A 112,703-nucleotide genomic window follows, 5' to 3' on the forward strand; every position below is an offset into this window, starting at 1 on the left:
CATGATTCGCCCGAACATGGCGACCATGCTGGGTTACATCGCTACCGACGCCAAAGTCTCCCGCGAGGTGCTGCACAACCTGATGCTCGACGGCGCGAACAAGTCGTTCAATCGCATCACCATCGACGGCGACACCTCGACCAACGACTGCTGCATGCTGATCGCTACAGGCAAGGCCGCGCTGCCGGAAATCACCCGTGCTGAAGGCGAGCTGTTCGCCAAGCTGAAGCAAGCGGTGTTCGAAGTGTGCATGGACGTCGCCCAGGCCATCGTGCGTGACGGCGAAGGCGCGACCAAATTCGTTACCGTTGAAGTGAATGGCGGCGGCAACCACCAGGAATGCCTGGACGTCGGTTACACCGTGGCCCACTCGCCGCTGATCAAGACCGCGCTGTTCGCCTCTGACCCGAACTGGGGCCGTATCCTCGCTGCCGTGGGTCGTGCCGGCGTGCCGGATCTGGACGTGAGCAAGATCGACGTGTTCCTCGGCGACGTGTGCATCGCCAGCCGTGGCGCCCGCGCCGCGACCTACACTGAAGCCCAAGGTTCGGCGGTGATGCAGCAGGAAGAAATCACCATTCGCATCGAACTGGGTCGCGGTGATTGCAGCGAAACCATCTGGACCACCGACCTGTCGCATGAGTACGTGAAGATCAACGCTGAATACCGCACGTGACCTGAACGGTAGGAGCGGGCTGCTGGCCTCTTCGCGAGCAAGCTCGCTCCCACAGTGGTTACGGCCGTTCACAAATATTGTGTACACCTCAGAACCTGTGGGAGCGAGCTTGCTCGCGAAAGCGGAGGTTGCGACACAATAAATCTTGAAGTTTCCTCTGACGAAAAGGCGCCACACCATGTCCCTGCACCTGATCATCGGCGACAAACTGCTTTCCTCCTGGTCCCTGCGTGCGGCACTGGCGCTGGACCTGACCGGCGCACCCTACAGCGAAGAGCTGATCAAGCTCGGCAAGCCCGACACCCGCGAGCGCCTGCTCAAGCATTCGCCGACCGGCAAGGTGCCGCTGCTGCAGACCACCCGTGGCACCATCGCCGATTCGCTGGCCATCGCCGAATACCTCGCCGAACAGTTTCCGTCCGAGCAACTCTGGCCGAGCGATACCTTCGCCCGCGCCCAGGCCCGCTCGGCCTGCGCACAGATGCACAGCGGCTTCTTCGCCATGCGCAATCACATGCCGTTCAACCTGAGCCAGGACGCACCGCTGAACCCGGTGCCGCCAGAAGTGAAGGTCGATATCGAACGCATGCTCGCGCTATGGGCCGAATGCCGCGCGGCGGCGACGGAAGAGGGGCCATACCTGTTCGGTCGTGTCAGCATCGCCGACGCCTTTTTCGCGCCGATCGCCGTGCGCCTGCGCACCTATCAGGTGAAGCTGCCAGCGGTCGACGAAGCTTATGTTGAAACCGTCTACCAATGGCCCGCCTTCAAGGCATGGCAAAAGGCTGGACTGGAGGAATTGAATCCGTGAAACGCGTCCATGTCGCCGCTGCCGTCATCCGTGACGGTGCCGGCAAAATTCTGATCGCCCGCCGTGCCGACACTCAGCATCAGGGCGGTTTGTGGGAATTTCCCGGTGGCAAGGTCGAGGCTGACGAGTCTGTCGAATCGGCACTGGCTCGCGAGCTGCACGAAGAGCTGGGCATCGTCGTTAATGCTGCGCGGCCGCTGATCAAGGTTCGCCACGATTACCCGGACAAACAGGTGTTGCTGGATGTCTGGGAAGTCTCGGCGTTCAGCGGCGAGCCCCACGGTGCTGAAGGCCAGCCACTGGCTTGGGTCACTGCCAGGGAATTGATCAACTACGAGTTCCCGGCGGCCAATCAGCCGATCGTCGCGGCGGCGCGCTTGCCTGCCGAATACCTGATCACACCGGAAGATCTGGAAGGCCCGGCACTGTTACGCGGCATCCAGAAGGCGATCGCCGGCGGCATCAAATTGATCCAGCTGCGCGCACCCAACGGCTACGACCCGAAATACCGTGATCTGGCGGTGGATGCGGTGGGCCTGTGCGCCGGCAAGGCGCAGTTGATGATCAAAGGGCCTTTCGAATGGCTCGGTGATTTCCCGTCTGCCGGGTGGCACATCACCGCTGCCCAACTGCGTAAATACGCAGCGGCAGGACGTCCGTTGCCGGCGGAGCGTTGGCTCGCGGCGTCGTGCCATAACGCTGAAGAGCTGGCGCTGGCCGAGCAGATGGGCGTCGACTTTGTCACCCTGTCCCCGGTGCAGCCGACGCTGACGCACCCGGATGCACAGCCGTTGGGGTGGGAGCAGGCACAGGCGTTGATCGACGGTTTCAGTGAACCGGTGTTTCTGCTCGGTGGAGTAGGGCCGGCGGAGCGCGAGAAAGCCTGGGGTGTTGGGGCTCAGGGTGTGGCGGGGATTCGGGCGTTCTGGCCAGAAGCTTGATTCTCGATTGAGGCTAGCGGCCTCTTCGCGAGCAGGCTCGCTCCCACAGTGGATTGCATTTCTCCAGTCAGAATGCAGGCAAATGTGGGAGCGAGCCTGCTCGCGAACGCGCCCTGACAGGCGCTACTTTCCTCCAGGTTTCGCCGCCGGCTGCCACAAAATCTCCGCCACCCCCTGCCGCCGCGCAATCAACCGCGCCACAACAAACAGCAAATCCGACAACCGATTGATATACGCCAGGCCAACCCCGGCCAATGGCTCAACCGAGTTCAAATGCTGACAGCGGCGCTCGGCACCGCGCGCCAGACTGCGGCAGACATGCGCCTGCGCAATCAGCATCGAACCGCCCGGCAAGATGAAGTTCTCCAGCGGCCCAAGCTCTTCATTCCATACATCGATCGCCGCTTCCAGCCGCTCGATTTCGGCCTCGTTGAGAGCCTGATATTCCGGCATCGCCAGTTCACCGCCGAGGTCGAACAGGCGATGCTGACACGGCGCCAGCACTTCGATGATTTCATTCAGCCCCGGATGCACTGCGCGCTCGGCGAGCAAACCGGCTAGCAGCACGCCAACCTGACTGTTCAGCGTATCGACCTCGCCGATCGCCTCGATGCGCGGGTGATCCTTGGGAACGCGGCGGCCGTCACCGAGGCCGGTTTCGCCTTTGTCGCCGGTGCGGGTGTAGATCTTCGACAAGCGAAAGCCCATGGGTTACCTCGGTAGTGGATTGGTTTCGGTGGTCAACGGCGCAGGTTGCGCCAGCGGCAGACGCAGGGTGAAGCAAGTGCCCTGGCCGGGCGACGACTGCACTTCCATTTGGCCTTTGTGATTGTTGGTGATGATGAAGTACGACACCGACAGGCCAAGCCCGGTGCCCTGGCCGATTTCCTTGGTGGTGAAGAACGGCTCGAAGGTACGCTTGCGCACGTTCTCGCTCATGCCGATGCCGTTGTCTTCGACTTGGATCTCGGCCCACGGCGGATTAAGCCGGGTGCGCAGAATGATCCGGCCCGGCTCGCTGTCGTCTTCGCGCTGGTGAATCGCCTGCGCGGCGTTTTTCAGCAGATTGAGCAGCACCTGTTCCAGCTCGTTGGCGGTTCCCGGCACTGGACCCAGTGCCGGGTCGAACTGGCGGATGATCGCCTGGCCCTTGAAGTCGAAACCGATGGCCAGATCGAAGTCGTTACCGGCGATTTCCACGGCTTGATCGATCAATGCCGGCAGATCGCACGGCGCCATTTGCCGGGTGCTGCGGCGGCTGAAGCTGAGCATGTGCGTGACGATCTTCGCCGCGCGGGCGCCGGCCTGCTGGATGCCGTCGAGCAATTGCGGGACTTCGCGGCCTTGCAGGTAGCGGTTCACCGTGTCCAGTTCGATGCCCAGTTGCTCGGCGGTCTCGATGTTTTTCGGCAGATCCGCCGACAGACGCCGACGAATGTTCTGCACGTTGTGCAGGATCGCGCCGAGCGGGTTGTTGATTTCGTGGGCCATGCCGGCCGCAAGGCCACCGACCGAGAGCATCTTTTCTGACTGCACCATCATTTCTTCCAGCGACAGACGCTGAGTGATGTCGTCGATACGGATCACCACGCCACGCCCGGCACCGCCCATCAGCGGATAAAACGTCAGCGCGTAATGCTTGGGTTCATCGTCCTTGAACCACGTCACTCGGTCGACTTTGGCCACGGTGTGCTGTTCGACGGTGGCCTTGAGCTGCGGCAAGAATGGTTTGAGCGGTTCGAAGGCGAGGAAGATCGGTTGGTTCAAAGCCTCATCCAGGCGTGTGCCGGAGAGGGCGCTGGCCTCTTGGTTCCATTGAGTGACGTAGAGCTGCTCGTCGAGGGCGATCAGCGCCGAGGGCATCGAGTCGATGATGCTGTTGAGATAATTCTGGAAGCCGGTGAGTTTCTTCTCGATCTTGCTGCGCACCTGGACTTCCAGTTCCAGTTTGCGGTTGGTGTGGCGGGTTTCCTCGGCCAGCCCCTGCGCCTGATCGTAGGCGGCCTGCGAGTCGTCGCGGGCGCGTTTGAGTTGCTGCTCGCGGGCTTCGATGCGCGAAAGCATGGTGTTGAACGCCTCGGCCAGGCTGCCGATTTCGTCGTGATTGCCGCGTGCAGCGCGCAAGGCGTAGTTCTCTTCGCGGGTGACCTGCCGGGACAATTCCTCAAGCTGATGAATCGGCCGGGTAATCAAGCGCTTGATCTGCCGGGCGATGACCAGCCACAGCAGTACGCTGAAGATCAGGATGCCGAGGCTGGCGGTCAGAGTGCCGGTGTAGAACGCCATCGGCAGTTCGCTGCTGGCGACCAGCAACAGATGCCCCGGCGCGGCACCGGGGCGGGGCAGGGTGATCAGTTGGTTGCTGCGGAACTCGGTGAGTTGCCAGGCTTCGACGTGGCGGTAGCGCTCGGGGAGGCTGAGTTTTTCGCCGCGCTGCACTTGCGCCAGGCGTTCACCCTTGCCGTCGTACAGGGCGGCGGCGCGCAGCGGTGAATAACTGTCGAGCTCCTTGAGCAGGCGCTCGGCGCTGCGCGGCGACTCCAGCGCATCGCTGACCAGACTCGGATTGGCGATCAGCCGGCCGATGGTCTGCAGGGCCTGAGGCGCCATGCTTTCCTGAGAAATGTAGTAGGCGGCGCTGATAAAGGTCAGGTTGGCGACCAGCAGAACCGTGGTCAACAACACCAGCAGGGCGGCCAGCAGTTTCTGGCCGACCGGCAGGTTTTCAAGGCGCTGGCGCAATGGCATCAGGTTTATCGCAGCAGGGGAACAAGTGGTCAGCCTAGCGGCTGCTCAGTCGCTGGGCAATCCACGCTTGTGCAGATGAGCGATCAGGCGTTGCTGCAACTGGTGCAGATGCGGCAGATGCAACTGATGGCGCTCGGCAACTTTGCAGGCGTGGCCCAACAGATAGCTGATCTCGGTGCGGCGCTGGTTGGCGACGTCCTGATACATCGAAGAGTAATTGGCAGCGGTGGCGTGGATCACTCGTTCGACTTCCGCTTGCAGGTTTTGCGCCGCAGCCGGCTGGCCGCAGCTCTCCAACAGTTCAGCCAGTTCGGCGCAGAGCGTGGCGACTTCGCAGTGATGCTCGCTCAGCCCGCCGTTGCGGCAATCGTGCAGCACGGTCAGCGGGTTGATCGCGCAGTTCAGCGCCAGTTTGCGCCACAGTCGAGTGAGGATGTCAGCGCTCCACTCATGGGGGATGTTCGCCGCTTGCAGATCGTCCAGCCAGACCGGCGCCAGCGGATTTGCGCCATCGCCCAGCCAGTTGAACCCGTGACCGGCGAACACTACGCGCCAATCGCCATCGCGGAACGCACCCTCGGTGCTGGAGGCGCTGATGCAGCGTGCCTTCGGCACCCGCGCGGAGACGGCGTCCTGACTGCCGAGGCCGTTCTGCAGGAGGATCAGTTCGGCGTCCGGAGCGAGGCGGGAAGCGAGGCGGGCGACGGCCTCTTCGGCGTCATAGGCCTTGCACGCAACCAGCAATCGGCGAATCGGCTCGGGGCTGTCCGGGGTTTCGCCGGGAACTGCATAGGTATGAGCTTGTCCGTTTTCTACCAGGGTCAATCCGCCCACTGCCTCGTAGCTTTGCAAGCGCGCCGCATCACGCAGGATCAGGCGCACCGGCAAGCCGGCGCGAGCCAGACGGGTTGCCCAGAGTGTGCCGAGGCTGCCGGCGCCAAGTACGTGCCAGGTGGTCGACATCAGTTTTTTGCTCGATTGCTTGCTGGCATGTGCGGCTCGCCGTATCGGTAGGAAAAGACCCGTTATAATGAGCCCGATTTTAACCGCAAGCCAAGCGCGCTCCATGCACATCGAGCGCGCCTTTTTATTGGAGAGATTACATGCCGTCGTTCGACGTGGTATCCGAACTGGACAAACACGAACTCACCAACGCGGTCGAGAACGCCGTGAAGGAACTCGATCGTCGTTATGACCTGAAAGGCAAAGGCAGCTTCGAGTTCAAGGAAAAAGACCTGACCGTCAGCCTCACCGCCGAAGCCGCTTTCCAGCTCGAAGCGATGATCGAAATCCTCAAGCTGGCGCTGACCAAGCGCAAGATCGACGTGCAGTGCCTCGAGGTCAAGGATGCTTACGCGTCCGGCAAGCTGATGAAGCAGGACGCCATCCTCAAGGAAGGCATCGACAAAGAGCTGGCGAAGAAGATCGTCGGCCACATCAAGGAAGCCAAGCTCAAGGTCCAGGCCGCGATTCAGGGCGAGCAGGTGCGTGTCACCGGCAAGAAGCGCGACGATTTGCAGGAAGCCATCGCGGCGCTGCGTGCCAAGGAATTCGGCATGCCGCTGCAGTTCAACAACTTCCGCGACTAAGCTTGGTCTGAAGGCTATGTGGGAGCGAGCCTGCTCGCGAATGCGGTGTTTCATTCAGCGAAAAGTTGACTGACACGCCGCATTCGCGAGCAGGCTCGCTCCCACAGTTGTTTTGAATACACCCCGGGAAGCCGGAAATCAGGAGATAGAACATGGATTTGAATGCGGAAGTGGACCACCTGGTCAAGGCGTCCCAGGCGTGGATCCCGATGATCATGGAATACGGCAGCCGCGTGCTGCTGGCAGTAATTACCCTGGCCATCGGCTGGTGGCTGATCAACAAGGTCACGCAAAAACTCGGCGGTCTGCTCGCCCTGCGCAATGCCGACCTCGCGCTGCAAGGCTTTATCAGCAGCCTGGCCAACATCATTCTCAAGGTGCTGCTGATTGTCAGCGTCGCGTCGATGATTGGCGTCGAAACCACCTCGTTCGTCGCGGCCATCGGTGCTGCGGGTCTGGCGATTGGCTTGGCCTTGCAGGGCAGCCTGGCGAACTTCGCTGGCGGCGTGCTGATTCTGCTGTTCCGCCCGTTCCGCATCGGTGACTGGATCGAAGCCCAAGGTGTAGCGGGCACCGTCGACAGCATCCAGATTTTCCACACCGTGCTGCGTACTGGCGACAACAAGACCATCATCCTGCCCAACGGCAACCTGTCGAACGGCATCATCACCAACACCAACCGCCAGCCAACCCGCAAAGTCGTGTTTGATGTGGGGGTGGATTACGAAGCGGATCTGCAGAAAGCCCGTCAGGTATTGCTGGATCTGGCCAAGGATCCCCGCGTCATGCAGGACCCGGAACCACAGGCGGTGATTTCGACATTGGGTGATAGCTCGATCACTGTCTCCCTGCGGGTGTGGGTGAAAACTGCGGATTATTGGGATGTGATGTTCATGTTCAATGAGCAGGCGCGTGATCGTTTGAAGAGTGCTGGTATTGATATTCCATTTCCGCAGCGGGTTATACGTGTAGTGCAAGAATCGGCGACACAATGATAGGTTGCTAGCTAACTACTTGCTTTGTTAGTCAGTCTTTTAAATAAGTGAAAATAAAAAAGGCCCATCGAAGATGGGCCTTTTTTTATGCTTTGAAACTAACCGCTGACAATTACAGGATGTTCAGCGGGTACTCGGTGATCAGACGGAACTCTTTGACATCGCCTTCACCTTCGTCGGCGTTAGCAACGTGCCAAGCTTGACGAATGCGGAAGGACAGGTCTTTAGCCGGACCGCTTTGAACAACGTACTTGGCTTCAAAGTTGGTTTCGTGGTGTTTGCCATCTTCACCATACAGACCGGCGTAAGCGCTGCCCGCTGGAGTGTTGGTACCGTCGATATCCCAACCTTTGACGTAACGAACCATGAAGCTCAGGCCAGGAACGCCGTACTCGGCCATTTTCAGGTCGTAACGGGCTTGCACGGATTTCTCGCCAGCGCCGTTGAAGTCAGAGTACTGGATGGAGTTGGCAAGGAAGATCGAGTCGCCACCACGGTTGTTCTTGCCCACGCCGATGTAGTCGAACGGGGTGTCGCCGTTGACCTTCTGGAACGCCAGGGTGAAGGTGTGCGCTTTGAGGAACGACAAAGCGGTTGCCAGCGAGAACGTGGTGTTGCTGATGTCGCCCGCTTCGGCGCTACCGGTGTCGGTGGTGCGGTAGATGTTGAAGTCGGTGTTCAGCGAAGTATCACCACCGAACGGGGTGGTGAGGTTCACGTTGGCGTAGTACTGGTTCCAGATGTCTTCCAGCTTGGCGCCGTACAGCGATGCAGTGAGGTTGTCAGTGATCGAGTACTTGCCGCCGAAGTAGTCGATGTTGTTCGCTTCAACACCGGCGTAGGTAGCGTAGAGGCCGCCATCGCGTGCGTTCTTGTCCTGGCTGGAGCCGGAGTAGAAGTGGCCGGCTTCCAGGTCCAGATCTTTCACTTCGCTGCTCTGCAACTGGAAGCCAGTGGCAGTTTGCGGGAGGATGCGGGAACCGCCGACAGCGAACACTGGCGAAGTGCTTGGCTGCATGTCGCCGAATTTCAGTTCGGTCTTGGAGACGCGGAACTTGATCGAAGCGCCTGCCTTGCCCTGACTGTCATTGACGTCACGGGCATAGCCGTTGGCCTTGACGGTATCGCTACGGCTCATGTTGCCAGTACCGGAAGTACCGTCACCGCCATCCAGTTTCAAGGCCAGATAGCCGTAGGCATCAATACCTACACCCACGGTGCCCTGGGTATAACCGGAGGTGAAGTTGCCGAGGAAACCCTGGGTCCAGTCTTTCTGGTCACGGCCACCGTTCTTGTTGTCGCGGTTGAAGTAGTAGTTCTTCAACGTCTCGGTGAGTGTCGCGTCTTCAACGAAACCTTTGGCTTCTGCCTGGTCACTTACAAACGGGGCGGCCGTAGCCAACTGCGAACTGGCTGCTGCTGCAACTGCCAGTGCGATCATGCTCCACTTCATCACGCGCATCGTGATTTGCTCCTTTGGTTTTAGAAGAGTACTGCCGTCCCACCTGTTTTATTATCTGGGCGGCTCTTTCTTTTGTGTCGGCGCAAACTTATATCACGCCGACAATGTTGGCGATACTTGCGAAACCAACCTTTCAGCTTCTTTACGGCGTTGTCGCAAAGGGAGCGCTGGATGTCGCAAATTCACAGTACCGATGCAGCCGGACTGACAACTTTATCGCTGTTTCCGGGCCTTTTGCATCGCTAAAAAAGAGTCCCTGGCAAAACACTTGAATCTCCATCGGGCAACCCTGCCACTGTTTTTATTGGCTTCAGGCGACCACTTCCAGTGGTGCGCTTATAGTCCATACCGTTACGAATGCAACAAGCGTGCACAAACCGCAAAATCGCTGCGGTTATTTTTTTTCTGGGCGTCCGGATATGTGAAAACCTTGTGAAAACGGGGCCTCGGGGCTGTTTTGTTGCGGGCTTGACGACGATCTCCCAATGGTGTTGCAACGCACCAAAGGCGCGCAGGACAACCAAAAACGTTACCGGTTCACCCCGCATTGAGTATTTGGCGGATGCCCGACCCACTGAGCGTAGACGTGTTGTGCAGTTTTGGTGCAAAAAGATCACAATCGGGCCCGAGTAAAACTGGCGCCGCCCGATTCGAGGGTCGACAGATCAGGGGTTTTCATGCGGATCTTCACGTCAAGGCTCATGTCCGGGGCTGTATTGGTGCGTCGGCGAGATAAATGTCTTATGTAGGCGCGCTTACTGAATTACTGTCGGAGGGAAGCGTGAAGCCCGCTGCATTCGCAGGTATGCTGCCGTTCTGTCGCTTGGCGCGCTGCTTTTACGGCGCCGCCGCTAAGCTGAGTCATAGGATCAGCGGGAGTGCTCACAGTGTTTGCTTTGGATTCACGACTTCAACAGGACGCCCTGGTCATCGGCGACTTTCCGTTGTGCCGGCTGTTGCTGTCCAACGACAGCAATTACCCTTGGTTCATCCTGGTACCTCGTCGCGAGGATATCAGCGAGTTGTTTCAGTTGGATGTCGCCGATCAGCAGCAGCTCTGGCGGGAAACCACCACCCTTGCCGAGTTGCTCAAGGATTCGTTCGACGCCGACAAGCTGAACGTGGCAACCCTGGGTAATGTTGTCAGTCAGTTGCACATGCATGTCATCGTGCGTAAACGCGACGATGCCGCCTGGCCGGCGCCGGTCTGGGGCAGGCACCCGGCCAATCCGTACAGCGCGGAACAGGTGGCAGCCATTCGCGAACGCTTGCGTCTGGTGCTGACCGAAGAATTCACCTTTGTGGAGGGCTGAGTCATGAGCCTTGAAGAACGCGTTACCGATTTGGAAAGCCGTCTGGCCTTTCAGGATGACACGATTCAGGCATTGAACGATGTGCTGGTGGCCCAGCAGAAAGTCATCGAGCGCCTGCAATTGCAGATGGAAGCGCTGATCAAGCGTCACGAAGAAATGGTCGGGCAGTTCGGTGCTTTTGAAGAAGATGCGCCACCGCCGCATTATTGAGCCATTCGCCAAGCATAAAAAAACCGCGGACAGCCAGGCTGTTCGCGGTTTTTTTTTGCTTTGGATCAGCGACGCGGCAGAGCGGCGATCACGTCCTCGGCTTGCAGGCCCTTGTCTCGGTTCATCACCGAGAACTCGACGCGCTGGCCTTCGACCAGAACACGGTGGCCTTCGCCGCGAATGGCGCGGAAGTGCACGAAAATATCATCGCCGGAATCCCGGGAGATAAACCCGAAACCCTTGGAAGTGTTGAACCACTTCACGGTGCCGGTATCGCGATTGCTCATGTCATAGGTAGTCGGCGCAGCGGCCGGTGACGATTTGTAGAAGCTGACAGCCAAATGCAGCAGCACGGCAACCAGGGCGATCACCAGGCTGAACAACACCGCCGGTTGGCCAGCGATGACCGGCATCGGCGCGATCAGGGTCAAAGTTTGCAGGACGACGGTCAGGACCAGAAGGGCGCTGACCAGATTTTGCAGATGCTGGCGCGGGCCTTTGTTCCAGTAGGGAATCACTGGAGCGATGACCAGGTTCAGCAGGCCGAAAAAGGCCAGGTAAAGTGCATCGGGCTGTTGCAGGTAAGGAACGGCTTCGGCTTTCAGGCTGGGTATGAACGACAGCAGCAAGGCTGCTGCGCCCATTAGCAGGTGGACGATTTTCAACATTTTGATTGGCTCACGTTATGACGGCTCACAAGGAAGAGCTGAAGGCGCACGGTTCGCTTCAGGACAAAATAAGAGGCGGTGGACACGTACACGGCATCAGCCTATGCGCAACGCCCCGGAAAATAGGGCATGGCGACACACTGCCTATTTAACAGCAAAGCCTGCGGCTACTCAAATCAGCCCGGCCAGCGGCAGAGAAACGGTCGATTTGTCGCAGTCAGATCACGGATTGATAGCTGCGAGCGGGCGCTTGCCTTGCTAAAGTGGGGTTGAACCTGCTGGATGAATTCAATCACTGTTAGGGGGTAAGCATGGCAATTGATATCGGTATCAGTGAAGAAGACCGCAAATCCATCGTCGAAGGGCTGTCGCGGCTGCTGTCGGACACCTATGTGCTGTATCTGAAAACCCATAACTTTCACTGGAACGTCACCGGCCCGATGTTCCGCACGCTGCACCTGATGTTCGAAGAGCAATACAACGAGCTGGCGCTGGCCGTCGATTCGATCGCCGAGCGTATCCGTGCGTTGGGCTTCCCGGCGCCGGGTGCTTACGCGACCTACGCGCGTCTTTCTTCTATTAAAGAAGAGGTCGGCGTGCCAAGCGCCGAAGACATGATCAAGCAATTGGTCGAAGGCCAGGAAGCGGTGACCCGTACCGCGCGCGGCATTTTCCCGCTGCTGGACAAGGTCAGCGATGAGCCGACTGCTGACCTGCTGACCCAGCGTATGCAAGTGCACGAGAAAACTGCGTGGATGCTGCGCGCTCTGCTCGAGGAGTGACCCAGCCGCTGCGGACGGCGTGAGGTCGTCCGCATGCTCTCCAGACTCTTACCGTTGTCGTTGGCTTATCCTACGAGGCTGGTCAACAAGTCGTATGGCGCTAACTTTGTCACTGGGTTTTTATGAAGGCGCAGGATGTTGCCTTATAAATCAGCAGTCATGGCAAAGGAGTGTCAACGCTATGGTAGAAGGAGACAGGCGAAGCGACAGGATGTCGGCTTCGCGGCACGTAATTAAAGTCGACCCGTTTGTCAGCGAGTTCGACATGAATCTGATCCGGCCGTTGTCGCGATCGATTCGCCTCAACGGTTTTGCGACCTGCCTGCGCCTGGAGCAGGTCTACTGGAATATTCTCGGCGGCATGGCCGAGGACAATCATTGTTCGGTCAGCACACTGTTATCCCACGTCGATCGCGAGGTGCATCTGCGTTACGGCGGGGTGAAGAATTTCAGTGCGCTGGTACGGGTGGTTTGTGTCATGAACGGGATCAAAGATCTCGCACCCGCCGTTTCGCGCTGAAACGGCGGTTGCAACGAGGTTGCGGGCTGTGCAGCGTTACGGCTGCACAGCCCGCATTTAATCGATATAATCCCGCGCTTTCGCCGCAAAGCCCTGCGCGCGGCAGCAATCTGATCGCCGAGACACCTCCATGCCAATGTACGATTACCAATGTGCTTCCTGTGGTCATCAGTTGGAAGCCATTCAGAAGATCAGCGACGCACCGTTGGTCGATTGCCCTGCCTGCCAGGCGCCCGAACTGAAGAAGCAGCTGTCCATGCCGGGTTTTCGCCTCAGCGGCAACGGTTGGTACGAGACCGATTTCAAGACCGGAGCCAAGAAGAATCTGGCCGGTGGCGACAAAGCTGACTAGGGTTCCAACCCTGAACGAACGACACGCGTGAGTTTCCGCCTTGCTTGATCGCAGCGGGATCTCCACCGAATTTCGAATTACGAGAAGCGAACCACACCATGATGCGCAGCCACTATTGCGGCCAACTGAACGAAAGCCTGGAAGGCCAGGAAATTACCCTTTGCGGATGGGTTCACCGTCGCCGCGACCACGGCGGGGTGATTTTCCTCGACATCCGTGATCGTGATGGTCTGGCCCAGGTGGTGTTCGACCCGGATCGCGCCGAGAGCTTCGCCGCTGCCGATCGCGTGCGTAGCGAATACGTCGTGAAGATCACCGGCAAGGTGCGTCTGCGTCCGGCCGGCGCGACCAACGCCAACATGGCCTCGGGCATGATCGAAGTGTTGGGTTATGAACTGGAAGTGCTGAACGAGTCGGAAACCCCGCCGTTCCCGCTCAACGAGTTCTCCGACGTCGGCGAAGAAACCCGCCTGCGCTATCGCTTCCTCGATCTGCGTCGTCCGGAAATGGCCGAGAAGCTGCGTCTGCGTTCGCGCATGACCACCAGCATCCGTCGCTTCCTCGACGAGAACGGCTTCCTCGACGTCGAAACGCCGATCCTGACTCGGGCCACTCCGGAAGGGGCGCGTGACTATCTGGTGCCGAGCCGTACCCATGCCGGTTCGTTCTTCGCCCTGCCGCAATCGCCGCAGCTGTTCAAGCAACTGCTGATGGTGGCCGGCTTCGACCGTTACTACCAGATCGCCAAGTGCTTCCGTGACGAAGACCTGCGTGCCGACCGTCAGCCGGAATTCACCCAGATCGACATCGAGACCAGCTTCCTCGATGAAAAAGAGATCATGGGCCTGACCGAGCAGATGATCCGCAACCTGTTCAAGGAAGTGCTGAACCTGGAGTTCGGCGAATTCCCGCACATGACCTTCGAAGAAGCCATGCGCCGCTACGGTTCGGACAAGCCGGACCTGCGTATTCCACTGGAACTGGTCGACGTTGCCGACCAGCTCAAGGAAGTCGATTTCAAGGTGTTCAGCGGCCCGGCCAACGATCCGAAGTGCCGCATCGCCGCACTGCGCGTTCCAGGCGGGGCGAGCATGCCGCGCAAGCAGATCGACGACTACACCAAGTTCGTCGGCATCTACGGTGCCAAGGGCCTGGCTTACATCAAGGTGAACGAGCGTGCTGCCGGTGTTGAAGGCCTGCAATCGCCGATCGTGAAAAACATCCCTGAAGACAAGCTCAACGTGATCCTCGATCGCGTTGGCGCAGTCGATGGCGACATCGTGTTCTTCGGTGCCGACAAGGCCAAGATCGTCAGCGAAGCCCTGGGCGCGCTGCGTATCAAGCTCGGTCACGACCTCAAGCTGCTGACCTGCGAGTGGGCACCAATGTGGGTCGTCGACTTCCCGATGTTCGAAGAGAACGACGACGGCAGCTTCTCGGCGCTGCACCACCCGTTCACCGCACCGAAGTGCACCCCGCAGGAGCTCGAAGCCAACCCGGCCGGCGCACTGTCCCGTGCGTACGACATGGTCTTGAACGGCACCGAGCTGGGCGGCGGTTCGATCCGTATCCACCGCAAGGAAATGCAGCAAGCGGTATTCCGCCTGCTGGGCATCAACGAAGCGGAACAGGAAGAGAAGTTCGGCTTCCTGCTCGACGCACTGAAGTATGGTGCACCGCCGCACGGTGGTCTGGCCTTCGGTCTGGACCGTCTGGTGATGCTGATGACCGGCGCCCAGTCGATCCGTGAAGTGATTGCCTTCCCGAAAACCCAGAGTGCTGCCGACGTGATGACGCAGGCTCCGGGCGTAGTGGATGCCAAGGCATTGCGCGAGCTGCACATTCGCCTGCGCGAAACGCCAAAGGCTGAGTAAGACGGGCCTGAAGGCGCATCTTCGGATGCGCCTTTTTTCTTTCTCAGGTCGAATTTTTCAATTGCCGGCCGCTGCACCAGCAGGGCGGGCAAGGTTTCAAAGAGCATTCGGAGCAAGTTATGGCAGGTCATTCCAAGTGGGCAAACATCAAGCACCGCAAAGAACGTCAGGATGCCAAGAGGGGCAAGATCTTCACCAAATGGATCCGTGAACTGACCGTTGCGGCCCGTCAGGGTGGCGGCGATCCGGGTTCCAACCCGCGTCTGCGTCTGGCTCTGGACAAGGCGTTGAGCGCCAACATGAGCCGCGACATCATCGACCGTGCCGTCGCGCGCGGTGCCGGCGCCACTGAAGCGGACAACGTTGAAGAACTGACCTACGAAGGTTACGGCCCGGGCGGCGTGGCGGTGATGGTCGAGTGCATGACCGACAACCGCAACCGTACCGCCGCAGCCGTGCGTCATGCGTTCAGCAAGTGTGGCGGCAACCTCGGCACTGACGGTTCGGTGGCGTATCTGTTCGAGCGCAAGGGCCAGATCAGCTTCGCTCCGGGTGTCGATGAAGACGCACTGACCGAAGCGGCACTGGAAGCCGATGCCGATGACGTGGTCACCCACGACGACGGTTCGATCGATGTATTTACCTCGTTCACCGGTTTCTATGCGGTGCGCAACGCGCTGGAAGCGGCCGGGTTCAAGGGCGACGACGCGGAAATCGTCATGCAGCCAACCACCAGCGCCGAGCTGGATCTGGAAGGTGCGGAGAAGGTGCTCAAGCTGATCGACATGCTTGAGGACCTGGACGACGTGCAGAACGTCTACTCCAACGCGGATATCCCGGAAGACGTCGCCGCTCAGCTTGGCTGATAAGCGACTAGTCTTCCCTGTGGGAGCGAGCCTGCTCGCGAAAGCGGTGTGTCATTCAGCACCTGTATCTGCTGACATACCGCCTTCGCGAGCAGGCTCGCTCCCACATTTGCTATTGGCTGTCAGGTAAATCGTTTTATGAATCTGCAGGCGTTATGACTCTAATTCTTGGTATCGACCCCGGTTCGCGCATCACCGGTTACGGGATCGTTCGCGATACCGGGCGCGGCGGCTGCATCTATGTGGCCTCGGGCTGCATTCGCACCGGCTCCGGCGAGCTGCATGAACGTCTGCAGATCGTCTATCGCGGCGTGCGCGAAATCATCAAGACCTACGGCCCGGTGACCATGGGCATCGAAAAGGTGTTCATGGCGAAAAACGCCGACTCGGCGCTGAAGCTCGGACAGGCACGGGGCGCTGCGATTGTCGCCGGCGCCGAAGAGTGTCTGGAAATCGCCGAGTACACCGCCACGCAAGTCAAACAGGCGGTGGTCGGCACCGGTGCGGCCAATAAGGAGCAGGTGCAGATGATGGTCATGCACATGCTCAAGTTGACGAGCAAGCCGCAGATCGACGCCTCCGACGCCCTCGCGATCGCCATTTGCCATGCGCACACGCGCTCAAGCCTGCTGCCGCACGGGCTGGGAACCGCACGCAGTCGTGGCGGGCGCCTGCGTCTCTGATAGCATCAGCATCAATTTTCCTGAAAGTGGTTTTGCGGTGCCTGTGTTGCCGGCGCGCAAGCCACCTTCAATCGTCGCCAGCCCACGGCTGGCCAGCGCTCAAGGATTCAAAACGTGATTGGACGCTTGCGCGGCACCCTGGCTGAGAAACAGCCGCCGCACCTGATTCTCGATGTCAATGGCCTCGGCTATGAGGTGGAAGTGCCGATGACCACGCTTTATCGGTTGCCGTCGGTCGGTGAACCGCTGACCCTGCACACCCATTTGGTCGTACGCGAAGATGCGCAATTGCTCTATGGTTTTGCCGGCAAGCGTGAGCGAGACTTCTTTCGCGAGCTGATCCGGCTCAACGGGGTCGGACCGAAACTGGCGCTGGCGTTGATGTCGAGCCTGGAAGTCGATGAGTTGGTGCGCTGCGTGCAGTCTCAGGACACTTCGGCGTTGACCAAGGTCCCGGGGGTTGGCAAGAAAACCGCCGAGCGTTTGCTGGTGGAATTGAAAGACCGCTTCAAGGCCTGGGAAACCTCGCCGGCGATGTTCGCGCTGGTGCCGAATCAGCCGGACGGCCCGGCACCGGTCAACAGCGCCGAGACCGATGCGGTCAGTGCGTTGATCTCGCTGGGCTACAAGCCGCAGGAAGCGAGCAAGGCGATTTCCGCGATCAAAGACAAGAACCTGAGCAGCGAAGACCTGATCCGCCGCGCTCTGAAGGGAATGATTTAAGTGATTGAAGCTGATCGTCTGATCGCCGCCGCGCACAGCCCGCGCGAGCGCGAAGAAGTCCAGGACCGGGCCATCCGCCCGGTCAGTCTGGCCGACTACATTGGCCAGCCGACCGTGCGCGAGCAGATGGAGCTGTTTATCCAGGCTGCCCGTGGCCGCAGTGAATCCCTCGATCACACCCTGATCTTCGGCCCACCGGGGCTGGGCAAGACTACGCTGGCGAACATCATTGCCCAGGAAATGGGTGTGTCGATCAAGAGCACCTCCGGGCCAGTGCTGGAGCGTCCGGGTGATCTGGCCGCGTTGCTGACCAATCTTGAGCCGCACGACGTGTTGTTCATCGACGAAATCCATCGTCTGTCGCCGATCGTTGAAGAAGTGCTGTATCCGGCCATGGAAGATTTTCAGCTCGACATCATGATCGGCGAAGGGCCGGCGGCGCGCTCGATCAAACTGGATCTGCCGCCGTTCACGCTGGTCGGCGCCACAACCCGCGCCGGCATGCTGACCAATCCGTTGCGTGATCGCTTCGGTATCGTCCAGCGCCTGGAGTTCTACAGCACGGCGGATCTGGCAACCATCGTCAGTCGTTCGGCAGCCATTCTCGGTCTGCCGCTGGATCCGGAAGGTTCGTTCGAGATCGCCCGTCGCGCCCGTGGCACACCGCGAATCGCCAACCGTCTGCTGCGGCGGGTGCGCGATTTCGCCGAAGTACGCGCCAAGGGTCACATCACCAAAGCGGTGGCGGATCTGGCGCTGAATCTGCTGGATGTCGACGAACATGGTTTCGATCATCAGGACCGGCGTCTGCTGCTGACCATGATCGAGAAGTTCGACGGCGGCCCGGTCGGTATCGACAGTCTGGCGGCGGCGATCAGTGAAGAACGCCACACCATTGAAGACGTGCTCGAACCGTATCTGATCCAGCAGGGCTATATCATGCGCACGCCTCGGGGCAGGGTAGTGACGCGGCATGCCTACCTGCACTTTGGTTTGAATGTTCCGTCACGCATGGGCGAGATGCCCGTGGCAGACGAGTTTCTCGACGCCGTCGACGATTGATACACATTTGCTGGTGATTTATTCAGGGTTTGTACTGTCAGACGACGGTACTTTTGCGTTAAAGCTTTGAAACCACGAAAAACAGTTGTCTGGCCGGATTGGCAACCTGAGGAGTAAGCACTAGAGTATGCGCGCGCAAAACGGGCTTGAGCCGTTCGCACATCGTTGTCGCGTTTATTACGAGGACACCGATGCGGGCGGCATCGTGTATTACGTTAATTACCTCAAGTTTATGGAACGGGCTCGAACCGAGCGGCTGCGGGAACTGGGCTTTGCCCAATCTGTGCTTGCCGGAGAGGACCTGTTGTTCGTCGTGCATTCCAGCGAAGCGCGCTACCACGCGCCGGCGCGACTGGACGACGAATTGCTGGTAAGCGCTGATGTAATCGAATTGAACCGTGCCAGCCTGCGCTTCAAACAGCAGGTCAGGCGGGCCACGGATAATGTGCTGCTCTGCGAAGGGCAGTTTTTGGTGGCCTGCGTGCGCACCGACAGTTTGAAACCCCGGGCCCTTCCCGAAGACCTGCGTGCGGCCTTCGCCGACGCGGTCGGCCCGGGTACACACTCAAAGCAGGAGATAAAGCGTGGAAGCTAACGTCGTCGACCATTCCTCCATGTGGAGCCTGGTCAGCAATGCCAGCATCGTGGTGCAGTTGGTAATGTTGACCCTGGTGGCCGCATCGGTGACCTCATGGATCATGATCTTTCAGCGCAGCAATTTGCTGCGCGCCGGTCGACGCGCCCTGGAGAGCTTCGAAGAGCGCTTCTGGTCGGGTATCGACCTGTCCAAACTGTACCGTCAGGCTGGCAGCAACCCTGATCCGGATTCGGGCGTGGAGCAGATCTTCCGTGCCGGCTTCAAGGAATTCTCCCGTCTGCGTCAGCAGCCAGGTGTCGATCCTGAAGCCGTGATGGAAGGTGTCGCCCGTGCCATGCGCGTGGCCATCTCCCGTGAAGAAGAGAAACTCGAGCAGAGCCTGCCGTTCCTCGCCACCGTCGGTTCGGTCAGTCCGTACATCGGTCTGTTCGGTACCGTGTGGGGGATCATGAACTCCTTCCGCGGTCTGGCCAGCGCTCAGCAAGCGACCCTCGCCACCGTTGCTCCGGGTATCGCCGAAGCCCTGATCGCCACCGCGATCGGCCTGTTCGCTGCGATCCCGGCGGTCATCGCTTACAACCGTTTTGCTGCGCGCAGCGAAACCTTGCTGGGCCGCTACTACACCTTCGCCGATGAATTCCAGGCGATCCTGCACCGCAAAGTGCACACCAGCGAAGAATAAGCAGGTATTTCCCGATGGCTTTAATCGCTCGAGCTCGCAAAAAGCGCAAGCCGGTCGCCGAGATGAACGTGGTGCCCTACATCGACGTGATGTTGGTGCTGCTGGTCATCTTCATGGTGACCGCGCCGATGCTCAATCAGGGCGTGAAAGTTGATCTGCCCAAGGTTTCCAGCGAAGCCTTGCCGCAGGACAACAACACCCAGGTCCTGACCATTTCGATCAAGGCTGACAAGACCTACTACTGGAACCTTGGCAGCGAAGTCGACACCGAGAAGCAACAGGACAGGGCCATGACCCTGCCACAGATGACTGACGCGGTGACGAAGATCATCCGTGCCGGCACCGAGGGCGGCAAACGCACCCAGGTGTTCATTCGTGGCGACAAGACTGTCGACTACGGCGCCGTCATGGGCGCCATGGGCGGGTTGCAGAAAGCCGGGGTCGGTAACGTTGGTCTGATTACCGAGGCCCCCTGATGCAGCAACAGCGAGAGCCGTCCGCCTCGGAAAGCTACTTCTGGCCTAGTGTTCTGGCAATCGTCCTGCACGTGCTGGTGTTCGGCATGCTGTTCGTCAGTTTTGCCTTCACGCCCGAACTGCCGCCGGCCAAGCCGATCGTCCAGGCGACTCTGTACCAGCTGAAATCGAAAAGTCAGGCGACCACCCAGACCAATCAGAAGATTGCGGGTGAGGCGAAGAAATCCGCCGCGCGCCAGACCGAAGTCGAACAGATGGAACAGAAAAAGATCGAGCAGGAAGCGGTGAAAGCGGCGGAACAAAAGAAAGAGGAAGCGGCTCAAAAGGCCGAGGAAGCCAAGAAGGCCGACGAGGCGAAGAAAGCGGACGAAGCGAAAAAGGCTGATGAAGCCAAGAAAGCCGACGACGCGAAGAAAGCCGAAGCGAAAAAGGCCGAAGAGAAACAATTGGCTGATATAGCCAAGAAGAAGGCCGAAGACGAAGCGAAGAAGGCTGCTGAGGAAGAGGCGAAGAAAGCCGCTGCCGAAGAAGCCAAGAAGAAGATCGTCGAAGACGCGAAGAAGAAAGCCGCCGAAGACGCCAAGAAGAAAGCTGAAGCTGAAGAGGCGAAGAAGAAAGTCGCCGAAGACGCGAAGAAGAAAGCTGCTGCCGATGCTGCGAAGAAGAAAGCGCAGGAAGCGGCACGCAAATCCGCCGAAGACAAAAAGGCCCAGGCCCTGGCAGATCTGCTTTCCGACACGCCGCAGCGTCAGCAGGCCCTGGCCGATGAGCAGGGTGACGAAGTTGCCGGCAGTTTCGATGACCTGATTCGCGCTCGCGCAGCAGAAGGCTGGGCTCGTCCTCCTTCGGCGCGCAAAGGCATGACGGTCGTGCTGCAAATCGGCATGTTGCCGGACGGTACGGTGACCTCGGTCAGCGTGGCCAAGTCCAGCGGTGACGGTCCGTTCGATGCTTCGGCAGTCGCGGCAGTGAAGAATATTGGACGTTTGACAGAAATGCAGGGAATGAAGCCGAGCGATTTCGCTCCGTATCGTTCATTCAAGATGACATTCACACCTGAGGATCTAGCCTTGTGAGAAACCTTCTTCGAGGAATGCTGGTCGTGATCTGCTGCATGGCAGGGATCGCGGCGGCAGATGAAAAGAACATTCTGGTCACCAGCGGCAGCGATCGGGCTACTCCGATCGCCGTCGTACCGTTCGGCATGCAGGGCGGCGCCGTGCTGCCGGATGACATGGCTGAAATCATTGGCAACGACTTGCGCAACTCGGGCTATTACTCGCCGATTCCGAAAGCCAACATGATCAGCCAGCCAAGCCAGCCGAGCGAAATCATCTTCCGTGACTGGAAGGCGGTGGGTGCTCAGTACATGATGGTCGGCAGCATCGCTCCAGCGGGCGGTCGCCTGCAGGTGCAGTGGGCACTGTTCAACGTCGCCACCGAACAGAAAGTGGCGGACGGCAGTGTCTCCGGTACTACCGACCAGATCCGTGACATGGCGCACTTCATTTCCGATCAGTCGTTCCAGAAGCTGACCGGCATTGAAGGTGCCTTCTCGACGCGCCTGCTGTACGTAACGGCCGAGCGCTTTTCCGAGAAGAACACCCGTTACACCCTGCAACGCTCCGACTATGACGGCGCACGCGCAGTGACTCTGCTGCAATCGCGCGAGCCGATTCTGTCGCCGCGTTTTGCACCGGATGGCAAGCGTATCGCCTACGTGTCGTTCGAGCAGAAGCGTCCGCGTATCTTCATGCAGAACATCGACACCGGTCGCCGTGAGCAGATCACCAACTTCGAAGGCCTCAACGGCGCGCCAGCCTGGTCGCCGGACGGCAATCGCCTGGCGTTCGTGCTGTCGAAAGACGGTAACCCGGACATCTACGTAATGAACCTCGGTTCGCGTCAGATCAGCCGCGTAACCAACGGCCAGGGCATCAATACCGAACCGTTCTGGGGCAAGGATGGCTCGACCATCTATTTCACCTCGGACCGTGGCGGCAAGCCGCAAATCTATAAAACCAGCGTCGGTGGCGGTGGTGCCGAGCGTGTGACGTTCGTGGGCAACTACAACGCCAACCCGAAACTGTCGGCTGATGAAAAGACTTTGGTGATGATCCATCGTCAGGATGGCTTCACCAATTTCAAGGTGGCAGCTCAGGATCTGCAGCGAGGTAGTGTAAAGATCCTCACTGATAGCACTCTGGACGAGTCACCTACTGTTGCGCCCAACGGCACCATGGTAATCTACGCCACCCGCCAACAGGGCCGGGGAGTCTTGATGCTCGTGTCCATTAATGGGCGCGTGAGGCTCCCGCTTCCTACCGCTCAAGGCGAAGTCAGAGAACCGTCCTGGTCCCCTTACCTGAAGTGAGCGGGCGCTACACGTTTTACTTAACACACTGGGGTTCATTAGGAGTTTCACGATGGAAATGCTGAAGTTTGGTAAATTTGCTGCGCTGGCTCTGGCCATGGCTGTAGCTGTAGGTTGCTCGTCCAAAGGCGGCGACAACGCCGGTGAAGGCGCTGTTGATCCAAACGCTGGTTACGGCGCAAACACTGGTGCCGTTGACGGTTCCCTGAGCGAAGAAGCTGCTCTGCGCGCAATCACCACCTTCTACTTCGAATACGACAGCTCGGACCTGAAGCCAGAAGCCATGCGCGCTCTGGACGTTCACGCCAAAGACCTGAAAGCAAACGGCGCTCGCGTTGTTCTGGAAGGCAACACCGACGAACGTGGTACTCGTGAGTACAACATGGCACTGGGCGAGCGTCGTGCGAAAGCCGTTCAGCGCTACCTGGTACTGCAAGGTGTTTCCCCAGCTCAGCTGGAACTGGTTTCCTACGGCGAAGAGCGTCCAGTTGCTACCGGCAACGACGAGCAGTCCTGGGCCCAGAACCGTCGCGTCGAACTGCGTAAGTAATTCGATATGCGAACGTGCCGTCGTGCTGTAACTGTTCTGGCTCTCAGCCTCGCGCCGCTTGCGGCGTGGGCTGCGGTTCCTGTGGTCGATGACAACTCCGGTTATAACAATAGCGGGAGCAGTTATCCGCCTGCGGGTTACGGTACGAACGGCGCCTATGCCGGGGGAGCGGCTTCGGCCCCTGCCTCGGCACAAGGCATGCTGTTCAACCAATTGCAACAGATGCAGGATCAGATCTCGCGCCAACAGGGCGTGATCGAAGAACTGCAGAATCAGGTTTCGCGCATGAAGCAGGAATCCCTGGAGCGATACCAGGATCTTGATCGGCGCATAGGATCCGGCGTTGCACCAGCCGCGACTCCCGAGAATTCTTCTGCCGGTGGCGATGCAAGTGCTGCTGCCGGTGCTGCCGCAGGCGCGGGTGCTGCTGCGGCAGCCCAGGCCCCTGCTGCGGGTAGCGAACCGGCTGATCCGGCCAAGGAAAAGCTGTATTACGATGCCGCTTTCGACCTGATCAAAGCCAAGGATTTCGACAAGGCCAGCCAGGCCTTCGCCGCTTTCCTGCGCAAATACCCCAACAGCCAGTACGCGGGCAACGCCCAGTACTGGTTGGGCGAAGTGAACCTGGCCAAGGGTGATCTGCAAGGTGCAGGTCAGGCCTTTGCCAAGGTTTCGCAGCTGTATCCCAAGCACAACAAAGTGCCGGACTCGCTGTACAAGCTGGCTGACGTAGAGCGCCGCCTCGGTCACACCGACAAGGTCAAAGGCATTCTGCAGCAGGTGGTGTCCCAATATCCGGGCACTTCCGCCGCGCAGCTGGCCCAGCGTGATTTACAGCGCATGTAAGCCTGTTCATCCGTGTTTTGAAGAAACCCGCGCTTGTCGCGGGTTTTTTCGTTAGAATTCACGCCCTTTTTCTGAAACACGCTTCTTGTGGTCTACGCGTTGGCGGGATTGCCTGAAGTGCCTGACGGAGGCGGACAGCCTGTTTAGCTGTTACGCCCGTGGCGACTATGCAAGACACATTGAGAATTACCGAAGTTTTCTACTCGTTGCAGGGTGAAACTCGGACTGCCGGGCTGCCCACGGTTTTCGTGCGCCTGACCGGTTGCCCGTTGCGTTGCCAGTACTGCGACAGCGCTTACGCGTTCAGCGGCGGCACCGTCCGCACCCTCGACGACATCCTTGAGCAAGTGGCCGGATATCGTCCGCGCTACGTTTGTGTCACCGGCGGTGAGCCGTTGGCTCAGCCGAACGCCATTCCTTTGCTTGAGCGGTTGTGTGATGCCGGTTACGAGGTCTCGCTGGAAACCAGCGGCGCCCTCGACGTATCCGCTGTCGATCCGCGTGTCAGTCGCGTCGTCGATCTGAAAACGCCGGGCTCGAAAGAAGCCCATCGCAACCGATACGAGAACATCGAACTGCTGACCCGCAACGATCAGGTGAAGTTTGTCATCTGCTCGCGGGAAGACTACGACTGGGCGGTTTCCAAGCTGATCCAGTACGGTCTCGACCAGCGCGCCGGCGAAGTACTGTTTTCGCCGAGTCACCACGACCTGAATGCTCGGGAACTGGCGGACTGGGTGGTGGCGGACAACCTGCCGGTACGCCTGCAATTGCAGCTGCATAAATATCTTTGGAACGACGAGCCGGGGCGCTGAGATGACTGAACAACTGAACACTACTCAAAAACGTGCGGTGATCCTGTTGTCCGGCGGCCTCGACTCGGCCACCGTGGTGGCGATGGCACGCGCCGAAGGCTACGCCTGCTACACCATGAGCTTCGATTACGGCCAGCGCTCGCATGCCGAATTGCACGCCGCCGCCCGCGTTGCTCGCGACCTGGGTGTGGTCGAGCACAAGGTCATCGGGCTGAACCTCAATGGCATGGGCGGCTCGGCGCTGACCGACACCAGCATCGACATTCCGGAAGAGCTGGGCGAAGGCATTCCGGTGACTTACGTGCCGGCGCGTAACACGGTTTTCCTGTCGTTGGCATTGGGTTGGGCCGAAGTGCTCGGCGCGCGCGATATTTTCATCGGCGTCAACGCAGTGGATTATTCCGGCTACCCGGACTGCCGTCCCGAGTTCATCGAGTCGTTCGAGCGCATGGCCAACCTGGCAACCAAGGCCGGCGTGGAAGGCAACGGCTTCCGCATTCAGGCGCCACTGCAAAATCTCAGCAAGGCGCAGATCGTCCAGGCTGGCGTGAAGCTGGGCGTGGATTATGGCCTGACGGTTTCCTGCTATCAGGCCGACGATGAAGGCCGCGCTTGCGGCAAATGCGACAGCTGCCGCCTGCGTGCGGAAGGCTTCGCGGCAGCTGGTGTGGAGGATCCAACCCCTTATTTTTGATCTTTTTCAAAAAAGGTGTTGAATAGTCCTTAAAAATCAGTATTATACGCGCCACCACACAGCGGGTCGTTAGCTCAGTTGGTAGAGCAGTTGGCTTTTAACCAATTGGTCGTAGGTTCGAATCCCACACGACCCACCATATTTGGCGGTTTAGAAAATCCGGAAGGCCCACGAAAGTGAGGATTTCCGGGTTTTTTTTTGCCTGCAATTCAGGCGTTCGATGTTTCAGCGCGGCCACACCTGACGCAGGTCAGAATCATCTTTTGTATCAACGGGATATTCTGTAGCCTTGCGCAGCTTCAACGCTGTCCCGTGCCTGATGATACTCACTCTCCCGGCGGTACCCTCTAGTGGTCCGGAGCCGGGTGTATACTCGACTTTCGCGCGAATGCGCCTGCAGGTCTTGCGAACATGACGCAGATTTCCGAACGCCTTCTGGTTCAAGCCCACCTCGACGCCAAGCAGCCTAAACCGCTGACGGCAGAAGAGGAGGCTTATTACCGTTCCGCCATCGCCGCCGAGCTCAAGGCTCAGGACGCGGTGCTGGTTGCCCACTTTTATTGCGATCCGGTGATTCAGGCCCTGGCCGAAGAAACCGGCGGCTGTGTTTCCGACTCCCTGGAAATGGCCCGCTTCGGCAACGCCCATCCGGCCAAGACCGTGGTGGTCGCCGGCGTCAAGTTCATGGGCGAGACGGCAAAAATTCTCAACCCGGAAAAGCGCGTGCTGATGCCAACCCTGGAGGCGACCTGCTCGCTGGACCTGGGTTGCCCGGTCGATGAGTTCTCGGTGTTCTGCGACCAGCACCCGGAACGTACCGTCGTGGTGTATGCCAACACTTCCGCCGCGGTGAAGGCTCGGGCTGACTGGGTGGTGACTTCGAGCTGCGCACTGGAAATCGTCGAAAGCCTGATGGACAACGGCGAGACGATCATCTGGGGCCCGGACAAGCACCTGGGCACTTACATTCAGCGCAAGACCGGTGCCGACATGCTGCTTTGGGACGGTGCCTGCATCGTCCACGAAGAGTTCAAGTCCAAGCAGCTCGAAGACATGAAAGCGCTGTACCCGGACGCAGCGATTCTGGTGCATCCGGAGTCGCCGACTTCGGTGATCGAACTGGCGGATGCCGTCGGTTCTACCAGTCAGTTGATCGCCGCCGCGCAAAGCCTGCCAAACAAGACCCTGATCGTCGCCACCGACCGTGGCATCTTCTACAAGATGCAGCAGCTGTGCCCGGACAAAGTCTTCATCGAAGCGCCTACCGCCGGTAACGGCGCGGCTTGTCGCAGTTGCGCACATTGCCCGTGGATGGCCATGAACACCCTTGAGCGCACGCTCAAGAGCTTGAAAGAAGGCACCAACGAGATCTTTGTCGATCCGGCGCTGATTCCTCAAGCGATCCGCCCATTGAAGCGCATGCTGGACTTCACCCAGGCAGCGCGGATGAAGCTGGCCGGTAACGCCTGACTACCCTTTGTAGTAGAGAGCCCTGTGGTGAGGGGATTTATCCCCGTTCGGCTGCGTAGCAGTCGTTAAGCAACGCACGCGGTGTGTCTGATACGCCGCGGTGGTTGATTTTGGGGCGGCTTCGCCACCCAACGGGGATAAATCCCCTCACCACAGGCCGGCTCTTGAGTATGGAAATTATTTGCTCTTCTTCGGGATCCGCACCACACGGGTATCCGAATAGATGTCATGCCAAGTGCGTTTCTGCTTGTCGAACAGCGACCAGAAGAACCCCAGCCCGACACACAACCACGACGCGATCGACACCATAAAGCGCAACAGCGCCTGCCACAGGCTGATGGCCGTGCCGTTGGCGTTCTGCACGCGGATCCCCCACACCTGCATGCCCAGTGTCTGCCCGCCGTGGGTCCAGAACTTGGCGAAGAAGCCGAACAATACCAACAGCAGCACTGTGGAATACAGCGGATCACCATCGAGCTGGCCGGCGTCGGTTATCACCCGCAGGCGTTCTTCGCCAATGATCGCCGCCTGGATCAACTTGTAGATGAAGCCGGTGACGATCAGCAGGGCGGTGCACAGCAGGAAGTCGTAGAACATTGCCGCCAGACGACGACCGAGAGCAACGGGGGGAAAGTCCCCTTGCGGCGTGAGCAGGTGTTTCGACATGGCAGCCTCGGGACGCGAATGGAAGCGCCATTTTACGGATTAGCGCGCACAAAAAAGCCCCTGATATCAATATCAGGGGCTTTTTCGTATCAGAAGATCAGGCTTCTGCTTGTACTTCGTCAGCCTGCATGCCTTTCTGGCCTTGCACAGCAACGAAAGTCACTTTCTGGCCTTCTTTCAGGCTCTTGAAGCCGTTGCCCTGAATGGCGCGGAAATGTACGAACAGATCCGGACCGCTTTCTGGAGTGATAAAACCAAAACCTTTCTCGTCGTTAAACCACTTGACGGTACCGCTCTGACGTGTGGACATTTCTTATTTCCTTTGACGCATAAATTGATGACAGCCCCTTTCACATGAAAGAGTACTGGAGCTGGTTGCAAGGAGTAAGAAGACGTCGAGCGGGATGTAGCTAACTTGTAGGCTACTGCCCAGGTCACGATTCCAAGCTGACCCATGCAAACACAGTGGACAAACTCTACGCCAACTACGGGAGAAAAAACAAGCCCTGCGAAGGCCCCGGTTTTACTGCTCTTCATGGCATTTCGTCAGCAAACTAGTTCAGTCTTAGACGATTGTCTGGTTCTATTTTCAGCAAGCGTTATAAGCAACGTTCATATTCGAAACGGATGTTAAAAAACGCACTGTTTTATGGCGATTGCGTTACACATTAGTGCACGTTTAACGCAATCGCGTTACTTATAGAAACAGTCGATCAACCGCGATAGTAGCGTTGTGGAACAAATGGCATTTTGCTTACAAGCATTTGCACCTTTTTCCCACGGACGATGGCCCACACAGGTGTATCGAGCGCGACGTAAGCGGTGTCAAGGTATCCCATCGCCAATGGCCCGCCCAAGGTCGGACCAAAGCCGCCGCTGCAGACGCTGCCGATGATCTCGCCGGCCTCGTTGACGATTTCTGCGCCTTCACGCACCGGGGTGCGCTCCTGCGGCAGCAGGCCGACGCGTTTGCGTGACACGCCATTTTGTTGCTGCGCGAAAATTTGCTCGGCGCCCGGGAAGCCCCCGGCCCGTGCGCCATCGGCGCGGCGTGGCTTGGAGATCGCCCACAGGAGGCTGGCTTCGATCGGTGTGGTCTCGGTGTTCATGTCATGGCCGTACAGGCACAGGCCGGCCTCCAGACGCAGCGAGTCGCGGGCGCCAAGGCCGATGGCCTGGACCTCTGGCTCGGCTAGCAGGGCACGGGCTAGTTTCTCCGCTTCAGCGGCCGGTACCGAGATTTCGAAACCGTCTTCACCGGTGTAGCCCGAACGGCTGACAAAGCAGTCCACGCCCAGCAACGACACGCGGTTGAACTGCATGAACGTCATCTTCGCCACGTCCGGCGCAAGACGCGCCAGCACGGTGACGGCTGCCGGACCTTGCAGGGCGAGCAGGGCGCGCTCTTCGAACAGCGCCGTAATGGTGCACTGATCGCCGACGTGTTTTTGCAGATGCGCGAGATCCTGATCCTTGCACGCGGCGTTGACCACCAGGAACAGCTCGTCATTGCCCAGATTGGCGACCATCAGGTCATCGAGAATGCCGCCGCTTTCGTTGGTGAACATCGCATAACGCTGCATGCCCACCGGCAGGTCGACGATGTCCACCGGCACCAGGGTTTCCAGGGCTTTGGCCGCATTGGCGCCGGTCAGACGAATCTGGCCCATGTGCGAGACGTCGAACAACCCGGCTTGCTCACGGGTGTGCTGGTGTTCTTTCATCACGCCGAGCGGGTATTGCACGGGCATGTCGTAGCCAGCGAACGGCACCATGCGCGCGCCGAGTTCGAGGTGCAGTGCGTGCAGCGGGGTTTTCGACAGGTGTTCGGTGGTCATGCGGGACTCCTTGATTCATACCAATCCTCTCCCACAGGGAGAGGGGGCTAATTAGCATTCGATAATGTTGACCGCCAGGCCGCCGCGGGCGGTTTCCTTGTATTTGCTTTTCATGTCGGCGCCGGTCTGGCGCATGGTGCGGATGACTTTGTCGAGGGAGACGAAATGCTGACCGTCGCCACGCATGGCCATGCGCACGGCGTTGATCGCTTTCACCGAGCCCATCGCGTTGCGCTCGATGCAAGGCACCTGCACCAGACCGCCGATCGGGTCGCAGGTCAGGCCGAGGTTGTGTTCCATGCCGATTTCCGCAGCGTTCTCGACTTGCTGCACGCTGCCGCCGAGCACTTCGCACAAGGCGCCGGCCGCCATCGAACACGCCACGCCGACTTCACCCTGACAACCGACTTCGGCGCCGGAGATCGAAGCGTTTTCCTTGTAGAGAATGCCGATTGCGGCAGCGGTCAGCAGAAAGCGCACGACGCCGTCGTCATTCGCCCCGGGAATAAAACGCATGTAGTAATGCAGCACCGCCGGAATGATGCCCGCCGCGCCATTGGTGGGCGCAGTGACCACGCGCCCGCCGTTGGCGTTTTCTTCGTTGACCGCCAGTGCATAAAGATTGACCCAGTCGAGTACCGACAGCGGATCGCGCAGGGCAGATTCCGGGTTCTTGCACAATTGCCGATGCAGCGCCGCCGCACGGCGCTTGACCTTCAAGCCGCCCGGCAAAATGCCTTCGTTACGGCAACCAGCGGCAACGCAGTCCTGCATCACCTGCCAGATTTTCAGCAGGCCAGCGCGGGTTTCGGCTTCCGGGCGCCAGGCGCTTTCGTTGGTCAGCATCACCTGGCTGATCGACAGCCCATAGGTGGCGCAATGACCGAGCAAATCCTTGGCACTTTTGAACGGGAAGGTCAGCGGCGTGGCGTCTTCGACGATGCGATCGGCGCCGGCAGCGTCTTCATCGACAACGAAACCACCGCCGACCGAGTAGTACTCGCGGCTGCGGATCTGAATCCCCGCCGCATCGAAGGCGCGGAAGATCATGCCGTTGGGGTGATAGGCCAACGGTTTGCGGATCATCGCCAGATGTTCTTTCTCGTTGAACGCGATGCTGTGTTCACCGAGCAGATTCAGTCGGCCATTGCTGCGAATTTCTTGCAGGCGCGCGGCGACGGTTTCGGTGTCGACTGTGTCCGGGTGCTCGCCTTCAAGGCCAAGCAGCACGGCTTTGTCGCTGCCGTGACCTTTGCCGGTAGCGCCGAGCGAACCGTACAGCTCGACACGGACGCTGGCGGTGCTGGTCAGCAGGTTTTCACGGCGCAAGCCCTCGGCGAAGCGCGCAGCCGCGCGCATCGGGCCGACGGTGTGGGAACTGGAGGGACCAATGCCAATCTTGAACAGGTCGAACACGCTTAACGACATGGGGGCTCCTGCGGAGCAGTTGTGAGCTTCAAGCTGCAAGTAAAAGCGGATCGGGTTTTCCTTGCGGCCTCTATAAGGCCTCAGTGCATGCAGCAAGACACAAGCCGCAAGTTAAAAGCAGATCAGCCCTAACTTGCAGCTTGCAGCTAGAAACTTGCAGCTGCCGCTCTTAAGCGTAGCTTTCGATCGACGGGCAGGCGCACACCAGGTTGCGATCGCCGAAGACGTTGTCGACGCGGCCGACCGGCGGCCAGTATTTGCCTTCGATCAGCGACGCGACCGGGTACACCGCTTGCTCGCGGCTGTACGGGTGGGTCCATTCGCCAACCAGTTCCGCTGCGGTGTGCGGGGCGTTTTTCAGTGGGTTGTCTTCCTTGTCCAGGGTGCCGTTTTCCACTGCGCGAATTTCTTCGCGGATGCGGATCATCGCGTCACAGAAGCGGTCCAGTTCTTCCTTGGATTCGCTTTCGGTCGGCTCGATCATCAGCGTGCCGGCGACCGGGAACGACATGGTCGGCGCATGGAAGCCGAAGTCGATCAGGCGTTTGGCAACGTCATCGACGCTGATGCCGCTGCTGTCTTTCAATGGACGCAGATCGAGAATGCACTCGTGCGCCACCAGGCCGTTGCTGCCGGTGTACAGCACTGGGTAATGCTCTTCGAGGCGACGGGAAATGTAGTTGGCGTTGAGGATCGCCAGTTGCGAAGCGCGCTTCAGACCGGCGCCACCCATCATGCGGATGTACATCCAGGTGATCGGCAGAATGCTTGCGCTGCCGAACGGTGCCGCGCAGACCGCGCCTTCCTTGCGTTCCATCTGGCCGTGGCCGGGCAGGAACGGGGTCAGGTGCGATTTGACGCCGATCGGACCGACGCCCGGGCCGCCACCGCCGTGCGGGATGCAGAAGGTTTTGTGCAGGTTCAGGTGCGAGACGTCGCCGCCGAACTTGCCCGGTGCGCAGAGGCCGACCATGGCGTTCATGTTGGCGCCGTCGATGTACACCTGGCCGCCGTTGTCGTGAATGATCGCGCAGATTTCGCGAATGCCTTCTTCGAACACGCCGTGGGTCGACGGGTAGGTGATCATCAGCGCGGCGAGGTGTTCGCGGTGCTCGATGGCTTTGGCGCGCAGGTCTTCAATGTCGACGTTGCCACGGGCATCGCACGCGGTGACGACCACGCGCATACCGGCCATTTGCGCAGTGGCCGGGTTGGTGCCGTGGGCCGACGACGGGATCAGACAGATGTCGCGGCGCTCATCGCCACGGCTCTGGTGGTAGGCGCGGATCGCCAGGAGACCTGCGTATTCACCTTGCGAACCAGCGTTCGGCTGCAGCGAGATCGAGTCGTAACCGGTGGCGGCGCAAAGCATCGCTTCCAGCTCATCGGTCAGTTGCTGGTAACCGGCGCTTTGGGCGGCCGGGGCGAACGGGTGCAGTGCACCGAATTCGGCCCAGGTCACCGGGATCATTTCGCTGGCGGCGTTGAGTTTCATGGTGCACGAGCCCAGCGGGATCATCGTGCGATCCAGCGCCAGGTCCTTGTCCGCCAGTTTGCGCAGGTAGCGCATCAGCTCGGTTTCCGAGTGATAACGGTTGAACACCGGGTGGCTGAGGATCGGCGACTGGCGCACCAAAGTAGCGGGGATGGTGCTCTGCACCGAGGCGGCCAGCGCAGCGAAGTCCGGCAGGGTCTTGCCGTCGGCGAACAGCCCCCACAGGGTTTCGATATCAGCCTGAGTGGTGGTTTCGTCGACCGACAGGCCCAGACGTTCAGCGTCGATCACACGCAGGTTGATCTGCGCAGCGTGCGCCTTGTCGTGCAGCGCGGCGGTGTGTGCGCCGGTAGCAACGGTCAGGGTGTCGAAGAAGTTTGCCTGCTCGACTTGAGCGCCCAGCGCGGTCAGGCCCTTGGCCAGAATCGCGGTCAGGTGATGCACGCGGTTGGCGATCTGGGTCAGGCCTTTCGGGCCGTGGTAGACGGCGTACATGCTGGCGATATTGGCCAGTAGCACCTGGGCGGTGCAGATGTTCGAGGTGGCCTTCTCGCGGCGGATGTGTTGCTCGCGGGTCTGCATCGCCAGACGCAGGGCCGGCTTGCCGAAACGGTCAACCGAGACACCGACCAAACGGCCCGGCATGTCGCGCTTGAACGCATCTTTAGTCGAGAAGTAAGCGGCGTGCGGGCCACCGAAGCCCAGCGGCACGCCGAAGCGTTGCGCCGAACCGATGGCGACGTCGGCACCGAATTCGCCCGGTGCGGTCAGCAGCGTCAGGGCCAGCAGGTCGGCGGCCACGGCCACCAGAGCGTTGGCGGCGTGGAAGCGCTCGGTCAGCTCGCGGTAGTCGAACACATCACCGTTGCTCGCCGGGTATTGCAGCAGCGCGCCGAAGAACGGCGTGACGTCAGTCAGTTCGCGCTCATCGCCCACGACCACATCAATACCGAGCGGCTCGGCACGGGTGCGCAGCACGTCGAGGGTCTGCGGATGGCTGTGGATCGAGGCGAAGAACTGGTGGCTGCCCTTGTTCTTGCTCAGGCGTTTGCAGAAGGTCATGGCTTCGGCAGCGGCGGTGGCTTCGTCGAGCAGGGAGGCGTTGGCGATCGGCAGGCCGGTGAGGTCGCTGATCATGGTCTGGAAGTTCAGCAGCGCTTCGAGACGGCCCTGGGAAATTTCTGGCTGGTACGGGGTGTAAGCGGTGTACCAGGCCGGGTTTTCCAGCAGGTTGCGCAGGATCGGCGACGGCGTGTGGCAGTTGTAGTAGCCCTGGCCGATGTAGGTTTTGAACAGTTGGTTTTTGCCAGCGATGGATTTGATCATCGCCAGGGCGTCGGCCTCGCTGAGGCCGTCGTCCATGCCGAGCACGCTGGTGCCCTTGATGCTTTCCGGGATGACGCTGGCGCTCAGGGCTTCGAGGGAATCGAAGCCGAGGCTGTTGAGCATGGCTTGCTCGTCATCGGCGCGCGGGCCGATGTGACGGGCGATGAATTCGTTGGCGGTGCCGAGATTGATGGCGGTCATGGGGTAATTCCTCAGGCTTCGGCTTGGGCTTTGATCAGACGGTCGTAAGCGTCCTGATCGAGCAGTTTGCCGACAGCGGCGGCGTCGCTTGGCTGAAAGCGGAAGAACCAGCCTTCGCCCAGCGGATCTTCGTTCACCAGCTCAGGAGCGTTTTCCAGCGCCGGGTTGACTTCCAGCACGTCGCCATCGAGCGGCATGTACACGCCGCTGGCGGCTTTCACCGATTCCACGGTGGCGGCTTCAGCGCCTTTTTCGTAAGCCTGCAGCTCAGGCAGTTGCACGAACACCACGTCGCCCAAAGCGTTCTGCGCGAATGCGGTGATGCCGACAGTGACACTGCCGTCGGCTTCGGTGCGCAGCCATTCGTGATCTTCAGTAAAACGCAACTCGCTCATGGAAACTCCTCAGGGGCCAGACTCGTCTGGTGGACGCGGTGGAAAGCTTGGGGCGGGGAAGCCCTTTATAGATGAGGAGGCAGGTAGCAAGAATGCGGCCAAGGTTGATTTATCTATATAAATCAATGGCTTGGATTTTTCAGGTGGGTGTCGGCAGGTTGCGCCTGTAGCGAAATCGCTACAGCTTGGGCCGAGGAGAAAAGCTTAATCGGATCAAAGCGTTGCGCAGCGCTGGTCACAGGCGGGTGTAGCGATATCGTTCCGCTGTAGCGCTTTCGGTACAGGTGGAGGTCGTTTTCAGCGTGGCGATATCATTCCTGAATTGAACGCCGGACTGTAGGAGCTGCCGAAGGCTGCGATCTTTTGATCTTGATCTTAAAAAACAAAATCAAAAGATCGCAGCCTTCGGCAGCTCCTACAGGGGATCGGTGGTGAGTCAGGGTTTATTGGGAATGCCGTATTTGCGCAGGCGATGGGCGATAGCGGTGTGCGAGGTCTGCAAGCGGCTCGCCAATTGCCGGGTCGAGGGGTAGCTGACGTAGAGCTTTTCCAGCAGCTCTCTTTCGAACGATTCGACCGCTTGCTCAAGGCTGTCGACATCGGTATCGGCCTGGCGCGCCACCGAAGTGCCGGCGATGTCGAGGTCACCGATATCGACCAAGCTGCTCTCGCAGATCGCTGCTGCGCGAAAAATCACGTTCTGCAATTGCCGCACGTTGCCCGGCCAGCGATTGCCGAGCAGCGCCGGATAAGTCCCCGGTGCCAGGCGGCAGACCGGGCGCTGGATCTGCGCACAGGCCTGCTGCATGAAATAACGCGCCAGCAGCAGGATGTCCTGACCGCGTTCACGCAGCGGCGGCACTTCGACGTTGAGCACGTTGAGGCGATAGAACAGGTCTTCGCGGAACAGCCCTTCGCTGACCATTTTTTCCAGATCGCGGTGGGTCGCGCTGAGGATGCGCACGTTGACCTTTACTTCCCGATCACCACCGACGCGGCGGAAGCTGCCGTCGTTGAGAAAACGCAGGAGTTTGGCCTGCAAGTACGGCGACATCTCGCCGATCTCATCGAGGAACACCGTGCCCTGGTTGGCCAGTTCCATCAGCCCCGGTTTACCGCCACGTGCAGCGCCAGTGAAGGCGCCGGGGGCGTAGCCGAACAGTTCGCTCTCGGCGAGATTTTCCGGCAGCGCCGCGCAGTTGAGGGCGAGAAACGGAGCGCTGTGCCGTGCACTGATGGCATGGCAAGCCCGGGCGACGAGTTCTTTACCGGTACCGGTTTCGCCTTGAATCAACAGTGGTGCATCAAGGGCGGCGACGCGTTGCGCGCGGGCCTTGAGTGTGCGGATCGCCGGAGACTCGCCGAGCAGCGCGTCGAAGCCTTCGGCATGATCGTGGTGCAGTGCCGAGAGTTGTTCGCCGATGCGGTTCGGTTGATACAAGGTCAGCAGGGCGCCGGCGTCGGTGATCGGCGTGGCGTCGAGCAGCAGGGTCTGGCCGTTGACGGTGATCTCGCGCAGCGGCAGGCGAAAGCCGTTTTCCAGCAGGGTGTCGAGCAGACCGGGATCGTTGAACAGCGCCGAGACGCTTTCACCGGCCGGTTCGCGACCGTACAGGGCAATCAACGCCGGGTTGGCCAGCAGCACCTTGCCGGCGCTGTCGAGGGCCAGCACCGGGTCGGTCATCGCCGCGAGCAAAGCATCGAGCTGCAAGTGCCGACGCTGGCCCGGCAGGATATCGACAACGGTCACCGCTTCCACGCCGAGCACGCGAAACAGCGCATCTTTCAGTTCTTCGAGCACTTGCGGGCTGAGGGTCGGCGCGTCGATGTAGACGTTCGGCGGAATCATCTCCACCGCATCCAGATTGAGATTGCGCCCACCGAGGATAGCCAGGACTTCCTGGGTGATGCCGACGCGGTCGATGAAGCTGACGTGGATACGCATGGGGGCGGTTCAGTGATCTGCAGAGCGGAGGGGGCAAGTATGCCTTGGGGCGGGCTAATGGTGAAATCTGTGTCCCTGCGCTGATCGTTCCCACGCTCTGCGTGGGAATGCCGCCACGGACGCTCCGCGTCCGCTGTGACGCGGAGCGTCACGGGATGCATTCCCACGCAGAGCGTGGGAACGATCAGTGTGGTGGATTCGGGTTATTCGAAATGCTCGAGGTTCACCGGATCCCCTGACTGCATATTCAACTTCTGCCGAATGTCTTCAAACATCAGATCGTAATGCTTGTGCACCGAGCCGATCTGGCTGTGGGCCTTGGGGATTCCGTACTTCTCGGCGATCCGCGTGACATCGCGGGCGAAGTTATAGGCCTCTTCCTTGGGCAGGAAAAACGTCTCCTTCATGTCCTTGCCCTGCATGCTGCCGTGCAGGGTGAACTGAATCCCCTTGCCTTTCTGCGGATCGGTGAACACTTCATAGTCCAGATGCACGTTGTAATTGACGTCATCCGGCGTCAACGCGTGCCGCTCGATGTGCAGATGACCGGGTTCGAACTGGGCCATTGAGCTACTCCTTTCAAGGCATGGAAGCGGGGCAGGCCTTGAGCCTGCCCCGGCGTTTATTGTTATCGGTAGCTGATCCCCGGCTTCGCCGTACTGACCCGCGTACCGGCGGTGCCCTGGACGATGGCTTCGATATCGGCCAGCGAACCGATCACCGCGACCTTGCCAGTATGGCGCGCGAATTCGCAGGCTGCCTGCACCTTCGGCCCCATTGAGCCGGCGGCGAAGCCGAGGCGTTCGAGTTCGTCCGGGTGGGCTTCGGCGATGGCTTTCTGGGTTGGTTTGCCATAGTCGATAAAAGCCGCGTTGACGTCGGTGGCGATCACCAGCAGGTCGGCTTCCAGTTGCTCGGCAAGCAACGACGAACACAGGTCCTTGTCGATCACCGCCTCGATGCCCTTGAGGTTGCGCTGCTCGTCGTACATGGTCGGAATCCCGCCGCCACCGGCGCAGATGACGATGCTGCCCTTGTCCAGCAGCCACTTGATCGGACGGATTTCGAAGATGCGTTTCGGCCGTGGGCTGGCGACCACGCGGCGGAATTTGTCGCCATCGGCAGCAATTGCCCAGCCTTTTTCGGCGGCGAGTTTTTCCGCTTCGGCTTTCTCGTACACCGGGCCGATCGGCTTGGTCGGGTTCTTGAATGCCGGGTCGTTGGCGTCGACCTCGACCTGGGTCAGCAGGGTGGCGAACGGCACTTCGAAGTCGAGCAGATTGCCCAGTTCCTGTTCGATGATGTAGCCGATCATGCCTTCGGTTTCGGCGCCGAGCACGTCCAGCGGGTAGGGAGTGACAGAGGTGTAGGCCGCCGCTTGCAGCGACAGCAGACCGACTTGCGGGCCATTGCCGTGAGCGATGACCAGTTGGTTGCCGGGATGGATCTTGGCGATTTGCTCAGTGGCGATGCGGATATTGGCGCGCTGGTTGTCAGCGGTCATCGGCTCACCACGGCGGAGCAGGGCGTTACCGCCCAGGGCTACGACGATACGCATGGTGCATGTCCTTTTTCGTGTTGATCGTTCCCACGCTCTGCGTGGGAATGCCGCCACGGACGCTCTGCGTCCGCTGTGACGCAGAGCGTCACGGGATGCATTCCCACGCGGGAGCGTGGGAACGATCATCTTCAACCAGTTAGAGATCAGCCAGGGTCGAGACCAGAATCGCCTTGATCGTGTGCATGCGGTTTTCCGCTTGCTCGAAGGCGATGCAGGCTGGCGACTCGAACACGTCGTCGGTCACTTCGATGCCGTTTTTCAGGTGCGGATACTGCTCGGCGATCTGTTTGCCGACCTTGGTGTCGCTGTTGTGAAAGGCCGGCAGGCAGTGCATGAACTTGGTACGCGGGTTGCCGGTGGCTTTCATCAGGTCGGCGTTGACCTGATACGGCAGCAGTTGCTGGATACGCTCGGCCCAGGCTTCCACCGGTTCGCCCATCGATACCCAGACATCGGTGTGAATGAAGTCGACGCCTTTGACCGCTTCTTTCGGATCTTCGGTGAGGGTGATGCGCGCACCGCTTTCTTCGCCATATTTTTTGCAGCGCGCCACCAGATCGTCCAGCGGCCACAGGGCTTTCGGTGCGCAGATGCGCACGTCCATGCCCAGTTTGGCGCCGATCAGCAGCAGCGAGTTACCCATGTTGTTGCGCGCGTCGCCCAAGTAGGCGTAGCTGATTTCGTGGATCGGCTTGTCAGCGTGTTCACGCATGGTCAGCACGTCGGCGATCATCTGGGTCGGGTGATATTCATCGGTCAGGCCGTTGAACACCGGCACGCCGGCGAACTTGGCCAGCTCCTCGACGATTTCCTGTTTGAAGCCACGGTACTCGATGGCGTCGTACATGCGCCCGAGCACGCGGGCGGTGTCCTTCATGCTTTCCTTGTGGCCGATTTGCGAGGAGTTCGGGTCGATGTAAGTGACGTTGGCGCCCTGGTCATAGGCCGCCACTTCGAACGCGCAACGGGTGCGGGTCGAGGTCTTTTCGAAGATCAGGGCGATGTTGTTGCCCTTCAGATGCTGTTGCTCGGTGCCGGTGTATTTCGCGCGTTTCAGATCGCGGGACAGGTCGAGCAGGTAACGCAGTTCACGTGGGGTGTGGTGTTCCAGGCTGAGCAAATTACGGTTGTGGATATTAAACGCCATGATGATTCTCCTTGCCCGACACTGTGAAAGCTACTGCGCTCGGAAATACTGCGTTAAAAACAGGCTCGGAATGCTCATTTACAATCAGTAGACTCCGCTTCCTCGCCTGTTTTTGCCTTGTCTTTCCTTCGCTCGCTACGCTTTCACAGCGCCGGGTCGTGTTAAGAAAAAGTTAGTAATCGATTGGGTCGCGGATGATCGGGCAGGTCATGCAGTGGCCGCCGCCACGGCCCCGGCCGAGTTCGCCGGCGCTGATGGTGATGACCTCCACGCCAGCCTTGCGCAGCAGGGTGTTGGTGTAGGTGTTGCGGTCGTAGCCGATGACCACGCCCGGTTCCATGGCCACCACGTTGTTGCCGTCGTCCCATTGCTCGCGTTCGGCGGCGAAGCTGTTGCCGCCGGTTTCCACCACGCGCAGTTTCGGCAGGTTGAGCGCCGCAGCGACGGTGTCGAGGAAGCTGCCTTCTTCGCGGCGGATGTCGATGCCGCCCTGTTTGCTTTCGTCAGGGCGCAGGGTGAAGGCGACGATCTGGTTGACCACTTCCGGGAAGATCGTCACCAGGTCGCGGTCGCAGAAGCTGAACACGGTGTCCAGGTGCATTGCTGCGCGGGACTTCGGCAGGCCGGCGACGATGACTTTTTCCACCGCTTTGTTGTTGAACAGGTTCAGCGCCAGTTGGCCGATGGCCTGACGCGATGAACGCTCGCCCATACCGATCAGCACCACGCCGTTGCCTATCGGCATGACGTCGCCGCCCTCAAGGGTGGAGTTGCCGTGATCCTTGTCCGGGTCGCCGTACCAGATCTCGAATTCGGCGTTGGTGAACTGCGGATGGAATTTGTAGATGGCGGTGGTCAGCAGGGTTTCCTGACGGCGCGCCGGCCAGTACATCGGGTTCAGCGTCACACCACCGTAGATCCAGCAGGTAGTGTCGCGGGTGAACTGGGTGTTGGGCAGCGGCGGCAGGATGAAGCTGGAGTGGCCGAGGAAATCGCGGAACATCTGGATGGTCTTGCCACCGAAGCTGTCCGGCAGATCATCGGCCGACACGCCGCCAATCAGGAATTCGGCGATGTGCCGTGGCTCAAGGCTTTTCAGCCAGGATTTCACTTCGCTGATCAGGCCCAGGCCCACCGAGTCGGCCGTCACCTTGCGCTCAAGAATCCAGTCCAGCGCTTCGGGAATGGCGACGATGTCGGTCAGCAGGTTGTGCATTTCCACCACGTCGATGCCGCGCTCGCGCATCTTGGTGACAAAGTCGAAATGGTCGCGCTTGGCCTGCGCCACCCACAGCACGTCATCGAACAGCAGTTCATCGCAGTTGTTCGGGGTCAGCCGCTGATGGGCCAGACCTGGGGAGCAAACCATGACTTTACGCAGTTTCCCGGCTTCGGAGTGGACGCCGTACTTCACTTTTTCCGTGGTCATTTCTGTGTTCCTCCAGATGACAATTCAATCAGGGGTTACAGCGTCAGGAAGCCATCGTAGAGACCGTAGGCCGCCACCACGGCGCCCACGACCACTGCGGCGAAAATCAGCTTCTCGACGTTGGTGAAAACCGGTTGTTTGAGTTCCAGCTTGGCCTTGGCGAACAGGATCGCGCCGGGCGCGTAGAGCAGGGCCGACAGCAGCAAGTACTTGACCCCGCCGGCGTACAACAACCACACCGCATAGATCAGGGCGATACCGCCGATGATCAGATCCTTGCGCCGCTCGGCGGCAAAGCCTTCGTAGCTCTCGCCGCGCACCGCCAGCAGCAGGGCATAGGCCGCCGACCACAGGTACGGCACCAGAATCATCGAGGTGGCGAGGTAGATCAGCGACAGGTAAGTGCTGGCCGAGAACAGGGTGATGATCAGGAACACCTGCACCATGGCGTTGGTCAGCCACAGGGCGTTGACCGGCACATGGTTGGCGTTTTCCTTGCGCAGAAACTCCGGCATGGTGTGGTCTTTGGCGGCGGCGAACATGATCTCGGCACACAGCAGCACCCACGACAGCAGCGCGCCGAGCAGCGAGATGATCAGGCCGACGCTGATCAGCACCGCACCCCAGTGACCGACCACATGCTCAAGCACGGCGGCCATCGACGGGTTCTGCAGTTTCGCCAGTTCCGGCTGGGTCATGATGCCCAGCGACAGCACGTTCACCAGCACCAGAAACAGCAGCACGGTGATGAAGCCGATCACCGTAGCCTTGCCGACATCCGAGCGTTTCTCGGCGCGGGCGGAGAAGATGCTTGCGCCTTCGATGCCGATGAACACCCAGACGGTGACCAGCATCATGTTGCGCACCTGGTTCATCACACTGCCCAGGTCGGGGTTCTTCACGCCCCAGATGTCGGCGGTGAAGATGTCCAGTCTGAACGCGAAGACTGCGATCAACACGAACAGCAGCAGCGGCACGACCTTGGCGACGGTGGTCACCAGGTTGATGAACGCCGCTTCCTTGATCCCGCGCAACACCAGAAAATGCACGCCCCACAGCAGCAAGGACGCGCCGATCACCGCCGCCGGGGTATTGCCTTCGCCGAAGATCGGAAAGAAATAGCCAAGGGTGCTGAACAGCAGAACGAAGTAGCCGACGTTGCCCAGCCAGGCGCTGATCCAGTAGCCCCAGGCTGATGAGAAACCCATGTAGTCGCCGAATCCGGCCTTGGCGTAGGCGTAGACACCGCCGTCCAGGTCAGGCTTGCGATTGGCGAGGGTCTGAAAGACAAATGCGAGGGTGAGCATGCCGACTGCGGTGATGGCCCAGCCGATCAGCACTGCACCGACGTCGGCGCTGGCGGCCATGTTTTGTGGCAACGAAAATATCCCGCCGCCAATCATTGAACCGACTACCAGTGCAACCAGTGCACCGAGTCTTAGTTTTCCGGGCGCTTCAGACATTTGCATGACTCCATTGCAGGAAAGGAGAGCTCACAGCCTAGTACTGTTGTCTGTTCGAACAGCTGACATGGATCAGTGCATGGTCACATTCCATTGTTAATGAATGACTTGTGCGCCCGTTGCGGGCATAACGCTGTAGCCTCAAAGGCCCATTCCAGAACCGTTTCGCTGAGGCAGTCGAGAATAGCTATTAATGCTTTTGAACTATGACGCTAGTTGCTTTTCAGCGATTGGCAAATGTCGGTCATCTGTTTTCAGCACAGAATCGAATAATCAAGATCGGCGCACAAAACTGACTTAATGTGCTACGCCTTATCGTGGTCGGCTATATATAACGCTGCGAGATTCGGCATTACCTGATAAACGTCATCTACCATTAGGCTTTTAGTCGGCTGTTGTTACAAATAAACAACAACGACTCTTTCAAGGAGATCTGCATGTCGCAACCGACGCAAAAGCTGCGCCTTGGTGCGTTGATCGCGCTGGTGGTGGGGTCGATGATCGGCGGGGGGATTTTCTCGTTACCGCAAAACATGGCGGCACGCGCCGATGCAGGGGCGATCCTGATCGGTTGGGGCATTACTGCGATAGGCATGCTGACGCTGGCGTTCGTCTTTCAGACCCTGGCCAATCGCAAGCCGGAGTTGGACTCAGGCGTCTACGCCTACGCCAAGGCCGGGTTCGGCGATTACATGGGTTTTTCGTCGGCGTGGGGTTACTGGATCAGCGCCTGGCTGGGCAACGTCGGCTATTTCGTCTTGCTGTTCAGCACCCTTGGCTATTTCTTCCCGGTGTTCGGTCAGGGCAATACGCCGATCGCAATCGGCTGCGCCTCGGTGCTGTTGTGGGCGGTGCATTTTCTGGTGATGCGCGGGATCAAGGAGGCGGCGCTGATCAACCAGTTGACCACCGTGGCCAAGGTTGTGCCGCTGATCATGTTCATCGTCATCGCTGCGGTGGCATTCAAGGCTGACATCTTCACCCGCGACATCTGGGGCCGCAGCAACCCGAACTTCGGCGGGGTGATGGATCAGGTGCGCAACATGATGCTGGTCACCGTGTTCGTGTTCATCGGCATCGAAGGCGCCAGCGTCTATTCGGCTCGCGCAGAAAAACGCAGCGACGTCGGCCGCGCCACGGTGATCGGGTTTCTCGGCGTGCTGGCGCTGCTGGTGCTGGTCAACGTGCTGTCGCTGGGGATCATGAGCCAGCCGGAACTGGCCAATCTGCAGAATCCTTCGCTGGCAGCGGTGCTCGAGCACATCGTCGGGCCGTGGGGCGCATTGCTGATCAGCGTCGGGTTGGCGATTTCCTTGCTCGGTGCATTGTTGTCCTGGGCCTTGCTCTGCGCGGAAATCCTTTTCGCCACGGCCAAGGACAAGACCATGCCGGCATTCCTCAAGAAGGAAAACAAGAACCACGTGCCGGTCAACGCGCTGTGGCTGACCAATGTGATGATCCAGATTTTCCTGCTGATCACACTGTTCTCGGCGGGGACTTACACCAGTCTGATTTACCTGGCGTCGTCGATGATTCTGGTGCCGTACCTGTGGTCAGCGGCCTACGCGGTACTGCTCAGCGGGCGCGGCGAAACCTACGAACACGCCTCGGCCGAGCGCACCAAGGATCTGCTGATTGGCGGCATCGCCCTGGTTTACGCGGTGTGGCTGTTGTACGCCGGCGGGGTGAAGTATCTGCTGCTTTCGGCGCTGCTGTATGCGCCGGGGGTAATTCTGTTTGCCAAGGCCAAGCGTGAACAGGGGCAGCCGGTTTTTACCACGGTGGAGAAAGGGATTTTTGCTTGCGTGGTGATCGGTGCGGGGCTGGCGGCGTATGGGTTGTATAGCGGGGTGTTGAGTTTGTAGGCGGGTTTGCTTTGGCCGGGCAGGCCCCCTTCGCGAGCAGGCTCGCTCCCACAGGACTACGCGAATCCATGTGGGAGCGAGCCTGCTCGCGAAGGCGGCCTCAAAATCACCACTGCGCCCGATGTGACCCCAATTCGGCGGCGGGCAAATCCCACCGCACCGCCGCCCCGCTGATCTGCACCGGTACGCGCAACCGCCGCGCCGGCCCCCACGCGGTGTGTTCAATCGCCGGATCCTGATCCTGCGCTTCTTCGGCCCGCAGCGGGTCATGCGTCCCCGGCCCATGCTCGAGCAACAGCTTCGCCGTCCGTGCCAGCGACAACCGCGCCGACCCCCCGCGACCGCTGGCCAGTCGTTCAGTCAGCAGCCTTATTGCACTCGCCGCCATCAGATACCCGGTCGCATGATCCAGCGCCTGCACCGGCAGCGGCGTCGGTTTATCGCTGTGCTTCCAATGCTGTCCGGCCTCGGCGATGCCGCTGCTCATCTGCACCAGGCTGTCGAAACCCCGGCGGTTCTGCCAGGGGCCGCTCCAGCCGTAGGCGTTGAGACAGACGTCGATCAGCCCCGGTGCCAGTTGCCTTCGGCGTTCAATACCAAACCCCAGATTTTCCAGCGCATCGGCGCGGTAGCCGTGCAGCAGAATGTCGGCGTCTTTCAACAGGCCTTCAAACACCGCGCGATCCGCAGGAGCCTGCAGATCCAGCCGCGCACAGCGTTTGCCCACGGTCATTTCCGGGACCACACCGGGTTCGTTCCAGCTCGGTGGATCGATGCGCAAGACGTTGGCGCCCAGCCCGGCGAGAAAGCGGCTGGCGGTGGGGCCGGCGAGGACGCGGGTCAGATCCAGCACCTTGACCCCGGCCAGCGGTCGTGCGATCGAACCTTGCCATGGGCTGCGGTTCTCGTCCGTCTGCTCGATGAACTGCACCAGCGCTTCGGCATTCACCGCCAGCCCTTGCGGATGCTGCTGCCACTGCGCCCAACTGCGCATTTCGGCGGCGCAGCCCTTGGCATCGATCACCGCCTGTTCAAGCTCCGCGCTCGCCCACTGTGCGACTTTCGCCGCCATTGCGGCACGATCGGCGCAGGCACCGAGCACGCGTTCTGCGGCGGCGCGGTGGTGCGGGGCGTTGGTGTGCAGACGGATCCAGCCGTCCCGGGTCGCATAGTCGCCGGCGATCGCATCCCATAAGGGCGGCACCTGCCAGCCGATCGGGCGCAGCGAGGTGGAGAACCATAACGAGGCCAGACGGCGGTCGACTGCAACCGCAGGCAAATGCCCGGTTTGCTGGTGAAGCAATTCGCTGAGCGCTTGCCCGGCAGCGGCGATGCTGGCGCAGGCCAGCTCGGTCACGGCGAACGCCGAGGGCAGGGCGCCGTCACCGGTGAAGGGGATCGGCGTGTGAGGCAAGTCGAGTGCGGTTTGGATGGACGTGAGCAGATCAGTCATCGGAGGCCCTCCGGAACGAGAGGGCGATGATAGTGCAAAAGAATCGCGGTTTAGATGAAACCAGGGTGTGAACCCGTTTCCCCTGTGGGAGCGAGCCTGCTCGCGAAGGCGTCGTGTCAGTCAACACAGATGTTGGATATGACGACCGCTTCGCGAGCAGGCTCGCTCCCACAGGGATTTATGCTGGATAGTTACACGCGAAACTGATCCATCAATTTCATCTGCTGGCTCGCCAGGCTGTTGAGCTGGCTGCTGATCGCTGCCGATTCGGTGGCCTGTTCGGTCAGGGTTTCGGTGACGGTGCGAATCGCCGAGACGTTGCGGTTGACCTCTTCGGCCACTGCGCTTTGCTCTTCGGCGGCGCTGGCGATCTGCAGGTTCATGTCGCTGATCACCGTCACCGCGTCGCTGATCTTGCCCAGTGCATCGACCGCCTGACGAATCTGCCCGGCATTGTTGTGCGCCTGGGTCTGGCTCGAGTGCATGGTCGCGACCACGCCACGGGTGCCGGTCTGAATGCGCTCGATGACGATGCGGATTTCTTCCACCGAATCCTGCGTGCGCTTGGCGAGGTTGCGCACCTCGTCGGCGACCACGGCAAAACCGCGACCGCTTTCGCCGGCGCGGGCGGCTTCGATGGCGGCGTTGAGAGCCAGCAGGTTGGTCTGTTCGGCGATGCTGCGAATCACTTCCAGCACCGAGCCGATCTGCTCGCTGTTGACCGCCAGCGCTTCGACTTCGGTCACCGCTTTGCTGACTTCATCGGCCAGTTGATTGATGTCGCGGGTGCTGCGCTCGATGATCGCCATGCCGTCCTTCGCCGACTGATCGGCGCCCTTGGCGGCGTTGGCGGCGTTCGAGGCACTGTTGGCGACGTCGTGGGCAGTGGCGCTCATTTCGTTGGACGCGGTGGCGACCTGATCGATCTCGCGGAATTGCACCTGCATGCCTTCGCTGGTCTGGCGGGCAATTTCCGATGACTGATCAGCCGTGCCACGTGCTTCGGTGATGCTCTGTTTGATCTGCGCGATGGTCGGTTGAAGCTTGTCGAGGAAGCGGTTGAACCAGTTCACCAGTTCGCCCAGTTCATCTTTCTTGCTGTAGTTCAGGCGCTGGGTCAGATCGCCTTCGCCGCTGGCGATGTTCTTCAACATGTCGGCGACGCTGTTGATCGGACGGGTGACGCCGGAGGCGGTGAGCCAGATCAGCAGCAGGCCGACCAGACCGGCCACGCCCGCCACCAGCAGGGCAGTGATGACGCCGGTTTGTTGCGCGTCATCCAGCACCGCTTGCAGTTTCACCGAGTCGGCCAGCAGCACGTGCTCGGGCAGGTCGATGACCACGCCCCAGGCGCGCGAATTGCCGATCGGGTCGACCGGGTAAACCGCGCGAATCAGCTCGCCCTGTTGGAGAATTTTTGCCGTGCCGCTGCCGACCAGTTGCAATACATCCTTGCCATCGGCGCCGAGGGTGTCGCTGATTTTTTTGCCCACTCGCGTCGGGTCAGCACTGTCGGCCGCCAGCACGCCGCTGCCGGAGACGATCAGCATGTGCCCGGCGTTGTTGAACAGGCTGCGCTGCGAGTCGACGGCGGCGGCTTGCAGGGCGTCGAGCGCGATGTCGACACCGACCACGCCGATCGCTTTGCCGTCGGCCAGCAGCGGAACGGAAATGGTCGTCATGAGCATTTCCTTGCCACCGACGGTGTCGGCATAAGGGTCTAGCAGGCAGGTGCGTTTGTTGTCGCGAGGGCAGGTGTACCAACTGTTGTACGGCGTGCCGCTGACGCTGAGGGTGGTTTTGGTCAGGTCGTCTTCGACCATGATTGTATTCAGCGCGGCGCCGGCGGCACGGCTCCAGTACGAGGCGAAGCGCCCGGCTTCGTTGGACTGCCGCGCGGCATCGTTGGCGAATTCGCTGTCCTTGCCGTCGAGGCCGTTGGGTTCGAAGGCCAACCAGATACCGAGGACTTTATCGTTGCGCTCGAAAGCGGTTTTCAGACTCTGGTTCAACTCTTCCCGAACGGCGCCGGCTTCGAGTGAACGCTTGGCCGCCATCGTCCGCAGATCCTTGATCTGATCGGCGAGGGCGGTGACCACCAGCAGGCTTTCACCAAAGGTTTTCTGCACCCGCACCGCTTGCTCGGCGGCCTTGGCCTGCAACAGGTTCTGCACGCTGGCGGTGAGCAACTGGTTGCTGGATTGACTGACCAGCGCGTCGTTCTGGTTGGTCTGGTAGATGTTCATGCTGACAATCAGCGCCACCACTCCGAGCAGGCACAGGCCGGAGAGCAGGACGATTTTCAGGCGAATGGAAAGAGAGTCGAACATGGGGCGATCTCGCGAATGGAATAAATAGGTGGCTGGGCCGGGAGCCCGGTTTGCCAAATCCATTCAGCGCCATTCAATCCTCATCGGCGTTAAGCGAAACGGCATGAGGCGCTTGCCGACGGACGGTCGCTGCTAAACGTTTGCGCAGGGGAAAATGCTGAAAAGGCTTTAATTACAGGGATGTTTCACTACCGCGACGGGCGTCTCCGGGCGCGACCAGATCCACAGGTTGCCCAGGCCCATGCCGGCAATCGCCAGATAGATCGGCCAGCCGTGATCGAGCATCACCAGCATCAACGTCGCACACAGCAGCATGCTGACGGTGGCACTGAGCTTGGCCTTGCGCGCGATGATCCTGCCGTTGCGCCAGTTACTGAGGATCGGCCCGAACAGGCGATGATTCTCCAGCCACGCACTCAAGCGCGGCGAACTGCGGGTCGCGGCCCACGCGGCAAGGAGGATGAACTCGGTGGTCGGCAGGCCGGGCACGACGATGGCGATCAGGCCAATGCCGAGGCTGACATAGGCCAGCAGGCCGAACAGCAGACGGGCGAGTTTTGATGGGGCGGGTGCGGGCATGGCTCAGCGGTGGCTTCTGAAGCGGAACGGGGATCTTACAGACTTACGCAGACCCCTGTAGGAGCTGCCGAAGGCTGCGATCTTTTGATCTTTAAAGCAACATCAAAAGATCGCAGCCTTCGGCAGCTCCTACACAGGGATATTCGTGGCGCTCAGGCCACTTCGGCTTCTATGGCATAAGCCCGCTCCAGCAGCACGGTGAAGCGGTTGAACGCATCCAGTGCACCTTGATCAACTTCCGCCTCTTCCTCCGCCGTGAACGGCAACGCATCGAGGGTGCGCACAAAGCTTTTCCAGCCCTCGGCGCGGCCACCTTGCGGTTCTGCGAGATGCCGGGCACCGAAGGTTTCGCTCAGCTCCAGTGCCACGGCACGCTTGATCAGGAACGCCGCGCCGAGCTTGGAACCCTCGGAAACAAAGATCCAGCCCAGCGCCCGCGCCTTGCTCGGGTTTTTCAGCGCGCCGGCCACCGGGGGCGGGACATCGGTGTCGAGGTCGGCGAGGTCAGCCCTGGCCGCTTCAGCGCGGCAACGGGCCGGCAGATCCGGGACGATCGCGGTCAGTTCGGCATCGTTGTACAGCTCGACCAGTTCCGCCTGGAACAGGTATTGCGCGACGACGAAACGGGCGAAGCTGGCGCGGGTTTCGAAGGGTGCGTGGGCTTTGACCAGCGCATCGAGTTTGCTGTGCGGCTCATGGGTGATCTGGTTCAGGCGTTGCGAACGCAAGGTTTTTTCCGAGGCAGTCATGGGGTGTCCTTGATAAATGAGGCGCTTGATAACAAGACGTACGGGCGGGCGGCGGACAGTAAAAAAACCTCACTGCGCGGCGCGAACACGCGCAATGAGGCCGGGCGGATCAGATGTCCCAGATCAGGTTGATCGCGAAGTTGCGTCCCGGTTGGGTCAGCCGATCGAGGTTGGCCGGTTGCGTCACCGAGGCTTCGCCAACGCTGTCGTAACCGCGCACGTCATCCCACAGCCAGTACTTCTTGTCGGTCAGGTTGTAGACGCCGCCGCTGACGGTGACGTCGTCGGTCACCTTGTAATAGCCGGCCAGATCGAGAATGCCGAAGCCCGGGGTTTTGAACTGACTGCTGACGCCGTCCGGCGATTTGAAATTGCTGTCGTCGACGCGGTCCTTTTTCTTCACCACGGTCCAGCTCAGCAGACCGCCATAGTTGTCCTGGTCGTAACCGAGGCCGAACACGCCGGTGAGCGGGTTGACGCTGTTGATCGGCTCGCCGTTGTCGCTGTTGCGCCCGTAGGCGTAGGCGATCGAACCTTGGGTATACAGGCCTTGCGGCGCGCCGAACGCGTCCAGATTCAAGCGACCTTTGACTTCCGCGCCCTTGATGGTGGCGCGCTTGATGTTGTTGCTCTGGAAGGTCAACCGATCATCGCCCGGCTTGACCGCGTCCTCGTTGATGAAATCGCGGTACTTGTTATAGAACACCGCGACGTCGAACGAACCCTGCTCGAAATTCCCGCGCAGGCCGGTTTCGAAGCCTTTGCTTTTCTCCGGCTCGAGGCCAGAATTTGGCGCAACGGTATAGCCGGTGGCGCTGTTCTCGAAACGCCCGTACAGCGATTTTGCCGTGGGCGTGCGGAAGCCTTCGGCGTACTGGCCGTACCAGGTGTAGTTGTCCGTCAGCGCGTAGGTCAGGCCGAATTTCGGCGAGACTTTGTGCCAGGTCTTGTTCTTGTCGCTGACCGTGCCTTTGCCATCGGCATTTATGGTGTTGAGGAATTCCCGGGTGATGTGCGGCTTGAGCTGGGTGTAGTCGTAGCGCAGGCCCGGCAGGAAGGTCCAGTCGTTCCAGCTGATCTGATCCTGAGCGAACAGGCTGTAGGTGTTGATGGTCGGATCGGGGAAATCAGAGGCCTTGGCCAGTACATCCGCCGCACTGGTCGCGCCAATCGCCGTGCAGCCACGGCCGACCGCCAGGCATGTGCCGTCGCCGCTGCGTGAACCGGTGACTTTCTGCTGTTTGATCGTGGTGCCGTAAGTCAGCAGGTGATCGGTGTCACCGATGGCAAAGGCCTTGTCCAGTTGCGCGTCGAACACCCACTGTTTTTCTTCGTAGATCGTGTCGCGGGTACGCAGCACTTTACGAGTGATGGGGTAGTAGAACTCTTCGGTGCTCTGGTCGGTCTTGGCGATCTGGTGGTTGAGGCTCCACTTGACGTTATCGACCAGCAGGCTGTCGAGGGCGAACGAGTGTTCGATGCCGAAACGCTCGCGAGTGATGGTGTCGTTACCGGTGCGCCATTGGTACATACCGCCGGGCAGGACGCTGCTCGGGATGGTCGGCGCACCATTGGCGTACGGGCCGCCGTAGGCACTTTTCTGGTCGGTGTCGCGATCGTCCTTGTACTTTTCGTAGGTCAGGCCCAGGCGCGAATCGTCGTTGTAGTTCCAGCCGAGCTTGGCCAGGACGTTGGTTGCGCGCACGTCTTCCGGGTTGGCGGCAGTGCGCGCAAGGCCGGTGCCGTTGTTGCCGCCGAAGGACTCGGTTTCGTGTCCGTCTCGCTGGCTGTAATGCAGCAGACCGTCGAACTCACCGCTGCGCCCGGCGACGGTGGCGGACTTCAGCCAGCTGTCATCGGCGGAGCTGTAACCGCTTTTCAGGCGCGCGCCGACGTCCTTGCCCGGTTTGATGATGTCGTCGGCGTCCAGCGTGTAGTAGCTGACCGCGCCGCCGATGGCGTTGCTGCCGTACAGCACCGAGGCCGGGCCGCGCAGGATTTCCACGCGCTTGACGATTTCCGGGTCGACGTAGTTGCGCTGGCTCTTGGCATACGGGCCGTTGAAGAAGCCGTTGGGGATTTCCACGCCATCGACTTGAGTCAGGATGCGGTCGCCGTCGATACCGCGAATGTTGTAGCCACTGATGCCGCCGCGCTGACCGGCACCGCCAACGGAAACGCCTGGCTCGTAGCGCACCAGATCCTTGATGGTATTGACGTTGTTGCGGTCAAGCGCTTGGCGATCCTGCACGCTGACCGTCGAGGGCACGCTGTTGACCGACTGTTCCTGGCGAGTGGCGCTGATGGTCACCTGATCGAGATTGAGGGTGCCGCTGCTGTTGCGTTTTTCCAGCACGACATTGTTGTTGCTCAGCTTGCGAAAGCTCAGGTTGGTCCCCACCAACAGGCGCTCGAGGGCTTTCTCCGGCGGCAGCGAACCGCGCACGCCCGGCGACGAGACGTTCTGCCCCAACTCGGCCGGCAATCCGACCTGCCAACCGGTCACGGCGGTAAAGGCATTCAATGCCGAAACCAGTGGTTGCTGGCCGATGGCGAAGGCGTAATCGCCCATGTTGCGCGCCGGTTGCTCGGCGGCGGCGAGCAGCGGCGCGGTGCCGGCCATGAGAATCGCCGCAGTCAGCAGCGACAGTACGCGGGAAGGGGAAGCAGTCTGGCGGGTTAGGCGTGAGGACATCGATAGCGCTCCGTGTCGCACGAATCTTTATAGGTGCTGATCGGCATGGTTAGATGCGAATCAATTGCATTGGCTATAACGAGACGTACTGCCATTGGCTATCGAGTAAAAATAGTTCTCATTCAGTTCAGAATCACCAGCGCAGGGAATTCCTGCAGGCGCGCCGAGGTGATGTGGGCGAGGGAGCGGACCACGTCGAGCGGCTGGTCGAGACGGTAATTGCCGGTGACGGCGACGTCGGCCAGTTGCTCGTTGTTGTTGATGATCCAGCCCGGATAGTAGCGGCGCAGCTCGGCCAGCACCTGATTCAGCGGGCAGTTCTCGAACACCAGGCGGCCTTCAACCCAGGCCAGATCGGCATTGGCGTCGAGCTTGGCCGGGCGATCAAATCCGTTGGGACCGATGCGAATGCTTTCCCCGGCGCGCAGGCGCACCCGGGCATCGTTGTGGGTGGCGCGCAGATCGACATCGCCACGCTGCACGTTCACTTGTGCGACCCCGTCGAGGTAGCGCACGGCGAATGCGGTGTCGTGCACGCTAGCCGTTACCGGACCTGCGTCGATCTCCAGCGGCTGATTGCGCCCGCTGGCGATCTCGAAAAACGCCTCGCCCTGAAACAGCCGCGCCACGCGCTGTTGATCGTTGATGGTGCTGGAAAACGCCGAGTTGGTATTGAGCAGGACCTTCGAGCCGTCCTCCAGTTGCAGCCGCTGACGCTCGCCAACCACGGTGAGGTGATCCGCTTGAATGCGCATCGGCAAATTACTGAAACTGAACAGCCCGAGGATCAGCACCGCAGCGGTAGCCAGCGGTTTCCAGTGCGGGCGCAAGCGTTTGAGAAAAGTGATTTTTACCGGTTTTGCTGCCAGAGCCTCGGCGCACAGTGCGACTTGCGGGCCGTCCCAGATCGCCTGGGCCTTGGCGAATGCTTCGGCATTCAACGGATCAGCCGCCAGCCAGGCATGAAATTGCCGGGTCTGTTCCTCATCCGGGCTGCCGAGCACGATGAGCCAGTCCAGCGCCTGGTCCATTGCAGCTGCAGCGTCCCGCGCCAAATCGGGCGAAGGCGAGCGGTGGGTGTCCGTCACGGTGGTTCCTCAGGGCTTCTGGCGAAGCAAGGCTTCTGGCGAAGCAGTTTCTAGCTTCAAGCTGCAAGCTGCAAGCCGGATGGGTTACTGCATTTCGTTTTTGCTTGCCGCTTGGAGCTTGCAGCTCAAAGCTTGCCACTGCCGTTATGTCGTTCGGCAACGCCGATGCAGATCGACATGATCAGTTTCAGTTCCTTCTGCACGGTGCTCAGCGAAACATCAAGTTCATCAGCGATTTCCTGATAGCTGTGCCCGTGCAAACGGCTGAGGATGAAGATCTGCTGCTGGCGCGGGCTGAGTTGGCTGAGGCTCACGTTCAAACGCTCCAGCAATTGTTCGGCGTGGGCGGCGTCTTCGGCGCTGCTGGCCGGCGCGGCGATGCTCTGCACCACGTCCTGTGGTACATCGTCGACCATGGTCCGCGCATGAATCTTGCGCGCGCGCAAATGATCCAGCGCCAGATTGCGCGCGGTCTGGAAGACAAAGGGTTCAAGGTGATCGATGGCCCGCTCGCTCAACGCCCGGGTCACGCGCAGGTAGGTCTCCTGCAACAGGTCTTCAGCGGTGCTGTGATTGTTGACCATCCGTTCCAGCGTGCGCAGCAGGGAGGTGCGCTGGGCGAGGAAGACGTGGTTGAAGCGCGATTGACTCACGGGAGGACCTGATCCATTTTGAGCGAATGATAATGCTTATCATCCAGCTGAATGGTCAAGTGCTGATTTCCAATTGAAATCGGATCTCCTGTGGGAGCGAGCCTGCTCGCGAAGGCATTGTGTCAGTCAGCTCCATATTGACTGACAGATAGCTTGCGCGAGCAGGCTCGCTCCCACAGGGTTTGGGGCCGGCCGGGATTATTCGGCGTTACACAACGCCAGGCAGTTATCCAGCATGCGGTTGGAGAAGCCCCATTCGTTGTCGTACCAGGCCAGCACTTTCAGCAACTTGCCACTGACCTTGGTGTGGTTGGCGTCGAAGATTGACGACAGCGGGTTGTGGTTGAAGTCGCTGGAAACCAGCGGCAAGGTGTTGTAACCGAGAATCTTCGAATGCTGGCTGGCCGCTTTCAGCAGGGCGTTGACTTCGTCGGCACTGGCTTCTTTCTTCAGTTGCACGGTGAGGTCGACCAGCGACACGTTGATCACCGGTACGCGCACAGCCATGCCGGTCAGTTTGCCCGCCAGTTCCGGCAGCACCAGGCCTACCGCTTCGGCTGCGCCGGTCTTGCTCGGGATCATGTTCTGCGTGGCTGAGCGGGCACGGTACGGGTCGCTGTGATAGACGTCGGTGAGGTTCTGGTCGTTGGTGTAGGCGTGGATGGTGGTCATCAGGCCGCTTTCGATGCCCAACTCGCGATGCAGCACCTGCGCCACTGGCGCGAGGCAGTTGGTGGTGCACGAAGCGTTGGAAATGATCTGGTGCGACTGACGCAGAATGTCGTGGTTGACGCCATAAACGACGGTGGCGTCGGCGCCTTTGGCCGGGGCAGAAATGATCACCTTGCGGGCGCCGGCGCTGATGTGCGCGGCGGCTTTGGCACGGTCGGTGAACAGACCGGTGCATTCGAACACTACGTCGATTTTTTCAGCGGCCCACGGCAGGTCGGCCGGGTTGCGAATGGCGCTGACCGCGATGCGGTCGCCATTGACCGTCAGGCTTTCGTTATCGTGCGCCACTTCGGCGTCGAAAGTGCCGTGGACGGTGTCGTATTTAAGCAGATGGGCATTGATCGAACTGTCACCCAGATCGTTGATCGCGACGATCTGCAGGTCTTGACGATAGCCTTGGGTATACAGTGCGCGCAGGACATTACGGCCGATGCGGCCGAAACCATTGATTGCAATTCGAAGAGTCATGGAACAGCGCCGCCGTCGTTTTGTTGTTGGAATTACAAGATTATTCGCATAAAAATAGAAAACAAGCCTTTTTAGTGGCAATATTTTGTTTTATCTACAACGAGTGACCTGAATCAACTGGTCCGAATGGTCAAAAAAGCCGTCTGTCATTCCAACAACAACGGCGTTTGATCAGCATAGACAATCAGGTCGCCACATCCGTTAGCCTGGAGTTCTACACATGCATCCCCGCGTTCTTGAGGTCACCGAACGGCTTATCGCCCGCAGCCGCGCCACGCGTCAGGCTTACCTTGCATTGATTCGCGGCGCCGCCACCGACGGCCCGATGCGCGGCAAGCTGCAATGCGCCAACTTCGCCCACGGCGTGGCCGGTTGCGGCACTGAAGACAAGCACAGCCTGCGGATGATGAACTCGGCGAACATCGCCATTGTGTCTTCGTATAACGACATGCTTTCGGCGCACCAGCCGTACGAAGTCTTTCCACAACAGATCAAGAACGCCCTGCGCGAAATCGGCTCGGTCGGCCAGTTCGCCGGCGGCACTCCGGCCATGTGCGATGGCGTGACCCAGGGTGAGCCGGGCATGGAACTGAGCCTGCCGAGCCGCGAAGTCATCGCCATGTCCACCGCCGTGGCGCTGTCGCACAACATGTTTGACGGCGCGCTGATGCTCGGCATCTGCGACAAGATCGTCCCGGGCCTGATGATGGGTTCGCTGCGTTTCGGTCATCTGCCAACGATCTTCGTCCCGGGCGGGCCGATGGTTTCGGGAATTTCCAACAAGGAAAAAGCCGACGTCCGCCAGAAGTACGCCGAAGGCAAGGCCACCCGTGAAGAGCTGCTGGAATCGGAGATGAAGTCCTACCACAGCCCGGGCACCTGCACGTTCTATGGCACTGCCAACACCAACCAGTTGCTGATGGAAGTCATGGGCCTGCACCTGCCGGGCGCGTCTTTCGTCAACCCGAACACGCCGCTGCGCGACGCGCTCACCCGCGAAGCCGCGCATCAGGTCACGCGCCTGACCAAGCAGAACGGCAACTTCATGCCGATCGGCGAAATCGTCGACGAGAAGGCGCTGGTCAACTCCATCGTTGCCCTGCACGCCACCGGCGGCTCGACCAACCACACCCTGCACATGCCGGCCATCGCTATGGCCGCTGGCATTCAACTGACCTGGCAGGACATGGCCGACCTCTCCGAAGTCGTCCCGACCCTGAGCCACGTCTACCCGAACGGCAAAGCCGACATCAACCACTTCCAGGCAGCGGGCGGCATGTCGTTCCTGATCCGCGAACTGCTCGGCGCCGGCCTGCTGCATGAAGACGTCAACACCGTGCTCGGCCATGGCCTGAGCCAGTACACCAAAGAACCGTTCCTCGATAACGGCGAGCTGGTCTGGCGCGAAGGCCCGACCGACAGCCTCGACGAAAACATCTTGCGTCCGGTGTCCCGTGCGTTCTCGCAAGAGGGCGGCTTGCGGGTGATGGAAGGCAACCTCGGTCGCGGCGTGATGAAGGTTTCCGCCGTTGCGCTGGAGAACCAGATCGTCGAAGCACCGGCGATGGTGTTCCAGGATCAGCAGGACTTGGCGGACGCATTCAAGGCCGGTCTGCTGGAGAAGGATTTCGTCGCCGTGATGCGCTTCCAGGGCCCGCGTTCCAACGGCATGCCCGAGCTGCACAAGATGACGCCGTTCCTCGGCGTGCTGCAGGATCGCGGCTTCAAAGTGGCGCTGGTGACTGACGGGCGCATGTCCGGCGCGTCGGGGAAAATCCCCGCAGCGATTCACGTCAGCCCGGAAGCTTATGTCGGTGGCGCTTTGGCGCGCGTGCAAGAGGGCGATATCATCCGCGTCGATGGCGTCAAAGGCACCTTGGAACTGAAGGTCGACGCCGCCGAATTTGCAGCGCGCGAACCCGCCAAAGGCCTGTTGGGCAACAACATTGGCAGCGGCCGCGAGCTGTTTGGCTTCATGCGCATGGCCTTCAGCTCGGCGGAGCAGGGCGCCAGCGCCTTCACTTCTGCCCTGGAGACGCTTAATTGAAACTGGCTTTGGTCGGTGACATCGGAGGAACCAACGCGCGGTTCGCGTTGTGGCAAAACCAGCAACTGCAATCGGTTCAGGTGCTGGCCACAGCCGACTTTGCCAGCCCGGAAGAGGCAATCGCTCTGTACCTGAGCGGGCTCGGTCTGGCGCCGGGCTCGATCGGCTCGGTGTGCCTGTCGGTGGCAGGTCCGGTGAGCGGCGATGAATTCAAATTCACCAACAATCACTGGCGGCTCAGTCGCAGCGCGTTCTGCAAGACCTTGCAGGTCGAGCAGTTGTTGCTGACCAACGACTTCTCGGCGATGGCGCTGGGCATGACCCGCTTGCAGCCCGGCGAATTCCGCGTTGTCTGCGAAGGCACGCCGGAGCCGTTGCGCCCGGCGGTGGTGATCGGCCCGGGCACTGGCCTGGGTGTCGGCACCTTGCTCGATCTCGGCGAAGGACGCTTTGCCGCGTTGCCGGGCGAGGGCGGCCACGTCGACCTGCCGCTGAGCAGCCCGCGCGAAACGCAACTGTGGCAACACATCTACAACGAGATCGGCCATGTCAGCGCGGAAACCGCGTTGAGCGGCGGCGGCCTGCCTCGACTGTACCGGGCGATCTGCGCGGTTGATGGCCATGAGCCGAAGCTGGAGACGCCGGAAGCGATCACCGCCGCGGGCCTTGCCGGTGATCCGATTGCTTTGGAAGTGCTCGAGCAGTTCTGCTGCTGGCTCGGTCGCGTCGCCGGCAACAACGTGCTCACCACCGGCGCGCGCGGCGGGGTGTTCATCGTTGGCGGGGTGATTCCACGCTTCGCCGATTTCTTCCTCGCCAGCGGCTTCGCCCGCTGCTTCGCCGACAAGGGCTGCATGAGCGATTACTTCAAAGGCATCCCGGTGTGGCTGGTGACCGCGCCGTATTCCGGCCTCGTTGGCGCCGGTGTGGCGCTGGATCAAGCAACACCTGTATAGAGATCGTTCCCACGCTCCGCGTGGGAACGCCTCAAGGGACGCTCCGCGTCCAGTGACGCGGAGCGTCACGGGCTGCATTCCCACGCAGAGCATGGGAACGATCAACAGGCGACAAATTTTCCAGGTTCATCAGGCATAATCCGCCCCAACTCCAACAACAAGGATGCCTTCGAAGTGAGCTCAGTCAACAAGTCGATATTGTTGGTCGATGACGACCAGGAAATACGCGAGTTGCTGGAAACCTACCTGACCCGCGCCGGGTTCCAGGTGCGGGCCACCGCCGATGGTGCCGGTTTTCGTCAGGCGCTCAACGAAGCGCCGAGCGATCTGGTGATCCTCGATGTCATGCTGCCCGACGAAGACGGTTTCAGCCTGTGCCGCTGGGTACGCCAGCATCCGCGTCAGGCGCAGGTGCCGATCATCATGCTGACCGCCAGCTCCGACGAAGCCGACCGGGTGATCGGTCTGGAACTCGGCGCCGACGACTACCTCGGCAAACCGTTCAGCCCGCGCGAACTGCAAGCGCGGATCAAGGCCCTGCTGCGTCGCGCACAATTCGCCCACGAACGCAGCGGCAGCGAAGTGCTGGTCTTCGACGACTGGCGCCTGGACACGGTCAGTCATCGGCTGTTCCACACCGACGGCGAGGAAGTGATCCTCTCCGGCGCCGATTTCGCCCTGCTGAAACTGTTCCTCGATCATCCGCAGCAAATCCTCGACCGCGACACCATCGGCAACGCCACCCGTGGCCGCGATCTGATGCCCCTCGATCGCATTGTCGACATGGCCGTCAGCCGTTTGCGCCAACGCCTGCGCGACACCGAAAAACCGCCACGGCTGATCCGCACCGTGCGTGGCAGCGGTTATCAGTTGGCAGCCAATGTGGTTGCCGGCAATGCTCACTGAGTCGCTACGCAAATTTGCCAACCGCATACCGGTGCCGCGCTCGCTGCTCGGGCGGATGCTGCTGCTGACCCTGCTTGCCGTGTTGTTCGCGCAGACGCTGTCGAGCGTGATCTGGGTATCGCAGTTGCGCGCCACTCAACTCGAAGGCCTCGTCACCAGTGCCCGCAGCCTGGCGCATTCGATGACTGCCAGCGTCAGCTATTTCCGTTCCTTGCCAGTGGCCTATCGACCGCTGGTGCTCGATCAGTTGCGCAGCATGGGCGGCACCCGATTTGTCGTGACCCTCAACGATAAGCCGCTGGGCATGGACGTGCTGCCGGTGACGCCGCGCAAGGCTGCGGTGATGCAAGCGGTGGACGAAGTGCTGCGCCAGTCTCTGGGCCATGACACGGATATTTCGGTGACCTTCGTCAGCCCCGAAGACCTGCGCATTTTCAACGCAGGGTTGAAACTTGATGAATTGCCGCGCTCCTGGGCGCATTACGCGTTGACGCTGGAGCCGGTGAATCCGCCGGTGCTGGTCACGCAGATTCAAATGGCTCCGGGGGAATGGCTGTACATCGCCTCGTTGCTGCCCGAGCCGTACACCAGTCTCGAAGAGCAAGGCCTGCCGGCGCAGCAGGTGTGGTTTATCGTCCTCACCAGCGGCTTCTTGCTGTTGTTCATCGGCCTGCTGGTGCACTGGCAGAGCCGGCCGCTCAAGCGTCTGGCGCGGGCAGCGCGGGATCTGTCGCTGGGCGCCGACGTCGAGCCGGTGGCGGAGGGCGGTGGCAGTGAAGTGGTCGAAGTCGGTCGCGCGTTCAACACCATGCGCGAACGCATCAGCCGCTACCTGACCGAGCGCAGCCAGTTGTTCAGCGCGATTTCCCACGACTTGCGCACGCCGATCACCCGTTTGCGTTTGCGCGTCGAGCTGCTCGAGGACGAACAGCTGCAAGCCAAATTCGGCCGCGATCTGGATGAACTCGAATTGCTGGTCAAAGGCGCGTTGCAATGCGTGAAAGACACCGACATCCACGAGAACATCGAGCCGGTGGATCTCAACCATGTCCTCGATTGTCTGGTCGAGCCGTATCTGGCGCCGAACGGCAATGGCCGCGTCACTCAGCATGGCCGCGCGCTGTCGGCGTATCCGGGCAAGCCGCTGGCGCTCAAGCGCTGCATCGGCAACCTGATCGACAACGCCTTGAAGTATGGACAGAACGCGCACCTGCACATCGATGACGATGACAGCGCCTTTGTTCTGCATGTCGATGATGAAGGGCCGGGCGTGCCGCAGCAGCGGCTGGAGCAAGTATTCGAGCCGCACTTCCGCCTGGCGGGGCAGCAGCAGGGATACGGACTCGGTCTGGGTATTGCGCGCAACATTGCCCATAGCCATGGCGGCGAGGTGACGTTGCAGAACCTGCGTGAAGGTGGGCTGCGGGTGACGTTGCAGTTGCCGCGCAGTGTTGATTAGTCAGACCGCGTTATCGTTCTTCGCGAGCAGGCTCGCTCCCACATTCGCCCGCGTTGTGACGGTTGGAATGCGTTCGCCTGTGGGAGCGAGCCCGCTCGCGAAGACGTCAGACGCATCAATCCAAATGTCACAGGCCAGTGACAAACCCCGTCCCCTTCGTTACAAGCCCGCCCCGGCCCGTTGTTTAGACTGCCCGCAGTCCTAACAACAAAAAAGGGTCACGCCATGGACACCTTTCACCCAGACTTCAGCAGTTGGCTGAACGCCCCTGCCCACCAGCAATGGCTCGCTACCGAAGGCCTGCGTCTGCTGGATTTCGCCAAGGCATCACGACTGCCCGAAGGCTTCGGCAACCTCGACGAACGCGGCCGTTTGCCAGCGCACGCGCAAGCCGAGACCATGAACACCGCGCGCATGACGCACAGCTTCGCCATGGCGCACATTCAGGGCCTGCCGGGGTTTGCCGAGCTGGTCGACCACGGTATCGCCGCGTTGCGCGGGCCTCTGCGTGATGCGCTGCACGGCGGCTGGTTTGCGGTGGCCGAACATCGCGACGACAACACCGGCAAGAACGCCTACCTGCACGCCTTTGTCGCGCTCGCCGCCAGCTCTGCCGTGGTCGCGCAACGGCCCGGCGCCCAGGCTTTGCTCGATGACGCCATCGACATCATCGACACTTATTTCTGGAGCGAAGAAGAGGGCGCCATGCGCGAATTCTTCAACCGCGACTGGAGCGAAGAAGAAGCCTATCGCGGCGCCAACAGCAACATGCACGCGACCGAAGCATTCCTCGCGCTGGCCGATGTCACCGACGATCCGCGCTGGTTGGTGCGCGCCCAGCGCATCGTCGAACGAGTGATCCATGGTCACGCTGCAGCCAACGACTACATGGTCATCGAACACTTCGATCGCGATTGGCAACCGCTGCGCGAATACAACCACGACAATCCGGCTGACGGTTTCCGTCCTTACGGCACCACGCCGGGCCACGGTTTCGAGTGGGCGCGCTTGCTCCTGCATCTTGAAGCCGCGCGGGTGCAGGCCGGCATGCTGACGCCGGGCTGGCTGGCCGTCGATGCGCAAAAACTCTTCGAAAACAATTGCCGCCACGGCTGGGATGTCGATGGCGCGCCGGGCATTGTCTACACCCTCGACTGGGATAACCGGGCCGTGGTCCGCCATCGCCTGCACTGGACGCATGCCGAAGCCAGCGCCGCCGCCAGTGCCTTGCTCAAACGCAGCGGCGACGCGCAATACGAAAGCTGGTACCGGCTGTTCTGGGAATTCTGCGAGACGAATTTCATCGACCGTTGCAACGGCAGCTGGCACCACGAACTCAATCCGCAGAATGTCCCGAGTGCCGATATCTGGCCGGGCAAGCCCGATCTGTATCACGCCTGGCAGGCGGTGCTGATTCCGCGATTGCCGCTGGCGCCGAGCATGGCCACAGCTTTGGCGCGGTTGTCCCGGCCTGTTGCTGTGTAACCATGTCGTGACATTTACGCGTCCCTTCGTTACCTGCGAAGCGAAACGCTCTGTTTAAACTCCGTGCAGCGCAAGCACCAGACTTGCAATGCATAACAACAAGAAAGGTACATCTCGAATGAATGCGATTTCTCGCCTCGCTACTGTCATTTCTGTCGCCTCCCTGTTCCCGCTCGCAATCCTGCCGCTCAGTGTCTCCGCTGCCGATTCCAAAGGTTCGGTGGAAGTCGTGCACTGGTGGACTTCCGGTGGCGAAAAAGCCGCTGTCGATGTGCTCAAGGCCCAAGTTGAAAAAGACGGTTTCACCTGGAAGGACGGCGCTGTCGCCGGTGGTGGCGGTGCGACTGCCATGACCGTGCTGAAAAGCCGTGCCGTTGCCGGCAACCCGCCAGGCGTTGCTCAGATCAAAGGCCCGGACATCCAGGAATGGGCGTCGACCGGCCTGCTCGACACCGACGTTTTGAAAGACGTCGCCAAGTCGGAAAAGTGGGACAGTCTGCTCGACAAGAAAGTCTCCGATACCGTGAAGTACGACGGTGATTACGTGGCCGTGCCGGTGAACATTCACCGCGTGAACTGGCTGTGGATCAACCCGGAAGTCTTCAAGAAAGCCGGCATCACCAAGAATCCAACCACCCTCGAAGAGTTCTACGCAGCCGGCGACAAGCTGAAAGCGGCGGGCTTCATTCCGCTCGCCCACGGCGGTCAGCCTTGGCAGGACAGCACCGTGTTCGAAGCGGTGGTGCTCTCGGTCATGGGCGTGGATGGCTACAAGAAAGCCCTGGTCGATCTCGACAACAAGGCGCTGACCGGCCCGGAAATGGTCAAGGCGCTCACCGAGCTCAAGAAAGTCGCGACCTACATGGACGCGGACGGCAAAGGCCAGGACTGGAACCTCGAAGCGGCCAAGGTCATCAACGGCAAGGCCGGCATGCAGATCATGGGTGACTGGGCCAAGTCCGAATGGACCGCCGCCAAGAAAGTCGCCGGCAAGGACTACGAGTGCGTAGCGTTCCCGGGCACCGACAAGGCGTTCACCTACAACATCGACTCGCTGGCCGTGTTCAAGCAGAAGGACGCAGGCACTGCGGCCGGTCAGCAGGACATCGCCAAAGTCGTGCTGGGTGAGAACTTCCAGAAAGTCTTCAGCATCAACAAAGGCTCGATCCCGGTACGCAACGACATGTTGAACAACATGGACAAGCTCGGCTTCGACTCCTGCGCACAGACCGCTGCCAAGGACTTCCTCGCGGACGCCAAGTCCGGCGGCCTGCAACCAAGCATGGCGCACAACATGGCGACCACGCTGGCCGTGCAGGGCGCGTTCTTTGACGTAGTCACCAACTACATCAACGACCCGAAAGCCGACCCGGCCGATGCGGCGAAGAAACTCGGCGCGGCGGTTCAGTCGGCCAAATAGGCGCCTTGACGGCGAGCTGCAAGCTTCAAGCTTCAAGCTGCAAGTTAAAGGCTTGCGCGCTGCTGGTCTTGTAGCTTGCAGCTTGCAGCTGTTCTTCTCTTTCTTTTCTGGATTTGCTCATGAGTTCTGTTGCTGTGTTCAGCAAGGCCTCGCCGTTCGATGCATTGCAGCGCTGGCTACCAAAACTGGTGCTGGCGCCGAGCATGTTCATCGTGCTGGTGGGCTTCTATGGCTACATCCTGTGGACGTTCATTCTGTCGTTCACCACCTCGACTTTCCTGCCCAACTACAAGTGGGCCGGTCTGGCGCAATACGCGCGGTTGTTCGACAACGATCGCTGGTGGGTGGCGAGCAAGAACCTCGCCGTGTTCGGCGGCATGTTCATCGGCATCACCCTGGTGATCGGCGTGTTGCTGGCGGTCTTCCTCGACCAGCGCATCCGTCGCGAAGGCTTTATCCGCACCATTTACCTGTACCCGATGGCGCTCTCGATGATCGTCACCGGTACCGCGTGGAAGTGGCTGCTCAACCCGGGCATGGGCCTGGACAAATTGTTGCGTGACTGGGGCTGGGAAGGCTTCCGTCTGGACTGGCTGATCGACCCTGATCGCGTGGTCTACTGCCTGGTGATCGCCGCTGTGTGGCAAGCCTCGGGCTTCATCATGGCGATGTTCCTCGCCGGCCTGCGTGGCGTCGATCAATCGATCATCCGTGCTGCACAGATCGACGGCGCGAGCATGCCGCGCATCTACTGGAAAGTCGTGCTGCCAAGCCTGCGTCCGGTGTTCTTCAGTGCGGTGATGATCCTCGCGCACATCGCGATCAAGAGCTTCGACCTCGTTGCGGCAATGACCGCCGGCGGTCCGGGTTATTCCTCCGACCTGCCAGCGATGTTCATGTATTCCTTCACCTTCAGTCGCGGCCAGATGGGCATGGGCTCGGCCAGTGCGATTCTGATGCTCGGTGCGATCCTCGCGATCATCGTGCCTTACCTGTATTCCGAGCTGAGGACCAAGCGTCATGACTAGTCTTGCTGCCAAACCCGCTATCAGCTTGAGCCGCATCGCAATCTATGCGGTGCTGATCCTTGCGGTGTTCCTCTATCTGGTGCCGCTGGTGGTCATGTTGCTGACCAGCTTCAAGACCCCGGAAGACATCAGCACCGGCAACCTGCTGAGCTGGCCGACCGTGGTCAGCGGCATCGGCTGGGTCAAGGCCTGGGCCACGGTTGACGGCTACTTCTGGAACTCGATCAAGATCACCGTACCGGCGGTAATCATCTCCACCGCCATCGGTGCGTTGAACGGTTACGTGCTGTCGATGTGGCGCTTTCGTGGTTCGCAGTTGTTCTTCGGTCTGCTGCTGTTCGGCTGCTTCCTGCCGTTCCAGACCGTGCTGCTGCCGGCCTCGTTCACCCTCGGCAAGATGGGCCTGGCGAGCACCACCACCGGCCTGGTCTTCGTGCACGTGGTCTACGGTCTGGCGTTCACCACGCTGTTCTTCCGCAACTACTACGTGAGCATTCCCGACGCGCTGGTCAAGGCTGCGCGTCTGGATGGCGCCGGGTTCTTCACGATTTTCCGCCGCATCATTCTGCCGATGTCGACGCCGATCATCATGGTCTGCCTGATCTGGCAGTTCACCCAGATCTGGAACGACTTCCTGTTCGGGGTGGTGTTCTCCAGCGGTGATTCGCAACCGATTACCGTGGCGCTCAATAACCTGGTCAACACCAGCACCGGCGCCAAGGAATACAACGTGGATATGGCAGCGGCGATGATCGCCGGCCTGCCGACCCTGCTGGTCTATGTGGTCGCAGGCAAGTATTTCGTGCGCGGGCTGACGGCCGGCGCGGTCAAGGGGTAATCATGGCTACGCTTGAACTTCGCAACGTAAACAAGACCTACGGGGCCGGCCTGCCGGACACCCTGAAGAACATCGAACTGTCGATCAAGGACGGTGAATTCCTGATCCTCGTCGGCCCGTCGGGCTGCGGCAAATCGACCTTGATGAACTGCATCGCCGGTCTGGAAACCATCACCGGCGGCGCGATCATGATCGGTGATCAGGATGTCAGCGGCATGAGCCCCAAGGATCGCGACATCGCCATGGTGTTTCAGTCCTACGCGCTGTACCCGACCATGAGCGTGCGCGAGAACATCGAGTTCGGCCTGAAGATCCGCAAGATGCCGCAGGCAGCGATCGACGAAGAAGTCGCCCGCGTCGCCAAGCTGTTGCAGATCGAACACCTGCTCAATCGCAAGCCGGGCCAGCTCTCCGGTGGTCAGCAGCAGCGCGTGGCGATGGGTCGTGCTCTGGCGCGGCGGCCGAAGATCTATCTGTTCGACGAACCGCTGTCGAACCTCGACGCCAAGCTGCGCGTCGAGATGCGCACCGAAATGAAACTGATGCACCAGCGCCTGAAAACCACCACGGTCTACGTAACCCACGACCAGATCGAAGCGATGACCCTGGGCGACAAAGTCGCGGTGATGAAGGACGGCATCATTCAGCAATTCGGTACGCCGAAAGACATCTACAACAACCCGGCCAACCTGTTCGTGGCGAGTTTCATCGGTTCGCCGCCGATGAACTTCATTCCCCTGCGTTTGCAGCGCAAGGACGGTCGTCTGCTGGCGCTGCTCGACAGCGGCCAGGCGCGCTGCGAATTGCCGATGAGCATGCAGGACGCCGGGCTTGAAGACCGCGAAGTGATCCTTGGCCTGCGCCCGGAGCAGATCGTTCTGGCGAATGGCGAGGGCAATGGTCTGCCGAGCATCCGTGCCGAAGTGCAGGTCACCGAACCGACCGGTCCGGACACCCTGGTGTTCGTCAACTTGAACGACACCAAGGTCTGCTGCCGACTGGCGCCGGACGTGGCACCGCAGGTAGGCGAAAGCCTGACGCTGCAGTTCGATCCATCGAAAGTGTTGTTGTTCGATGCCAATACCGGTGAGCGTCTGGGCGTTGCGGGCCAGGTGCAGACAGAGACCCGGTCGGCGAACGTGGCGCAGTTCAAAGGGCGCTGAAGTACAAAATGTGGGAGCGAGCCTGCTCGCGAAAGCGGTCTGACATCCAGCATTGATGTCGCCTGTTCCACCGCATTCGCGAGCAGGCTCGCTCCCACAAAGGAGCACGCGGTGCCCGGCCTGTCGAGCACTGCAATTTATGTAAACCGCGTTAGATAAAAACAGTTAATAACAATAAAGACGAGGATGTAGGGATGAAAAAGAAACACGTCAATGCCCGGTTGATCTGCCAGGTTTCTGCGGCAGCTGCACTGGTGCTGGCCGGTAATGCGATGGCGGCGGATGCGTTCAGCTCCGACTCCAAGTGGATGACCGGCGACTGGGGCGGCGAGCGCACCAAGCTGATCGAGCAGGGTATCGACATCAAGGCCGACTACGTTGGTGAGATGGGCGCCAACCTGAACGGTGGCTACAACGACGACAAGACTGCGCGTTACGCCGACCAGTTCGGTCTGGGCGTGGCCCTCGACCTGCAGAAACTGTGGGGCTGGGACAACACCCAGGCGAAGATCCAGCTGACCAATCGTAACGGTTACAACATCTCCAACGACCGCGTTGGCGATCCGCGTGCCGGCACCCTCAGCTCCTCGCAGGAAGTCTACGGCCGTGGCCACATGGTGCGTCTGACCCAACTGTGGATCCAGCACCAGTTCTTCGACAACAAGCTCGACGTCAAGGCCGGTTACTTCGGCGAAGGCGAAGACTTCAACACCTTCCCGTGCGACTTCCAGAACCTGGCGTTCTGCGGTTCGCAAGTGGGTAACTGGGCGACCAACATCTGGTACAACTGGCCCGTCAGCCAGGCCGCGATCCGTGTGAAGTACAACATCAACGACGAGCTCTACGCGCAAATCGGTGCGTACAACCAGAACCCGTCGCAGCTGGAACACGGCAACGGCTTCAAGCTCAGCGGCAGCGGCACCAAAGGTACGGTGCTGCCGGTTGAATTGGTGTGGTCGCCGAAGGTCAACAGCCTGCCGGGCGAATACCGCGTCGGTTACTACAAGAGCACGGCCGATGCCGACGACGTTCGCGAAGACGTCAACGGTTTCGACGCGGCAACCACCGGTGACGACTACAAGTCGCACAACAGCAAAAGCGGTTACTGGTTCGTCGCGCAACAGCAACTCACCAGCCACAACGGTGATGCGACTCGCGGTCTGAACATCGCTGCCAACGCGACTTTCCACGACAAGGACACCAACTTCATCGACAACTACCAGTCGGTGATGTTTGTCTACAAAGGCCCGTTCGACGCGCGTCCGAAAGATGACATCGGTATCGGCGCTGCGCGTATCCACGTCAACAAGGACGTCAAGCGCAACGCTGAACTGCTGAACGCTGCCAACGGTGTGTCCGACTACGACAACGCCGCGTTCTCGCCGATTCGTGAGACCGAATACAACTACGAGCTCAACTACGGCATCCATGTCACCAACTGGCTGACCGTGCGTCCCAACCTGCAATACATCACCCATCCGGGCGGTGTGGATGAAGTCGATAACGCTTTGGTCGCTGGCCTGAAAATTCAGTCAACGTTCTGACGCGTCTGCGATAAGCTCCTCTCTATGTGCGCATTTTGCGGACAGCCAAGGCTGTCCGCTTTTTTTTGTGACACAGGTCAGATGTGTTGCTTGATGATTTTTTGTGGCTGGAGAATTTTTTGTGGCGAGGGGATTCATCCCCGCTGGGCTGCGAAGCGGCCCCAAAGCCATCCACTGAGGTGTATCAGCGAGAGGCCGTTTTCCAGGTTTGCGACTGCTTCGCAGTCGAACGGGGATAAATCCCCTCGCCACAGTATTCAAGGGTCACAAAGGTAATTGTAACTCCATGATTTTCAGGACCGTAGCCAATGCATGAGCATCCGCTGCAACGCTTCTTCAAATCCCTGCGCGAGCGGCCGGTGTTCGCCTGGGAGCGCTATCAGACGCGCGACGTGTTGGTGATCGATCATCCGCTGTGTCAGGCGGTGTTCAGTCGTCAGGGTGCGCAGTTGCTGCACTTTCAACCGCGCGGGCAGAAGCCGTGGTTGTGGTGCGCGGCGAAGTGGCCGCATGTCGGCGCGATTCGCGGTGGCGTGCCGGTGTGCTGGCCGTGGTATGGCCGTCATCCGAGCGAAAACGCGTGGCCGTCCCATGGTTGGGCGCGACTGCTCGACTGGAAACTGCTCGACAGCAGCAGCGCCGAAGACGGCGTGCGCCTGCACTGGCAATTACAGCTGTGCGATTGGCAGGTCGACCTGCACGCGCACCTGGGCGAACGCATGGAATTACGCCTGAGCACCGAGCATCAGGACGACATGCCGTGCCAGTTGAGCCAGGCTTTGCACGCTTACTGGCGTATAGGCGATGTTGGTGAGATAGCGCTGTCTGGGCTCGAAGGCGCGCAGGGTTATGACCAGTTGAATCGTCAGGTTTGCCAGCAGGAAGGCGAGTTGCGGGTGGATGGCGGCTGTCAGCGGGTGTTCCAGCATGACGGCGAATTGCAGCTCAAGGATCACGCCTGGCAGCGCGAGTTGTGCATCGATACCGGTGACAGCGGCGACACCGTCGTCTGGCATCCCGGCGCGCGGCCGTTGCTGGGGGTGAGCTGGGACGAGGTATCGGAATTCGTTTGCGTAGAAGCAGCGGCGGGCGGCACCGACAGCCTGCACCTGGCGCCGGGGGAGAAGGCACATTTGAGTTTGCAGGCGTGGGCGGCGGCTTGATTGAAAGCCCCGCGGCGAGTCGACTGGCCCTTTCGCGAGCAGGCTCGCTCCCACAGGGGAATGCATTCCAAAATGTGGGAGCGAGCCTGCTCGCGAAGAGGGCGGATCAGTCAGCCGAGATTCCGGATCAATTGAACTCGTCACCCACCGGATACCGGCTGGCATTCAAGCTCTCTTTGATCTTGCGCAGATGCGGCTGGAAATCCACGCCACGGCGCAGGGTCATTCCCGTTGCCAGCACATCCAGCACCGTCAACTGAATGATCCGCGAGGTCATCGGCATGTAAATGTCGGTGTCTTCCGGCAACGGAATGTTCAGGCTCAAGGTACTGGCCTTGGCCAGCGGCGAATTCTCCGCCGTCAAGCCCAACACCGAAGCGCCGTTTTCCCGGGCAATCCGCGCCACTTCCACCAGCTCGCGGGTACGCCCGGTGTAGGAAATGATCACGAACAGCTCACCGGTGTGCGCCACCGAAGCAATCATTCGCTGCATCAGCACATCGGCATGCGCAGTGACCGCAAGGTTGAAGCGGAAGAACTTGTGCTGCGCATCCAGCGCCACCGGGGCAGAGGCGCCGAGGCCGAAGAAATGGATCTGCCGGGCCTGGATCAACAGGTCGACGGCGCGGCTGATCAGGTTCGGGTCGAGCGCCTGACAAGCGCTGTCCAGGGAAGCGATGGCGCTGCCGAAAATCTTCTGCGTGTACGCCTCGGGATTGTCATCGGCCTCGACCGCGCGGCTGACATACGCCGCGCCACTGGCCAGGCTCTGCGCCAATTGCAGCTTGAGTTCGGGGTAGCCGCTGACACCGAACGAGCGGCAGAAACGGTTGACCGTCGGTTCGCTCACCGAGGCGGCCTGGGCGAGGGCGGCGATGCTGAAGCGGGTGGCCTGCTGCGGGTTGAGCAGGATCACCTCGGCGACCTTACGTTCGGCCTTGTTCAGCTCTTCAAGGCGACTCTGGATCTGTTCCAGTAAATTTCGCACGCGGTCCATATGGAATTCCTGATTCACCGACGCAGAGTTGCGTCGGGCTATGCAAATTGGGCCTTTGATATGGCCCGTGACGGTGGCCTATCCTACTGATGCGTCCGGGCGACCACCACTCGGATTGAGTATTCTGCGAAAATGTTGTGGTTATTACTACATTTTCCCTTGAGTGATGCCTTGAAAAAAGGTATTTGTAGCTTAACTTGATAAAAGAACAAACATCATGCCTTCCATTACGGTTGAACCGTGCACCTTTGCCTTGTTCGGCGCGCTTGGCGATCTGGCCCTGCGCAAGCTGTTTCCTGCCCTGTATCACCTTGACGGTGCCGACCTGCTGCACGAGGACACGCGCATCATCGCGCTGGCCCGTGAGCCCGGCAGCGAGCAGCAGCACATGGCGTTCATCGCCGCCGAATTGCGCCGTTACGTCGGCAAAGAGCTGAACGAAACCGTGGCCGAGCGCTTTCTCGCGCGCCTGACCTACCTGCACGTCGACTTCCTCAAGGCTGAGGATTACGTGGCGCTGGCGGAACTGGCCGGCAGCAGCCAGCGCATGATTGCCTACTTCGCTACTCCGGCGGCGGTGTACGGCGCGATCTGCGAGAACCTCGAGAAAGTCGGTCTGGCCGAAAACACCCGTGTAGTGCTGGAAAAACCGATCGGCTCTGACCTGGAGTCCTCGCGCAAGGTCAACGACGCCGTCGCGCAGTTTTTTCCGGAAGACCGCACCTACCGCATCGACCACTATCTGGGCAAAGAGACCGTTCAGAACCTGATCGCCCTGCGTTTCGCCAACAGCCTGTTCGAAACCCAGTGGAACCAGAATTACATCTCCCACGTGGAAATCACCGTGGCCGAGAAGGTCGGCATCGAAGGCCGTTGGGGCTATTTCGACAAGGCCGGCCAACTGCGCGACATGATCCAGAATCACCTGTTGCAGCTGCTCTGCCTGATTGCCATGGACCCGCCGGCCGACCTGTCCGCCGACAGCATCCGTGACGAGAAAGTGAAAGTGCTCAAGGCGCTCGCGCCGATCAGCCCGGAAGGCCTGACCACACAAGTGGTGCGCGGCCAGTACATCGCTGGCCACAGTGAGGGCAAATCCGTTCCGGGTTACCTCGAAGAACCGAATTCCAACACCCAGAGCGACACCGAAACCTTCGTCGCCCTGCGTGCCGACATCCGCAACTGGCGCTGGGCCGGCGTGCCGTTCTACCTGCGTACCGGCAAGCGCATGCCGCAGAAGCTGTCGCAGATCGTCATCCACTTCAAGGAACCGTCGCACTACATCTTCGCCCCGGAGCAGCGTCTGCAGATCAGCAACAAACTGATCATCCGCCTGCAACCGGACGAAGGCATTTCCTTGCGCGTGATGACCAAGGAGCAGGGCCTGGACAAGGGCATGCAACTGCGCAGCGGGCCGCTGCAATTGAATTTCTCCGACACCTGGCGTAGCGCGCGGATCCCCGATGCCTATGAGCGGTTGTTGCTGGAAGTGATGAACGGCAATCAGAACCTGTTTGTCCGTAAAGATGAAATCGAAGCCGCGTGGAAGTGGTGTGACCAGCTGATCGCCGGTTGGAAGAAATCCGGTGACGCGCCCAAGCCGTATGCGGCCGGGTCGTGGGGGCCGATGAGCTCCATTGCTTTGATCACGCGGGACGGGAGGTCGTGGTATGGCGATATCTGATGTGCAACTGCCGACGGGCGTGACTGCCCGCGAATTCAACAGCCCGGTGCTGCTCGCCGAAGGCCTGGCGCTGAACGTTGCCAAGCAACTGAGCGACGCCATTGCTGCACGCGGCAACGCGGTACTGGTGGTGTCCGGCGGGCGCAGCCCGGTAGCGTTCTTCCAGCACCTGGCGAAGCAGGAGCTGGACTGGTCGAAGGTCGTTGTGACCTTGGCCGACGAACGCTGGGTGCCGGTGGAACATGCCGACAGCAATGCCGGCCTGCTCAAGCAGTATCTGCTCAAAGGCCCGGCAGCCAAGGCGCAGTTCCTCAGCCTCTACAGCGCGGCGGCCAACGTCGAGCAGGGTGCGGAACAGGCCGATCGTCTGCTCGGCGAACTGCCGCCGATCGACGTGCTGGTATTGGGCATGGGCGATGACGGTCACACCGCGTCGCTGTTCCCCGACAGCCCGAACCTCGCCGAAGCCCTGCAAGCCGATGGCACACGCCGTTGCTGGCCGATGCTGGCGCCCAGCGTGCCACGTCAGCGCCTGACCATGAGCCGCGCGCTGCTGGCCTCGGCCCGGCACAAGATTCTGTCGATTTCCGGTCAATCGAAACTGACCACCCTGAATGCCGCGCTGGCATCCGATGACGTTGCGGCCATGCCGGTGCGCGCGTTTCTGCAACCCACGTTAGAGATTTACTGGTGCCCATGAGCCAAGGAACAGCCGCTATGACAACCCCATCCCCGACCGTTTCCATGGCGGACAAAGTTGCCCTGATCGACAGTCTCTGCGCCAAGGCGCGGATCCTGCCAGTGATCACCATCGCCCGCGAACAGGACGTGCTGCCACTGGCCGACGCCCTCGCTGCCGGTGGCCTGACTGCGCTGGAAGTGACCCTGCGTTCGCAGTTCGGCCTCAAGGCCATTCAGATCCTGCGCGAACAGCGCCCGGAACTGATGACCGGTGCCGGCACCGTGCTCGACCGCAATATGCTCGCAGCGGCGGAAGCGGCCGGTTCGCAATTCATCGTCACCCCGGGCATCACCCGTGACCTGCTCGAGGCCAGCGTCGACAGCCCGATTCCGCTGTTGCCGGGCATCAGCAACGCTTCGGGGATCATGGAAGGCTACGGTCTGGGCTATCGCCGCTTCAAGCTGTTCCCGGCGGAAGTCAGCGGTGGCGTGGCGGCAATCAAGGCGCTCGGCGGCCCGTTCGGCGAAGTGAAGTTCTGCCCGACTGGCGGCGTCGGCCCGGCCAATATCAAGAGCTACATGGCGCTGAAAAACGTCATGTGCGTGGGCGGTAGCTGGATGCTTGATCCGGAGTGGATCAAGAACGGCGACTGGGCGCGCATTCAGGAATGCACCGCCGAGGCCCTGGCGCTGCTGGACTGATCTTTACCCCTACACCTCGTTGTGTGCTTTACGGCTTTATGGTGCGCTTGGTCGGCGCACCTTTTTTTGCGCTGAAAAAACTGCCGATACATGCCGCGATACATAGTTACTGCACGCTGGCTTTTTCACGGGGTTAATCTGCGTCCATCTTATGGAAGAGAGAACGCCTCATGGACGACCGTCAGTCTCTGACCCTTACACCACAATCCCGTTATCAACCGCAGCAACTTCCCCTCGGCCGCCCCGCAGCCGATTCCCAAGTGCGCAATATCAGCCAGGGGGTCCAAGGCCTGCCGCTGATCCTGCGTCTGTCGCTGGTCGATGCGATGACCAGCGAGCCAGTCATCGGCGCGCTGGTGCGCATTCAACAGCGTGTCGATGGCGACACCAGCCTGGGCGGCAGTCAATCGACCGACAGCCATGGCATCGTCCGTTTCACCAGTGTCTATCCGGATCGGCCGGCGCACGGCGCTGCTTGCCTGAAGCTGAACGTATTCATTCCCGGCGACGAAGCAGGAGCGCAAGCTCACCACGAGGCCTGGGCCGGCACCTTGCACCTCCCAGGCCGCTGCGGCTGTGAAGCTGCCGCCGAGGACGCCTTGCAGTTGGTATTGCAGCCGATCGCCGGCGCCGATCTTGAAGACGGCGCCTTCGCCTGCCTGACCCTCGGCATCGACACCTTCGCCGTGTCGTCGCAGCTTGGCCTTGAAGGCTACGAAAAAAACTCCGGAGCGCCGTTCTAGCGCAGTTGGTTCAGCGCCCGAACCAGCTGCTCCATCTCGCCGGCCGTGGTGGTCAGCCCCGGGGTGATGCGAATGCACGGCCCGCACGCGGCGCCGGTGCGCACCACGGTGAACAGGTTGAACTCGCTGAGCAGCCGCTCGGCCATGGCCTGTTGATCGGCATGCCGGGTGAAGCGCAGCGCGGTGATCCCGCAATACAGTTGCGGATCGTCCGGAGTCAGCACCTCGATGCCCGGCAGGTGCCGCACGGCGCTGACCCACAGGTTGCGCAGGTAATTCAGGCGTGGGCTTTTGGCTGCTGCGCCGCCGAGGGCGTCGTGCTCTTCGAACACCAGCGGCAAGGTCATCAGCGCCGGGATGTTCGGCGTGCTGTACGAGGTGCGCGCGCGAATATCGCTGACCGGGTAATGCATCTCGCCCATGTCCGGATCGATATCAGCCAGACGCTGCGGGGCGATATAGATGAAGCCAAGGGTCAGCGGTGCGCCGATCCATTTGTGCAGGTTGTAACCGGCGAAAGCGATGCTCAAGGCTTGCAGGTCGAATTCAATCTGGCCGAGAGCGTGGGCACCGTCGAGGATGATGTCGACACCATGCTCTTTGGCCAGCGCGGCGATGGCCTGCACCGGCATGACCAGACCGGTGCGATGGGTGACATGGGTCAGCGCCATCAGTTTGAGTTTCGGGTGGCGGGTGAAAGCTTCGCGGTAGCTTTCCAGCAGGCTGTCGAAACTGGCGGGATGGTGGTGGGTAATCTCGATGACCTCAACGCCACGCTGTTGCGCCAGCCAGCGCATGGCGCCCTTGACCGTGTCGTATTCGAGGTCACAGATCAGCACCTGATCGCCCGGTTGCAGGCGATTGTAATTGCGGATCAGCGATTGCAGGCCTTCGGTGGCATTGCGCGTCAGCGCCACGCTTTGCGCGCGCACGCCGATCAGTTCGGCCAGTTGCGCGCGAATCTCAAGGTTGTCGTGCTGTTCAAAGCGCTGGCGCACATAAATCGAGTTGCTGGTGTTGATCAGCTCGATATTGCGCTGGTACTCCTCGATCACCGTGCGCGACATGCGCCCGAAGTAACCGTTTTCCAGATTGACCGGGCCGGGCTGCACATCGTATCGGTCGGCGAATGTCTGCCAGAAGGCTTCGTCACGGGCGCGGCGGGTGTTGTCAGGCATGGTCGGCAAGGCTCAAGAGGGAAGGGCGCGTCAGTGGCGCGGGGCGGGTTTGCCGTGTTTGGCGCGCAGCGGTTCGAGCAGGTCGGACAGGCCGTTGTGGTCGATCTCCTGCATCAACGCCAACAGGCCACCGAGTTCACCGTGGGGAAAGCCTTCACGGGCGAACCAGTTCAGATAGGGGCCAGGCAAGTCGGCAATGATCCGCCCTTTGTATTTGCCGAAGGGCATCTCGCGGGTGATCAGCAGTTCGAGTTTTTCCGGATTCATCAGCACGCTTCATCGATTCACATGACAGCCTGGAAAATACAGGCATTCTGCATGCAGGCCAAATGACAGATCATGCAAAAAACCAGCATACAGATGGTTCAATCTTTCTTAAGTAACTGAAAAAAAAGACATTTTTACCTGAAGCGAAGCTGGCACGCACACTGCAATATCCCTTGCATCTTCAACCCATCGCAAGGAATTGAAAAATGACCGACATGAATAAAGAAGCCATTTCTGTACTCAACGACCTGATTGAAACCTGCAAGGACGGTCAGGAAGGGTTCAAGACTTGCGCCGAAGACATCAAGCACCCAGAACTGAAAACCCTGTTCGTGCAGCGCTCCGCCGATTGCGCCACCGCAGCAGCCGAGCTGCAGGCTCAGGTACGTTCGCTGGGCGGTGATCCGGAAACTTCGACCAGCGTTGCCGGTGATCTGCACCGTCGCTGGGTCGACGTCAAATCCATGTTCACCGGTAAAGACGAAGAGGCTGTGCTTAACGAAGCCGAGCGCGGTGAAGACCATGCGCTGAAGGCTTATCGTGAAGCGATCGAGAAGATCAACAAGCACAATCTGGTTGGCATCAAGGATCTGGTTGAGCGTCAGTACCACGGCGTACAACGCAACCACGACCAAGTGAAAGCCCTGCGTAACCAGGCTCGTGCGAACTCTTAAGCTGCACTGAAACAACTGTGGGAGCGAGCCTGCTCGCGAATTCGGTGTGTCATGCAATGTTGCTTTTGCTGACACGACCACTTCGCGAGCAGGCTCGCTCCCACTTTTATTTTGTGCGACTGATCAGCCGATACTGATCGCCGGCAAAGTCGGCAACGTCACCGTCTGCTGTTTACGTGGCGCGAGAATCTCCGCCTCGCCATCCACCACCAATTCATCACGCTGATTGAATACGCGAGTGGCAATGCGCACGCGGAATTTCGGCAGTTTCTCCAGAATCTCCAGGCGCACCGTCAGCGTGTCGCCGATCTTCACCGGCTTCTGAAAGCTCATCTGCTGACCGATATAGATAGTGCCCGGCCCAGGCAGCTCGCAGGCTACCGCGGCACTGATCAGCGCACCGCTGAACATGCCGTGGGCGATGCGTTCCTTGAACATGCTGGCGGCGGCAAATTCGGCGTCCAGGTGCACCGGGTTGTGGTCGCCCGACATCGCGGCGAACAGCTGAATGTCGCGCTCTTCGACAGTCTTGCTGTAGCTGGCGGTCTGGCCGACTTCAAGGGCTTCGTAAGGGATGTTGGTAACCTGGGTCATCGGTTTCGATTCCTGTGACGGATTTCAGTGAATCCACAAAAAAAAATTATTCGCTGCGCTGTGGGCGCCGGTGGCTCAGGGCCTGGTCGATCCAGGCGAGCACATCGGTAGTCACTTCGTCGCGATTGCTTTCATTGAACAATTCGTGCCGGGCCTGCGGGTAGATCTTCAGTTGCAGATGCTGGCTGCCGGCCCTGCGCAAGGCATTGGCCAGATCTGTCAGACGCTTGCCCTCGCTCACCGGATCACATTCACCGCCAATCACCAGCAGCGGCAGGCCCGGATCGATCTGCGCGAGATTGGACGCTTTGCTGATTTGCTGCAACCCACCGAGCAGGTCGATCCACAGCTGATTGGTGCAGCGAAAGCCGCACAACGGGTCGGCGGCGTACTTGTCGACCTCGGCCGAGTCGCGGCTCAGCCAGTCGAAACGGGTGCGCACCGGTTTGAATTTATTGTTGAACGAGCCGAACGACAGCCATTCGATCAATGCACTGCGGCCCTTGCCGCCCTGGCGCAGTTTTTCCAGCCGGGCGATCTGCCGGGCGGCGCGGTACAGCGCCCCTGGCTGGTAATTCGAGCCGCTGAGAATCGCCCCGTGCAGACTGGCGCTGTGGTGCAGCAGATAGGCCTGGGCGATGTAGCTGCCCATGCTGTGGCCGAGCAGGATAATCGGCACGCCGGGATGTTGCTGGCCGATGTGCTGATTGAGGCTGGCCAGATCGCCGACGACCTTGCGCCAACCGTCGTCATCGGCGAAATGGCCGAGGGTGCCGTTGTCGGCGGTACGACCATGGCCGCGCAGATCCGGGGCGTACACGCCATAGTCTTTGTCGCAAAACGTGTCGGCGAGCCGCGCGTAGCGAGCGCTGTGTTCGGCCATGCCATGGGCCAGCAAAATCACCGCTTTCAATGGCGCGGCCGGCAGCCAGCGGTTGACGTACAGGCGGCTGCGGTCACTCGCGTCCAGCCAGAAGGTGTCGTGGGTCATGGCGATTCCTTTGCTCAGCATCGCCACAGTGTATAGCGCGTCTGATCAGCTCACGCCACGGCAGGAAGATTCACGGGATCAATGAGGGCTTGCGTCATATTTGCCTCAATGGCCATAGCTGCTAGTGTCCGTGAAGCTCCGCTTTGTGCTTTTCGCCTTCCATGGACGAAGCAGAAACGACAGAAAGCGGCTCCCGGATCGGCTCAGGTAAAGAGGACAAGAACAATGCAACCTGATTTCTGGAATGACAAACGCCCGGCCGGCGTACCGCTGGACATCGACATGGGCGAGTTCAAGTCGGTCATTGAAGTGTTTGAGCGTTCCTGCAAGAAATTCGCTGACCGCCCGGCGTTCAGCAGCATGGGCATCACCCTGACCTACGCCGAGCTCGAGCGCCAGAGCGCGGCGTTTGCCGGATACCTGCAGGCCCATACCGATCTGGTGCCGGGGGATCGCATTGCGGTGCAGATGCCCAACGTTCTGCATTATCCGATTGCCGTGTTCGGCGCGCTGCGCGCCGGGCTGATCGTGGTCAACACCAACCCGCTGTACACGCCACGGGAAATGCGCCACCAGTTCAAGGATTCCGGCGCGCGCGCGCTGGTCTATCTGAACCTGTTCGGGCAGAAAGTCCAAGAAGTGCTGCCCGACACCGACATCCAATATTTGATCGAAGCGAAGATGGGCGACCTGATGCCCACCGCCAAAGGCTGGCTGGTCAACACCGTGGTCAGCAAAGTGAAGAAACTGGTTCCCGAGTATTCGCTGCCGCAAGCCACTTCGTTCAAAAGCGCGCTGCGCATGGGCCGCGGCCTGGGCATCAAACCGCTGAACGTCGGCCTCGATGACATCGCCGTGCTGCAATACACCGGCGGCACCACCGGCCTGGCCAAGGGCGCGATGCTCACCCACGGCAATCTGGTGGCGAACATGCAGCAGGTGCGCGCCTGTCTGGCTCAGCTCGGCGCGGACGGTCAGCCGCTGTTGCGCGAAGGCCAGGAAGTGATGATCGCGCCGCTGCCGCTGTACCACATCTATGCCTTCACTGCGAATTGCATGTGCATGATGGTGTCCGGCAACCACAACGTGCTGATCTCCAATCCGCGCGACATCGCCGGCTTCATCAAGGAACTGAAGAACTGGCGCTTCTCGGCGCTGCTGGGTTTGAACACCTTGTTCGTTGCGCTGATGGATCATCCCGATTTCAAGACCCTGGATTTCTCCAGCCTGAAGCTCACCAACTCCGGCGGCACTGCGCTGGTCAAGGCCACCGCCGAGCGCTGGGAGCTGATGACCGGTTGCCGTATCACCGAAGGCTACGGCCTGACCGAAACCTCGCCGGTGGCGTGCACCAACCCATACGGCGATCAGTCGCGCCTGGGCACTGTCGGCCTGCCGGTGCCGGGCACGCTGGTGAAAATCATCAACGATGACGGCGTCGAACAGCCGCTGGGCGAGCGCGGCGAGCTGTGCATCAAAGGCCCGCAGATCATGAAGGGTTACTGGAACAAACCCGAAGCCACCGCCGAAGTGCTGGATGCCGAGGGTTGGTTCAAGTCTGGAGATATCGCCGTGATCGACCCCGACGGTTTCGTGCGCATCGTCGATCGCAAGAAGGACATGATCATCGTCTCCGGCTTCAACGTTTATCCCAACGAAATCGAAGACGTGGTCATGGCCCACCCGAAAGTCGCCAACTGCGCGGTCATCGGCGTGCCGGACGAGCGTTCGGGAGAGGCGGTGAAGCTGTTTGTGGTAGCGCGGGAGAGCGGGGTCAGCCTGGAAGAGCTGAAGGCTTACTGCAAAGAGAATTTCACGGCCTACAAGGTGCCGAAGCACATCGTGTTGCGTGAGTCGTTGCCGATGACGCCTGTAGGGAAAATTCTGCGGCGCGAGTTGCGGGATATCGCATAAAGGTTACAAGCGAAAAGATCGCAGCCTTCGGCAGCTCCTACAGGAAACGCATTCCAAAATGTAGGAGCTGCCGAAGGCTGCGATCTTTTGCTTTTACACCCCATGACTACGGGGCTTTCACGGTTTAATAGGATTTTTGCTCTAAAATGACCGCTGGCAAGTCTTGAGTCATCAATATGACTGTAGGGCCCACGTTTGGCTCTGGTCGACCCTTGGCAAAGCTGCTACTCTCGGCGCGCTTTGTGACTTCTCGGCCTGTAAAACGCCGGATTCACCAATACAAAACACACACCAATAATAATCGCATCAAATGCGGTGAAGAATTCGCGTTGCTGAGGAGTGGGCTTCCATGATCGAAGACTTTTGGAAGGATAAGTACCCGGCTGGAATCGCAGCCGAGATCAATCCAGACGAGTATCCGAACATTCAGGCAGTGTTGAAGCAATCCTGCCAACGCTTCGCCAACAAACCGGCTTTCAGCAACCTCGGCAAGACAATCACCTACGGTGAGCTGTACGAGCTGTCCGGTGCCTTTGCCGCGTATCTGCAACAGCATACCGACTTGCAGCCCGGTGATCGAATCGCCGTGCAACTGCCCAACGTCCTGCAGTATCCGGTCGCGGTCTTCGGCGCCATTCGCGCCGGGCTGATCGTGGTCAACACCAACCCGCTGTACACCGCGCGGGAAATGGAACACCAATTCAACGACTCCGGCGCCAAAGCCCTGGTGTGCCTGGCGAACATGGCGCACCTGGCCGAAGCCGTGGTGCCGAAGACCGGCGTCAAGCACGTCATCGTCACCGAAGTCGCCGACCTGCTGCCGCCGATCAAGCGCCTGCTGATCAACAGCGTCATCAAATACGTGAAGAAAATGGTCCCGGCCTATCACTTGCCCAAAGCCATCAAATTCAACGACGTCCTGAGCAAGGGCCACGGCCAGCCAGTGGCCGAAGCCAACCCGGACAGCGGCGATGTCGCGGTGCTGCAATACACCGGCGGCACCACCGGCGTAGCCAAGGGCGCGATGCTGACGCACCGCAACCTGGTCGCCAACATGCTGCAATGCAAGGCGCTGATGGGCTCCAACCTCAACGAAGGCTGCGAGATCCTGATCACGCCGCTGCCGCTGTATCACATCTATGCGTTCACCTTTCATTGCATGGCGATGATGCTGATCGGCAACCACAACATCCTGATCAGCAACCCGCGCGACCTGCCGGCGATGGTCAAGGAGCTGTCGAAGTGGAAGTTCAGCGGTTTTGTCGGTCTGAACACGCTGTTCGTGGCGCTGTGCAACAACGAAGGTTTCCGCAAACTGGATTTCTCCGCGCTGAAAGTCACCCTGTCCGGCGGCATGGCCCTGCAACTGGCGGCAGCCGAGCGCTGGAAAGCCGTGACCGGTTGCGCCATCTGCGAAGGCTACGGCATGACCGAAACCAGCCCGGTGGCCACGGTCAACCCGATCCAGCACATCCAGATCGGCACCATTGGCATTCCGGTACCGTCGACCCTGTGCAAAGTCATCGACGATGCCGGTGTCGAGCAGCCGCTGGGTGAAATCGGCGAGCTGTGCGTCAAGGGCCCGCAAGTGATGAAGGGTTACTGGCAGCGTCAGGAAGCCACCGATGAAATGCTCGACAGCGACGGCTGGCTGAAAACCGGTGACATCGCGCTGATCCAGCCGGACGGCTACATGCGCATTGTCGATCGCAAGAAAGACATGATTCTGGTGTCAGGCTTCAACGTCTATCCGAACGAACTGGAAGACGTGCTGGCGACTTTGCCGGGCGTGTTGCAGTGCGCGGCGATTGGCGTGCCGGACGAGAAGTCGGGTGAGGCGATCAAGATTTTCATCGTCGCCAAACCGGGCGTGACCCTGACCAAAGAGCAGGTCATGGACCACATGCGCGCCAACGTTACCGGCTACAAGGTGCCGCGCTCGGTGGAGTTCCGCGATGCGCTGCCGACTACCAACGTCGGCAAGATCCTGCGCCGCGAATTGCGGGATGAAGAGCTGAAGAAGATCAAGGCCAAGTCTGCCGCGTAAATAAAAAGCCCCGCAGATGCGGGGCTTTTTGTTGGTGAACTGATCGTTCCCACGCTCCGCGTGGGAATGCCGCCCCGGACGCTCCGCGTCCAGCACTGCAGGGACGCAGAGCGTCCCGAGATGCATTCCCACGCAGAGCGTGGGAACGATCAAGTGCAAATCCTACTGACGAAACGGCGCAAAATTCACATTGGTCCCCGCCGGTCGCATGTCCTGCAGATACGAATCCTTGTCCGCACTCAATTCCAGACTCAGCGCCGCCTTGCGTTTGCCTTCGTTGCGAATCACCAGGCCTTCGAGCTTTTCGCGCAGGAACACCGTCGGCACTTTCAGGTGCAGCAACTCATCGGTGGCCGGGGTGTGCAGCAGCAAGTGAATCCACTCGTACTGACCGATGGCCAAGCGCGACACCGGCAGGTCGAACCACCAGATATTGCGGTTACGGTTCAGTTCGGCGAAGTGGCAGTTGTTGGTGCCGAGCACGGCGCCGCCCAGTTCCTGGTTGCGACGGGCGATGGCCTGGGTTTTATTGAGCTTCATGACATTCCTGCGAATCGGTGTGCCGGGCTCAGCGCCCGTAGGCTGAGCATTCTCGGGGCAACGCCGGCAAACATAAAGCGCAACCTGCATGCCACGACGAAATGCCGGCAAAATAAATGAAACTCGGCGCAAAGCGCACCGGTCAATCGTTACGTAATGACTTTTCTTCCCTTTATGCTTCACGGAGAAACACCATGAGTAGCACAGGCGATAAAGTAAAAGGCATGGCCAACGAAGCCGTCGGCAACGTCAAACAAGGCGTCGGCAAAGCTACTGACAACGACAAGCTGCGGGCTGAAGGCAAAGTCCAAGAGAAAAAAGGCGAAGCCCAGCAAGCGGTCGGCAACGCCAAGGACGCTGTGAAAAAAGGCGTCGACAAGGCCTAAGCGAGCCTTGAACGAATCACACGAGCGGCCATCCAAGGATGGCCGTTTTTGTATCAGAACCCTGCGGTCATCCGCCAAAGGCTCGTCAACTAGGCTACCTTGAGGTAAAAAACGGCCCCTGAGTCGCCACGACTTCAACCTTTTGCGGCGCAAGGAGACGCGAATGATATTCCCGGACATGAAAGGTCTGCCCCTGCACCGGGTGATGGTGCGCACGGTCACTGAATTCGTCGATGACGAAATGTCGACCTACGCCTCGGCGCTGGCCTACCAGATGCTGTTCTCGCTCTTCCCGTTCATTCTCTTCCTGATCGCCCTGATCGGTTTCCTGCACCTGCCGGACTTTTTCTCCTGGCTGCGCCTGCAATCTGAACTGGTCCTGCCGCCGCAAGCGCTGGAGCAGGTCAATCCGGTGATCGACCAGTTGCAGCAATCCAAGGGTGGCCTGCTGTCCATCGGTATCGTCATCGCCCTGTACACCGCGTCCGCCGGCGTGCGCCTGATGATGAGCGCGATGAACGCCGCTTACGACGTGGTCGAAGGCCGACCGGTGTGGAAGCGTTTCCCCTTGTCGATCGTCTACACCGTCGGCATTGCCGGCATGCTGCTGATTGCCGCGGCGCTGATGGTGCTCGGGCCGCAGGTGATGGGCTGGATCGCCGCACAAGTGGGGCTGGAAGACTTCATCGTCACGGTGTGGACTATCGCGCGCTGGCCGGTGATCGTGATTCTGATGATGGTCGCGGTAGCGCTGATCTATTACGTGATGCCTGACGTCAAACAGGACTTCCGTTTTATCACCCCAGGTTCGGTGCTGGCCGTGGTGGTGTGGATTCTCGCTTCACTGGGCTTTGCCTTCTACGTAAAAACCTTCGCCAACTACAACGCGATGTATGGCAGCATCGGGGCGATCATCGTGCTGTTGCTGTATTTCTACATTTCCGCCGCGGTGCTGTTGCTCGGCGCAGAAATGAATGCAGTGATCGAGCACATGTCCGCCGAAGGCAAGGACAAGGGCGAAAAGGCCCCTGGCGAGCCCGACGAATCCACCAAACAACACGTCTCGGGCCTGGGCCGCGATCATTCGCTCAAGCCGGACACTGACGAAGCGCGACCATGATTCGTGAAATTCTGAAAATGGGTGATGAGCGCCTGCTGCGCATCGCCGCGCCGTTACCACCGGAAATGTTCAACAGCGCCGAGCTCTGGCAATTGATCGACGACATGTTCCAGACCATGGAAAGCGTCGGCGGCGTTGGCCTCGCGGCGCCGCAGATCGGCGTCGACCTGCAACTGGTGATCTTCGGCTTCGAACACAGCGAGCGTTACCCGGATGCTGAAGCAGTGCCGCAGACGATCCTGATCAATCCGCTGATCACGCCGTTGAATCCGTTGATGGAAGAGGGCTTTGAAGGTTGTTTGTCAGTGCCGGGCCTGCGCGGTGCGGTGGATCGCTTTCAGCAGATCCGCTACGAAGGCTTTGATCCCAAGGGCGAGCCGATCGTGCGCGTGGCCTCGGGGTTTCATGCACGGGTGGTGCAGCATGAATGCGATCACCTGATCGGCCGGCTGTATCCGTCGCGGATTACCGATTTCAGCAAATTCGGTTTTACCGAAGTGCTGTTTCCGGACCTTGATCCCAACGTTGACGATTAACCAGAATCAAAAGATCGCAGCCTTCGGCAGCTCCTACAGGGATCGGTGTAGGAGCTGCCGAAGGCTGCGATCTTTTGATCTTCAAACTAGCCCCATCGCAATCATCGGTTTGCTCCGCGCATACCGGCTCAACCGCTCGGCCATCGCCTGCGGCAGCGGCGGATTGAAACTGAAGCCACGCCGCTCATAAAACCCGCGCAGATCCGGATGGCAGAACAGCCACACCGGCTCGTCCACCTTAGCAACCGCCGCTGCGATCAGTTGCGCAGCAATTCCCTGCTCGCGACACCCCGGATCAACAAACAACCCCGTCAGCCAATGCCCGCCCGATACCGGACGCAGGCACAGCGCCGCAACGATCTCGCCGCGCCGCGCTACCCACAACTGCGCCTCGCGCACAGCTTTCATCGACGACTGGTGGCTGCGGTAGAACTTGTTCATCAGCGGCCACAACGATTCGTCGAGCTGGCTGTAGTGGATATCGGGCATAAGGTCGGCTGTTGTGCGAAAAGCGCCGATTATAAAAGAACGCGCGCCACGGGATAGGTGTATACCTGAACTCACACCCCTGTGAGTGGAGTACCAATCATGTCCAAAGGTATGGATTCAAAGAAAGCCGCGAAGAAGAAACCGGCCAAGACCGCCATCGAAAAACGCGCAGAGAAGAAAGCCAAGAAGGTCGACATTTTCGGCCATTGATCAAACCCTTCGGAAGCCCGGTTGCGGGCTTCCGCTTCGCTGGCGAAAACGCCCGTTTTCACCACACTGTTTCCCGCGCTGAACCGTTTCTTGTGCAAAAAATGCCAGATACTGGCCGACTAGTGGCCTTGCGCCCGGCGTCGGGATGGCTATGCTTTGCAGGTAACTAACCATGTCGACCGTCATGCCAAAAGGGCGCGGTACCGGGTTGGTCCGTGATTCATGCTGCCAGAGTGCGCAATCCAAGGCACCGACACTGAACCAACAAGGAGCGTCATCTAAATGGAAGTTCTTCTACGCGTTAGGGCTGGCCCGCGTGCGGGCTATCAAGAAAAGGATGTCTTGATCAGAGCGTCGCTGCTGGGACCCTCCGATTGATCATCATTTATCACCTGACAACTTCCTCCCGTGGAGGAAGGCGTGTGCCTGTTCTGTGGAACGTAGTGATGGATCTTGCAAGACCTGAACTTTCATCAAATCAAAAGAACGCGCGGAAGGTGATACAACCATGTTCAACCTACATCACAAGGCTGACCTGCGGGAAATCGAGCGTTTCAGCTGTGCGCTGACCGAGGCCAACGCGAAAATAGAGGCAATCAGCCGCTCGATGGCGATGATCGAGTTTACCCCGGACGGCATCGTTCTCGACGCCAACGAGAACTTCTGCAAGACCATGGGCTACAGCGCCGAAGAAGTGCGCGGCAAACACCATCGGATCTTCTGTGAAGAAAGCTTCTACCGCAGCGAGGACTACGCGAAGTTGTGGCGTGACCTGGCCCGTGGTGAACCGCTCAGCGGCACTTTTCTGCGTTTGAACAAGAGTGGCCGGGAGATCTGGCTTGAAGCCAGTTACATGCCGGTGTTCGGGCCCGACAAACAGGTCAGAAGTGTGATCAAGGTCGCGGCGGACATCACCGCGCGCATCAACAAAGAACATGAAGAAGAAGCCATGCTGGCGGCGATCGGTCGTTCCATGGCGGTGATCGAGTTCACCCCCGAAGGCAATGTCATCCGCGCCAACGACAACTTTCTGCAGACCATGCAGTACGCGCACCCTGAAATTGTCGGCCAGCACCACAGTCTGTTCTGTCACCGTGCCGAAGCCGAATCTGCGCAGTACAAGGCGTTCTGGGCTTCGCTCAATCGCGGCGAATATCACTCGCACCGTTTCGAGCGCAAGAACAAGTCCGGGCAGATGGTTTACCTGGAAGCCTCGTACAACCCGCTGTTCGATGCCAAGGGCCGCTTGTACAAAGTGGTCAAGTTCGCCAGCGACATCACCCGGCAGATGACCACTCTGCAGAACGCTGCGGAATCGGCCCACAGCACCTCGGTACAAAACGACGCCTGCGCGCAAAAAGGCTCACAAGTCGTGCAGCAGACCGTGCAGATCATCCAGGACATTTCCCGCGATCTGAACGAAGCGGCGGTGAGCATCGATGCGGTCAGCAAACAGTCGGACATCATCGGCACCATCGTCCAGACCATTCGCGGCATTGCCGATCAGACCAACCTGCTGGCACTCAATGCCGCGATCGAAGCGGCGCGTGCCGGTGAGCATGGACGCGGTTTTGCCGTCGTCGCCGATGAGGTGCGCAGCCTCGCCGCGCGGACCAGTCAGGCCACTCTGGAAATTGTCGACGTGGTGCGCAAGAACCACGACCTGTCGCTGAGCGCAGTGTCGAGCATGCAGTCGAGCCTGAGCCGCACCGGGCTGGGCGTGGAGCTGGCGAACGAGGCGGGCGAGGTGATCCTCGAGATTCAGCAGGGCTCGCGGCATGTGGTGGATGCGATCAGTCAGTTCAATGAAACCCTGCAATTGAACTGAGCTGTTCAACGTCACCAATAGCCAATGTGGGAGCGAGCCTGCTCGCGAAAGCGTTATGTCAGCCAGCACATGTCTTTCTGATACGACGCCTTCGCGAGCAGGCTCGCTCCCACAGTTGAGTCCTGCGTTGGCCTTCAACGATGAGCAATATTCTCCAGCGCCAGATTACGCGTACGCGGGCCGAACCAGCCGATGGTCAGCATCACGATCAGCATGCTGCTGACGATGAACGCCAGTACCCCCGGCGTGCCGAAGTTATCCAGGAACATGCCGATCAGCAGACTGCTGAACACCGTCGACAAGCGACTGAACGAATAGCAGAACCCGACCGCGCGGGCGCGGATGTTGGTCGGGAACAGTTCGCTCTGGTAGGAGTGATAACTGAAGCTCAGCCAGGCGTTGCAGAAGGTGATCATTACCCCGCAGAAGATCAGCCCGAATGCGCTGCTCTGCAGGGCGAACAGGGTGCCGAAGGTCATCGCGCCGAGGGCAGAGCCGACGATCTGCCATTTGTTTTCGAAGCGGTTGGCGAACTTCACGAACAGCAACGGCCCGAGCGGGTAGGCGAGGGTGATGATGAAGGCGTACATCAGACTGTGGGTGACACTCACGCCTTGCCCCGAAAGCAGCGCCGGCAACCAGTTGCCGAAACCGAAGAAACCGATCGCCTGAAAGATGTGGAAGACGATCAGCATCAACGCGCGGCGGCGGTACGGCGGCTGCCAGATATCGGCGAAACGGCCCTTGCCTTCGACATCCACCGGCACCGGTTCCGGCGCATCCAGCGCCTGGCCGTGATCCTTGGCGCAGCGCGCTTCGAGGTTATCGAGAATACGCTTGGCTTCATCGAAGCGACCATGCTGCGCCAGCCAGCGCGGCGATTCCGGCAGACGCTTGCGCAGCCACCAGATAAACAGCGCAAACACCGCGCTGGCCAACACTACCCAACGCCAGCCGGAAATGCCGAACGGCGCTTGCGGTACCAGCCACCACGACATCAAAGCCACCGCCGGCACCGAGAGGAACTGCACGAAAAACGCGAAGGCAAACGCCGAGCTGCGCATGCGCTTGGGCACCAGTTCCGAGAGGTACGCGTCGATGGTCACCAGCTCGATTCCGAGGCCGATGCCGACCAGAAAGCGCATGCCGATGATGCCCAGCGCTGAGGTCTGGATCCCCATCAGGACTGTCGCCACCGTGTACCAGATCAGCGCGAAGGTGAAGATTGCCCGGCGACCGAAACGATCCGCCAACGGACTGAGCAGGCTGGCGCCGAGGAACAGGCCGAGGAACGTCGCCGAGGCGAACGCCGCCTGATCGGAGAAACCGAACACGCCTTGCTTGCCCGTGGCGAACAAGCCGTCGCGAATCAGCCCGGGACTGATGTAGGCGGTCTGGAACAGATCGTAGAGTTCGAAAAATCCGCCGATCGACAGCAGCGCCACCAGGCGCCAGATGGTGGCGACAGCGGGCAGCCGATCGATGCGGGCGGAAATTGCGGCGGCGCGTACCGGGTCGATGCCATCACTGGGCGCGGCGGCGGGAGTGTGAGCAGTCATAAGCTGATCCATTTTTTATTGATGGAAAAGCTTAGCCTGCTATCGGTGTTGGCGGATTGTGAATACCAGCGGTTTACCCGGTCAAACCGCTGATTTCTCGCAATATCTGCTTACGAATTAGCGATTTATGCCGCAGCGGCAGAATCCGGCAGCGCCGAGTTCGGCAGGCCGAAGATGCGGTCGAACAGCCAGTTGAATACGAAGGTGTAGCACGGGATGAAAATGATCAGCGCCAGATCAAGCAGGAACGCCTGCACCAGACTGATGTTCATCCACCACGCAATCAGCGGAATCAGGAACACGATCAGCGTCAATTGAAAGCCGACCGCGTGGGCGATACGCCGTCTGACCGTGCGGGTGCGCGAGACCTGGCGACTTTCCCAGCGCTCGAACAACGAGGTGTAGATGAAATTCCAGGTCACGGCGATGCTTGTGATGATCACCGCCAGCGGCCCGGTGCTGCCCGGCGACGTGCCCGACAGCAATGCCAAACCAAGGGCCGAGAAGGTCATGCCGATCACTTCGTAGAGCGACACGTAGACCAGTTTGCGTTTCACGCCTTGCATGCAGATTTGCCTCTTTCTTGCCGAATGTTGGCCAGCAGGGCTGGCGAAGGCGGCGAAAGATAGCTTCAATAGACCTGACAGAAAAAGTCGGTAGCTTTCAGTTTTATTGATAGGTCAGGCATTTGAATTTCAGCAGCGACAGCATCGAATTGTTTTTGGCGGTGATCGAACGCGGCTCGTTTTCCGCTGCGGCGCGGCAGTTGGGCAAGGTGCCGTCGGCTGTGAGCATGGGCATTGCCAATCTTGAAGCGGAACTCGGTTACCCGTTGTTCGACCGCAGCCACCGCGAGCCGCAACCCACGGCGATGGCGCAGTCGTTGGTGCCGCACGCGCGACTGATCGCCGAGCAGCTCAAGCAGTTGCAGGTGCACGCGGTGGAGCTGTCGCTGGGGCTGGAAAGCAGGTTGTCGATCGGCGTGGTCGCGGACATCGATCGGCGGCGCTTGCTGGCAGCGATCAAGGTGATTGCCGAGCGGCATCCGTTGCTCGATATCGAAGTGCTGACTGCGCCACAGGATGATGTGCTGGCGATGTTGCACAGTGGCCGGGTCAGCGTGTGTCTGGCGTTCGCCGGTTTGAGCGTGAATGCGCTGGAGCGGTTTCAGTTTGTCGGCAGCGAACGCATGATCGCCACGCTGGCGGCGGACAGTCCGTTGTTGCAGGGACGGGATGTGTATCTGGAAGATCTGGTGCAGGTGCGGCAGATCATCGTCGCCAGCCGTGACTTGCCGATCAGCGAAACGCGGCCGTTGGTGGCTGAGTCTTACTGGCGTACGGACAATCTTGAGACGGCAATGGAGATGGTCGAAGCGGGATTGGGCTGGGGTAATTTCCCGCTGTCGGTGGTACAGCCGTGGCTGGAGGCGGGACGCTTGAAACGGCTGAATTTTCGCAACATCGAAAATGGCCTGGTGCTGCCGGTGCACGCGGTGTGGCTCAAGAGCCAGCCATTGCAGAAGGGTGCGCAGGCGTTGGTTGACCTGCTCAGCCATTGAACTTGGTAGAGATCCCCTGTGGGAGCGAGCCTGCTCGCGAAGGCGTCGTGTCAGCTGCATCAATGCTGACTGACCCACCGCTTTCGCGAGCAGGCTCGCTCCCACAAGGGTTGTGTTGCAACTCAGCATTTGTGAAGGGTCAGGTACTCTCGCGCACCTTAAGCTCAAACCCCATGTCCTCCACCGGCCGCGCCACTTTGTTACCCGCCATCAACGTCAGCATCTGCTCCGCCGCGCGCCGGCCGATCGCCTCGCGCGGGGTGTTGATGCTGCTCAGGCGCGGCACCATGTGTTCGGACATCGGCAAATCATTGAAACCGAGGATCGCCACCTGCTCGGGAATCTTGATGCCGTTACGCAACGCTTCCAGCAGCGCGCCTTGGGCCAGGTCATCGTTGCCAAAGAAGATCGCATCGACGTCCGGATGCGCCGCCAGCAATTGCAGGAACAGCTCGCCGCCCAAGCCCACCGACGAAGCACGCGGTGTCAGCACTTCCAGATCCGGGTCGTAACGGCCCGCCTTCTGCAACGCCTTGCGGAAGCCTTCACCGCGCAACAACGTGCGCTGGTCCAGCTGCGCGCCGATGTAGGCCAGACGCTTGCGTCCACGAGACAGAAGATGCTCGGCGGCAGTTTCCCCGGCGCTCAACTGCGAGAAACCCACGCAATTGACTCCGGCAGCACTGTCCAGCTCCATCATGTACACGCAAGGAATGTTGCTGGCCTCGATCATCCGCCGCGAACTTTCCGTGCGATCAAAACCGGTCAGCAGAAAGCCGCGAGGCTGATAAGCCATGTAGTTGCGCAGCAGGTTTTCTTCTTCATCGCGAGAATAGTGAAAGTTGCCGATCAGCACTTCGAAGCCCTTGGGTGTCAATACCCGATGAATGGCTTCCAGCGTGTCGATGAACAGCAGGTTGGACAGCGACGGCACCAGCACCACTACCGAATGGCTCTGCGCCGAGGCCAAAGCACGGGCGGCAGGGTTGACCACATAGTTGAGTTCGAGCGCGGCTTTCTGAACTTTTTCCACCAGTTCGGTGGCTACCGTGCTCACCCCGCGCAAGGCGCGGGACGCAGTGATCGGGCTGACGCCGGCCAGGCGGGCTACTTCATTAAGGGTCGGACGGCCGGTGGTGCGGGTATTTTTATCGTTCTTGGGGGAGGTCATCGGGCGGCTTGCCAAACAAAAATCAAGGCACTAAGGTAGCGCTGTCCTGATGCAGCTGCAAATGCGTGAGCGCGGTCCTGCCTGATCAGTGCTCTTTGGCGTTAGGAACAAACCTGCTGCAACCCAAAAAAACGACAAGAAGGCGTCGGCAACTTCTGCCTGTGCACTAGAGTCATAGCTAGCAAAGGTAGCGCTGTCTGCGCGCTGAGGTGTTATATGAGTCATCCCATCACCGCCCTGGTCATCATGGGCGTTGCCGGTTGCGGCAAGACGTGCGTCAGCCAGGCCCTGTGCCAATTGAGCGGCGCCACTGCCATTGAAGGCGATACTTTTCATCCGGCCGCGAACATCGAAAAGATGAGCGCGGGGATCCCCCTGAACGACGAAGACCGCGCTGGCTGGCTCGACAGCCTGTGCGATGAACTGCGTCGCGTCGATGCCCAAGGCCAGCGCCCGGTGTTGACCTGCTCCGCCCTTAAACACAGTTACCGCGAACGTCTGCGCAGTGCCTTGCCGGGCCTTGGCTTCGTGTTTCTTGAACTGACCCCGGAAGTCGCCGCCGAGCGTGTATCGCACCGCCCGGGCCACTTCATGCCGGCGACGTTGATCGAAAGCCAGTTCGCCACCCTCGAATCGCCCAAGGGCGAGCCGCTGACCCTGCCGCTTAATGCCTCGATTCACAGCGTCGAAGAGCTGGCCCTGCAGGCTCACGTCTGGTGGCAGGCCAACGGTCTGAAACAGGCGGTATGAGTATGTTGAAAAAGACAGCGCTGTCCTCCCGACTTCTGTTCAACCCGCTTTAATAACAACAACAATCCAGGAGACACCCCCCATGTTTGGCATGTCCCACGAGACGTTCCTGCTGCTCGATGCGGTGGTCACGGTAATCGGCCTGATTATCTTGATCACCAAATTCAAGATTCACCCGTTCATAGCCCTGACCATCGCCGCCGCGTTCCTTGGCCTGACCTCGGGCATGCCGATCAACACCATCATCAAGGCGTTCCAGGACGGCTTCGGTGGCGTGCTCGGTTTTGTCGGCATCATCCTCGCCCTGGGCACCATGCTCGGCAAAATGATGGCCGAATCCGGCGGCGCCGATCAGATCGCCCAGACCCTGATCCGCGCCTTCGGCAAGGACAAAGTCCAGTGGGCAATGATGTTCGCCGCGTTTCTGGTGGGCATTCCGCTGTTCTTCGAAATCGGCTTCGTGCTGCTGATTCCGCTGGTGTTCATCGTTGCACGCCGTACCGGTGTGTCGATCATCAAGATCGGTATCCCGCTGCTCGCCGGCCTCTCTGCGGTGCACGGTCTGGTACCGCCGCACCCGGGCCCGCTGCTGGCCATCGGCGTATTCGGCGCGGACATCGGCAAGACCATTCTCTACGGTCTGATCGTTGCACTGCCGACCGCCATCATTGCCGGTCCGATCTTCGGTACCTTCATCGCCAAGCACATCCCGGGTCACCCGAATCAGGAACTGGTCGATCAACTGGCCCGTGAAAACGACTCGGCCAACCTGCCGAGCTTCAGCATCACCCTGGTCACCGTGCTGCTGCCGGTGTTCCTGATGCTGCTGAAAACCTTCGCTGACGTGGCACTGCCGGACGGCAACTTCTTCCGCATCTGGATGGACATGATCGGCCACCCGATCTCCGCACTGCTGCTGGCGTTGCTGCTGTCGCTGTACACCTTCGGCTACAAGCAGGGCATCGGTTCCAACCAGATGCTCAAGTGGCTCGACGCAAGCCTGGCGCCTACCGCTGCGATCATTCTGATCATCGGTGCCGGCGGTGGCTTCAAGCAGATGCTGGTGACCAGCGGCGTGGGTGACGTGATCGGCCACATGGCGGTCAGCGCGCAGATTTCGCCGATCCTGCTGGCCTGGCTGGTGGCGGCGGTAATCCGTATCGCGACCGGTTCGGCCACTGTGGCGACCATCACTGGCGCGGGCATTGTGGTGCCGGTTGTCGGCATGATTCCGGGCGTCAACCGTGAGCTGCTGGTGCTCGCCACCGGCGCCGGTTCGCTGATCCTGTCCCACGTCAACGACGCCGGTTTCTGGCTGGTCAAGCAGTACTTCAACATGACCGTGGCCGAAACGTTCAAGACCTGGACTGCGATGGAAACCATTCTGTCGGTGGTCGGCCTGGGCTTTATCCTGCTGCTGTCGCTGTTCGTATAAGCGACGCTTTGCAGACACAAAAAAACCGCAGCGATGCGGTTTTTTTGTGTCCTGAGTGAACGGTTCACTGAAAGCCATTGTGGGAGCGAGCCTGCTCGCGAAGGCGTCGTGTCAGCTGCATCTATGCTGACTGACCCACCGCTTTCGCGAGCAGGCTCGCTCCCACAGGGGACAGGTGTCAGGCAGGGGATTTCGGATTGAAGCCATCCGCGCGGAACATCCCGCGAATCCCGCGTACAGCCTGACGAATCCGGTCCTGGTTTTCGATCAGCGCGAAGCGCACGTGGTCATCACCGTACTCACCAAAGCCAACCCCCGGCGAGACGCAGACCTTGGCCTCGGCCAGCAGTTTCTTGGCGAACTCCAGCGAACCCAGATGCGCATATGCCTGGGGAATCTTCGCCCAGACGTACATCGACGCTTTCGGGTTCTCGACCATCCAGCCCAGCTCATGCAGGCCCTTGACCAGCACGTTGCGCCGCTGACGATACTGCTCGGCGATGTCGCGCACGCATTGCTGATCGCCTTCCAGCGCGGCAATCGCCGCCACTTGCAGTGGGGTGAAGGTGCCGTAGTCGTGGTAGCTCTTGATCCGCGCCAGGGCGCTGACCAGTTCCGGGTTGCCGACCATGAAACCGATGCGCCAGCCGGCCATGTTGTAGCTCTTGGACAGGGTGAAAAACTCCACCGCAATGTCCTTGGCCCCCGGCACCTGCATGATCGACGGCGCTTTCCAGCCGTCGTAGACGATGTCGGCGTAAGCCAGGTCGTGGATGACCAACACGTCGTATTGCTTGGCCAGGGCGATCACCCGCTCGAAGAAATCCAGCTCCACGCATTGCGCGGTCGGGTTCGACGGGAAGCCGAGGATCATCATTTTCGGCTTGGGGATCGAACCGCGAATGGCGCGCTCCAGCTCATCGAAGAAATCCACCCCCGGCACCAGCGGCACCGAACGCACCTGAGCGCCAGCGATCACCGCACCGTAGATATGAATCGGATAACTCGGGTTCGGCACCAGCACCGTGTCGCCCTGGTCCAGTGTCGCCAGCATCAAATGCGCCAGGCCTTCCTTGGAGCCGATGGTGACAATGGCTTCGCTTTCCGGGTCGATATCGACTTCGTAGCGCTGCTTGTACCAATTGGAAATCGCCCGGCGCAGGCGTGGTATGCCTTTGGACGTCGAGTAACCGTGGGTGTCCTCACGTTGGGCGACCTGCACCAGTTTTTCGACAATGTGCGGCGGCGTGGCGCCGTCGGGATTGCCCATGCTCAGGTCGATGATGTCTTCACCACGGCGGCGAGCGGCCATTTTCAGCTCGGCGGTGATGTTGAAAACGTAAGGGGGGAGTCGATCTATGCGCGCAAAGCGGCGCGGCGAACCTTGTTCGGCCATTGTTGCCTCGGATAACGTAAGCGCCCGGAACCGTCCGAGCGACGCTGGTCACTGCGGTGACCTGTGGCGGAAGATAAGGGCAGTGATGGCATACTGTCCAGCGCGGTTGTAAACATTTTTTTCAAGGAAAATCGGTCAATGGAATTCACCAGCGGCTTCTTGCTGAGCCTTTCGCTGTGCCTGGATATCGGCGTAGCCAACATCGCGATGATCACCCTGGCCATGCAGCGCGGCTACTTTCAGGGCTTCGCCCTGGGCCTGGGTACCTGTGTCGGCGACCTGATTTACGCGGTGCTGGCGCTGGCCGGCATGACCGTCCTGCTGCAATACGAAACCGTGCGCTGGGTCCTGTGGATTGGCGGTTCGGCGCTGCTGATCTACTTCGCGGCGAAGATGATTTATTCGGCGATTCACCACGAAGCGCTGCTGGCGGAAACGGCGGAAGTGGGGCAGAACTCTCATCGCAAGGAATTCTTTCGCGGCATCTTCCTCGCCATGTCGTCGCCGAGTGCGATTCTCTGGTTTGCTGCGGTTGGCGGCACGTTGATCGCCCGATCCGGTGGCGGTGGTCCGTTGAGTTCGGCGCTGTTTCTCGGTGGTTTTCTCTGCGCCGGGCTGCTGTGGTCGGCGGGTCTGTGCTTCGCTGCAAGCCACGGCGGCAAACTGCTGGGCGACAAGCTTCTGCGCTACTCCTATCTGGCATCGGCGGCGATCTTCTGTTATTTCGCGGTGTACGTGATCGTTTCCGGCTACAACGAGTTCGTCGGCTCGGGCGCCGTCGAGCAGTTGCACTCGCTGTAAACGTGCGAAACGGGTCGGGCTTTCTATACTCCCAGCCGAATCCACTTTTCCGTTCTGAGGAGTCGCGTCATGGATGAACAACAACGCGTCGAGATAACCGAGCCTCGCTTCGAACACGGGCAATTCCTGCTGATTGCCGGTTTCGGCGGGCGATTCACTCAGGAGACCACCGAAGACATTCCCGCGTTGTGGGAAAAGCTGATCCCGCACTTGGGAAAAATCCCCGCGCAAGTCAACGAAATAACCTACGGCGTTTGCTGCAATGCGGACGGCGAGGGCGGTTTCGAATACATCGCCGGGGTGCAGATCGACAAGCTCGACGACCTGCCGGAAAAGTACCGCTGGGTTGAAATCCAGCCGCAGAAATATGCGGTGTTCGAGCACAAGGGGTCACTGGCGCAACTCCCTGACACCTTCCAGTACATCTGGAACACTTGGCTGCCGCAGTCCGGCCACGAAGCGGCGGACGCCCCGGAATTCGAGCGCTACAGCGAGGATTACAACCCGAAACTCAATACCGGCACCCTGGAAATCTGGCTGCCGATCAAGGCCTGAGCGGCGTAACAATCGAGGTGGAGCATGTCCGCCCCGTTGGTTCTGCATTATGCTGGCGGGCCTTGTTTCCACAGATTTTTGAGCTGCCATGAACACCGTGATCCGCAACGTCAGCGCCGCCGACCTCGACCGCTGCTACGCCATCGAAACCGTCGCCTACGAAGGCGACGAAGCCGCCACCCGCGAAAAGATCGCCACGCGCATCGCCACTTGGCCGGACGGCTTCATCGTCGCCGAGGTGGACGGCGTGGTCGCCGGTTTCATCAATTCCGGCGCGGCGTTCGACGTGCAGATGTCCGACGAGGCCTTCAAGGAGCTGATCGGCCACGACCCGAAAGGCCCGAACGTGGTGATCATGTCGGTGGTGGTGCACCCGGATTACCAAGGGCAGGGCCTGGCCAAGCGCCTGCTCGGCGAATTCATCGAGCGCATGCGCGCCATGGACAAAGCGACGATTCATCTGATGTGCAAAGAGCAACACATTGCGTTGTACGCCGGATTTGGCTTTGCCTACATCAAGCCGTCCGAGTCCGACCACGGCGGCATGGCGTGGCACGAGATGATCCTGACCCTCTGAACTTCAATCAAAACTGTGGGAGCGAGCCTGCTCGCGAAAGCGGTATTTCAGCTAAGCAAGTGTCGACTGACACGATGCCTTCGCGAGCAGGCTCGCTCCCACAGGGTTTTGAGGTGTTTGTAGTTACGCGGTTAGTAAAGGCTTTCACGCACCCGTTTCGGCGCTTCCCGATCGTAGGTGTCGGCGTCGAACTGGCCGTCATTCAGGCGCTTGTGAAATGCGCCAGCAGATGGCAAGGCCGAGCGCGGCAGGTGCGTTTCGGGATTCCACGCATCCGAGCGGACAAAGGCTTTCGAACAGTGAAAAAACGCCGCGTCCACCGTCACCAGCAACACAGTTTTCGCCGGTTTGCCATTCACCGCGAAACTCTCCAGCAACGCCGGTTCATCGCTGATCAGGGCCGTGCCATTGACCCGCAATGTTTCGCCGATCCCGGGAATGATGAACAGCAGCGACACCCGCGAATCGTGCAGCACATTGCGCAAGGTATCGATGCGGTTGTTGCCCGGGCGATCCGGCAGGGCCAACGTGTTTTGATCAATGATCCGAACAAACCCCGGCGCATCACCGCGCGGCGAGTTATCGAGGCCATCGGTCCCCACCGAGCTGACGATCACTAGCGGCGACAGGCGCACCATCGCCTGATAATCCTCGTTGAGAAAGCCGATCTGCTTGCGCACCGCACGTTCGTGGGGCAATCCGTAAATAGCTTCCAGTGCTTCGATTGAGTCAATCATCGTTATCCCTCTACGATTTAAAAAAACAGCCCCATCCGCCGCTCGTACCCAATCCGGCCCTTGTACGCTTCACCGCTGTCGACATAGCCATGCCTGGCGTATAGCGCAATCGCCGCCTCGTTATCAGCGTCCACCGACAATTCCAGCCCCTTGATCTCCGGCCACGCTTCACGGGCGACAGCGGGCAGCGCTTGCAGGCACGCCTTGCCGTAACCCTTGCCCTGCGCGCGCCGATCGACCTGCAGAGCATGCAATGTGGCGCTGTGTTCGTCGGCCCAGTCGGGCAATACCGGCGGGCGCTTGAGCAGCAGAAACGCCACCGGTGCGTCGTCCGCCAGCAGGGCAAAACCCTTTACGCCGGGGCCGGGTTTCGACAGCAGGGTGTGCAGGGCACCGTGGATGTCTCCGGAGAACTTGATCTGCTCGGGGTGAATTTCAATCGACTCGACTTGCTCACGCTGCAAAGGGCTGAGGCTGTCGTAAGGCACGAGTTGGGCTGACACGGGAATTTCCTTTTTCCTACAAGGATTGAAGCTCGGATTCTAGCGACATTGTTGTCGGCGAAATTTTTTTGTTTGCCCTGTCGATCTGCGCAAAGGGCAAACGACTAAGGGTGTCTTCACAACAAAAAACACGGAGAACACCATGAGCGCACAAAGCGAAATCCAGACCCTGATCAATACCTATCGCGAAGCGGTAATGGCCAAGGACGTCGAGAAAGTCATGGCCCTGTACGCCGACGACATCGTCTCGTTCGATGCGATCAAGGCCCTGCAATTCAAAGGCAAAGCGGCCTACCGCGCGCACTGGGTCGAGTGCATGGAAATGTGCCCCGGCCCGCACATCTTCGAGTTCCACGAAATCGCCATCGAACGTGCCGACAACATCGCTTTCGCCCATTGGGTGGCCAACTGCGGCGGCACCAATGACAAAGGCGAAACCCAGAGTTGCTGGATGCGCGTGACCGCCTGTTATCGGCAGGTCGGCGGAGCGTGGAAGATTGCCCACGAGCACTGGTCGGCACCGTTCGATCCGATGAGCGGCTCGACGCTGTTCGATGTAACCCCCTGATCTTCAGCCATAGTTGATCCGTTCGAATCAGGAGATCGCCATGAAATACCTATGCCTGGTCTACAGCGATGAACGCCTGCTGCACACCTCGCCGGACAGCCCGGAGGACGCTGAATGCTGGGCCTACGCCGAGTCGATTCAGGGCAGCGGGCGGATGATCGCCGCCGAAGCGCTGGAATCGGTAGAAACCGCCACCACGGTACGCATGCGCAACGGCAAGGTGTCGATCACCGACGGGCCTTTCGCTGAAACCAAGGAGCAACTGGCCGGTTTTTACCTGATCGATGCCAAGGATCTCAACGAAGCGATTCAGGTCGCCGGCAACATTCCGGCAGCGCGGGTCGGCAGCGTTGAGGTACGTCCGGTGCGGCAGTTGAATGTCTGACGTCAGGGCGCGGGTCGAGCAGGTCTACCGCGAGGATTCGCGGCGGATTCTGGCCACGCTGATCCGCCTGCTCGGTGATTTCGACCTCGCCGAAGAAGCCTTGCACGAGGCGTTCTTCGTCGCGGTCGAGCGCTGGCAGCGCGATGGCGTGCCGGACAACCCGCGCACCTGGCTGGTCTCCACCGGACGTTTCAAAGCCATCGATGTGCTGCGCCGGCGCGCGCGGTTCAAGGCGTCGCAACCGTTGCTGCTGGCACAACTCGATGAACTCGAACAGGCTGACTGGAGTGGCGAAGACGTGGAAGACGATCGCTTGCGGCTGATCTTCACCTGCTGCCACCCGGCCCTGGCGGCGGATGCGCAGGTGCCGCTGACCTTGCGCGAAGTCTGCGACCTCACCACCGAAGAAATCGCCCGCGCTTTTCTCTCGGCGCCGGCGGCGATTGCCCAGCGCATCGTCCGCGCCAAGGCCAAGATCCGCGACGCGAAAATCCCCTATCAAGTACCCACGCTGAACGAATTACCCGAGCGCCTCGACAGCGTATTGCGGGTGATTTATCTGGTGTTCAACGAAGGCTATTCGGCCTCGGTCGGTGCCGAGCTGACCCGCGATGATCTGACGCGCGAAGCGATTCGGCTGGGGCGCTTGTTGATGGAGTTGCTGCCGGAGCCGGAAGTCATGGGTCTGCTGGCGCTGATGCTGCTGCATGAATCACGCCGGCCGGCACGCACCTCACCGAGCGGTGAACTGGTATTGCTCGACGATCAGGATCGCTCGTTGTGGGATGCCGGGTTGATGGCCGAAGGCTGCGCGCTGGTCGAGCGCGCGCTGAGTACGCGGCGGTTCGGGCCGTATTGCCTGCAAGCGGCGATTGCAGCGGTGCATGCGGAAGCGCCGTCGGCGGCGCAAACTGACTGGCAGCAGATTGTCGGTCTGTACGACGTGCTGCTGCGCGCGGTGCCGTCGCCAGTGATCGAGCTGAACCGGGCGGTGGCGGTGGCGAAGCGGGATGGGGCGTTGGCCGGGTTGTTGGTGATCGAAGGGATTCTGGCGCGGGGCGAGTTGCAGGATTACCACTTGGTCCATTCGGCGCGGGCGGAGTTTTGCCGGCAGTTGGGTCGGGTGGAGCAGGCGCGCGCGGCGTATCAGCGGGCGCTGGAGCTGACGCGGCAGGAGCCGGAGCGGCGATTTATCGAGGGGCGACTGAGGGACCTGGGTTGATCTGGAAGCTGCGTCGGTGCGGTTGGCCCTTTCGCGAGCAGGCTCGCTCCCACAGGTGAGCGCATTTCAAGTGTGGGAGCGAGCCTGCTCGCGAATGGCAGCACCGCTTATTCAAGCATCTTGCTGAGCAACCAGCTCCCCGCCGGCCCCGGCGGATACAAGCGCGACCACAACGCATCGACAAACACCGGTTTCGGCCAGCCGCGCACGTCGAGCTCTATCAGCAAATCATTGGCATAACGCTGCACCAGCCACCTCGGCAACGGTGCCCAGCCAAAGCCTTTTTCCGCCATTTCCAGCAGCATCAGGTAACTCGGCGCCGACCACACCCGGCCTTTGCCGCGACTGTCGTAGGGATTGACGATGGTCGCCAGCCGCAATTCGCGATGTTGCTCGAGAATCTGCTGATCGACATGCTCAAGCTTCGCCAGCGCATGCTCACGGCTGACAAACAGGGCTATCTCCGTGCGCTCGGCCACAGTGGAGGTCACCAGATCCGGCGGGTAGTTGTCTTGCATTTCCGCGAAGGCCAAATGCGCTCGGCCGCGCTGGACCAGTTCGATCAGGTCATCGCATTCGGCAATCAGGCATTCCAGCTCAAGCTCCGGATAACGCTGCTCGAAACCCACCAGCGCCGCCTCGAAACGATACGACTGGTAGGTATCGGAAATCGCCACCGTCAGCTTCGGTTCCACACCTTGCACCAATTGCCGCGCGCTCATCTCCAGACGACTGGTGGCGGCCAGAATCGCCTCGGCTTTTTGCAGCATCACGTGGCCGGCGGGGGTGAGCGTGGGCTTGCGGCTGCTGCGGTCGAATAGCTGCAAATCCAGATCAATCTCGAGACTGGCGACCGCGGCGCTGATGGTCGACTGACTGCGGCCCAATTTGCGCGCCGCTGCGGAAAACGAGCCTTGCGTCGCTGCCTGCACAAATGCCAACAGCACTTCCTGCGAAGCCATGAACTATCGCCTTGATCGATGGTTATTGGTTATGAAGTATCGGTATTCAGTTAGATCATGGCAACCATCGTCAAACAAGGAGTCAGGCCATGACTGCCCACAAGTCCATCACCGAACGTGTTTTTCAGGCTATCGGTTTCGAATTTCTCGCCATCCTCATCTGTACCCCGCTGCTCGCCTGGATCATGCAAAAGCCGCTGCTCGACATGGGCGCGGTGACCGTGTTGATCGCGCTGCTGGCGCTGGCGTGGAACGTGGTGTTCAACCGTTTTTTCGACCGTGCATTGGCGCGGATGAATCTGCCGCACAACGCCTGGGTCCGTGTAGTGCATGCGCTGTTGTTCGAAGGTGGACTGATCGTGATGGGCGTGCCGCTGATAGCCTGGTGGCTGTCGGTCAGTCTGTGGCAGGCGTTGTTGCTCGACATTGGCGTGCTGCTGTTCTTCCTGCCGTACACCTACGTCTACCACTGGGGTTATGACGTACTGCGCGAGCGCTTCATGGCCCGCCGCACATATGAAAGCTGAGGTAGCCCTGTGGCGAGGGGATTTATCCCCGTTGGGCTGCGTAGCAGACCCGATTTTGGGGCCGCTCCGCAGCCCAGCGGGGATAAATCCCCTCGCCACAAACAGTCTGTTGGTTGAGGTCAGAGAAACATGCCGCCAGATGCCTCGACCCGCTGACCGTTGATCCACTGCCCACCCTCTGACAGCAGCAGCGCCAGTGCACCGCCAATATCATCCGGCAGCCCCACACGACCCAGCGCGGTGTTGCTGGCAACCATCGCGTTGACCGCGCTGTTGTCGCGCACCGTGCCACCGCCGAAATCGGTTTCAATCGCACCCGGCGCCAGAACGTTCACGCCAATCTGCCGTGCGCCAAGCTCCTTCGCCTGATAACGCGTCAGCACTTCCATCGCGCCTTTCATCGCAGCATAAGCGCCGTAACCGGGCAGGCTGAAGCGGGTCAGGCCGCTGGAGACATTGACGATGCGCCCACCGTCGTTGATCAGTGGCAACAGTTGCTGGGTCAGGAAAAACGGCCCTTTCAACTGCACGTTCATCAGCAGATCGAACTGCTCCGGGGTGGTTTCGCTGAACAGCGCATGCACGCCGACCCCGGCGTTGTTGATCAGGAAATCAAAGCGCTGACGCTCAAAGGTTTGCCCCAATACCTGTTCAACCTGCGCGGCAAACGCGGCGAAATTCTCGCTGCGGCCGACGTCCAGTTGCAGCATCGCCGCTTTCGCGCCGAGCGCCTGCAATTCAGTGACCAGCGCCTGGGCCTCGTCGGCGCGGCTGTTGTAGGTGCCGATGATGTCGATGCCTTGCGCGGCGAGGTGCAGGGCGGCGCTGCGGCCGAGGCCACGACTGGCGCCAGTGATCAGTGCGATTTTGCGGTTCATGCTGACTTCCTCGATTGCGTTGAATGGGATGGAAGAAGTTTATTTATCCGCCCTGAGGTGATAAACACGGCAAAAGCGGAATCACTGATCGGCTCAGCCGAACAATCACCGGGGCTTGTCATGAACAAACTGGAACTGCTGCGCACCTTCGTCCGGGTCAGCGAACTGTCGAGTTTCACCCTCGCCGGGGAAAGCCTCGGTCTGCCGCGCTCCACGGTGTCCGAACAGGTGCAGGCACTCGAAGCCTTGCTCGGCACGCGGCTGTTGCAGCGCACCACGCGCAAGGTGCAGGCCACTCAGGATGGACTGGTGCTGTATGAGCGCAGCAAGGACTTGCTTTCGCACATGGATGAGATCGAAGGGTTGTTCCGTCAGGACGAGGCTTCGCTGACCGGGCGCATCCGCGTCGACATGCCGAACATCCTCGCGCGACGCTTGATCATGCCGCGCCTGCCGGAATTCATGGATCGCCACCCGAATCTGCAGATGGAAATCAGCAGTACCGACCGGCGCGTCGATCTGCTCAGCGAGGGTTTCGACTGCGTATTGCGCATCGGCGCGCAGCCGGATCAGTCGGTGGTCGCCCGGCATCTCGGCGACTTCCCGATGGTCAATTGCGCCAGCCCGGCTTACCTGCAACGTTACGGCGTGCCGCAGACCATCGAGGATCTGGCGCAGCATCGGCTGGTGCATTACGTCGGCGTACTGGGCTCGCGTTCCGAGGGGTTCGTCTATGAGGAAAACGGCGAGGTGCGGCGCGTGGCGATGGCCGGCAGTGTCACGGTCAACAGCACCGATGCCTATGAAGCGGCGTGCCTGGGCGGCTTCGGCCTGACGCAGGTACCGCGCACCGGCATGCAGCCGCATCTGGAGAATGGCGAACTGGTGACCGTACTGCCACAACACACCGCACCGCCGATGGCGATTTCGTTGCTGTACGCACGGCAACGGCATTTGCCGCTGCGGGTGCGGGTGTTTATGGATTGGCTCGGCGATGTGGTCCGCTCAACGCTCTGATATTGAGCACATTGCCCCTGTGGGAGGACTGTGTTGTGTGTGGGATTTGCGCTCAATAATCCCCACGCTTGCGAAACGCCCAGCGCCCGGCAATCACGGTGAACGTCGCTACCAACGCGACCAGCACCCAAAATCCATGCGGGTCCTGGGACAGCGGCACACCGCCGACATTCATGCCGAAAAAACCGGCAATGATGTTGATCGGCAAGGCCAGCACTGTCACCACCGTCAGGGTGAACAGCGTGCGGTTGCTCTGTTCGTTGAGGTTGGCGGCGATTTCTTCCTGTAACAGTTTGATCCGTTCGCCGAGGGCTGTGAGGTCGTTGATGATCAGCGCAAACTCCTCGGTGGATTTGCGCAACTCCTTGACGTCCTCCTTCTGCAACCACGGCGGCGGACGATTGAGCAGGCGCAGCAGCGAACCCGGCTCCAGCGCCAGCAGCCGTTGCAGACGCACCAGCACGCGACGGTTGGCGCCAAGTTCGGCGCGGTTGGTCGACAGGCGCGAGGAGAGCAGTTCGTCTTCGACCTGATCAACACTCAGACTGGTCTTGCGCACGATCTGCGTCAGCACTTCGCCCTGATCGCGCAGCAAATGCACGAGTAGTTCCGAGGGCGAGCGAAAGCATTCGCCGGCCTTCACCGACGAGCGCAACTTGTCCACCGAGTGCAGCGGTTGCAGGCGCGCGCTGACGATCAGTTTGCTGCGCACGCAGACCCACAGCGTCGACACGTCGGAGGAGACCATGCTGCTGAGGTTGAACACCACATCGTTGACCACCGCCAGCAGCGCCGAATCGACATGCTCGATGCGCGTCGAACGCGAACCTTCGTGCAGCGCTTCGAAAAACTCCTCGGGTAATTGCAGATGACTTTTCATCCAGCGCTCGCACGCGGCGTGGGCCAGGTTCAGGTGCAGCCAGAGAAACTCTTCGCTGTCGCCGTCGTCCTGCAAGCAGCGCAAGGCCGTTGCCGAATCGATCTCGCGCCCGCGCTCACCGGGTAGAAAACGAAAGCCGTAGAGCAAGCCAAACAGGTCCGGGGCGCGATGGCTGATATCGAGGCTGTGGTTCATGGCGGCTCACTGCGAGGAAAGGTGTCTGGTGGGGGAGTTTCAGGTTCACCTGAGCGGCATCATCGCAAGCCGATATGACCGTTTTGTGACAGCAAAGTGACAGCAAATCAACGCGTTACCGACTGTCGGAAGATTCTCAAGAAGCCCTCTGGCGCGCCGATCTCAGGTGAGTCAGGTTGCGCGCCATCGGCCCTTGGCCATGGTACGTCGACAGGGAAGTCCGGCCATTTTTCACGTCCGCTCGGGCGTGCCTCATCCCTGCTTCGAGTACCTTGCAATGCTGCAAAAATCCCTGAGAACGCAAATTCTCGCCCTGCTGAGCGGCAGTCTGCTGGCGATATTGTTGATCGCGCTGGCCTGCTTTCATTTCCTCTCCAACGGCGTGCAAAGCTATAGCCAGTTGATCGCCGGCCCGTTGCACACGTCGCAACTGATCGATGAAGCCAACCTGCAATTCAAAGTGCAGGTACAGGAATGGAAAAACGTCCTGCTGCGCGGCAAGCAACCGGCGGATCTGGCGAAATACTGGAGCCAGTTCGAAGAGCGTCAGCGCGACGTGCAGAATATTCTCGGCGAACTGGCCGGCCAGAAAGGCATCGAGGCAACTCTCAAATCCCGCATCGAACGTTTGCGCGAGGCGCATCGCCAGTTGGGCACGGCCTACCAGAAAGGCCGCGATGCCTACGTCGCTGCCGGTGGTGATCCGAGCGCCGGCGACGCAGCGGTCAAAGGCGTTGATCGCGCCACCAGCGAGCAGATGAGCGCACTGGTCGCCGAGCTGCGCGAGCAGGGCACCGCGCAATCGGCGTTGATCAGCGCCAGCGCTGAGCGCACCGTGTGGCTGGGGCTGCTGGTGATGCTCGCGTCGGGCTTGTTGATCGGTCTGCTGAGCCTGTGGCTGGTCAGCCGCAACCTGATCGAGCCGATCCGCAACCTCATCGATTACGTCACCCGCTTGAGCCGTGGCCAGTTGGCTGAACGTGTTGTCAGCGAGCGTCGCGATGAACTGGGCAACCTCGCCGCCGCAGCGAACACTCTGCGCGATTTTCTGGCGGACACCTTCACTCGCTTGCAACGCAGCGCCGGTGATCTGGACAGCGCCAGCGGCGAGTTGAACGCCATTGCCACGACCATGGCCGGCGGCACCAGCGAGCAATTCAACCGCACTGATCAAGTGGCCACGGCGATGAATGAAATGTCCGCCACCGCCCAGGAAGTCGCCCGTCATGCCGCCGATGCCGCGCGTGCTGCCGACGATGCCGATCAGTCGGCGCAGCAGGGTGAAAAGGTCATGCAGACCACCATTCACTCGATCACGCAGATGCGCGGCGAAATCGCCAACACCGCCACGGTGATTCGTCGCCTGGAAACCGACAGCGGTCGTATCGGCAAGGTGCTGGAAGTGATTCGTGGCATCGCCGAACAGACCAACTTGCTGGCGCTCAATGCGGCCATCGAAGCGGCGCGGGCGGGCGAGGCCGGGCGTGGTTTTGCCGTCGTCGCCGATGAGGTGCGCAACCTCGCTCAGCGCACGGCGGAGTCGATCATCGAGATCAACCAGATCATTCAGAACGTGCAGACCGGCGCTGTCGATGCCGCGCAGGCTATCGAGAGCGGCCAGGCGCGCAGTGACGAAAGCGTCGAGCAAGTGACCCAGGCCGGCGCGATGCTGGAGCGCATCACCTTGGCGGTGGAGGCGATTCGCGACATGAACCGGCAGATCGCCACGGCCGCTGAGGAGCAGACTTCAGTGGCCGAGGATATCTCGCGCAACCTGACTGAAATCACCGCGATTGCCAGCACCAACCTGGACAACGTGCAGCGCACCGAAAGTGCCAGTCAGAACCTGCATGGGTTGTCGGGGCAATTGAATGAGGTGACGGCGCGGTTGAGTGCTTGATTGCGAGTTCAAGCGTCCGGCAACTTTCGTAGGTCCTCGCCTGCTCGCGATAACGGTGGAACAGTCAACATTGATGTCGCTGACACTCCGCTTTCGCGAGCAGGCTCGCTCCCACATGATTTACGGCAGGCATGAAAAAGCCGCACGATTTTTCAATCGTGCGGCTCTTTAACAGCTGTCTATCAAGTGTCTTGCTTGTTGCTCAGCACTTTACCGGTGGTGGCATCAAAGTCCACGTCGAACTCTTTGCCGTCAGCGGTTTTAAGTTCAACTTCATACTCATAACCATTGAAGTGGTTATCCAGGTCGGTGTCGGTAATCGTTGCGCCCGGGTGCAGTTTCAGTGCTTCGGCGTTCATCGATTCCAGCGACTTGATCTTGCCGTCCTTGACCAGTTGCGGGATCTGGTCGATGCGAACATCAGCCTGAGCCAGGCCAGCGGTGAGGGTCAGGGCAGCGGCGGTAAACAGGGCAGTCAAAGTTTTCATCGGTTCATTCCTTGGCAGTGCGTTGAAGTGGTTGATCTGTGTAAGTGGGTTCAGATTAACCAGCGCAACTTAATTCACCCTTAAATCTCTGCTCCGCGATAAAACTGCTCTTTGCGGGAGCGAGCCTGCTCGCGAAGCAGGCGACTCGATAACAACTTAGAAACCGTTCTTCTTCAGAACCTCATCAACACTGCCAACAGCCGGACGCTTGTAAAACTTCAACAGTTCACTGGCGCGGTTGGTAAAGATGCCGTCGACACCCGCCGCCATGACTTTCTCGTAGTCCACCGCCTCGTCGACCGTATAAACATGTACCAGCATGCCCTGATCGTGGGTGTACTGATTCATCCACGGTTGCACCAGATCGGAATAGCTCTGATCACCACCATGGGTCAGCTTCGCCGAAGGGCCGGTGCCGATCGCGCCCTGGGCCTTGGCGTAGTCCACCCATTGCTTGAATTCCGCTTCCGACTTCGGTTCCTGCTTGCCGTAGAAAACGTTTTTGTCTTTCTCGCCGGACGCGGCAAACGTCACCGCAGATTTAGGCTCGATGCTGCCTTCGCCGACCCACAACAGCAGGATCTTCGGCACTTGCGGCATTTCCTTTTCCAGCAATTGCAGGCTGTTCTTATCGAAGGTCTGCAGGATCACCTTGCCTTTGCCCTGACCGACGCCGAGCGCACTTTTCGCCAGCTTCGAACCGGCCGGACTGAGCCAGCCGCGATCCTGCAGTTTTTCCTTGAGGTCATGTTCGATGCCGGGAAACAGCTGCGGCTCTTTGGTTTCGATGTACAGGCCCGGCTTGTGCTGCGGGTTGGCGCGGGCGATGTCGATGATTTCATCGAGGGTAAGAATCTTCAGCCCGGCGTAGGAGGGGCGTGCGCGGTCAGGATATTTGCTGTTGAACCAGCTGCCGGCATCAAGGGTTTTCAGTTCGGCCATGGTGAACGCGGTGGCCGGGCTGTCCTTGCGCTCGGGGAATTTACTGGCGACGTCGGTGGTGCGTTGCAGGTTGTCGTCGTGCAGGGCGAAGAGCACGCCGTCCTTGCTGCGCTGCAAATCCATTTCCAGGTAATCGGCGCCGAGGTCACGGGCCAGTTTGTAGGCCGCAGCGGTGGATTCCGGGGCATCGAACGACGCGCCACGGTGGGCAATCACCGCTGGATGCGGAATGCCATGGGCGGCAGCGATTGCCTTGGGCTCCGGGTGGCTGGCGGCATGCGCCTGACCGAGGCCGAACAACAGACTCAGCACCAGAGCGCTTCGGGTAAAAGTGGCAGGCATGGTCGAGTTCCTTTCGCAGGTTTTTTTCGAGACGTACCTTTTAACAATTGAAGCGCCGCAGGGCTATCGCCAGACCGACATAAACCGAGCAAAACGGAAATTTCCTGCACTTTTGTGGCGCTGTTTGCAGTACGCTTGCCCACGGCATATGCCCCGGCAGAGGGCGCGCCGCTACATTGCCCTGCGTGTAAACCATCGATCATCTTTCGTGAGGTTTACCATGCGCATCACCTCCCAGCTCATCTGCCAGGCCGCCGACGATCTCAAAGGCTTCGTCGGCCTCAACCGCAAAACCGGCCAGTACATCGTGCGCTTCAGCGAAGATTCATTCGGCATGGACGTGGCCGACGACGGCATCATCCCCGCCAGTGAATTCGTCTGGGCGAAGGCGTCGGAAACCACCATGACCCTCAAGCGCGAATTGATTCAGTTGCTGCTCGATCAACACATCGACGACCGCATCAACATCACCGAGCCGCTGCGGGTTTACATGAGCAAGGTTGAAGTGCCGGAGATTGTTGCGGTGCGGAGTCTGGTGCGCGGTTGAGGTATTGCAGCGTGGTTGCGGGCCTCTTCGCGAGCAGGCTCGCTCCCACAGGGATTTCGTGAACGCCACAGATCCAATGTGGGAGCGAGCCTGCTCGCGAAGGCGGCGTTGTGGGCGCCGCCAACCTCAATGGCCGAATGCATAACGCTCAATCCCGCAATCCGCAGGCTTCGATAAATGCGCGAACCAGCGGTGGCATTTTTCCTTTTAGTGCGGCGCGTTCCGGCTGGAACAGCGTGGCGACGAAAAACGGATGTTTTTTCAGTTCGATAGCGCGCAGATCCCCCGCTGAATCACGGCCTACCGCTTGTAGCTGATCGCTCATCAAATGCTGTTCGAACTGCGGATTCACGCCGTAGCGGCAGCGATAGCCTTCTTCAATTTCAGACTTTTCGTACGCCTTGGCGATCAACGAACCGGGCTGGAGGTGAATGACGTCGATGGCTTCAACCAGCGAGCAGCTCAGCGGCGTGAGCACTGCGCGTTCGGATTCTGGCGAGGTTTCCCCATGCTCGGCGTCGGCCCAGCCCAGCACATTGCGCGAATATTCCAGAACCGCGTGCTGAAAACCGCCACAGGTGCCGAGGAAAGGTCGCCCTTGCTCGCGGGCAAAGCGGATGGCGCGTAGCGCACCGTCTTCACTTTTATAAGGGCTGGCGGGTACACACCAGAACCCATCGAATTGAGTCAGCGCAGTGTCGGTGCCGATCTCTTCAGTGGCCAGCCACTCGAACTGCACGGTGCGTTGCAGGTGTTCGGCGACCAGGCCGAGTGCAACCGGGATCGCTTGATGAGCGGTGACTTGGGGGTCGTAATCGCCAACCAGGGCGATGCGGACGGCGCGATTTTCCATGGGATTTCCCTGCGCTTGCTGATGGATGGCAGTCACTATAGATCGCGTGATTGCCATCCCACTATCCCGAGTTTCACCTGGTGACTGAGACTACCGCCATTACCCCGGCACCCGCTCATTGGCAAACATGCTCACCGCATCCACCGCCTCACTGGCGCCATCGCGAATCTGCAGAATCACCGTGCCGGCCTGATTGGCCAGTTCCACGCCTTCTGCGGCGCGGTCGCGGGTGCCTTGCATGCTTTTGATCGCCTGCCGTGTTTCGCTCTGGATCAGGCTGATCATGGTGGAGATCTCCGCGGTGGAACCGCTGGTGCGCGCCGCCAGTTGCCGTACTTCATCGGCCACCACGGCAAAGCCGCGGCCCTGTTCACCGGCGCGCGCGGCTTCGATGGCGGCGTTGAGGGCGAGCAGGTTGGTCTGATCGGCGATCGCGCGGATGGTGTTGACGATGGCGGTGATCTGCTCGGAGCGGTCGCCCAGTTGCGCGATCAGCGTTGAGGACTGGCTGATGTCCTCGGCGATTTCGCGCATTTCGCTGGCAGCCTGTTGAATCACTTGCGTACCTTGCTCGGCGACTTTTCGAGTTGCTACCGAGATGTGGTAAGCGGTGCTGGCACTGCGCGCGTCCTGTTCGTGTTGCTCGACACGGGCGGTAACGTCAGACGCGAACTTCACGACTTTGTACAAACGCCCCGAAGCGTCGTAGACCGGGTTGTAGTTGGCCTCCAGCCAGACGATCTGACCGCGTTTATCCACGCGCTCGAACTGCCCGTGGAAGAACTCGCCCTGATTCAGGCGCCGCCAGAAATCCTGATAGGCGCCGCTGTTGACCAGCGCCGGGGTGCAGAACAAGCGGTGATGCTGGCCCTTGAGCTCTGCGAGGCTGTAACCCATGCGCGTGAGAAAATTCTGGTTGGCGGTAAGAATATTGCCGTCGAGATCGAACTCGATCACCGCCATCGCGCGATCAATCGCCTGCAGTTTGGCGTTGGCCTCGTTCTCCTGCTGCACCTTGGCGGTGACATCCATCGCGTACTTGACCACTTTGATCACCCGTCCCGACGCATCCTTGATCGGGTTGTAACTGGCCTCGAGCCAGATCGGCTGGCCTTTGCTGTCGACCCGTTCAAAGGTGCCGGACTGGAACTGACCGTTTTTCAGGCGTGACCACAGCTCGGTGTATTGGGCACTGCGCCCGAACTCTGGTGTGCAGAAATGCCGGTGCGGCTGGCCGATCGCCTGGGCAGCCGTGTAACCCATGGTCTTGAGGAAATTGTCATTGGCACGCAACACCACGCCATCAAGATCGAACTCGATCACCGCCATCGAACGGTTGATCGCTTCGAGCATTGCAGCCTGGTCAAAAACGGTGTGTTGCAGTTCAGCGAGGGCGGCTTTCTGGCGATTGAAGAACATGCTTGCGATACTCGGGAAGTGGGGAAAATCAAAAGGATTCAGTCCCTATTCCTGCGCCGGCAGACCGAAATGCACGGACGGCATTCGGTGGTGACTGCTCAATGCCAGCGTTCCGTTACTGGCAGATGGCTACTTATACAAAACTTAATAAAGTTGTACAAGGAAGGAATTTTTCACGAGTTTGTATAACTTTTTGCGAAATTAGTTGTACGCGGCTCGCCGCGCCAGTGATTCACCGCTGATACAGTGCCAGGAACATCTCCAGCGCCGACTCGGCAACTGCATTCTGCGCGTCTGGATCAAGGGCCGCGCGACCCAGCGAGATCTGCGGCCAGAACGCGAATGCCTTGAGCAAACCTTGTACTTGATGCGCGGCAAATTCTGGATCCACCGGTTTGAGCCGTCCGTCGGCTTGCGCCGCGCGTATCCAGACAGTCAGGCCTTCCTCGCGCTCGCCCATGCGCTCGATCATGTTCTGCGCACGTTCGGGGGAATGAATGGTTGCGGCAATCGCCACCCGGGCGAGGGTGAGAAAATTCTCGTCAGCCATCATCTGCACTTTTTGTTGCAGCATCAGGCGCAGCTGCTCATGCAGCGGTCGCTCGCGGTCGTAGCTCACCGATGGCTCGGCAATGATCCGCGCCCACAACTGATTAAGGATCTCGGCGAACAGCTCTTCCTTGCTCGGGAAGTGGTTGTACACCGTCCGCTTCGACACCCCCGCCGTGGCGGCGATCTTGTCCATGCTGGTGATTTCGAACCCGTGGGCACGGAATTCGGCGATCGCCGCCTGGATGATGGCTTCGCGTTTGCGGTCGGTGAGGCGTTGTGGAGCGGTCATGAGCGGACTTCGGCAGAGAAGGGGGGAAATTACACTCGGCAGTTTACTTGGCGCCGGCTTTGATGCAACCTAGAAACTACACCGCTCAGTGTAATGTTGCGTTAATCCTCGCACCTTACAAACCAGAGCGTTTGGCCTTTGCGTGCAGCTTGGCCATTTTCATTTCCCGTGGAATACCGTGCAGCACACGGTTTTTCGGAGTCGTTCAGTCATGGCCAATCCAGTCTCTCTCCCGGACAACACACCCACGCTTGAAGCCTCGCGCCAGGATCAAGGGCTGTTTCGCAATCATGCGCCGGTGCAGCGCGAAGGGGTACGCAAAATGCTGCGGATCATGTGGAACATGATTTTCCACAAACCGCGCGACACCCGTCCGAGCGCCGCCATTCCTGTGCAGCCGCTTACTCGCGAAGATCTGCTCGCAGCGCCCAATCACAGCGTTTACCGCTTGGGGCACTCGACGCTGTTGCTGAAGATGCGCGACAAATTCTGGATCACCGACCCCGTCTTCGCCGAGCGCGCCTCGCCGGTGCAATGGGCTGGCCCGAAACGCTTCCACCAACCACCGATCAGCATCGACGAACTGCCGCCGATCGAAGCGGTGATCCTCTCGCACAATCATTACGACCATCTCGACTACGAAGCGGTACTCAAACTCGCCGCCAAAACCACTTACTTCCTGACTCCGCTGGGCGTGGGCGACACCCTGATCAAATGGGGCATCGACGCCAGCAAGGTGCGCCAGTACGACTGGTGGCAGGGCACCGAAATCGCCGGTATCCGCTTCATCGCCACCCCATCGCAGCACTTCTCCGGCCGTGGCCTGTTCGACGGCAACAGCACGCTGTGGGCGTCATGGGTGATGATCGACGCCGACACACGAATCTTCTTCAGCGGCGACAGCGGTTACTTCGACGGCTTCAAACGCATCGGCGAACAATACGGCCCGTTCGACCTGACCCTGATGGAAACCGGCGCCTACAACGTCGAATGGCCCCACGTGCACATGCAACCGGAAGAAACCCTGCAAGCCCACATCGACCTCAAGGGCCGCTGGCTCTTCCCGATCCACAACGGCACCTTCGACCTGGCCATGCACGCCTGGCATGAACCTTTTGACCGCATCCTTGCGCTTGCATGGGAACGCAGTATTGCGATTACCACACCGCGGATGGGGGAGGCGTTCAACATTGCGCATCCACAACGAGGGAGTGCGTGGTGGATGGCGGTTGAAGAGGAGAGTGATGCGGTGGTACAGAACGCATGAATCCGTTCAGTTGGTGAGGGGTGTCCCCCTCGCCAGCTTAATCAGCCATCGCATAATCCCCACGCCCCACCGATTCCCCCGCCATACCCTGCGCCCTGACACTGCGCCCCGGTGCAAACCCCGGGAAGAACACCAACCCCTGCGCTTCAAACCGATAAGCCAGTGCCAGTCTCGCGGCGTCCGCCACGTCCTGCTGCGCTTCGAAACGCTGGATATCTGCCACTGCCACTTCGGCCTCGCGCGACAGTTGTTCAACGCTCCAGCCCAGCATGGCGCGGGCCTGGACGCAGTGGGTCGGGGTGAACTGGAAAAGGGCAATGCGTTCGAGGACGTGGTTCATCGCAAGAGAGGCCATGGTGTGCTCCGGGCTCAAAAGTGCTGATTGAAAATATACTGTGTTTTTGTACAGTTGTTTTCGGCCGGGATCAAACGCATTTTTCGAATTTGCCTAGTTCGTCGGCTCCAACCAGACGGACGGTGCCTGTCCCAGCACACGCCGAAACATCGTCGAAAACGCCGCCGGGCTTTCGTAGCCGGAGTCCAGGGCGA

Annotated in this window: 109 protein-coding genes, 1 tRNA gene and 4 pseudogenes (2 of these 114 running past the window's edge); 65 read left to right on the forward strand and 49 right to left on the reverse strand. The window is 60.1% G+C overall.

Going from position 1 to position 112,703, the window contains the following annotated elements; translation table 11 throughout:
- The 3 genes from argJ to AB4N47_RS02875 all read left to right on the forward strand — a co-directional run.
- Positions 1-676: the 3' portion of a bifunctional glutamate N-acetyltransferase/amino-acid acetyltransferase ArgJ gene (argJ, locus tag AB4N47_RS02865; protein WP_341638940.1), read on the forward strand. The gene continues 542 nt to the left of window position 1, outside the view; 676 of the gene's 1,218 nt are visible here — the last part of the coding sequence; the start codon falls outside the window, past its left edge; it ends in the stop codon at positions 674-676.
- Positions 677-854: 178 nt separating this feature from the next.
- Positions 855-1,487 carry a glutathione S-transferase family protein gene (locus AB4N47_RS02870; protein WP_341638941.1) on the forward strand — a complete coding sequence of 211 codons (633 nt, stop codon included), beginning with the start codon at positions 855-857 and terminating at the stop codon, positions 1,485-1,487.
- A complete protein-coding gene (locus AB4N47_RS02875; protein WP_341638942.1) occupies positions 1,484-2,428 on the forward strand; it encodes a Nudix family hydrolase in 945 nt (314 codons plus the stop codon). The genes AB4N47_RS02870 and AB4N47_RS02875 overlap by 4 nt, the downstream gene beginning before the upstream one ends.
- Before the next feature lie 123 nt (positions 2,429-2,551).
- Here AB4N47_RS02875 and AB4N47_RS02880 read toward each other — a convergent pair whose 3' ends face one another.
- The 3 genes from AB4N47_RS02880 to AB4N47_RS02890 are packed head-to-tail and all read right to left on the reverse strand — an operon-like array spanning position 2,552 to position 6,139.
- Positions 2,552-3,136 (reverse strand): cob(I)yrinic acid a,c-diamide adenosyltransferase, encoded by a 585-nt coding sequence (locus AB4N47_RS02880; RefSeq protein WP_273527864.1) that lies wholly within the window; start codon positions 3,134-3,136, stop codon positions 2,552-2,554.
- A gap of 3 nt (positions 3,137-3,139) precedes the next feature.
- Positions 3,140-5,176: a sensor histidine kinase gene (locus AB4N47_RS02885; RefSeq protein WP_341638943.1), complete on the reverse strand. Its 2,037-nt coding sequence runs from the start codon at positions 5,174-5,176 to the stop codon at positions 3,140-3,142.
- A 45-nt stretch (positions 5,177-5,221) separates the two neighbouring features.
- Entirely contained in the window at positions 5,222-6,139 is a 918-nt protein-coding gene (locus AB4N47_RS02890; RefSeq protein WP_341638944.1) for a putative 2-dehydropantoate 2-reductase, read from the reverse strand.
- Between the two features lie 140 nt (positions 6,140-6,279).
- Here AB4N47_RS02890 and AB4N47_RS02895 point away from each other — a divergent pair, with 140 nt between their 5' ends.
- A complete protein-coding gene (locus AB4N47_RS02895) occupies positions 6,280-6,765 on the forward strand; it encodes a YajQ family cyclic di-GMP-binding protein (RefSeq protein WP_016773491.1) in 486 nt (161 codons plus the stop codon).
- Between the two features lie 152 nt (positions 6,766-6,917).
- On the forward strand, positions 6,918-7,760 hold the full coding sequence (locus AB4N47_RS02900) for a mechanosensitive ion channel family protein (RefSeq protein ID WP_076563947.1): 843 nt from the start codon (positions 6,918-6,920) through the stop codon (positions 7,758-7,760).
- Between the two features lie 112 nt (positions 7,761-7,872).
- Here AB4N47_RS02900 and AB4N47_RS02905 read toward each other — a convergent pair whose 3' ends face one another.
- Positions 7,873-9,222, reverse strand: a complete 1,350-nt coding sequence (locus AB4N47_RS02905; protein ID WP_076563946.1) for an OprD family porin — start codon at positions 9,220-9,222, stop codon at positions 7,873-7,875.
- 887 nt (positions 9,223-10,109) lie between these two features.
- Between AB4N47_RS02905 and AB4N47_RS02910 the strand changes: the two genes are divergently transcribed.
- Positions 10,110-10,535: an HIT family protein gene (locus tag AB4N47_RS02910; RefSeq protein ID WP_341638945.1), complete on the forward strand. Its 426-nt coding sequence runs from the start codon at positions 10,110-10,112 to the stop codon at positions 10,533-10,535.
- Positions 10,536-10,538: 3 nt separating this feature from the next.
- On the forward strand, positions 10,539-10,745 hold the full coding sequence (locus AB4N47_RS02915; RefSeq protein ID WP_039758193.1) for a SlyX family protein: 207 nt from the start codon (positions 10,539-10,541) through the stop codon (positions 10,743-10,745).
- Between the two features lie 65 nt (positions 10,746-10,810).
- On the opposite strand, the gene AB4N47_RS02920 is transcribed toward AB4N47_RS02915, so the two are convergent.
- Positions 10,811-11,413, reverse strand: a complete 603-nt coding sequence (locus AB4N47_RS02920) for a cold-shock protein (RefSeq protein WP_016773496.1) — start codon at positions 11,411-11,413, stop codon at positions 10,811-10,813.
- Positions 11,414-11,724: 311 nt separating this feature from the next.
- Here AB4N47_RS02920 and AB4N47_RS02925 point away from each other — a divergent pair, with 311 nt between their 5' ends.
- The 19 genes from AB4N47_RS02925 (at position 11,725) to nadA (ending at position 26,780) form a co-directional block, all read left to right on the forward strand.
- Positions 11,725-12,195, forward strand: a complete 471-nt coding sequence (locus AB4N47_RS02925) for a Dps family protein (RefSeq protein ID WP_016773497.1) — start codon at positions 11,725-11,727, stop codon at positions 12,193-12,195.
- Positions 12,196-12,376: 181 nt separating this feature from the next.
- Positions 12,377-12,715: a ribbon-helix-helix domain-containing protein gene (locus tag AB4N47_RS02930; protein ID WP_038861040.1), complete on the forward strand. Its 339-nt coding sequence runs from the start codon at positions 12,377-12,379 to the stop codon at positions 12,713-12,715.
- A 130-nt stretch (positions 12,716-12,845) separates the two neighbouring features.
- Positions 12,846-13,067: an FmdB family zinc ribbon protein gene (locus tag AB4N47_RS02935; RefSeq protein ID WP_016773499.1), complete on the forward strand. Its 222-nt coding sequence runs from the start codon at positions 12,846-12,848 to the stop codon at positions 13,065-13,067.
- A gap of 98 nt (positions 13,068-13,165) precedes the next feature.
- Entirely contained in the window at positions 13,166-14,941 is a 1,776-nt protein-coding gene (aspS, locus tag AB4N47_RS02940) for an aspartate--tRNA ligase (RefSeq protein WP_041479793.1), read from the forward strand.
- Between the two features lie 119 nt (positions 14,942-15,060).
- Positions 15,061-15,807: a YebC/PmpR family DNA-binding transcriptional regulator gene (locus AB4N47_RS02945; protein WP_076563942.1), complete on the forward strand. Its 747-nt coding sequence runs from the start codon at positions 15,061-15,063 to the stop codon at positions 15,805-15,807.
- A 155-nt stretch (positions 15,808-15,962) separates the two neighbouring features.
- Positions 15,963-16,490: a crossover junction endodeoxyribonuclease RuvC gene (gene ruvC, locus AB4N47_RS02950; protein ID WP_016773501.1), complete on the forward strand. Its 528-nt coding sequence runs from the start codon at positions 15,963-15,965 to the stop codon at positions 16,488-16,490.
- A 114-nt stretch (positions 16,491-16,604) separates the two neighbouring features.
- On the forward strand, positions 16,605-17,213 hold the full coding sequence (gene ruvA / locus AB4N47_RS02955) for a Holliday junction branch migration protein RuvA (protein WP_024014088.1): 609 nt from the start codon (positions 16,605-16,607) through the stop codon (positions 17,211-17,213).
- Complete coding sequence (gene ruvB / locus AB4N47_RS02960) at positions 17,214-18,275, forward strand: Holliday junction branch migration DNA helicase RuvB (protein ID WP_024014087.1); 1,062 nt, start codon at positions 17,214-17,216, stop codon at positions 18,273-18,275.
- Between the two features lie 127 nt (positions 18,276-18,402).
- A complete protein-coding gene (gene ybgC, locus AB4N47_RS02965; RefSeq protein ID WP_041479792.1) occupies positions 18,403-18,870 on the forward strand; it encodes a tol-pal system-associated acyl-CoA thioesterase in 468 nt (155 codons plus the stop codon).
- Positions 18,860-19,555: a protein TolQ gene (tolQ, locus tag AB4N47_RS02970; RefSeq protein ID WP_008080223.1), complete on the forward strand. Its 696-nt coding sequence runs from the start codon at positions 18,860-18,862 to the stop codon at positions 19,553-19,555. The genes ybgC and tolQ overlap by 11 nt, the downstream gene beginning before the upstream one ends.
- A gap of 23 nt (positions 19,556-19,578) precedes the next feature.
- Positions 19,579-20,031, forward strand: coding sequence for a protein TolR (gene tolR / locus AB4N47_RS02975; RefSeq protein ID WP_160767866.1), 453 nt, complete (start codon positions 19,579-19,581; stop codon positions 20,029-20,031).
- Positions 20,031-21,107, forward strand: a complete 1,077-nt coding sequence (gene tolA, locus AB4N47_RS02980) for a cell envelope integrity protein TolA (protein ID WP_016773505.1) — start codon at positions 20,031-20,033, stop codon at positions 21,105-21,107. The genes tolR and tolA overlap by 1 nt, the downstream gene beginning before the upstream one ends.
- Positions 21,108-21,124: 17 nt before the next feature.
- Positions 21,125-22,405: a Tol-Pal system beta propeller repeat protein TolB gene (gene tolB / locus AB4N47_RS02985; protein WP_016773506.1), complete on the forward strand. Its 1,281-nt coding sequence runs from the start codon at positions 21,125-21,127 to the stop codon at positions 22,403-22,405.
- A gap of 52 nt (positions 22,406-22,457) precedes the next feature.
- A complete protein-coding gene (gene pal, locus AB4N47_RS02990; protein ID WP_003178634.1) occupies positions 22,458-22,955 on the forward strand; it encodes a peptidoglycan-associated lipoprotein Pal in 498 nt (165 codons plus the stop codon).
- Positions 22,956-22,961: 6 nt separating this feature from the next.
- On the forward strand, positions 22,962-23,801 hold the full coding sequence (ybgF, locus tag AB4N47_RS02995) for a tol-pal system protein YbgF (protein WP_024014085.1): 840 nt from the start codon (positions 22,962-22,964) through the stop codon (positions 23,799-23,801).
- A gap of 167 nt (positions 23,802-23,968) precedes the next feature.
- On the forward strand, positions 23,969-24,616 hold the full coding sequence (queE, locus tag AB4N47_RS03000; RefSeq protein ID WP_016770671.1) for a 7-carboxy-7-deazaguanine synthase QueE: 648 nt from the start codon (positions 23,969-23,971) through the stop codon (positions 24,614-24,616).
- A 1-nt stretch (position 24,617) separates the two neighbouring features.
- A complete protein-coding gene (queC, locus tag AB4N47_RS03005) occupies positions 24,618-25,310 on the forward strand; it encodes a 7-cyano-7-deazaguanine synthase QueC (RefSeq protein ID WP_217862670.1) in 693 nt (230 codons plus the stop codon).
- Positions 25,311-25,373: 63 nt separating this feature from the next.
- Positions 25,374-25,449 (forward strand) — tRNA-Lys (locus tag AB4N47_RS03010).
- Positions 25,450-25,721: 272 nt separating this feature from the next.
- Positions 25,722-26,780 (forward strand): quinolinate synthase NadA, encoded by a 1,059-nt coding sequence (gene nadA, locus AB4N47_RS03015; protein WP_203419237.1) that lies wholly within the window; start codon positions 25,722-25,724, stop codon positions 26,778-26,780.
- Between the two features lie 177 nt (positions 26,781-26,957).
- Here nadA and AB4N47_RS03020 read toward each other — a convergent pair whose 3' ends face one another.
- From AB4N47_RS03020 to arcD (AB4N47_RS03075), 12 genes are all read right to left on the reverse strand, one after another.
- Positions 26,958-27,446: an RDD family protein gene (locus tag AB4N47_RS03020; RefSeq protein ID WP_122691383.1), complete on the reverse strand. Its 489-nt coding sequence runs from the start codon at positions 27,444-27,446 to the stop codon at positions 26,958-26,960.
- Positions 27,447-27,543: 97 nt separating this feature from the next.
- Positions 27,544-27,756, reverse strand: coding sequence for a cold-shock protein (locus AB4N47_RS03025; protein ID WP_003227496.1), 213 nt, complete (start codon positions 27,754-27,756; stop codon positions 27,544-27,546).
- A gap of 403 nt (positions 27,757-28,159) precedes the next feature.
- Positions 28,160-29,284 (reverse strand): glycine cleavage system aminomethyltransferase GcvT, encoded by a 1,125-nt coding sequence (gene gcvT / locus AB4N47_RS03030; protein ID WP_341638946.1) that lies wholly within the window; start codon positions 29,282-29,284, stop codon positions 28,160-28,162.
- A gap of 51 nt (positions 29,285-29,335) precedes the next feature.
- Positions 29,336-30,712, reverse strand: coding sequence for an L-serine ammonia-lyase (locus AB4N47_RS03035; RefSeq protein ID WP_460154412.1), 1,377 nt, complete (start codon positions 30,710-30,712; stop codon positions 29,336-29,338).
- A 169-nt stretch (positions 30,713-30,881) separates the two neighbouring features.
- Positions 30,882-33,734, reverse strand: a complete 2,853-nt coding sequence (gene gcvP / locus AB4N47_RS03040) for an aminomethyl-transferring glycine dehydrogenase (RefSeq protein ID WP_341638948.1) — start codon at positions 33,732-33,734, stop codon at positions 30,882-30,884.
- An 11-nt stretch (positions 33,735-33,745) separates the two neighbouring features.
- Positions 33,746-34,129, reverse strand: a complete 384-nt coding sequence (gcvH, locus tag AB4N47_RS03045) for a glycine cleavage system protein GcvH (protein ID WP_016773514.1) — start codon at positions 34,127-34,129, stop codon at positions 33,746-33,748.
- A 436-nt stretch (positions 34,130-34,565) separates the two neighbouring features.
- Positions 34,566-36,074 (reverse strand): sigma-54-dependent transcriptional regulator, encoded by a 1,509-nt coding sequence (locus tag AB4N47_RS03050; protein ID WP_110646607.1) that lies wholly within the window; start codon positions 36,072-36,074, stop codon positions 34,566-34,568.
- Between the two features lie 203 nt (positions 36,075-36,277).
- Positions 36,278-36,640, reverse strand: coding sequence for a DUF5064 family protein (locus AB4N47_RS03055; protein ID WP_341638949.1), 363 nt, complete (start codon positions 36,638-36,640; stop codon positions 36,278-36,280).
- 62 nt (positions 36,641-36,702) lie between these two features.
- Positions 36,703-37,632 carry a carbamate kinase gene (gene arcC / locus AB4N47_RS03060; protein WP_016770621.1) on the reverse strand — a complete coding sequence of 310 codons (930 nt, stop codon included), beginning with the start codon at positions 37,630-37,632 and terminating at the stop codon, positions 36,703-36,705.
- Positions 37,633-37,771: 139 nt separating this feature from the next.
- Positions 37,772-38,782: an ornithine carbamoyltransferase gene (locus tag AB4N47_RS03065; protein WP_024014074.1), complete on the reverse strand. Its 1,011-nt coding sequence runs from the start codon at positions 38,780-38,782 to the stop codon at positions 37,772-37,774.
- Between the two features lie 172 nt (positions 38,783-38,954).
- The gene (gene arcA, locus AB4N47_RS03070) at positions 38,955-40,211 is read right to left on the reverse strand and encodes an arginine deiminase (protein ID WP_016773516.1); all 1,257 of its coding nucleotides are present in this window, start codon (positions 40,209-40,211) and stop codon (positions 38,955-38,957) included.
- Between the two features lie 35 nt (positions 40,212-40,246).
- Positions 40,247-41,674, reverse strand: coding sequence for an arginine-ornithine antiporter (gene arcD, locus AB4N47_RS03075; RefSeq protein ID WP_016773517.1), 1,428 nt, complete (start codon positions 41,672-41,674; stop codon positions 40,247-40,249).
- Between the two features lie 437 nt (positions 41,675-42,111).
- On the opposite strand from arcD (AB4N47_RS03075), the gene arcD (AB4N47_RS03080) reads away from it, so the two are divergent.
- Positions 42,112-43,539 carry an arginine-ornithine antiporter gene (arcD, locus tag AB4N47_RS03080; protein WP_024014072.1) on the forward strand — a complete coding sequence of 476 codons (1,428 nt, stop codon included), beginning with the start codon at positions 42,112-42,114 and terminating at the stop codon, positions 43,537-43,539.
- Positions 43,540-43,645: 106 nt separating this feature from the next.
- Here the strand turns inward: arcD (AB4N47_RS03080) and AB4N47_RS03085 are convergent, their stop codons facing one another.
- From AB4N47_RS03085 to gap, 9 genes and pseudogenes are all read right to left on the reverse strand, one after another.
- The gene (locus tag AB4N47_RS03085) at positions 43,646-44,992 is read right to left on the reverse strand and encodes a CoA transferase (protein ID WP_341638950.1); all 1,347 of its coding nucleotides are present in this window, start codon (positions 44,990-44,992) and stop codon (positions 43,646-43,648) included.
- Between the two features lie 191 nt (positions 44,993-45,183).
- Positions 45,184-45,939, reverse strand: a complete 756-nt coding sequence (locus AB4N47_RS03090; protein WP_371699605.1) for a methyl-accepting chemotaxis protein — start codon at positions 45,937-45,939, stop codon at positions 45,184-45,186.
- A 102-nt stretch (positions 45,940-46,041) separates the two neighbouring features.
- Positions 46,042-47,385 (reverse strand): annotated as a pseudogene (locus AB4N47_RS03095) (methyl-accepting chemotaxis protein); the annotation flags it as partial.
- Between the two features lie 105 nt (positions 47,386-47,490).
- Positions 47,491-47,901, reverse strand: a complete 411-nt coding sequence (locus AB4N47_RS03100) for a YbaN family protein (protein ID WP_071173352.1) — start codon at positions 47,899-47,901, stop codon at positions 47,491-47,493.
- Between the two features lie 152 nt (positions 47,902-48,053).
- Complete coding sequence (locus tag AB4N47_RS03105) at positions 48,054-48,650, reverse strand: biliverdin-producing heme oxygenase (RefSeq protein WP_341638952.1); 597 nt, start codon at positions 48,648-48,650, stop codon at positions 48,054-48,056.
- Positions 48,651-48,759: 109 nt separating this feature from the next.
- On the reverse strand, positions 48,760-51,345 hold the full coding sequence (locus AB4N47_RS03110; protein ID WP_341638953.1) for a TonB-dependent receptor: 2,586 nt from the start codon (positions 51,343-51,345) through the stop codon (positions 48,760-48,762).
- 122 nt (positions 51,346-51,467) lie between these two features.
- On the reverse strand, positions 51,468-52,433 hold the full coding sequence (locus AB4N47_RS03115) for a FecR family protein (protein ID WP_341638954.1): 966 nt from the start codon (positions 52,431-52,433) through the stop codon (positions 51,468-51,470).
- A gap of 125 nt (positions 52,434-52,558) precedes the next feature.
- The gene (locus AB4N47_RS03120; protein WP_076563927.1) at positions 52,559-53,086 is read right to left on the reverse strand and encodes an RNA polymerase sigma factor; all 528 of its coding nucleotides are present in this window, start codon (positions 53,084-53,086) and stop codon (positions 52,559-52,561) included.
- Between the two features lie 198 nt (positions 53,087-53,284).
- Positions 53,285-54,286: a type I glyceraldehyde-3-phosphate dehydrogenase gene (gene gap / locus AB4N47_RS03125; RefSeq protein ID WP_016773526.1), complete on the reverse strand. Its 1,002-nt coding sequence runs from the start codon at positions 54,284-54,286 to the stop codon at positions 53,285-53,287.
- A gap of 220 nt (positions 54,287-54,506) precedes the next feature.
- Here gap and edd point away from each other — a divergent pair, with 220 nt between their 5' ends.
- The 11 genes from edd (at position 54,507) to AB4N47_RS03180 (ending at position 68,295) form a co-directional block, all read left to right on the forward strand.
- Positions 54,507-56,333, forward strand: coding sequence for a phosphogluconate dehydratase (gene edd / locus AB4N47_RS03130; protein WP_016773527.1), 1,827 nt, complete (start codon positions 54,507-54,509; stop codon positions 56,331-56,333).
- Positions 56,330-57,289 (forward strand): glucokinase, encoded by a 960-nt coding sequence (locus AB4N47_RS03135; protein ID WP_336342207.1) that lies wholly within the window; start codon positions 56,330-56,332, stop codon positions 57,287-57,289. The genes edd and AB4N47_RS03135 overlap by 4 nt, the downstream gene beginning before the upstream one ends.
- Positions 57,290-57,463: 174 nt before the next feature.
- Complete coding sequence (locus AB4N47_RS03140; RefSeq protein ID WP_016773529.1) at positions 57,464-58,195, forward strand: response regulator; 732 nt, start codon at positions 57,464-57,466, stop codon at positions 58,193-58,195.
- On the forward strand, positions 58,185-59,654 hold the full coding sequence (locus AB4N47_RS03145; protein ID WP_016773530.1) for an ATP-binding protein: 1,470 nt from the start codon (positions 58,185-58,187) through the stop codon (positions 59,652-59,654). Before AB4N47_RS03140 ends, AB4N47_RS03145 begins: the two co-directional genes overlap by 11 nt.
- A gap of 225 nt (positions 59,655-59,879) precedes the next feature.
- On the forward strand, positions 59,880-61,139 hold the full coding sequence (locus AB4N47_RS03150) for a D-mannose isomerase (RefSeq protein ID WP_341638956.1): 1,260 nt from the start codon (positions 59,880-59,882) through the stop codon (positions 61,137-61,139).
- A gap of 118 nt (positions 61,140-61,257) precedes the next feature.
- On the forward strand, positions 61,258-62,559 hold the full coding sequence (locus AB4N47_RS03155) for an ABC transporter substrate-binding protein (protein WP_024014061.1): 1,302 nt from the start codon (positions 61,258-61,260) through the stop codon (positions 62,557-62,559).
- A gap of 119 nt (positions 62,560-62,678) precedes the next feature.
- Entirely contained in the window at positions 62,679-63,587 is a 909-nt protein-coding gene (locus tag AB4N47_RS03160) for a carbohydrate ABC transporter permease (RefSeq protein WP_016773533.1), read from the forward strand.
- Complete coding sequence (locus tag AB4N47_RS03165) at positions 63,580-64,425, forward strand: carbohydrate ABC transporter permease (protein ID WP_039758116.1); 846 nt, start codon at positions 63,580-63,582, stop codon at positions 64,423-64,425. The genes AB4N47_RS03160 and AB4N47_RS03165 overlap by 8 nt, the downstream gene beginning before the upstream one ends.
- Before the next feature lie 2 nt (positions 64,426-64,427).
- A complete protein-coding gene (locus AB4N47_RS03170; RefSeq protein ID WP_073472036.1) occupies positions 64,428-65,588 on the forward strand; it encodes an ABC transporter ATP-binding protein in 1,161 nt (386 codons plus the stop codon).
- A gap of 194 nt (positions 65,589-65,782) precedes the next feature.
- Positions 65,783-67,132: a carbohydrate porin gene (locus tag AB4N47_RS03175; RefSeq protein WP_076563920.1), complete on the forward strand. Its 1,350-nt coding sequence runs from the start codon at positions 65,783-65,785 to the stop codon at positions 67,130-67,132.
- A gap of 308 nt (positions 67,133-67,440) precedes the next feature.
- Complete coding sequence (locus tag AB4N47_RS03180; RefSeq protein ID WP_341638957.1) at positions 67,441-68,295, forward strand: D-hexose-6-phosphate mutarotase; 855 nt, start codon at positions 67,441-67,443, stop codon at positions 68,293-68,295.
- Between the two features lie 127 nt (positions 68,296-68,422).
- Here the strand turns inward: AB4N47_RS03180 and AB4N47_RS03185 are convergent, their stop codons facing one another.
- Positions 68,423-69,283, reverse strand: a complete 861-nt coding sequence (locus tag AB4N47_RS03185) for a MurR/RpiR family transcriptional regulator (RefSeq protein ID WP_169842436.1) — start codon at positions 69,281-69,283, stop codon at positions 68,423-68,425.
- A 226-nt stretch (positions 69,284-69,509) separates the two neighbouring features.
- Between AB4N47_RS03185 and zwf the strand changes: the two genes are divergently transcribed.
- The 4 genes from zwf to AB4N47_RS03205 all read left to right on the forward strand — a co-directional run bounded on the left by zwf (position 69,510) and on the right by AB4N47_RS03205 (position 73,102).
- On the forward strand, positions 69,510-70,976 hold the full coding sequence (gene zwf, locus AB4N47_RS03190) for a glucose-6-phosphate dehydrogenase (RefSeq protein ID WP_016773537.1): 1,467 nt from the start codon (positions 69,510-69,512) through the stop codon (positions 70,974-70,976).
- Positions 70,963-71,676: a 6-phosphogluconolactonase gene (gene pgl, locus AB4N47_RS03195; RefSeq protein WP_341638958.1), complete on the forward strand. Its 714-nt coding sequence runs from the start codon at positions 70,963-70,965 to the stop codon at positions 71,674-71,676. The genes zwf and pgl overlap by 14 nt, the downstream gene beginning before the upstream one ends.
- 17 nt (positions 71,677-71,693) lie before the next feature.
- Complete coding sequence (locus AB4N47_RS03200) at positions 71,694-72,359, forward strand: bifunctional 4-hydroxy-2-oxoglutarate aldolase/2-dehydro-3-deoxy-phosphogluconate aldolase (RefSeq protein WP_016773539.1); 666 nt, start codon at positions 71,694-71,696, stop codon at positions 72,357-72,359.
- A gap of 170 nt (positions 72,360-72,529) precedes the next feature.
- Positions 72,530-73,102, forward strand: a complete 573-nt coding sequence (locus AB4N47_RS03205) for a peptidase associated/transthyretin-like domain-containing protein (protein ID WP_341638959.1) — start codon at positions 72,530-72,532, stop codon at positions 73,100-73,102.
- Here AB4N47_RS03205 and AB4N47_RS03210 read toward each other — a convergent pair.
- Positions 73,099-74,280, reverse strand: a complete 1,182-nt coding sequence (locus AB4N47_RS03210) for an aminotransferase class V-fold PLP-dependent enzyme (protein WP_341638960.1) — start codon at positions 74,278-74,280, stop codon at positions 73,099-73,101. The genes AB4N47_RS03205 and AB4N47_RS03210 overlap by 4 nt on opposite strands.
- A gap of 30 nt (positions 74,281-74,310) precedes the next feature.
- Entirely contained in the window at positions 74,311-74,547 is a 237-nt protein-coding gene (locus tag AB4N47_RS03215; RefSeq protein WP_003227425.1) for a DUF3820 family protein, read from the reverse strand.
- 206 nt (positions 74,548-74,753) lie between these two features.
- Here AB4N47_RS03215 and AB4N47_RS03220 point away from each other — a divergent pair, with 206 nt between their 5' ends.
- Positions 74,754-75,221, forward strand: coding sequence for a ferritin-like domain-containing protein (locus AB4N47_RS03220; RefSeq protein WP_016773542.1), 468 nt, complete (start codon positions 74,754-74,756; stop codon positions 75,219-75,221).
- A gap of 123 nt (positions 75,222-75,344) precedes the next feature.
- Here the strand turns inward: AB4N47_RS03220 and AB4N47_RS03225 are convergent, their stop codons facing one another.
- Together AB4N47_RS03225 and AB4N47_RS03230 are read right to left on the reverse strand one after the other, a co-directional pair.
- Positions 75,345-75,815, reverse strand: coding sequence for a MaoC family dehydratase (locus AB4N47_RS03225; RefSeq protein ID WP_003227420.1), 471 nt, complete (start codon positions 75,813-75,815; stop codon positions 75,345-75,347).
- 46 nt (positions 75,816-75,861) lie between these two features.
- Positions 75,862-76,806, reverse strand: a complete 945-nt coding sequence (locus tag AB4N47_RS03230) for an alpha/beta hydrolase (protein ID WP_341638961.1) — start codon at positions 76,804-76,806, stop codon at positions 75,862-75,864.
- A gap of 225 nt (positions 76,807-77,031) precedes the next feature.
- On the opposite strand from AB4N47_RS03230, the gene fadD2 reads away from it, so the two are divergent.
- Positions 77,032-78,720 carry a long-chain-fatty-acid--CoA ligase FadD2 gene (gene fadD2 / locus AB4N47_RS03235; RefSeq protein WP_341638962.1) on the forward strand — a complete coding sequence of 563 codons (1,689 nt, stop codon included), beginning with the start codon at positions 77,032-77,034 and terminating at the stop codon, positions 78,718-78,720.
- Positions 78,721-79,069: 349 nt separating this feature from the next.
- Positions 79,070-80,767, forward strand: coding sequence for a long-chain-fatty-acid--CoA ligase FadD1 (gene fadD1 / locus AB4N47_RS03240; RefSeq protein ID WP_024014053.1), 1,698 nt, complete (start codon positions 79,070-79,072; stop codon positions 80,765-80,767).
- Between the two features lie 162 nt (positions 80,768-80,929).
- Here fadD1 and AB4N47_RS03245 read toward each other — a convergent pair whose 3' ends face one another.
- On the reverse strand, positions 80,930-81,307 hold the full coding sequence (locus AB4N47_RS03245) for a hypothetical protein (RefSeq protein WP_016775519.1): 378 nt from the start codon (positions 81,305-81,307) through the stop codon (positions 80,930-80,932).
- Positions 81,308-81,501: 194 nt separating this feature from the next.
- Between AB4N47_RS03245 and AB4N47_RS03250 the strand changes: the two genes are divergently transcribed.
- From AB4N47_RS03250 to def, 3 genes are all read left to right on the forward strand, one after another.
- Entirely contained in the window at positions 81,502-81,693 is a 192-nt protein-coding gene (locus AB4N47_RS03250; RefSeq protein WP_042607250.1) for a CsbD family protein, read from the forward strand.
- A gap of 163 nt (positions 81,694-81,856) precedes the next feature.
- Complete coding sequence (locus AB4N47_RS03255) at positions 81,857-82,813, forward strand: YihY/virulence factor BrkB family protein (protein WP_137213982.1); 957 nt, start codon at positions 81,857-81,859, stop codon at positions 82,811-82,813.
- On the forward strand, positions 82,810-83,349 hold the full coding sequence (gene def, locus AB4N47_RS03260) for a peptide deformylase (protein ID WP_341638963.1): 540 nt from the start codon (positions 82,810-82,812) through the stop codon (positions 83,347-83,349). Before AB4N47_RS03255 ends, def begins: the two co-directional genes overlap by 4 nt.
- 81 nt (positions 83,350-83,430) lie before the next feature.
- Here the strand turns inward: def and AB4N47_RS03265 are convergent, their stop codons facing one another.
- The gene (locus AB4N47_RS03265; RefSeq protein ID WP_341638964.1) at positions 83,431-83,838 is read right to left on the reverse strand and encodes a GNAT family N-acetyltransferase; all 408 of its coding nucleotides are present in this window, start codon (positions 83,836-83,838) and stop codon (positions 83,431-83,433) included.
- Positions 83,839-84,661: 823 nt separating this feature from the next.
- On the opposite strand from AB4N47_RS03265, the pseudogene AB4N47_RS03270 reads away from it, so the two are divergent.
- Together AB4N47_RS03270 and AB4N47_RS03275 are read left to right on the forward strand one after the other, a co-directional pair.
- A pseudogene (locus AB4N47_RS03270) lies at positions 84,662-85,330 on the forward strand (PAS domain-containing protein); the annotation flags it as partial.
- A 120-nt stretch (positions 85,331-85,450) separates the two neighbouring features.
- Positions 85,451-85,876, forward strand: a pseudogene (locus AB4N47_RS03275) (methyl-accepting chemotaxis protein); the annotation flags it as partial.
- Between the two features lie 134 nt (positions 85,877-86,010).
- Here AB4N47_RS03275 and AB4N47_RS03280 read toward each other — a convergent pair.
- Together AB4N47_RS03280 and AB4N47_RS03285 are read right to left on the reverse strand one after the other, a co-directional pair.
- Positions 86,011-87,435 (reverse strand): MFS transporter, encoded by a 1,425-nt coding sequence (locus AB4N47_RS03280; RefSeq protein WP_341638965.1) that lies wholly within the window; start codon positions 87,433-87,435, stop codon positions 86,011-86,013.
- A gap of 125 nt (positions 87,436-87,560) precedes the next feature.
- Positions 87,561-88,001 carry a PACE efflux transporter gene (locus tag AB4N47_RS03285; protein ID WP_122691401.1) on the reverse strand — a complete coding sequence of 147 codons (441 nt, stop codon included), beginning with the start codon at positions 87,999-88,001 and terminating at the stop codon, positions 87,561-87,563.
- A gap of 122 nt (positions 88,002-88,123) precedes the next feature.
- Here AB4N47_RS03285 and AB4N47_RS03290 point away from each other — a divergent pair, with 122 nt between their 5' ends.
- Entirely contained in the window at positions 88,124-88,996 is an 873-nt protein-coding gene (locus AB4N47_RS03290) for a LysR family transcriptional regulator (protein WP_341638966.1), read from the forward strand.
- Positions 88,997-89,135: 139 nt separating this feature from the next.
- Here the strand turns inward: AB4N47_RS03290 and gntR are convergent, their stop codons facing one another.
- Positions 89,136-90,167: an HTH-type transcriptional regulator GntR gene (gene gntR / locus AB4N47_RS03295; protein WP_024014046.1), complete on the reverse strand. Its 1,032-nt coding sequence runs from the start codon at positions 90,165-90,167 to the stop codon at positions 89,136-89,138.
- A gap of 216 nt (positions 90,168-90,383) precedes the next feature.
- Between gntR and AB4N47_RS03300 the strand changes: the two genes are divergently transcribed.
- Positions 90,384-90,917 (forward strand): gluconokinase, encoded by a 534-nt coding sequence (locus AB4N47_RS03300; RefSeq protein ID WP_016773550.1) that lies wholly within the window; start codon positions 90,384-90,386, stop codon positions 90,915-90,917.
- 82 nt (positions 90,918-90,999) lie between these two features.
- Positions 91,000-92,352: a GntP family permease gene (locus AB4N47_RS03305; protein ID WP_016773551.1), complete on the forward strand. Its 1,353-nt coding sequence runs from the start codon at positions 91,000-91,002 to the stop codon at positions 92,350-92,352.
- Between the two features lie 178 nt (positions 92,353-92,530).
- Here AB4N47_RS03305 and alaC read toward each other — a convergent pair whose 3' ends face one another.
- Positions 92,531-93,748 (reverse strand): alanine transaminase, encoded by a 1,218-nt coding sequence (gene alaC / locus AB4N47_RS03310; RefSeq protein ID WP_110602462.1) that lies wholly within the window; start codon positions 93,746-93,748, stop codon positions 92,531-92,533.
- 138 nt (positions 93,749-93,886) lie between these two features.
- Between alaC and AB4N47_RS03315 the strand changes: the two genes are divergently transcribed.
- The 3 genes from AB4N47_RS03315 (at position 93,887) to AB4N47_RS03325 (ending at position 95,681) form a co-directional block, all read left to right on the forward strand.
- Positions 93,887-94,549 carry a LysE family translocator gene (locus AB4N47_RS03315; protein ID WP_016773553.1) on the forward strand — a complete coding sequence of 221 codons (663 nt, stop codon included), beginning with the start codon at positions 93,887-93,889 and terminating at the stop codon, positions 94,547-94,549.
- Between the two features lie 69 nt (positions 94,550-94,618).
- Complete coding sequence (locus tag AB4N47_RS03320; protein WP_341638967.1) at positions 94,619-95,104, forward strand: GyrI-like domain-containing protein; 486 nt, start codon at positions 94,619-94,621, stop codon at positions 95,102-95,104.
- 88 nt (positions 95,105-95,192) lie between these two features.
- Positions 95,193-95,681 (forward strand): GNAT family N-acetyltransferase, encoded by a 489-nt coding sequence (locus tag AB4N47_RS03325; RefSeq protein WP_016773555.1) that lies wholly within the window; start codon positions 95,193-95,195, stop codon positions 95,679-95,681.
- Between the two features lie 131 nt (positions 95,682-95,812).
- On the opposite strand, the gene AB4N47_RS03330 is transcribed toward AB4N47_RS03325, so the two are convergent.
- Both AB4N47_RS03330 and AB4N47_RS03335 read right to left on the reverse strand, forming a co-directional pair.
- Positions 95,813-96,418 carry a pyridoxamine 5'-phosphate oxidase family protein gene (locus AB4N47_RS03330; RefSeq protein ID WP_341638968.1) on the reverse strand — a complete coding sequence of 202 codons (606 nt, stop codon included), beginning with the start codon at positions 96,416-96,418 and terminating at the stop codon, positions 95,813-95,815.
- A gap of 17 nt (positions 96,419-96,435) precedes the next feature.
- Entirely contained in the window at positions 96,436-96,921 is a 486-nt protein-coding gene (locus tag AB4N47_RS03335; protein WP_341638969.1) for a GNAT family N-acetyltransferase, read from the reverse strand.
- A 142-nt stretch (positions 96,922-97,063) separates the two neighbouring features.
- Between AB4N47_RS03335 and AB4N47_RS03340 the strand changes: the two genes are divergently transcribed.
- Genes AB4N47_RS03340 through AB4N47_RS03350 form a run of 3 tightly spaced genes read left to right on the forward strand, consistent with a single transcriptional unit; the run spans position 97,064 to position 99,096 of the window.
- Positions 97,064-97,489 carry a YybH family protein gene (locus tag AB4N47_RS03340; RefSeq protein WP_341638970.1) on the forward strand — a complete coding sequence of 142 codons (426 nt, stop codon included), beginning with the start codon at positions 97,064-97,066 and terminating at the stop codon, positions 97,487-97,489.
- Between the two features lie 40 nt (positions 97,490-97,529).
- On the forward strand, positions 97,530-97,874 hold the full coding sequence (locus AB4N47_RS03345) for a YciI family protein (protein WP_039758054.1): 345 nt from the start codon (positions 97,530-97,532) through the stop codon (positions 97,872-97,874).
- Entirely contained in the window at positions 97,867-99,096 is a 1,230-nt protein-coding gene (locus tag AB4N47_RS03350) for an RNA polymerase sigma factor (protein ID WP_341638971.1), read from the forward strand. The genes AB4N47_RS03345 and AB4N47_RS03350 overlap by 8 nt, the downstream gene beginning before the upstream one ends.
- Before the next feature lie 107 nt (positions 99,097-99,203).
- Here AB4N47_RS03350 and AB4N47_RS03355 read toward each other — a convergent pair whose 3' ends face one another.
- The gene (locus AB4N47_RS03355) at positions 99,204-100,058 is read right to left on the reverse strand and encodes a LysR family transcriptional regulator (RefSeq protein ID WP_341638972.1); all 855 of its coding nucleotides are present in this window, start codon (positions 100,056-100,058) and stop codon (positions 99,204-99,206) included.
- Between the two features lie 89 nt (positions 100,059-100,147).
- On the opposite strand from AB4N47_RS03355, the gene AB4N47_RS03360 reads away from it, so the two are divergent.
- On the forward strand, positions 100,148-100,585 hold the full coding sequence (locus tag AB4N47_RS03360; RefSeq protein WP_341638973.1) for a multidrug/biocide efflux PACE transporter: 438 nt from the start codon (positions 100,148-100,150) through the stop codon (positions 100,583-100,585).
- Positions 100,586-100,704: 119 nt separating this feature from the next.
- On the opposite strand, the gene AB4N47_RS03365 is transcribed toward AB4N47_RS03360, so the two are convergent.
- Positions 100,705-101,463, reverse strand: a complete 759-nt coding sequence (locus AB4N47_RS03365) for an SDR family NAD(P)-dependent oxidoreductase (protein WP_341638974.1) — start codon at positions 101,461-101,463, stop codon at positions 100,705-100,707.
- Between the two features lie 120 nt (positions 101,464-101,583).
- On the opposite strand from AB4N47_RS03365, the gene AB4N47_RS03370 reads away from it, so the two are divergent.
- A complete protein-coding gene (locus AB4N47_RS03370; RefSeq protein WP_024014036.1) occupies positions 101,584-102,480 on the forward strand; it encodes a LysR family transcriptional regulator in 897 nt (298 codons plus the stop codon).
- A 52-nt stretch (positions 102,481-102,532) separates the two neighbouring features.
- On the opposite strand, the gene AB4N47_RS03375 is transcribed toward AB4N47_RS03370, so the two are convergent.
- Positions 102,533-103,555, reverse strand: a complete 1,023-nt coding sequence (locus tag AB4N47_RS03375; protein WP_016773564.1) for a transporter — start codon at positions 103,553-103,555, stop codon at positions 102,533-102,535.
- Positions 103,556-104,411: 856 nt separating this feature from the next.
- On the opposite strand from AB4N47_RS03375, the pseudogene AB4N47_RS03380 reads away from it, so the two are divergent.
- Together AB4N47_RS03380 and AB4N47_RS03385 are read left to right on the forward strand one after the other, a co-directional pair.
- Positions 104,412-104,570: pseudogene (locus tag AB4N47_RS03380) on the forward strand (HAMP domain-containing protein); the annotation flags it as partial.
- A gap of 117 nt (positions 104,571-104,687) precedes the next feature.
- Complete coding sequence (locus tag AB4N47_RS03385; protein ID WP_408005036.1) at positions 104,688-105,455, forward strand: methyl-accepting chemotaxis protein; 768 nt, start codon at positions 104,688-104,690, stop codon at positions 105,453-105,455.
- Between the two features lie 182 nt (positions 105,456-105,637).
- Here the strand turns inward: AB4N47_RS03385 and AB4N47_RS03390 are convergent, their stop codons facing one another.
- Complete coding sequence (locus tag AB4N47_RS03390) at positions 105,638-105,943, reverse strand: PepSY domain-containing protein (protein WP_030142484.1); 306 nt, start codon at positions 105,941-105,943, stop codon at positions 105,638-105,640.
- Positions 105,944-106,099: 156 nt separating this feature from the next.
- The gene (locus AB4N47_RS03395; RefSeq protein WP_024014034.1) at positions 106,100-107,227 is read right to left on the reverse strand and encodes a glycerophosphodiester phosphodiesterase; all 1,128 of its coding nucleotides are present in this window, start codon (positions 107,225-107,227) and stop codon (positions 106,100-106,102) included.
- A gap of 220 nt (positions 107,228-107,447) precedes the next feature.
- Between AB4N47_RS03395 and AB4N47_RS03400 the strand changes: the two genes are divergently transcribed.
- Complete coding sequence (locus tag AB4N47_RS03400; protein ID WP_336354262.1) at positions 107,448-107,774, forward strand: DUF2025 family protein; 327 nt, start codon at positions 107,448-107,450, stop codon at positions 107,772-107,774.
- 148 nt (positions 107,775-107,922) lie between these two features.
- Here AB4N47_RS03400 and AB4N47_RS03405 read toward each other — a convergent pair whose 3' ends face one another.
- The 3 genes from AB4N47_RS03405 to AB4N47_RS03415 form a co-directional block, all read right to left on the reverse strand.
- Positions 107,923-108,627 (reverse strand): CTP synthase C-terminal region-related (seleno)protein, encoded by a 705-nt coding sequence (locus AB4N47_RS03405; RefSeq protein ID WP_336354261.1) that lies wholly within the window; start codon positions 108,625-108,627, stop codon positions 107,923-107,925.
- Positions 108,628-108,726: 99 nt separating this feature from the next.
- The gene (locus AB4N47_RS03410) at positions 108,727-110,046 is read right to left on the reverse strand and encodes a methyl-accepting chemotaxis protein (protein ID WP_110602425.1); all 1,320 of its coding nucleotides are present in this window, start codon (positions 110,044-110,046) and stop codon (positions 108,727-108,729) included.
- Positions 110,047-110,278: 232 nt separating this feature from the next.
- Positions 110,279-110,887 (reverse strand): TetR/AcrR family transcriptional regulator, encoded by a 609-nt coding sequence (locus AB4N47_RS03415; RefSeq protein WP_264365654.1) that lies wholly within the window; start codon positions 110,885-110,887, stop codon positions 110,279-110,281.
- A 211-nt stretch (positions 110,888-111,098) separates the two neighbouring features.
- On the opposite strand from AB4N47_RS03415, the gene AB4N47_RS03420 reads away from it, so the two are divergent.
- Positions 111,099-112,154 (forward strand): MBL fold metallo-hydrolase, encoded by a 1,056-nt coding sequence (locus tag AB4N47_RS03420; RefSeq protein WP_460154413.1) that lies wholly within the window; start codon positions 111,099-111,101, stop codon positions 112,152-112,154.
- A 37-nt stretch (positions 112,155-112,191) separates the two neighbouring features.
- Here AB4N47_RS03420 and AB4N47_RS03425 read toward each other — a convergent pair whose 3' ends face one another.
- Positions 112,192-112,509, reverse strand: coding sequence for a helix-turn-helix domain-containing protein (locus AB4N47_RS03425; protein WP_136492883.1), 318 nt, complete (start codon positions 112,507-112,509; stop codon positions 112,192-112,194).
- 93 nt (positions 112,510-112,602) lie between these two features.
- Positions 112,603-112,703, reverse strand: the 3' portion of a protein-coding gene (locus tag AB4N47_RS03430; RefSeq protein ID WP_281878101.1) for an AraC family transcriptional regulator. The gene runs 667 nt beyond the window's last position; the window shows 101 of its 768 coding nt (coding positions 668-768); its start codon lies off the right edge, out of view; the stop codon is at positions 112,603-112,605.

Source organism: Pseudomonas sp. S3_G06 (assembly GCF_054667565.1).

Bases quoted from the DNA above. Each gene is read 5' to 3' on its own strand.
- AB4N47_RS02870 (WP_341638941.1), top strand. From the start codon at position 855: ATGTCCCTGCACCTGATCATCGGCGACAAACTGCTTTCCTCCTGGTCC.
- AB4N47_RS02880 (WP_273527864.1), bottom strand. From the start codon at position 3,136: ATGGGCTTTCGCTTGTCGAAGATCTACACCCGCACCGGCGACAAAGGC.
- AB4N47_RS02885 (WP_341638943.1), bottom strand. From the start codon at position 5,176: ATGCCATTGCGCCAGCGCCTTGAAAACCTGCCGGTCGGCCAGAAACTG.
- AB4N47_RS02890 (WP_341638944.1), bottom strand. From the start codon at position 6,139: ATGTCGACCACCTGGCACGTACTTGGCGCCGGCAGCCTCGGCACACTC.
- AB4N47_RS02895 (WP_016773491.1), top strand. From the start codon at position 6,280: ATGCCGTCGTTCGACGTGGTATCCGAACTGGACAAACACGAACTCACC.
- AB4N47_RS02900 (WP_076563947.1), top strand. From the start codon at position 6,918: ATGGATTTGAATGCGGAAGTGGACCACCTGGTCAAGGCGTCCCAGGCG.
- AB4N47_RS02905 (WP_076563946.1), bottom strand. From the start codon at position 9,222: ATGCGCGTGATGAAGTGGAGCATGATCGCACTGGCAGTTGCAGCAGCA.
- AB4N47_RS02915 (WP_039758193.1), top strand. From the start codon at position 10,539: ATGAGCCTTGAAGAACGCGTTACCGATTTGGAAAGCCGTCTGGCCTTT.
- AB4N47_RS02920 (WP_016773496.1), bottom strand. From the start codon at position 11,413: ATGTTGAAAATCGTCCACCTGCTAATGGGCGCAGCAGCCTTGCTGCTG.
- AB4N47_RS02925 (WP_016773497.1), top strand. From the start codon at position 11,725: ATGGCAATTGATATCGGTATCAGTGAAGAAGACCGCAAATCCATCGTC.
- AB4N47_RS02930 (WP_038861040.1), top strand. From the start codon at position 12,377: ATGGTAGAAGGAGACAGGCGAAGCGACAGGATGTCGGCTTCGCGGCAC.
- AB4N47_RS02935 (WP_016773499.1), top strand. From the start codon at position 12,846: ATGCCAATGTACGATTACCAATGTGCTTCCTGTGGTCATCAGTTGGAA.
- aspS (WP_041479793.1), top strand. From the start codon at position 13,166: ATGATGCGCAGCCACTATTGCGGCCAACTGAACGAAAGCCTGGAAGGC.
- AB4N47_RS02945 (WP_076563942.1), top strand. From the start codon at position 15,061: ATGGCAGGTCATTCCAAGTGGGCAAACATCAAGCACCGCAAAGAACGT.
- ruvC (WP_016773501.1), top strand. From the start codon at position 15,963: ATGACTCTAATTCTTGGTATCGACCCCGGTTCGCGCATCACCGGTTAC.
- ybgC (WP_041479792.1), top strand. From the start codon at position 18,403: ATGCGCGCGCAAAACGGGCTTGAGCCGTTCGCACATCGTTGTCGCGTT.
- tolA (WP_016773505.1), top strand. From the start codon at position 20,031: ATGCAGCAACAGCGAGAGCCGTCCGCCTCGGAAAGCTACTTCTGGCCT.
- tolB (WP_016773506.1), top strand. From the start codon at position 21,125: ATGCTGGTCGTGATCTGCTGCATGGCAGGGATCGCGGCGGCAGATGAA.
- pal (WP_003178634.1), top strand. From the start codon at position 22,458: ATGGAAATGCTGAAGTTTGGTAAATTTGCTGCGCTGGCTCTGGCCATG.
- ybgF (WP_024014085.1), top strand. From the start codon at position 22,962: ATGCGAACGTGCCGTCGTGCTGTAACTGTTCTGGCTCTCAGCCTCGCG.
- queE (WP_016770671.1), top strand. From the start codon at position 23,969: ATGCAAGACACATTGAGAATTACCGAAGTTTTCTACTCGTTGCAGGGT.
- queC (WP_217862670.1), top strand. From the start codon at position 24,618: ATGACTGAACAACTGAACACTACTCAAAAACGTGCGGTGATCCTGTTG.
- nadA (WP_203419237.1), top strand. From the start codon at position 25,722: ATGACGCAGATTTCCGAACGCCTTCTGGTTCAAGCCCACCTCGACGCC.
- AB4N47_RS03020 (WP_122691383.1), bottom strand. From the start codon at position 27,446: ATGTCGAAACACCTGCTCACGCCGCAAGGGGACTTTCCCCCCGTTGCT.
- AB4N47_RS03025 (WP_003227496.1), bottom strand. From the start codon at position 27,756: ATGTCCACACGTCAGAGCGGTACCGTCAAGTGGTTTAACGACGAGAAA.
- gcvT (WP_341638946.1), bottom strand. From the start codon at position 29,284: ATGACCACCGAACACCTGTCGAAAACCCCGCTGCACGCACTGCACCTC.
- AB4N47_RS03035 (WP_460154412.1), bottom strand. From the start codon at position 30,712: ATGTCGTTAAGCGTGTTCGACCTGTTCAAGATTGGCATTGGTCCCTCC.
- gcvP (WP_341638948.1), bottom strand. From the start codon at position 33,734: ATGACCGCCATCAATCTCGGCACCGCCAACGAATTCATCGCCCGTCAC.
- gcvH (WP_016773514.1), bottom strand. From the start codon at position 34,129: ATGAGCGAGTTGCGTTTTACTGAAGATCACGAATGGCTGCGCACCGAA.
- AB4N47_RS03050 (WP_110646607.1), bottom strand. From the start codon at position 36,074: ATGCGTATCCACGTCAGCTTCATCGACCGCGTCGGCATCACCCAGGAA.
- AB4N47_RS03055 (WP_341638949.1), bottom strand. From the start codon at position 36,640: ATGGCCCAGTTCGAACCCGGTCATCTGCACATCGAGCGGCACGCGTTG.
- arcC (WP_016770621.1), bottom strand. From the start codon at position 37,632: ATGCGTATCGTCGTAGCCCTGGGCGGTAACGCCCTGCTCCGCCGTGGT.
- AB4N47_RS03065 (WP_024014074.1), bottom strand. From the start codon at position 38,782: ATGGCGTTTAATATCCACAACCGTAATTTGCTCAGCCTGGAACACCAC.
- arcA (WP_016773516.1), bottom strand. From the start codon at position 40,211: ATGACCACGGAAAAAGTGAAGTACGGCGTCCACTCCGAAGCCGGGAAA.
- arcD (WP_016773517.1), bottom strand. From the start codon at position 41,674: ATGTCTGAAGCGCCCGGAAAACTAAGACTCGGTGCACTGGTTGCACTG.
- arcD (WP_024014072.1), top strand. From the start codon at position 42,112: ATGTCGCAACCGACGCAAAAGCTGCGCCTTGGTGCGTTGATCGCGCTG.
- AB4N47_RS03085 (WP_341638950.1), bottom strand. From the start codon at position 44,992: ATGACTGATCTGCTCACGTCCATCCAAACCGCACTCGACTTGCCTCAC.
- AB4N47_RS03090 (WP_371699605.1), bottom strand. From the start codon at position 45,939: ATGCAGGTGCAATTCCGCGAGATCGATCAGGTCGCCACCGCGTCCAAC.
- AB4N47_RS03100 (WP_071173352.1), bottom strand. From the start codon at position 47,901: ATGCCCGCACCCGCCCCATCAAAACTCGCCCGTCTGCTGTTCGGCCTG.
- AB4N47_RS03105 (WP_341638952.1), bottom strand. From the start codon at position 48,650: ATGACTGCCTCGGAAAAAACCTTGCGTTCGCAACGCCTGAACCAGATC.
- AB4N47_RS03110 (WP_341638953.1), bottom strand. From the start codon at position 51,345: ATGTCCTCACGCCTAACCCGCCAGACTGCTTCCCCTTCCCGCGTACTG.
- gap (WP_016773526.1), bottom strand. From the start codon at position 54,286: ATGACTCTTCGAATTGCAATCAATGGTTTCGGCCGCATCGGCCGTAAT.
- edd (WP_016773527.1), top strand. From the start codon at position 54,507: ATGCATCCCCGCGTTCTTGAGGTCACCGAACGGCTTATCGCCCGCAGC.
- AB4N47_RS03145 (WP_016773530.1), top strand. From the start codon at position 58,185: ATGCTCACTGAGTCGCTACGCAAATTTGCCAACCGCATACCGGTGCCG.
- AB4N47_RS03150 (WP_341638956.1), top strand. From the start codon at position 59,880: ATGGACACCTTTCACCCAGACTTCAGCAGTTGGCTGAACGCCCCTGCC.
- AB4N47_RS03155 (WP_024014061.1), top strand. From the start codon at position 61,258: ATGAATGCGATTTCTCGCCTCGCTACTGTCATTTCTGTCGCCTCCCTG.
- AB4N47_RS03160 (WP_016773533.1), top strand. From the start codon at position 62,679: ATGAGTTCTGTTGCTGTGTTCAGCAAGGCCTCGCCGTTCGATGCATTG.
- AB4N47_RS03165 (WP_039758116.1), top strand. From the start codon at position 63,580: ATGACTAGTCTTGCTGCCAAACCCGCTATCAGCTTGAGCCGCATCGCA.
- AB4N47_RS03170 (WP_073472036.1), top strand. From the start codon at position 64,428: ATGGCTACGCTTGAACTTCGCAACGTAAACAAGACCTACGGGGCCGGC.
- AB4N47_RS03175 (WP_076563920.1), top strand. From the start codon at position 65,783: ATGAAAAAGAAACACGTCAATGCCCGGTTGATCTGCCAGGTTTCTGCG.
- AB4N47_RS03180 (WP_341638957.1), top strand. From the start codon at position 67,441: ATGCATGAGCATCCGCTGCAACGCTTCTTCAAATCCCTGCGCGAGCGG.
- zwf (WP_016773537.1), top strand. From the start codon at position 69,510: ATGCCTTCCATTACGGTTGAACCGTGCACCTTTGCCTTGTTCGGCGCG.
- pgl (WP_341638958.1), top strand. From the start codon at position 70,963: ATGGCGATATCTGATGTGCAACTGCCGACGGGCGTGACTGCCCGCGAA.
- AB4N47_RS03200 (WP_016773539.1), top strand. From the start codon at position 71,694: ATGACAACCCCATCCCCGACCGTTTCCATGGCGGACAAAGTTGCCCTG.
- AB4N47_RS03205 (WP_341638959.1), top strand. From the start codon at position 72,530: ATGGACGACCGTCAGTCTCTGACCCTTACACCACAATCCCGTTATCAA.
- AB4N47_RS03210 (WP_341638960.1), bottom strand. From the start codon at position 74,280: ATGCCTGACAACACCCGCCGCGCCCGTGACGAAGCCTTCTGGCAGACA.
- AB4N47_RS03215 (WP_003227425.1), bottom strand. From the start codon at position 74,547: ATGAATCCGGAAAAACTCGAACTGCTGATCACCCGCGAGATGCCCTTC.
- AB4N47_RS03220 (WP_016773542.1), top strand. From the start codon at position 74,754: ATGACCGACATGAATAAAGAAGCCATTTCTGTACTCAACGACCTGATT.
- AB4N47_RS03225 (WP_003227420.1), bottom strand. From the start codon at position 75,815: ATGACCCAGGTTACCAACATCCCTTACGAAGCCCTTGAAGTCGGCCAG.
- AB4N47_RS03230 (WP_341638961.1), bottom strand. From the start codon at position 76,806: ATGACCCACGACACCTTCTGGCTGGACGCGAGTGACCGCAGCCGCCTG.
- fadD2 (WP_341638962.1), top strand. From the start codon at position 77,032: ATGCAACCTGATTTCTGGAATGACAAACGCCCGGCCGGCGTACCGCTG.
- fadD1 (WP_024014053.1), top strand. From the start codon at position 79,070: ATGATCGAAGACTTTTGGAAGGATAAGTACCCGGCTGGAATCGCAGCC.
- AB4N47_RS03245 (WP_016775519.1), bottom strand. From the start codon at position 81,307: ATGAAGCTCAATAAAACCCAGGCCATCGCCCGTCGCAACCAGGAACTG.
- AB4N47_RS03250 (WP_042607250.1), top strand. From the start codon at position 81,502: ATGAGTAGCACAGGCGATAAAGTAAAAGGCATGGCCAACGAAGCCGTC.
- AB4N47_RS03255 (WP_137213982.1), top strand. From the start codon at position 81,857: ATGATATTCCCGGACATGAAAGGTCTGCCCCTGCACCGGGTGATGGTG.
- def (WP_341638963.1), top strand. From the start codon at position 82,810: ATGATTCGTGAAATTCTGAAAATGGGTGATGAGCGCCTGCTGCGCATC.
- AB4N47_RS03265 (WP_341638964.1), bottom strand. From the start codon at position 83,838: ATGCCCGATATCCACTACAGCCAGCTCGACGAATCGTTGTGGCCGCTG.
- AB4N47_RS03280 (WP_341638965.1), bottom strand. From the start codon at position 87,435: ATGACTGCTCACACTCCCGCCGCCGCGCCCAGTGATGGCATCGACCCG.
- AB4N47_RS03285 (WP_122691401.1), bottom strand. From the start codon at position 88,001: ATGCAAGGCGTGAAACGCAAACTGGTCTACGTGTCGCTCTACGAAGTG.
- gntR (WP_024014046.1), bottom strand. From the start codon at position 90,167: ATGACCTCCCCCAAGAACGATAAAAATACCCGCACCACCGGCCGTCCG.
- AB4N47_RS03300 (WP_016773550.1), top strand. From the start codon at position 90,384: ATGAGTCATCCCATCACCGCCCTGGTCATCATGGGCGTTGCCGGTTGC.
- AB4N47_RS03305 (WP_016773551.1), top strand. From the start codon at position 91,000: ATGTTTGGCATGTCCCACGAGACGTTCCTGCTGCTCGATGCGGTGGTC.
- alaC (WP_110602462.1), bottom strand. From the start codon at position 93,748: ATGGCCGAACAAGGTTCGCCGCGCCGCTTTGCGCGCATAGATCGACTC.
- AB4N47_RS03315 (WP_016773553.1), top strand. From the start codon at position 93,887: ATGGAATTCACCAGCGGCTTCTTGCTGAGCCTTTCGCTGTGCCTGGAT.
- AB4N47_RS03320 (WP_341638967.1), top strand. From the start codon at position 94,619: ATGGATGAACAACAACGCGTCGAGATAACCGAGCCTCGCTTCGAACAC.
- AB4N47_RS03325 (WP_016773555.1), top strand. From the start codon at position 95,193: ATGAACACCGTGATCCGCAACGTCAGCGCCGCCGACCTCGACCGCTGC.
- AB4N47_RS03330 (WP_341638968.1), bottom strand. From the start codon at position 96,418: ATGATTGACTCAATCGAAGCACTGGAAGCTATTTACGGATTGCCCCAC.
- AB4N47_RS03340 (WP_341638970.1), top strand. From the start codon at position 97,064: ATGAGCGCACAAAGCGAAATCCAGACCCTGATCAATACCTATCGCGAA.
- AB4N47_RS03345 (WP_039758054.1), top strand. From the start codon at position 97,530: ATGAAATACCTATGCCTGGTCTACAGCGATGAACGCCTGCTGCACACC.
- AB4N47_RS03350 (WP_341638971.1), top strand. From the start codon at position 97,867: ATGTCTGACGTCAGGGCGCGGGTCGAGCAGGTCTACCGCGAGGATTCG.
- AB4N47_RS03355 (WP_341638972.1), bottom strand. From the start codon at position 100,058: ATGGCTTCGCAGGAAGTGCTGTTGGCATTTGTGCAGGCAGCGACGCAA.
- AB4N47_RS03360 (WP_341638973.1), top strand. From the start codon at position 100,148: ATGACTGCCCACAAGTCCATCACCGAACGTGTTTTTCAGGCTATCGGT.
- AB4N47_RS03365 (WP_341638974.1), bottom strand. From the start codon at position 101,463: ATGAACCGCAAAATCGCACTGATCACTGGCGCCAGTCGTGGCCTCGGC.
- AB4N47_RS03370 (WP_024014036.1), top strand. From the start codon at position 101,584: ATGAACAAACTGGAACTGCTGCGCACCTTCGTCCGGGTCAGCGAACTG.
- AB4N47_RS03375 (WP_016773564.1), bottom strand. From the start codon at position 103,555: ATGAACCACAGCCTCGATATCAGCCATCGCGCCCCGGACCTGTTTGGC.
- AB4N47_RS03385 (WP_408005036.1), top strand. From the start codon at position 104,688: ATGGCCGGCGGCACCAGCGAGCAATTCAACCGCACTGATCAAGTGGCC.
- AB4N47_RS03390 (WP_030142484.1), bottom strand. From the start codon at position 105,943: ATGAAAACTTTGACTGCCCTGTTTACCGCCGCTGCCCTGACCCTCACC.
- AB4N47_RS03395 (WP_024014034.1), bottom strand. From the start codon at position 107,227: ATGCCTGCCACTTTTACCCGAAGCGCTCTGGTGCTGAGTCTGTTGTTC.
- AB4N47_RS03400 (WP_336354262.1), top strand. From the start codon at position 107,448: ATGCGCATCACCTCCCAGCTCATCTGCCAGGCCGCCGACGATCTCAAA.
- AB4N47_RS03405 (WP_336354261.1), bottom strand. From the start codon at position 108,627: ATGGAAAATCGCGCCGTCCGCATCGCCCTGGTTGGCGATTACGACCCC.
- AB4N47_RS03410 (WP_110602425.1), bottom strand. From the start codon at position 110,046: ATGTTCTTCAATCGCCAGAAAGCCGCCCTCGCTGAACTGCAACACACC.
- AB4N47_RS03415 (WP_264365654.1), bottom strand. From the start codon at position 110,887: ATGACCGCTCCACAACGCCTCACCGACCGCAAACGCGAAGCCATCATC.
- AB4N47_RS03420 (WP_460154413.1), top strand. From the start codon at position 111,099: ATGGCCAATCCAGTCTCTCTCCCGGACAACACACCCACGCTTGAAGCC.
- AB4N47_RS03425 (WP_136492883.1), bottom strand. From the start codon at position 112,509: ATGGCCTCTCTTGCGATGAACCACGTCCTCGAACGCATTGCCCTTTTC.